Raw genomic sequence first — 110,763 nt, forward strand, 5'->3', positions numbered from 1 at the left:
CGACGGAAGAAGGAAAAGAGCCAGCAAATACCCACACCAAATGGTGTGGAGTACCAAAATTTGGCACTGACATTCATCGGCACACTGTTGAGTTCTCAAAGAACACGCACACACCATCACCACCAAGAAACTCGTTCTCGGCCGCTCCGGGGCAACTGTTCCAGCCTATCTCATCGAGCAGACCCGGTCAAAACCGGCCCCGCCACACCAAGAAGGCAGTGAAGCGCAGCCGATCGAAACCGGCTACAAACTTCGGGATTGCCAGGCGCCTGACGTCCAACCTCGTGTCCCGCGCCTCTCGGCCGGGTCGGTGTCCGTGTCGCTCTGACTCGACAAAAGTTACGCGAACAAGAACACAGCGTCAAATCGCCTGGTCAGCGCCATTGGAGAGAATTGGTTTCGCTTGCGCCCCTGCATTCGGAGCGCGCGGATAGCCTGGCGTCATGCTCCTCGCACCCCGTTATGGACAGGCGACGCTGTCCGACCTCATCCCGTCCGTGCTCGCTCATCTCGGCGTGGCCGGCGAGACGGATCGGATCGGCCTCGATCTCTCGGGCGTCTCGCGTGTCTGTGTGCTGTTGATCGACGGACTAGGCGCCGAGCTGTTGGCGTCACACCCCGAGGCGGCGCCCTTTCTCTCCGCCAGACTCGGCCCCATCCTGACCGCGGGCTTCCCCACCACGACCGCGACCAGCCTCGCCTCGCTGGGCACCGGACTGCCCTCCGGACAGCACGGAGTTGTCGGCTACCTCATCCCCGCGGCCGGGCAGGACCGGTTGATGAATCCGTTGAAGTGGCGCCTGCACGGCGAGGGCCCCCGGGTGGACCTGCTCAAGGAATTGGTGCCCGAGGAGTTTCAGCCGACACCGACCGCTTTCGAGCGTGCCGCCGCGGACGGTATCTCCGTGTCCAGGGTGGCCCCGCCCTATCAGGGCGGTTCCGGGCTGACCCGCGCCGCGTTGCGCGGTGGCGAGTTCCGACCCAGCTTCTCCCTCGGCGACCTGGTCGACGCGTCGGCGAGTGCACTCCGACTGGGTACCCGATCCCTGGTCTACGCCTATCACGGTGAATTGGACCTGACCGGGCATGCCAGGGGTCCGGCATCGGCCGCGTGGGCCCTGGAGCTGGCGCAGGTCGACCTGATGGCGCGCCAGCTCGCGGAGCGGCTGCCGAGCGACGGCGCGCTGATCGTCACCGCCGACCACGGCATGGTCGAGGTGCGATCCCCCGTCGACATCGACACGTCTCCCGAATTGACAGAGGGCGTCCGTCTGATCGGCGGCGAGCCCCGGGCCCGCCACGTCTATACGGACGACGGCGCGGCCGACCAGGTCGTCGCGTCCTGGCGGGACCGCCTCGGTGACGAGTTCGCGGTGCTGACCCGCGCGGAGGCAATCGACAACGGCTGGTTCGGTCCGACTGTCTCCCCCGCAGCCACCGAACGGATCGGTGACGTGATCGCGATAGCCCGCGGATCGAGCGCGCTGATCCGGACCGGCGCCGAGCCGCTCCAGTCCATGCTCATCGGTCACCACGGATCACTCACCTCCGCCGAGCTACACGTGCCACTGCTGGTGTTCCGGGGGTAATCGGCCGGCCCGTCGCGGGTTCCGCATCGGGGGTACCCCTAAGCCAGACATCTCCGACATCGGAGTCGGCTACTACCTCGGACCAGGCAGTAGCCGGACTTTGGCCACGCGGAACTCCGCCAGGTACCGAGCCGGTCAGGCGGGCGGCGGCGCCGCGGTGTGACCGCGCACCAGTTCGGTGTCGAGCATCTCGACGGTGGCCACACCGGAATGTGAGGGCGTCAGGAGCAGCGCCCCCGCCCGCCTGCCCTTTTCCTCCGCGGGCTGACGGACCGTCGTCAGGCCCTCGCGCAGCGCCTCGTCGACGCCGTCGAATCCGGTGATCGACAGCTGGCCCGGCACATCGATGCCGCGCCACCTCGCAAAGTCCAGGGCACCGAGCGCCAACACATCTGTGGTGCACAGCAGCGCGGTGATCCGTGGATTGGTCGCGAGCGCCTGCTCGGCCGCCGAGTGACCTGACCGGGAGCTGTGCTCCGCGCGCTCGATCACGGTCAACGATCGCGGGTCCAGCCCGGCGGAGGCAAGGGCGTCGCGCACCCCGGCGATCCGTTCGCGCTGGACGTGGAATTTCGGTGAATCGAGCCGGTCGGAGCCCGCCACACCGTCCCGCTGGTCCCGGCCGAGCCTCATGCAGATCACGCCGATGTCCTTGTGCCCCAACGACAACAGATAGTCGGCGATCTTGCGCATCGCGCCTCGATCGTCGATCCCGACCAGCGAGGCGCCCTCGATCTCGCGCGGCTGGTCGCAGATCACCATCGGCAGGCGGCGCTCGAGAACCGCGGCCAGGTACGGGTCGTCGTCGGCCACGGAGTAGACGACGAAACCGTCCACCCCGGCCTGCTGCACCACGGCTGCGGACTGGACGTCGTCACGCCCCGGCCCGGCCGGGATCAGCAACAGTCCCTCCCCCGCCGCCTCACAGGACTCGGCCAGACCGGCCAGGAAACTCATCGCGGCCGGGTCACGGAAGGAGTAGCTCAACGCCTCGGTGAGCAGCAGGCCGACCGCACCCGCCTTGCGGGTGCGCAGCGAGCGCGCGACCGGGTCCGGGCCGGGGTAACCGCGCCGCTTGGCCGCCTCGAGCACCCGTTCACGGAGTTCGGTCGACAGCTGATCGGGCCGGTTGTAGGCGTTCGAGACCGTCGTCCGGGAGACCTTGAGCTCCGCCGCGAGGGACGCCAGCGTCGCCTGACGGCGCGGATGACGGGACCTGGGCATAACGGGACGGTACGCAATGCCGGGAGTGACCGTCAGCACGCCCCCTCCAATGTACAACGGAAACGATTTCCATTAGTATCTAGGCCATGCCCAAGGGAGATCTGACGCCGCTCACCGCCCCGACCCGGCGCCGCTCGGCGTTCACCATTGCCGGCCTGGCGCTCGTTGGGGCACTGACCCTCGCCGCCTGCTCGTCCGACCCGGACGCAGGCGCAGGCACCCCACTCGCCAACGGGCAGCGCGCCAATATCGTCGCCTCCACCGACGTCTGGGGCTCGGTGGCCGCGGCCGTCGCGGGCGACCGGGCCGACGTCACGTCGATCATCGACGACGCGTTCGCCGACCCGCACTCGTTCGAGGCCAGCCCAAGGGACGCCGCCGCCATCACCGATGCCGACCTGGTCGTCTACAACGGCGGCGGCTACGACGAGTTCATCGACGACGTCCTCGCAGGCACACCGGGCAAGCGGACCGTCGATGCGTTCGCCCTGTACGGCACCGATTCGGACCTTCACGGCGACCACGATCACGTGGCCGAGGCCGCTGCCGCCCCGGCAGGCGCCACGACCGCCCCCGCGGAACCCGCTGCCGCTGAGCACGACTCGCACGACGGCCACGACCACGACCACGGCGGCGTGAACGAGCATGTCTGGTACGACACCCCGACCGTGGACGCCGTCGCCAAGCAGATCGCCGCCGAACTCGGCGCGATCGACCCCACCAACGCCGCCGCGTACACCGCCAACGCAGCGACCTTCCATGAACAACTGCACGCCGTCACGGCCATCACCGATTCGATCGCCGCCGGGCATCCGCAGGCGCCGGTCGCACAGACCGAGCCGATCGCGCACTACCTGCTGGTGGCGACCGACCTCAGGGACGAGACGCCGCAGGACTTCACGAAGGCCATCGAGGACGGCAACGATCCGCCGCCCGCGGCCGTCGCCGCGACGCGGGATCTGCTCGCCGACAAGAAGGTGAAGGTCCTGATCTACAACAGCCAGACGCAGGACAAGGCGACCCAGAACATCCGTGAAGCCGCCGAATCGGCTGGCATCCCGGTCGTCGAAGTCACCGAGACCCTGCCCGACGGGTTCGACTACATTCAGTGGCAGACCCGCACCGCCGAATCGCTCGCTGCGGCCCTGAACGCCGCCCACTGAGAACCGCGCGCCGAAGAAGAATCCACCGGTCACGCGTACCGGCAACGAGCCGCGTGACAACCAGACCCGGAATGGCCCCGTGACCCACCCTGCCCCCGACGCACCGAGCGTCAGCCGAACACCCGCCGTCGAACTGAGAGGCGCCCGGCTGGCCTACGGCGACCGCACGCTGTGGTCCGGACTGGACCTGAGCGTCGAGCAGGGCGAGTTCATCGCGGTCCTCGGCCCCAACGGGTCCGGCAAGACCTCGCTCCTGAAGGTCCTGCTCGGCCAGCTCCCCCTGTCCGAGGGCACCGCCACGATCGCGGGAACGCCTGCCCGGACCGGGAACTCACACGTCGGATACGTGCCGCAGCAGAAGACGATGGACGAGGGCCTGCCGCTGCGCGGGCGCGACCTGGTCGGGCTCGGCGTCGACGGCCACCGCTGGGGCACCGGGTTCCGCTCCCGCCGTTCCCGCCGGATCATCGTCGATGCCGCCATCGACCAGGTGGGCGCCCGGGCCTTCGCCGATGCGCCGGTCGGCTCGCTGTCCGGCGGCGAGCAGCAGCGACTGCGGGTCGCGCAGGCCCTGGTCGGCGATCCCAAGGTGCTGCTCTGCGACGAGCCGCTGCTCAGCCTGGACCTGGCCAACCAGCATCGGGTCTCCGACCTGATCAATCAGCGCCGGCTCGGTCACGACACGGCCGTGCTGTTCGTCACCCACGAGATCAACCCGATCCTGCCGCTGGTCGACCGGGTGCTGTACCTGGTCGACGGGCGGTTCCGGATCGGGACGGCCGCCGAGGTGATGACCTCGGAGGTGCTCTCCGAGCTGTACCAGACGGACGTCGAGGTGCTGCATGTGCGCGGACGGCTCGTCGTCGTCGGCACCGGCGACGCCATCGACGCGCTCGGTTCCACGGGCGCCGACGGAATCCACCACGAGGCGCACGAATGAACGAGAAGCTCGCAGACACGTTTTCGAAGATGTTCGACTGGCAGGCCACCATCGACCTGCTGCAGTACGACTTCGTCCAGCAGGCCCTGCTCGCCGCGGCCATCCTGGGCCTGCTCGCGGGTGCGATCGGACCGCTGATCATCAGCAGGCAGATGTCGTTCGCGGTGCACGGCACCAGCGAGCTGTCACTGACCGGTGCCTCCGCCGCGCTGCTGGCCGGGATCAGTGTCGGACTCGGCGCCATCGTCGGCTCGGTGTTCGCCGCCGTGTTGTTCGCGCTGCTCGGATCCAAAGTGCGCGAACGGGACTCGGTGATCGGCGTGGTCCTCTCGTTCGGCCTCGGCCTGTCGGTGCTGTTCATGTGGCTGTATCCGGGACGCACCGGCACCAGCTTCTCGCTGCTGGTCGGCCAGATCGTCGGGGTGGGCAACAGCGGCCTGCAGCTGCTGCTGGTGTGCGCGGTACTGGTGCTGGCGGTGCTGGTCGTGGTGTACCGGCCGCTCCTGTTCGCGAGCACCGATCCGGACGTCGCGCGGGCCCGCGGCGTTCCGGTCCGGGCGCTGTCCATCGTGTTCGCGGTGCTGGTCGGCGTCGCCGCGGCGCTCGGCGTGCAGATCGTCGGCGCGCTGCTGGTGCTCTCACTGCTGATCACCCCCGCGGCCGCCGCGGCCAGGATCACCTCGAGCCCGCTCAAGACGACGCTGTTCTCGATCCTGTTCGCCGAGATCGCCGCGGTCGGCGGCATCCTGCTGTCGCTGGCCCCAGGCGTGCCGGTGTCCAGTTTCGTCACCACCATCTCGTTCGTGATCTACCTGGCCTGCCGGGCGATCGGGTCGCGTAGCGGCAGCACCGGACGGGTCGCGGTCCCGGCCTGAGTCCACGCCGCGAACTAGGATCGAAGGCCGTGGCATCCATCGACCTCAACAGCGACCTCGGCGAGAGCTTCGGCGCCTGGCGGCTCGGCGACGACGAGGCCATGCTTGCCCTGGTGACCAGCGCGAATGTCGCGTGCGGGTTCCACGCGGGTGATCCGACCACACTGCTGAACACCTGCCGGTCCGCGGCGCAGCGGACCGTGCGGATCGGCGCGCAGGTCGGCTATCGGGACCTGGCCGGTTTCGGGCGGCGGTTCATCGACATCGCCCCCGCGGACCTGACCGCGGACGTGATCTATCAGATCGGCGGCCTCGACGCCCTCGCGCAGACCGTCGGCTCAGCCGTCGCCTACGTCAAACCCCATGGCGCCCTGTACAACGCGATCGTGCACCACCGCGAGCAGGCCCGCGCCGTCGTCGCGGCCGTGGTCGCGTACGACCCCACGCTCCCGGTGCTCGGCCTGCCGGGTTCGGTCTTCCTGGCGGAGGCGGAGTCCGCCGGCCTGCGCACTGTGGCAGAGGCATTCGCCGACCGCGGATACACCCCGACCGGCGAGCTGGTGCCCCGCGGACTGCCAGGCGCGATGCTCTCGGACCCGGAGTCCGTCGCCGCGCGGGTGCTGCGGATGGTCGAGCACGCGGAGATCGAGGCCGTCGACGGCACGGTTCTGGCCTCGCCTGCCGAATCCGTCTGCGTGCACGGGGATTCGCCGTCGGCGGTCGCGATGGCCGCCGCCATCCGCGCGCGACTCGACGACGCGGGCGTGCGCGTGGAGCCGTTCGTCTGATGCGCCTGCTGGACGCGGGCGACGGCGGGGTGCTCGCCGAGTTCGACGACCTGGACACCGTGCTCGCGCACTACCGGGCGCTGGACTCGAACCGCCCGGCGGGCGTCGTCGACCTGGTCCCGGCCGCCCGGACGATCCTGGTGCGGTTCGACCCCGGTCGCACCGATCGAGCCCGCATCGCGCGCTGGCTGCGCGAGACCGGTCCGGAGTCCGGAACCTACGCGGAGACCGGTGCGCTGGTACGGATTCCCGTTCACTACGACGGCCCGGACCTGGCCGCGGTCGGTGAACTGACGGGCCTCGGTCCGGACGGCGTCGTCGCGGCGCACACGGGCGGTGATTGGACCGTCGCCTTCGCCGGGTTCGCCCCCGGGTTCGGGTACCTCGTCGGGGGCGATTCCCGGCTGCGGGTACCCCGCCGGGACGACCCCCGCACCGAGGTGCCCGCGGGCGCGGTCGGGCTGGCGGGCGAGTTCTCCGGCGTCTACCCGCGGAAGTCGCCGGGCGGCTGGCAGCTGATCGGCCACACCACCGAGCGGATGTGGGACGCCGACCGCGAGCCGCCCGCGCTGCTCCGACCAGGGGACACGGTCCGGTTCGTCGCGGTCTGAGCGGTCGCCGAGTGTGCACCTGCTGACGCGCCTACTCGGCCGATGCGCCGGCAGGTGCACACTCGGCGGGGTCAGGGGCGCGGCCGCGTACTGCGCCAGGCGGTCAATACACCGGCGGCGGCGAACGCCGCGAAAAACCCGAACAACAGTCTGGCCGAATCCGCCATCGTCCCGCCGAGATTGACCAGGACGCCCGCCGACGCCGACCCCACCGCGTTGGAGACCAACTGCACGGTGTTGATCGCGGCGGCTGCCTTCCCGCCCTCGACCTCGTCGGCCTCGGCGCCCATCGCGAAGGTCGACAGGTGCGGCCACGCCATGCCGATGCCCGCGCCGCCGAGCACCAGCGCCGCAACCCAGACGCCGATCACCCAGGCCGTCGCACCCTCCCGCTGCGTCGCCGCCGCGACGAGGAACCCGATCGTCACCAGGGCGGGGCCCGCGACGACCAGTGCGCGCACCGTCGACCTGCGGGAAGCGCCCGCGCTGGAGATCTCGCCCAGGGTCCAGCCGACGGCCAGCGCGGCCCCGAGGAATCCCGCCGCCAAGGGCTCGAGGCCGCCCAGCCGCTGACCGAACAGCGGCACAAAGGTCTCGGCGGTCGACGCGACCGCCAACAGCCCAAACGTCGCGTAAGTCCACTTCAGGGTGTTGCCGGGGGTGAACGTCACCGCGGGGAGCACCCTGGTGCCCGCGCGGCGCTCGTGCGCGACGAAGGCGACCAGCAGCGCGACGCCCGCGACCACGCCCAGCGCGGTGAGCGCAACGTTCGTCGCGATGCCCGCCACGCTCACCAGCAGCGCCGCCGCGGACAGCAGCAGCATCGACACGGCGGGGACGCCGACCCGGGGCCCCTCGATCCGCTCCCCCGTGATGTACCGGGGGACGATCGCCGCGATGCCCGCCGCCAGCACCGCGAGCACGACGAACGCCAGCCGCCAGGCCCCGAACTGGGCGAACACCCCACCCAGCGCGGGACCAACGAACGTCCCGACGCCCCACATCCCGGAGACCAGCGCCGAGGCGCGGGCCCACAGATGCTGCGGCAGCGTGGACCGGATCAGCGCGTAGCCCAGCCCGCTGAGCAGCCCGCCGCCGAAGCCCTGCAGGCCACGGCCCGCCAGCAACACGAACATGTCGGGCGCGGCGGCGCACACCACCGTGCCCGCCGCGAACAACCCGATGGCGGCGAGGTACGCGCCCCGCGGCCCCGCGACCGCGAGCAGCCGGCTCACCAGCACCGCCGAGATCACCGAGGCGACAAGGAAAATCGTGGTGGCCCACGCGTAGAACCGCGCTCCCCCGATCTCGTCGACGGCGGACGGGAGCAGGCTGGTGGTCAGGTAGATGTTGATCGCGTACAGCGCGACGCCGCCTGCCAGCACCACCATCGGCCCGAGGTAGTCCGGGCCGAGCAGCTGCCGCCAGCCGCGGTCGAGCCGAGTGGTCGTGGTGTCGGTCGGCGCCATGACTACCAGGCTAAGACCTCAAGCGCAGTCGAGGTCAAGGCGCAGAGTGGCCCCGCCGAGTGTGCAGTTGCCGGGGCATCGCCCGAGTAGCGGCGCCAGCAGGTGCACACTCGGCGGACGGGGAGTGCGGGCAGTCGGGTGCTAGCCGCCGAGCGCGAACGCGACGAGGAAACCGAGCGCGGTGGACAGCCCGACCCACCAACCGCCCTCCCGATACGCCTCCGGCATCAGCGAATCCGCGAGCACCGCGATCGTCGCGCCGCCCGCGAACGCCTGGATCACCGAGATCTGCCGATCCGGGATGGCGTCGGCGGCCGCGTTCGCGGCGATCACCACCAGCACCAGCACGACCGCGGTCACCGTCCACAGCAGAATTGCGCGGCGGCGGTTGAAGTTCGGCTGCTTGCGCATCGACGCCGCGCCCGCGACCGCCTCGGGCACATTGCCGACCGCGACAGCGACCAGCAGCACGAGGCCGCCACCCGCGCTCAGCGAGACACCGAGCGCGGTGTTCTCCGGGATACCGTCGAGCAGCGTGCCGAGCATCAGCGCCCAGCCGAGCGCCGCGGGGCCGAGCTTGTTCTCGATGAGGTGATCGGACACCACGTAGACGAGTGCGCCCGCCATCAAGGCGGTTCCGGCGACCAGCACGCCCTCGGCCTCGAAGGCCGGCTGGAACAGCTCCGTCGACACCGCCGCGACCATGGTGCCCGCGCCGAACGCCATCAGGGCCGCCAGCAGTGGGCGGGGCAGGTCGTAGCGAAGCCCGACGACCGCCCCGATGAGCAGGGGGACCGCGGTTCCCAGCCCGTACAGCGCGGCAGTGACCATCGGGCGATCGTACTGTCGCGGCCCGCGGATGCGCGACAATCGTTGGGTGGCTTGGCTCGAGGTGTTGCGCACCGGGGCACTGACCACGGTCCAGGACCGTGGCAGGCCCGGATTCGGCGCGCTCGGCGTCGGCGCGTCGGGGGCCGCCGATCGCGGATCCCACGACAGCGCAAACCGGTTGGTGGGCAACGACCCCGGCGCCGCGACCCTGGAGGTGACGCTCGGCGGGCTCGCGGTCAGGGCACACGGCGACCTGACCGTCGCGGTCACCGGGGCCCGGGTCCCGTTGTCGGTCAACCACACCCCGAGCGCGGACTACAGCGTTGTGCACCTGTCCGACGGCGACGTGCTGGCCCTCGGCAACGCCACCGACGGCCTGCGCTGCTACCTCGCCGTGCGCGGTGGGGTGGATGCCCCGCCGACGCTCGGCAGCCGCGCGACCGACACGCTCGCCGGGCTCGGCCCGGAGCCCGTGCGGGCCGGTGACCGGCTTGCCGTCGGCGAGCTGAGCTCGGACTGGCCCGCCGACGAGATCATCCCGCCGCCCCCGGCGAAACCCTCCCCCGCTCGGCTGCGGGTTCGGCTCGGGCCGCGGTCGGAACTGTTCGAGACCGCCGCCGTCGACACCCTGTTCGGCCAGCCGTGGACGGTGTCGACGGACAGCAACCGGGTGGGCGCGCGGCTGAGGGGCGACGAGCCGCTGCGGCGCCGGGACACCTCCGAGCTGGCGAGCGAGGGCATGGTGCCGGGTTCGCTGCAGGTGCCGAGCGGCGGGCAGCCGGTGCTTTTCCTGGCGGACCATCCGGTGACCGGCGGCTATCCGGTGATCGCGGTGGTCGTCGACGCCGACCTGGGCGTGGCCGCGCAGCTGGTGCCGGGCGCACAGGTGCGATTCGAGCGCGCGAGCAGCTCGTCTCAGCGGGGCTGAAGGGCGCGCGACAGGTCGCGGGCCAGCCGCAGCAGGTCCAGGTCACGTCCGCGCGGCCCGAGGATGCCCAGCCCGACGGGAACGCCGTCGGCTGTCGGCAGCGGCACGCTCACCGCGCATCGGCCGCTCAGGCCCGCGATGCAGGTCAGCTCCAGGGTGGTGGCGCGGGTCCCCTCGATCACCGGGCCGCCGAGCGTCGCGTCCGCCCGGGTCGGCGCCGCCGATGACGCGGACGGCAGCACCAGAAGGTCGTCGCCGAGCCATCGGTCGATGTCGTCGCGGATCTGTCGCATCCGGTCGACGGCGCGGTCCCGCTGCGCGTCGGTGTAGCCGGCCGCCGTCTCGAACCGCGAACCGACGTCCGGGCCGAGGCTGTCGCGATGCCGGGAGATCCACGCGCCGTGCGCCCGCCACGCCTCCCAGCCCTGCACCGTGCGGAACACCTCGGCCCAGCCGGGCAGCACCCTCGCGTCGAAGGCGCTCCGCTCGATCCGCGGGAGGTCGCCCGCGCCCCGCCACAGTGCCACCGCGCCCTCGATCGCGTCGCGCACCTGCGGCGAGGCCAGCCCGATGAGCTCATCGGACACGACCGCTCGAGCGAACCGGCGCTCGGGGGCCGCGGGCAGCAGCACCTGCCCAACCGCGAGGAGCGTGTGCGGGTCGCGCGTCAGCCACCCGACGGTGTCGAAGGTCGGCGCCAACGGGAGCACGCCGTCGGCGCGGACGACGCCGTGCGTGGGCCGGATCCCGCACAGCCCCTGATAGGAGGCGGGGACGCGGATCGAGCCGCCGGTGTCGGTGCCGAGCCCGATGGCGGCCTCGCCGAGCGCGACCGCCGCGGCGGGTCCCGCGCTGGAGCCGCCGGGAATCCGGTCCGGCGCGCTCGGATTCGGCGGGGTCCCGTAGTGGGCGTTGGTGCCCGCCAGGCTGTAGGCGAACTCGTCGCTGCGCGCGATCCCGGCGATCGCCGCGCCCGCCTCGAGCAGCGCGGCGACGGCGGGCGCCGTCGACCTTGCCGGTCTGGCTTCGGCGAGCCACCGCTCGTTGCCCGCCCCGGCCGGGTACCCGGCGACGTCGAACAGCTCCTTGACCGCGACGGTCATCCCGTCGAGCGGTCCCCGCCCGGTCGGCAGGGCCAGGGGCGTGCCGAATTCCCGCCACACCGTCGGGTCGACCACGGAAACCTCCTGGTCAGGCACTGTGAGTGAATTGCGGCCCCATAGGAGTGCAATTCACTCACGGGCGGCGGAGCCGCCTATCGCCTGCGCTGCCGGGCGATGTCGGCGAGCACGACGCCCGCGGCGACCGAGGCGTTGAGCGACTCGACCGGACCCGCCATCGGGATGCTGAGGATGGAGTCGCAGGACTCGCGGACCAAACGGGACAGGCCCTTGCCCTCCGAGCCGACGACCACGACAACCGGTCCGGTGCCGTCGTACTCGTCGAGGGTGGTGTCGCCCCCGGCATCGAGGCCGACGATCTGCACGCCCTTGGCCGCCCAGTCCTTCAGCGTCCGGGTCAGGTTGGTGGCCTGCGCGATCGGCAGCCGGGCCGCCGCGCCCGCGCTGGTGCGCCACGCGACCGCGGTGACGCTGGCGCTGCGGCGCTGCGGGATGACCACGCCGTGGCCGCCGAACGCCGCCACCGAACGCACCACGGCGCCCAGGTTGCGCGGGTCGGTGATGTTGTCGAGCGCCACCAGCAGCGCGGGCTCCTGGTGCTTGCGAGCCTCGGCGATCAGGTCGTCCGGGTGCGCGTACCGGTACGGGGGCACCTGCAGGGCGACGCCCTGGTGCAACCCGTTGGCGCTCATCCGGTCCAGGTCCGTGCGCGGGACCTCGAGGATCGAGATGCCCGCCTCGGCCGCCAGCTGCACGCTCTCGGTGAGCCGCTCGTCGCTCTCGGTGCCGACCGCGACGTACAGCGCGGTCGCGGGCACGCCCGCCCGCAGGCACTCCACGACCGGGTTACGGCCCAACACGTTCTCGGGTCCGGCATCGCCCTTGCGCGGCGAGCCGCCGCGGCCGCGCGGCGCGCTGCCACCGGTGCGGCCACTGGCGTCGGCGGCGCGGGCCGCCGCCCTGGCGCGCTTGGCGGCGGGGTGCTTGGTGCGCTCGACCGCGGGCGGGGTGGCCCCGCGCCCCTCGAGGCTGCGCCTGCCCTTGCCTCCGGAGCCCGCGACCTGGCCCTTCTTGGTGCCGCTCTTGCGGATCGCGCCGCGCCTGCTCGAATTGCCAGCCATTACAGTCCCGCTTCGTTGTGGTTCGTCTTGAGGGACCACTCGGGCCCGCTCGGTGTGTCGGTGACCTCGACGCCCGCCGCGGCGAGCCGGTCCCGGATCTCATCGGCGGCGGCCCAGTCCTTGTCCGCCTTTGCCTTCTGGCGCGCATCGAGATTCGCGCGCACCAGAACATCGAGCGCCGCGTGGGCCGCCGAGCCGTCGTCGGCATCGGCCGCCCAGTGCGGGTCGAGCGGGTCCACCCCGAGGATGCCCATCATGGCCCGCACCTGACCGGCGATCTCCAACGCCGCGGTCAGGTCGCCGGCGTCGAGCGCCTTGTTCCCCTCGGTCTTGCTGCCGTGGATCTCGGCCAGCGCCTTCGGCACCGCAAGGTCGTCGTCGAGCGCGGCCGCGAACCCCTCGGTCCACTTGCCGACCGGGATCTCACCCGCCCGCTCGCGGGTCTTGAGGATGAAGGCCTCCAGGCCGCGGTAGGACTCGGCGGCCACCTCGAGCGCGTGATCGGAGTACTCGAGCATGGAGCGGTAGTGCGCTCCGCCCAGGTAGTACCGGAGCTCTTGCGGCCGAACCTTCTTCAGCACGTTCGGCACCGACAGCACGTTGCCGAGCGACTTCGACATCTTCTCGCCGCCCATGGTGACCCAGCCGTTGTGCAGCCAGTACCGGGCGAACCCGTCGCCCGCGGCCCGGCTCTGCGCCATCTCGTTCTCGTGGTGCGGGAACACCAGGTCCAGCCCGCCGCAGTGGATGTCGAACTCCGCACCCAGGTAGGCCTCCGCCATCGCCGAGCACTCCAGGTGCCAGCCCGGACGTCCCCGTCCCCACGGCGTCGGCCAGGACGGCTCCCCCGGCTTCTCTGCCTTCCACAGCGTGAAGTCCCGCGGGTCCCGCTTGCCCTCGGCCGCGCTCTCGCCCTGGTGCACGTCGTCGAGCTTGTGCCCGGACAGCGCGCCGTACGGCGCGTAGCTGCGCACGTCGAAGTACACGTCGCCGGCGGCGGCGTAGGCGTGGCCGGCGTCGATCAGGCGCTGCATCATGTCGACCATCTGGGTGACGTGGCCGGTCGCGCGGGGCTCAGCCGAGGGCGGCAGCACGCCGAGCCGGTCGTAGGCCCAGTCGAAGGCGCGCTCGTAGGTCGCCGCCCACTCCCACCACGGCCGCCCGGCGTCGGCGGCCTTGTTCAGGATCTTGTCGTCGATGTCGGTGACGTTCCGGATGAACGCGACGTCGTAGTCATGCGCGAGCAGCCAGCGCCGCAGCACGTCGAACGCGACGCCGCTGCGCACATGGCCGATGTGCGGCTCGCCCTGGACGGTCGCACCACAGAGATAGATCGACGCGTGTCCGGGGGCCAGCGGAACGAAGTCACGCAGGGCCCGCGTCTCGGTGTCGAATAGGCGCAGGGTCACGACGTGCGATCTTACCGGCCCGAACCGGTGTCAAGTACCAGCGCGGTCGCGACGGCCGCGATGCCCTCGCCCCGGCCGGTGAGCCCGAGACCGTCGGTGGTCGTCGCGGAGACGGAGACGGGAGCCCCGAGCACCTCGGAGAGCACGTCCTGCGCCTCCACCCGGCGGGGACCGATCTTGGGACGATTCCCGATGACCTGGACCGCCGCGTTACCGATCCGCAGGCCGTCGGCCTCGATCAGCCTGCGCACCTCGGTCAGCAGCACCGCACCGCTGGCCCCGTCCCATTCCGGCCTGCCGGTGCCGAACACCGAGCCGAGGTCGCCCAGTCCCGCCGCCGACAACAGCGCGTCGCACAGCGCGTGCGCGGCGACGTCGCCGTCGGAGTGGCCGGCGCAGCCGTCCTCGTCCGCGAACAACAGCCCGGCGATCCAGCACGGCCTGCCGACCTCGATCGGATGGACGTCGGTGCCGATTCCCACTCGCACGGTTGCCCGGCTCCCTACTGCTCGATCGGTTCGTCGTTCGCCAGCGCCCTGGCCAGCGCCAGGTCCAGCGGGGTGGTGATCTTGAAGGCCAGCGGATCCCCGACGATGGTCCTGACCCGCCCGCCGATCCGTTCGACCAGGCCCGCGTCGTCGGTGGCAAGCGAGTCGGCGGCCGCGTAGGCGCGGCGCAGCAGATCCGCGGTGAATCCCTGCGGCGTCTGCACGGCTCGCAGCTCCGAGCGTTCCGGGGTACCGGTCACCGCGCCGAGCAGGTCAACCGTCTTGATGGTGTCGGAGACCGGCAGTGCGGGCACCACCGCATCGCGGCCGGCACGCAGCTCCGCCACGACGCGGGCGATCAGGGGCGGCGGGGTCAGTGCCCGGGCCGCGTCGTGCACGAGCAGCAGGTCCGCGTCCTCCGCGGCGGCGAGCCCCGCGCGCACCGAGTCGGTCCGCTCGGCGCCACCTGCGACGATGTCGACGCCGTCGGGCAGTTCCGCGCGCACCGAGTCGATCCGGTCCGCGGGCACGATCACCACGACACGGTCGACGACACCGGACTCGATCAGTCCATCGACGGCGAGCCGGAGCATGGAGACACCGCGCAGCGTGACGAACGCCTTCGGGATGCCCTCCCCGAGGCGCTCCCCGCGCCCGGCAGCGGGCACCAAAGCAATGACCCGGCCTCCGCTGCTCACTTCGGCCGGGTCAGTCACGTTGTTCATGTGTCAGGACGCTGCTGCGAGAACCTCGTCGAGGATGATCTCGGCCTTGGCGTCGTCGGTGCCCTCGGCGAGCGCGAGCTCACCGACGAGGATCTGACGTGCCTTGGCGAGCATCCGCTTCTCGCCCGCGGACAGACCGCGGTCCTGCTCACGACGCCACAGGTCGCGGACGACCTCGGCAACCTTGTTCACATCGCCGGAAGCGAGCTTCTCGAGGTTGGCCTTGTACCGGCGCGACCAGTTGGTCGGCTCCTCGGTGTGCGGCGCGCGCAGCACCTGGAAGACCTTGTCCAGGCCTTCCTGCCCGACAACATCACGGACGCCGACGTACTCGGCGTTATCCGCGGGGACCCGGACGGTCAGGTCGCCCTGAGCGACCTTGAGAACGAGATATTCCTTTTGTTCACCCTTGATGGTGCGAGTTTCGATTGCCTCGATCAGCGCCGCTCCGTGGTGGGGGTATACGACGGTGTCTCCGACCTTAAAAATCATCTGTCCCGTGCCCCTTTCGATCTTCACAGTTTAACACGGGGTCCGGCGGCACAGCTTCCAACGGCCCTGGTCAGGGGCACAGACGGGTGACCGAAGGGGTTGACAGCCGGACCTGAACGTGCATCCAGCAGGGCCCAAACCGACCATCTGGCCTCAGGTTTCGGCGCCGCGAAGCCCGCCGCGAAGCCCCGAAGGACGACCCCGGGACCCGGTCCGCAGACCTGACTACTACTCTGCCTAGTGGAGTACGACCCGACGCCGTGGAGGACAACCCGTGACAGCCCTGAATGCGCCGACTCGACGAGTCGCGACCGCCGTTGCCCTGGCCGCAGCCGCGGCGATCTCGCTGTCCGCCTGCAGCGCGGGCCAGATCACCCAGACCGCAACCCAGGTCGCGGCCGTGAACGGCAACTACGCCAACCAGGGTGATATCTCCCTGCGCAACGTGCACATCCTGTACCCCGACAGCGAGGAGTACAGCCTCGAGCCCGGCGGAAAGGCCGCTCTCGCGTTCACCGCGGTGAACAACAACGAGGAGAAGGCCGACCGCCTGACCAAGATCACCACCGATGCGGCCGACTCGGTCACCATCGCGGGCGAGGTCGGCGGCCGGATCATCAAGCCGCAGACATCCCTCGGCGCCGGCACCCGCGCCGCGACCGTCCTCGACGACCCCGAGGACCCCACCCAGCTGATCCTGGTGGTGCTCAACGACATCAACGAGGGCGTCTACCCCGGCCTGACGGTCCCGATCACCTTCAGCTTCGAGCGCGCGGGCGACATCGTCGTCTCGGTGCCGGTCGATGCGGGGCCGAAGACCGAGCGCCACGAGTCGGACAAGTCCGGCAACGCAGATGCCGAGCCCCTCGGCAGCGGCGGACACTAGTCCCAACGGTTCAACGAGAACGGCCCCGACGCTCAGCGTCGGGGCCGTTCTCGTCGTTGCGGCGCAGCGTATTTCGGCCCGAACGACACACCCTGCCGCGCCACGGCCATGCCGCTCCTGCCGCACTGTCGGACCCCACCCCTAGGCTGCGGTGGTGGCCAAACCCAAATCGAGCTTTCGCTGCTCGTCCTGTCAGCACTCGATGGCCAAATGGGTCGGCCGCTGCCCCGACTGCGGGTCGTGGGGCTCGATCGAGGAGGTGGCCGTTCTCGCCGCCGTCGCGAGCAGGCCGGGCGCCACCGCCGCCCGCGGGGTGTCCATGGTGCCGACCTCCCCGGCGACCCCGATCTCTCAGATCAACGGCACCTCAACCAGGGCCAAGCCCACGGGCGTGTCCGAGCTCGACCGGGTGCTCGGCGGCGGCCTGGTCCCCGGTTCGGTGGTGCTGCTCGCGGGCGAGCCGGGCGTCGGCAAGTCCACCCTGCTCCTCGAGGTCGTGCACCGGTGGGCGCAGCGCGACCCGCAGGACCGCGCCCTCTACGTCACCGGCGAGGAGTCGGCCGGGCAGGTCCGGCTCCGGGCCGACCGGACCAACTCCGTGCACGAGCGGGTCTTCCTGGCCGCCGAGTCCGACCTGGCCACCGTGTTCGGGCACGTCGAACAGGTCCGCCCGACGCTCCTGATCGTGGACTCGGTGCAGACGATGCTCGCCGCCGACGTCGAGGGCGTGGTCGGCGGCGTCACCCAGGTCCGCGCCATCACCAGCGCGCTCACCTCCCTGGCGAAGTCCAGCGGCATCCCGGTGCTGCTGATCGGCCACGTCACCAAGGACGGTGCGGTGGCCGGGCCGCGCGCACTGGAGCACCTGGTGGACGTGGTGCTGCACTTCGAGGGCGACAAGCACTCCACCCTGCGCATGGTGCGGGGCGTCAAGAACCGCTTCGGCGCGGCCGACGAGGTGGGCTGTTTCGAGCTACGCGAGGACGGTATCGAATGCGTCAGCGACCCGTCCGGGCTCTTCCTGCACCACCGCGACGACACCGTCCCCGGCACCGCCGTCACCGTCACCATGGACGGCAAGCGCCCGCTGCTCGGCGAGGTGCAGGCACTCGTCGCGACGTCACACAACCCCTCGCCCCGGCGCGCGGTCAGCGGCATGGACTCGGCGCGGGTGTCGATGGTGCTGGCCGTGCTCGAACGGCGCTGCGGGGTCAAGGTCTCCGACAAGGAGGTGTACGCGGCGACGGTCGGCGGAATGCGGCTGACCGAACCGTCCGCGGACCTGGCCCTTGCCGTCGCGGTGGCGTCCGCGTTCAAGGACGCGGCGCTGCCGCCGGGGGTGGTGGTGCTCGGCGAGGTCGGGCTGGCGGGCGAGGTGCGCCGGGTCACGGGCGTGGACCGGCGGCTCGCCGAGGCGAAGCGGCTCGGCTTCACCCACGCGGTTGTGCCCCGCGACTCCGGGACACCGCCGCCGGGGATGCGGGCCACCGAGGTCACCAATCTCGGTGAGGCCCTGCGGGTGCTGCCCCGGGGCTGAGCGGTCCTACAGCGAGGAGGACGTGCCGAACGGGGAGGTGGCGTCGCCGTCCACGAAGTCCTGCATCGGCGCGAAGTGCTCGGGCTTGATGGTCAGGAACAGCCCGCGGGAGGTGGCGACGATGTCGTCACCCGCGGTCGGTCCCTCGACGATCCGGGCCTCGGCGGTGGTGTAGACCTTGCGCCGGACCATGCCGTCGATCCGGGCGCGGAACTCGAGCACCGATCCGAGCGGGATCGGCTTCGCGAAATCGATCTCCAGGTGACCGGTGACCACGGGGCCGCCGAGCACCATGCAGGCCATGCCCTGGACCTCGTCGAAGGCGACGGACAGGATGCCGCCGTGGATCACCCCTGGTCCGCCCTGGTATCGGTTCGCCACGGTCAGCCGGCCGGACACCTCGAGGCCCTCACCCGCGGTGAAGGTCATCGCCATCCCGGCGGGCTGGTCGTCGCCGCAGCCGAAGCACTTGGACCAGTGCTGCGGGAGGGCCCCGCCCGGTGCAGGGAAGAAGTCGGGGCGGATCGGCAACACGAGATCATCGGGCAAGGTCCAGGTACTACTCACAGCTAACAAAGTATCGGTCCGCCGATCGCGGTCCCGATGCGCCCCTGGCCGGTCCCGCACCGGCGCGTCCGGCCCCGGGGAGGCCGCAGCCTCTCCCCCGCTGGGTAACCTGGACGCGAAGCGACGGCGGATCGACCGACTCCGCCCGGCGATGAGGCGCCGCGCACCGCGAGCGAGGGGGGACGGCAATGGACGACGCCACGCCGTCTGCCACCGTCCGCGAGACGATCGCTCGGCTGGCGCCCGGGACCGAGCTCCGCGACGGCCTGGAACGGATCATGCGCGGCCGTACCGGCGCCCTGATCGTGCTCGGTTACGACGCCGAGATCGAGGAACTCTGCGACGGCGGCTTCGAGCTGGACGTGGAGTTCGCGCCGACCCGGCTGCGGGAACTCTCCAAGATGGACGGGGCCGTGGTGTTGTCCACCGACGGCACCCGCATTGTGCGGGCCAACGTGCAGTTGGTACCCGACTACAAGATCCCGACCGTGGAATCCGGCACCCGGCACCGCGCGGCGGAGCGGACCGCGATCCAGACCGGCTACCCGGTGGTCTCGGTGAGCCAGTCGATGAGCATCGTCAGCGTGTACGTCGGCGGCATCCGGCACGTGCTCGAGGGCTCGCCGACCATCCTGTCGAGGGCGAACCAGGCCGTCGCGACGCTCGAGCGGTACAAATCCAGGCTCAACCAGGTCACCAACCAGCTCTCCGTCGTGGAGATCGAGGATTTCGTGACCCTGCGCGACGCCCTCACCGTCGTGCAGCGCCTCGAGATGGTGCGCCGGGTGTCGGTGGAGATCGAGCGCGACGTGCTGGAGCTCGGCACCGACGGCAGGCAGCTCGCCCTGCAGCTGGAGGAGCTGGTTGGCGACAACGACATCGCCCGCCAGCTGGTCGCCCGCGACTATCTGGCCGGCCAGGGCCAGGCCCCGACCGAGGCCGTCGAGCGAACCCTCCAGGCGCTCGACAAGCTCACCGACGCGGACCTGCTCGACCTGACCACGCTGGCCCGCGCCTACGGGTACCCGGCGACGATCGAGGCGCTCGAGGCGCCTATGAGCCCGCGCGGCTACCGGGTGCTGACCCGGGTGCCGCGCCTGCAGTTCCACCAGATCCACCGGCTGGTCGGATCGTTCGGGACCCTGCAGGGCCTGCTCGCCGCGACCGCGGCCGACCTGCAGTCGGTTGAGGGCATCGGCGGGCTGTGGGCCCGGCACATCAGGGAGGGTCTGTCCCGCCTCGCCGAGACGTCGATCTCCGGCCCGTTCGACTGACCGCGAACCGTGCGGGATCCGTACCCCGACCGGGGACAGATCACGCACGGGCCGCGGAGCGGCGTCAGCTGATGTTGAACGGCTCCGGGGTGCTGCGCAGCGCGCCGAGCTGACCGACGACCGTGTAGGCGCCTGCACCGACCGGGTTGCGCTGGGCGGTGCAGCCGGGCTCGGACGTGGCGCCCGACCACTTGACCGTGAACGCGGCCTGCTCGCCGGGCTTGAGGGAGCGGATGTCCGGCGCCGTGTTGGGGAAGCAGTCCGTGTTCGACCAGATCCTCTGCTGCCCGTCCAGGCTGTAGACCAGCACCTGCTGCATGCCCGCACCGAGATCGCGCTCGCAGGTCGCGGAGCCGATGTTGGTGACCACGATGCCGAACTGCGGCTCCTGGCCCGCCGGATAGTTCGGCTGGTTCGAGCTGGCCTTGATGGCGAGCGACTGGTCGGGGCACTGGCCCGCGGGGACCGTGGCCGACGAGGACGCCGCCGCCTCACCCGAGACGGACCCGGACACCGCGGTGTCCCCGCCCGAACCGCCGGACCCCGAACCGGAGGCGGACGCCTCACCGGATCCGGAACCGGACCCGCCCGCGTCGCCCGCGGAACTGGGCGCCGCCTGGCCGGAGGAGGTGCTGCTCTGCGAGCTGCTGGCGGCCGCGGCCTCGGCCTCTGGGTCGTCGCCGCCGCCACCGAGCGACGTCACGATCCAGACAAAGAGGATGAGCGCGACCACACCCGCCCCGATTGCGAGTGCGCGTCGTCGCCAGTAGATCTCGGGGGGCAGCGGCCCGTTTGGTTCCAACACAGAACCCACGTTAGGTCCCCGGGCCCGGGCGGACCTCCACCAGCCCCGGCGTGTCGCTCAGTCGACAACCTCTCCGACGTCGCCGACGGAGGCCTGCAGCTGCACGCGGCCGTCGGAGAGCTTGTATGTGACGCCGACGATGGCGCAGGATCCCCGCTCCACCCGGTCCGCGATGATCCGGGACCGCTGCATCAACAGGCTGCCGGTCTCGACGACGTGCCGGGCCTCGAGCTCGTCGATCTCCTTCAGGCCCTCGTTGCGGCCCATCAGGATCGACGGCGCGACCCGCTCGACGACATCGCGGATGAATCCGTTCGGGATCGCCCCCTTGTCGAGCGCGTCGAGGGTCGCCTTGACCGCGCCGCAGCTGTCGTGGCCGAGGACCACGATCAGCGGCACGTTGAGGATCTCCACCGCGTACTCGATGGACCCGAGCACGGAGCTGTCGATGACGTGGCCGGCCGTGCGCACCACGAACATGTCGCCGAGGCCTTGGTCGAAGATGATCTCCGCGGCGACGCGCGAGTCACCACAGCCGAACAGCACCGCGGTGGGGTGCTGTCCGTCGACGAGTTTCGCCCGGTCGGCGATGCCCTGGCTGGGGTGCAGCGAGGCGTCGTTCACGAAGCGGTCGTTACCCTGCTTCAGTGCCTTCCAGGCCGAGATGGGGTTCGAGTTGGGCATGTCAGTCATTGTGCACCCGGCGCTTTCTGCGTTTCGTTCGCCACCTGGCAAAACCGTGAAATGGGAGGTGTGAAGTTCAAGTGAACACCTCCGCACTGATCGCATGGTACGAGCGTCAGGCCCGTGACCTGCCCTGGAGACGCGAGGGCGTCACCGCGTGGCAGATCCTGATGAGCGAGATCATGCTGCAGCAGACGCCGGTGGTCCGCGTCGCGCCGATCTGGGAGCAATGGGTGCAGCGCTGGCCGGTGCCCTCGTTGATGGCCGCGTCGAGCCAGGGCGAGGTGCTGCGCGCCTGGGGCAAGCTCGGCTACCCGCGCCGGGCCCTGCGGCTGCACGAATGCGCGCGGGTGCTGGCCGCCGAACACGGCGACGCCGTCCCCGCCGACGTGGACGTCCTGCTCGGTCTGCCGGGAATCGGCGCGTACACCGCCCGCGCGGTGGCCTGCTTCGCCTACGGGCAGCGGGTCCCGGTGGTGGACACCAACGTCCGGCGCGTGGTGGCCCGCGCCGTGCACGGCGCCGCCGAGCCCGGCAATCCGTCCACCACCCGCGACCTCGCCGACGTCGACGCGCTGCTCCCGCGGACCAGGGCGAGGGCCGCGGTGTTCTCGGCCGCGCTGATGGAGTTGGGCGCGACCGTGTGCACCGCGCGCAACGCCGACTGCGACCGCTGCCCGCTGACCGACTGCGCGTGGGTCAGCGCGGGTCGCCCGGCCCACACCGGGCCCGCGCGCAAGGTGCAGAAGTTCGCGGGCACCGATCGTCAGGTCCGCGGCCGCTTGCTGGACGTGCTGCGGCAGACCCATGCGCCGGTCGAACGGGCGCGGCTCGACCAGGCGTGGCTGACGGACCCCGCGCAGCGGGACCGGGCGCTGGACTCGCTTCTCATGGACGGACTGGTCGAACAGACCGAGGACGGGTTGTTCGCGCTCGCAGGGGAAGCCTGACGGCAGTCGCGGGGCCCGGTCTAGTCGTCGTCGACGCCGAGTTCGACAGCGCGGGTCAGCGCGGCGTCGAGCGCGTCCGCGTCCAGCACCAGGGTGTGCAGGGTCCTCGCCGCGACGAGCAGTGCATCGAGATCGTTCCCGTAGACGCTCACCATGCCTGCCTCCGGATCGAAACCGACCGCGCCCAGGGTGGCGGGGGCCCGGTCGGTGAGCACCGCGCGAAGGGCACCGGCGAACTCGTACCCGGAGCCTTCGATGCCGTGCCCCTCCAACGCGGACCGGTGCTGGTGATACTCCGGGCCGCCGGGCGAGTAGATGATGCTGGAACTGTTGTCGCCGGACACGAGGAGAATCGGACCGAGGGCGTCGAAATCGCTTGGCGTTGCCATGCCGAGACCGTACCCAAGCGGTGCGACAGTGCGCGGTGGCCTCTGGTCGCGGACGCCAGGGGCCTCGATCACCGACCGGACGTGCGAGCGGGCAACTCCTCGAGGAACGCCTCCACCGCCGCGCGGTACTCGACCGGCCGGTCGTCGTGCACCAGGTGACCGGCACCCGCGACCAACTCGTAGCGCGTCGCCGATTCCCTTGCGGTGTCGGCCATTGCGCGCATCTGACCGGCCGGGGTGATGGTGAACTCGCCCTCCAGCAGCAGGGCGGGTGCCCGGACCGCGGACCACTGCGCCCAGAAGTCGCGGGTCCCCCACTCCTCGGAGATGTCCCGCCACACCGGCACCTCGCCGTGCAGATGGAAACCGTCGGACCGTTCCTCGAATGAATCCATGAAGTACTGCGCCGCTACGGGTCCGAAGAAGTCGATCATGTGCTCCCGGTCGCGGAACGGCTGCGGCCAGGACCCGATCATCTCGGCCCAGTCGCGCGCGGTGCGCCCCTGGAAGTCGGGCGCCATGTCCTCGACGACGAGCGCGCTGACACGGTCGGGGTGCGCGGCGGCGAAGCACCAGGCGTGCAACCCGCCCATCGAATGTCCGATGACCACCATCGGCTCGGTGATCGGCGTCAGTGCGGCCGTGAGGTCCTCGACGAACGCCTCGGTGGTCAGTTCGGCGGGGGCGGGCCTGCCGTGCCCTGCCGCGTCGAAGGTGTAGACGTGCCCGTACTCACGCAGCCACGGCACGTGCCTGCGCCAGGTCCTGGCGCTGCCCATCAGTCCGTGGAGCAACAGAATCGGCCGACCGGTCCCACCCTCGTCATGCAGCACGGCACCGAGGTTAACCCGGTGCCGTGCTGCCTCGCGGTGGGTGTGCCCGGTCAGGCCTGGCTCGCCTCCGGCACGGCCGAGTAGCGGCGTCCGCGGATCAGCGGCCAGACGGTGATCGCCAGCCCGAGCAGCGCCACACCGGTGACCAGGATCAGGCCGGGGCGGAACTGCTCGAAGCTCGCGGTGCCCGCCCCGGTGTGCGAACCGGCGGTGACGAGCGCGGTGGTCAGCGCCAGCACCAGCGCCGCGCCGACCTGCATCGAGGTCTGGACCAGACCCGAGGCCAGGCCCTGCTCGGAGTCGTCGACGCCCGAGGTGGCCTGGGCCATGATCGAGGTGAAGCCGAACGTGAATCCGAAGCCGAGCAGGATCACGCTGGGCAGGATGGCGACCGCGTAGTTCGGCTGGTCGCTGCCGACGAACAGGAACCACAGGTAGCCCGCGCTCAGCGAGCCGAGCGCGGCGATGATCATCCGCGGCGTGCCGAACCGGTCGACGAGACGTCCCACGAACGGCGAGCCGAACGCGACGATCAGTCCGGCAGGGAGCAGCGCCATCGCCATCTTCAGCGGCGACCAGCCGAGCCCGGACTGCAGGAAGATCGTCACCATGAACTGGAAGCTCAGGTAGGAACCGAACAACGCGATGATGCTCAGGTTGGCCCGCACGATCGCGCCCACCTTGAGGATGCTCAACCGGACGAGCGGATGCGCAATTCGCCTCTCCACCAAGACGAACGAGGCCAGCAGGACCGCCGCGAGCGCGAAGAGTCCGAGCGTGAGCGGATCAGCCCAGCCCCGTGCGGGTGCGGAGACAACGGTGTAGACGGCGAGCATCATGCCTGCGACCAGGGTGACCGCGCCCACCAGATCGTGCCCGCCGGTGTCGGCAGGCCGGTCCCGCGGGATGAGGACGACAGCGGCGACGAGGGTTGCGACGGCGAACGGCACCGGCATCAGGAACGTCCACCGCCAGCCGGCGCTGGTGAGCAGCCCGCCGAGGATCAGCCCCGACGAGTAGCCGCTGGCACCGAACACGGAGAAGATCGACAGCGCCCGGTTGCGGGCAGGCCCCTCCTTGAATGTGGTGGTCAGGATCGACATCGCGGTCGGCGCGGTGAAGGCCGCGGCGAGACCCTTCACGAAGCGGGTCACGATGAGCAGGGTGCCGTTGTCGACGAGCCCGCCGACCAGCGAGGCGACGGCGAAGACCGCCAGCGCCACCAGGAAGACGTTGCGCCTGCCGAGCAGGTCGGCGGTGCGCCCACCGAGCAGCAGCAGGCCGCCGAAGCCGAGCACATAGCCGTTGATGATCCATTGCAGCGAGGTGGTGTCGAGGCCGAGTTCGGTGCCGATCGAGGGCAGCGCGACGCCCACCATCGAGACGTCGAGCCCATCGAGGAACATCACGACGCACAGCACCGCGAGGATCCCCCAGAGGCGGGCCGTCCATGCCTGCCCTGCGGCAGGAGCGGTCGAACCCGGCGAGGCGGTGAGGTTCGGAGTGGTTTCGGTGATAGTCACGTCGAGGACTGTATGTGCATGTGCAATCAATGCGCAAGCACTAATTTCGTTAACATTTAATTCGCTTGCATCAATCGGCGGAGGGGAACTAGGATGCGGCCATGACGTCAGAAGCGGAGCTCCGCGACACCTGGCGAGCGCTGCTCGACCGGTACAACGGGATCGCGTGCGACCTCGATCGCCAGATGCAGAACGCGCACGGCCTGAGCATGAGCGACTTCGAGACCCTCGACCGCCTGATGAGCGTCACCTGCAAGCACCCGCGGATGCAGGAGCTCGCCGCGGACATGTACCTGAGCCCGAGCGCCCTCTCCCGGAGCGTCGCGCGGCTGGAGAAGGCAGGACTGGTCGCACGGTCGCTGTGCGAATCGGATCGTCGCGGGGTTTTCGTCGACGTCACCGACGCCGGCCGCGCGGTCCACGCCGACGCGGGCAAGATCCAATTGGCCGTCCTGACCGAGCATCTCGCCGAACCCGACACCACCGGCACCTGACCGCGAGCGGAGTACGCTCGCCCGCATGGCAGTCGTGAAGATCAATGCAATCGAGGTTCCCGAGGGCGCAGGCCCCGAGCTGGAGAAGCGCTTCGCGAACCGCGCGCACGCGGTCGAGAACTCCCCCGGCTTCCTCGGCTTCCAGTTGCTGCGCCCCGTCAAGGGCGACGAGCGCTATTTCGTCGTGACGCAGTGGGAATCCGAGGAGGCCTTCAAGGCGTGGGCCGACGGCCCGGCCCGGGCCGCCCACTCCGGTGAGCGCGCCAAGCCGGTGGCAACCGGGGCGTCGCTCCTCGAGTTCGAGGTCGTGCTCGACGTGGCCGCCGCGACGAAGGACGCCTGAGCCCCGAACCGGGGCAAAACGCCCCTGGTCGAGCGGGTACGTTCGCACGTATGACCCGGGCGCTCGAAGCCGCGAGGCGGCACACGCTGCAGATCCTCCTGCGGATGCCCGCGGGCGTCCTCCGCCGCGTGGCGGGGCGGCCGGTGGAGATCGAAGGCAACGTCCTCGACCCCGAGATGCAGCTCATCCTCGCGTTGCAGAAGGTCGAGGGCAGGCCGTTCGAGGAGCGTCCGATCCCTGAAGGTCGGCGCGTGCTGCTGTCCAGTTCCAGGGTCGTCGGCGGCAACCTGCCGATCGGCGCGGTCACCGACCGCGACATCGACGGCCCGGCAGGCCCGCTCCGACTGCGGATCTACACCCCTCGCGGCCTGACCACCACCTCGCCCGCGCTGTTCTTCATCCATGGTGGCGGCTGGGTCTACTGCGACCTCGACAGCCACGACGCGGTGTGCCGTTTCCTCGCCGAGCGGGCCGGGGTGCGGGTCGTCGCCGTCGACTATCGACTGGCTCCCGAGTCGCCCTTCCCCGCCGCGGTGCACGACGTCGAGGCGGCGTACTCGTTCGTGACCGCCAACGCGGCCGGCCTCGGCATCGACCCGGACCGGATCGCGGTCGGTGGTGACAGCGCGGGCGGAAACCTCGCCGCCGTACTGGCCCAGCGCGCCGCGCACGGGGAACTCGGGGTGCCGCCTGCGTTCCAGTTGCTGATCTATCCCGCAGTGGATTTCGCCGTCAAACGGCCCAGCCGGGCGACCTTCTCGACGAATTTCTTCCTGACCAAACGGTTCATGGACGTGGCCGACGAGAGCTACGTCCCGGTTGGGGCGGACCGGACCGATCCGCTGCTGTCACCGATCTACGGCGACCTCACCGGCCTGCCGCCCGCCTACCTCGTGACCGCGGGGTTCGATCCGCTGCGCGACGAGGGCGAGGCCTACGCCGAGAAGCTCCGCGACGCGGGGGTCGAGGTGCAATACGTCCTCGAGCCCGGGCTGATCCACTCCTTCGCGAACATGGTGGACGTCGGCCGCTCGGGCCCTGAGGCGATGGGCCGGGCCGCGGCCGCATTGCGGCGGGCGCTGTCCACCCCGCCGTCAGTTCCCCGCGAGCACCGAGAGCATCCCGTCGACTGACGCCGACCAGCTGAACTGCTCAGCCCGCAGCCGGGCGGATTCCCGGCGCGCGACCGCCGGGATGGCCAGCACCCCGGTGACCGCGTCCGCCAGCGCGACGCCCCGCCCGTGCGCAAGCGCCCCGCACTCCGGGGTGATGATCTCGGACAGGGCGGACGATCGCGCCGCGACCACCGGCGTCCCCGCGGCCAGCGACTCCAGGGCCGACAGGCAGAACGTCTCGTGCGGGCCGGGCGCCAGGGTGATGTCGGCGGAGGCGAACAGCGTCGCCAGCCGCGCTGCGTCGCCGATGAACCCGGTGAAGTGCACAGGCAGCTTCCGCGCCCTGTGCCGCAAGGCTTCTCGCTTCGGCCCGTCGCCCGCGATCACCAGCCGGATGTCCTGCCCCTGCCCGACGAGGGACCGGACCGCGTCGATGCTGCGATCGACCTGCTTCTCCACCGACAGCCGTCCGCAGTGCAGCAGCAGCCGTTGCGATGGCCGGGCGTAGTGCTCGCGCACGCCCTCGTCCCGCCGATCAGGATGGAACAGCGCCAGGTCGACGCCAAGCGGAACGCGGAACAGGTTTCCCGCGCCGATCCGGACGAACTCCTCGGACGCGAACGCGGTGGTGCAGACCACCGCATCGAAGTTGCGCACCATCCGCGCGTTGGCGACGTCCGCCCACGAACGCGCCGTGCGCGGCGGCAGCACCTGCCCGAGCAGCCGGTCGAGTCGCTCATGGGACACCACCACGCTCCGCACGTCCCGCCGCCGCGCCCACTGCCCGAAGCCGCGCAGCGTCAGCCGGTCCGACACCTCGAGGGCGGCGGGGCGCAGACCCCGCACCACGTCCGCCACCCGGCGCGGGTTGACGGCGCGATAGCCACCGGTGGCCGGGATCGGCACCGCCGCAAGGGTGATCCGGAGGACCCCGCTCGGCATCACCTCCTCGGCATCGCGCCTGCCAGGAACCACCAGGATCACCTCGTGCCCGCGTCCGCAGTAGCCGGCGCCCCAGTTGTGCAGCGCGGTGCGCAGCCCGCCCGATCGGGGACCGTAGAAGTTGGCCAGCTGGACTATTCGCACCGACCCATCGATCCCTGTCGGCATGGCGATCCCGCCAACAGTCGCGGACCGCCCGATGAAGTACGCGCGAACGTCTCGCCGGTCGACTGGACGCGGTGCGATTGACACCACCGGCGGGTGAATGCGAGAGTGCGCTGGTAATAGCGATGGTTGACGGGAATCCGGTGAGAGTCCGGAGCGGTCGCGCCACTGTGATCGAGGCACACCCTCGACAGCCAGATACCGGGGCCATCGCATGGGCTTTTTAAGGGACGCGGAATCCCAGGAGGAACCATGGCACTCGTACACAATCCCAGCACGGCGACCGATTCTGTCGGCATCGCGATGATCATCGCGGGCGTGGTCCTGCTCGCGATGCTGACCCTCTACCTGGTCGGCTTCGACCAGGGTGCGGTCTCGCGCACCGGCATGTACATGCACGAACTGATGCATGACGGTCGGCACCTGCTGGGCCTGCCGTGCCACTGACCGGAACCTTCAAGAACCTCCTCATCCGCGGCCTGCTGGCCGGCCTCGTCGCCGGACTGCTCGCCGGTGCCGTCGCGTTCGTGATCGGCGAACCGCACATCGACGCGGCCATCGCGATCGAGGAGGCCGCGGCGGCGCCCGTCGAGCCGCACGGGCACGGCGCGGCAGCGACCGAGGCTGTGACCGACGAGCCCGCGGGGCACTCGCACGGCGACTCCGAGGAACCACTGGTCAGCAGGGACGGGCAGCGGTTCGGCCTGTTCCTCGCGACCAGCCTCGCCGGTCTCGCGCTCGGCGCCCTGTTCGCCGCGGTCGCGTACTACGCGCGGCGGGTCAGCGGCCTGTCCGGACCGATCCTCGCCCTGACCCTTGCCGGTCTCGGCTGGCTTGCGGTCGAGGCGGTGCCGTTCTTCAAGTATCCGGCGAACCCGCCCGCGGTCGGGGACCCGGAGACCATCAACAACCGGACGTGGCTGTGGCTCGCCGCGGTGGCGCTCGGCCTCGCCGCGGTGTCGATCGCCGCCTACGTGGCAAAGGTGGTGGCGGCCAACCAGTTCCTGACCGTCCGGATCGCCGCCCCGCTGCTCGCCTTCCTGGCGGTCGCCGGAATCGGCTACCTGGTGCTCCCGGACATCAACGAGGTCGGCCCCGACTTCCCCGCCAGCCTGCTGTGGGACTTCCGGGTGTCCTCGCTGACGATCCAGGCCACGTTGTGGCTGGCGCTCGGCCTCGGGTTCGCGTTCCTCACAGAGCGCGCCGCGAAGGCGAGCTCCCGGTCGGAGGCGCTGACCGCCCGCTGACGGTCACCACGCGAGCGAAGCGGTGGAGCCCGGTGCATTGCACCGGGCTCCACCGCTTCTTCCGTTGTCCCACACGGTCAACCGATACCGTGGGGTGAGCCCGGATTCACGCCACAGGGTGATGCCCGCTGCCGCTGCAGGGCGGCACGCTCGGAAACCATGACCACCACCGAGATCCGCACCCGCCCGCCACACCAGGTCGAGCTCTCCTTCACCCTGCTCTCCGTCGCACTGCTCGCGGGCATCGTCGAGGCGATCCTCCAGGCCGCTCGCGCGCTGGAAGAGGGCGGCGCGAGTCCGTCCGCGATTGCCGTCCAGGGCGCGATCCGGCTGGCGATCTACGGCGCGGTGTACGCGCTCGCCGTCGCGATGCGGCGCGGCTCGAACCCCGCCCGGCTGACCCTGCTGGTCGGCCTCGGGACGGTGGGAATCGGGTCGCTGGTCATCGAGCCTGCGGCCTGGCTGTTGTCAGCGAACGGATTCGACGTCGCGGACCTCACGGTCGCATCGACCCTCATCGGCCTGGCACGCACCGTCCACCTGATAGCCGTGGTCGTCGGGCTCGGCCTGCTGCTGGGCGCGGGCGCCCGAAGGTACTTCGCGCGCCGCTAGACGGCGCAGGAGTCATCGGCGCAGCTGCCTACGTCATCGCCGAGCACGGCGATCGCCCCGGACTGCGCGTAGGCCTGCTCGAGCAGTTGGATGAACACCTCGACGGGCTGCGCGCCGGAGATGCCGATCGCCCGGTTGGCGGCGAAGAACGGCACCCCGGTGACACCGAGCAGGCGCGCCTCCTCGATGTCCCCGCGCACCTGCTCCGCCGCGGCGTCGGTCTCGAGCGCTGCGCGGATCGCGGTCGCGTCGAGCCCGCTCTCGGCGGCGATCGCGACGAGTTCATCGCGGTCGTCCACCACCCGGCCGTCGGTGAAGTGGGCGCGGAACAGCGCCTCCATCACGTCCTCGCCCCGGTCCCCCGCGAGGTGGACCAGCCGGTGGGCGTCGAAGGTGTTCGCGGCGATCACGGTGTCGAAGTCCATCGTGAGGCCGTCGGCCGCGGCAGTGGACGCGACGTGGGCGAACATCTGCCTGATCTGATCGGCGGGCAGGCCCTTGTGCCTGGCCAGCGCCTCGAGCTCGCTGGCCCCGGCACCGACCGGCGTCTCGGGGGCGAGCTGGTAGGAACGCCACACCACTCGGACTCGGTCACGGTGTTCGAACTTTTCCAGCGCGGCCGCGAAGCGGCGCTTACCGATGTAGCACCAGGGGCAGGCGATGTCCGACCAGACCTCCATCACCACGGCGGGCTCGGTGGCGGATTCGGGCCGGCTGTTCGTTTCGAGGCTCACAGATGGTTGAAACATCCACCATCGCGATTCTGTTCCGGTCCCCTAGGTGACCAGCGCCGCATCGAGGGTGATCGGGACCCCGGTCAGGGCCTTACTCACCGGGCAGGTCTGCTTGGCGGCCTGCGCCGCCGCGGCGAATCCGTCGGCGTCGAGTCCGTCGACCTCGCCTCGGACGGTGAGCGCGATCCCGGTCAGCTTGAATCCGGGGTCGTCGGGACCAAGCGTCACGTCCGCGGTGACCTCAAGGCTCTGCGGGGTGCCGCCCGCCTCGGCGATCAACGCGGAGAGCTGCATGGCGTAGCAGGACGTGTGCGCCGCGGCGATCAACTCCTCCGGGCTCGTGGTCCCGTCGGCGTCGTCGGCGGCACGCTTGGGGAACGAGACCTCGAAGGTGCCCGCACCGGAACTGCTGAGTTCGACCTGACCGGACCCGTCCTGCAGGGTGCCGTTCCAGGCCGTGCGGGCGGTGCGTGTCGGCATGAGTGTTCCTTCCGTCGGGCGAGCGTGCGGTCAGGACCAGTGTTACCCCCGTTCGCGCCCCGAACCACCCGAATCCGGCACCCGATCCCCGGCGCTACACGCCGCTCGACTGCTCCGCGGCGGTGTCCACCTCGTGGTAGTGCGCCAACAGGGTTCGTTCCTCCTCGCGCTTCGGGAACGCGAAGAAGACCAGGACGGCGCCGACCAGCACGATGAGGATCGCGGCGGCGTACGCCTTGGTGTCGCCGTCGAGGAAGGCCGAACGGGCCGCGGTCATGATCGGCTCCGCGTACTGCGGATACCGCTCCGCGATGTTCGCGGCGCCCGCGAAGGACTTCTCCAGCGTGGACTCCACCTCCGAGCTCACCTGGCTCGCCTCCGGGGTCGCGTTGATCGCCGCGGTGAACGAAGCCGTGTAGCCCGCCGTCAGCAGCGCGCCGAGCACGGACTGGACGATGGCGCCGCCGAGGTCGCGCTGCAGATCCGCCGTGCCCGAGGCCATCCCGGCCCGGGACACCGGCACCGAGCCGGTCAGCGACCGGGAGGCAGGCGTACCCGCGAGCCCCACCCCGATGCCGAGGAAGATGTAGCCGAGCGCGATCTTCCAGTACTGCGCGTCCTCCTTCCACAGCAGCAACGCCACCACCAGGCCCGCCAGGATTGCCGTGTACCCGAGCAGCAGGGTGAACCGGGCACCGTGGGATTCGACCAGCTTCGCCGACTGCGGCGCGACCAGCACCATCACTGCGGCTGCGGGCAGCCCCGCCGATCCCGCGGCGAGCGTGGAGTACCCCAACACGTTCTGCATGAACTGCTGGCCGATGTACATCGTGCCCATCAGGGTTCCGAACACGACGATGCCCGCCACCGCGGCCACCCAGAAGATCCGTCGACTCGCGATCTGCAGGTCGAACAGGGGCGCGGGCGCGCGCAGCTGCCGGAACACGAAGACCACGCCTGCCGCCAACGCGATGATCAGCAGCCCCACCGCGGTCGCGCCCATCCCGTCGACCGGCGCGAAGTTGATGCCGAGGACAAGCGCGGCAACGAGGACGACGGACACCATGCCGCCGAGGTGATCGACGGGATCGGTCGACTCGTTGACGTGGCTTGGCACGAAGGTGATCGCCAGGGCGAGCGCGATCAACGCCAGGGGCAGCGTGATGAAGAAGACCGATCCCCACTCGAACCACTGCAGCAACGCCCCCGATGCGAGCGGCCCCAACGCCGAGATGCCGCCACCGATCGCCGACCACAGCGCGATCGCCTTGGTCCTCGCTGCGCCGGACCACAGCGCCGTGATCAGTGCCAGCGTGGTCGGAAAGGCCAGGCCCGCGCTGATGCCGCCGAACAGCCGGGCCAGGAACAGCACCTCGACGTTCGGCGCGAAGGCGGCGACCAGGCTGGCCGGTATCGACAACACCATGCCCAGCACCAGCATCGTCTTGCGGCCGTACCGGTCGCCGAGGGCGCCGAGGTACAGCACCGACGCCGCCAGACCGACCGAGTAGCCGACCGCGATCAGGTTCAGCTGGGTCTGGCTGGCGTCGAACGCCTTTCCGATGTCCGGGAGCGCGACGTTCGCGACCGCGAGGTTCAGGTTCGCCACGGCGGCGACGATGATGAGCGAGAGCAGGACGAGGCGGGCCCGCGAGGGCCGGTCTCCGGAGGTAGTGATCGCCACCCGCCAAGTTCACACCAAACCCGGGCCCGCCGCCGCATCGGCGCGCCCACGTGGCCCTTCGGGACTCCGCGGAAAAGCCGGGATCGGCGCGGAGCCGCGGTGTAGCCTCAGAATGCGGTGAACGTGATGGGGATCACTCCCCCGCGCCGCGGGCACACGCCGAGCTTCAGCTGGATCACGGGACGTCCCGTCACCAGGAGGAACCATGGCCCTAGTCCATTCACCAAGCGGGACAGCGGAGTCGCTGCGCGCGATCACCCTCGTCGTCGGCGTGATCCTGCTCGCGCTGCTCACCCTCTACCTGGTCGGATTCGACCAGGGGGCGATCTCACGCACCGGCATGTACATGCACGAACTGATGCACGACGGCCGTCACCTGCTCGGCTTGCCCTGCCACTAGCCGAAGCAGCGAGCACGATCGGCCAGAGGCTCACGAACGACGGAGACCTCGATGAGTTCACCGGACAGTTTCGACGCACTGCAGACTCGGGTCGCGGATATCGCACCGGTCTATCGCGATCCGCTCGACTCGCCCTACGAGATCTCCAATGAGATGTTCGCGGCGTTGCGGCACGTCCTCCACGATGTCGGCGGCCAACCCGACCTCCCGATCGACTACAAGGAGAAGGTCGAAGAACCCTGGGAGATGAGCACGTACGTCACCTGCGAATGCCTGGGCTGGCGCGGCGTGTGGAACTCCGAGGAGCGGCGCCGGGCGGAGAACGACCTCGGCGCGACGCTCTACTTCGGACTCCCCTACTACGCCCGTTGGGCCACCGTCGCCGCGAAGACCCTCATCAACAAGGGCCTGATCACCCCCGACGAACTGTCGGCCAAGCTGGACGAGGTGCGGGCACGTACGAAGGCGGCGTCATGACGAAGTTCCAGATCGGAGACCGCGTCACCGTAAGGGACGCGACATCGATGTTCCACACCAGGACCCAGGCGTACACCCGCGGCCGGACCGGGGTGGTGGTCGAGCACCGCCCGGAGTGGGTGATCCCCGAGGACGAGGCATGGGGACGCGAGGACGGCCGCAAGGAACCCTTCTACGTCGTGCGGTTCCGGCAGCGCGACCTGTGGCCGAAGTACACCGGATTTGACGCCGACACCCTCGAGACCGAGTGCTCGGAGCGGTGGCTGGAACCCGCCGAGGAGGAGCCGAAGTGAGCCAGACGCACGATCACCACGCACCGATCCAGGAGTCAGGAGAGATCAGCGAGTTCGAGATCCTGGAGACGGCCGTCCGGGAACTGGCGATCGAGAAGGGCCTGTTCTCTGCCGAGGACCACCGGCGCTTCTCGGAGTGGGCCGAGTCCGTCGGTCCCGCAGGCGGATCGCGGCTGGTGGCCAAGGCCTGGACGGACCCCGAGTTCAAGGCACGACTGCTCGCCGACGGCACCGAGACCTGCAAGGAGGTCGGCATCGACTGGCGGGACCCGACCGGGTCAGGGACCCCGAGCGACTACACGTACTTCTACGTCCTGGAAAACACCCCGACGGTGCACAACGTGATCGTCTGCACCCTGTGTTCCTGCTACCCGCGGCCGGTGCTCGGCATGTCGCCGGACTGGTACCGCACGCCGAATTACCGGAGGCGCCTGGTCCGCTGGCCGCGAGAGGTGCTCGCGGAGTTCGGGTTACACATGCCGCCCGAGGTCGAGGTGCGGGTGCACGACTCGAACCAGAAGTCGCGGTTCATGGTGATGCCGATGCGTCCAGAGGGCACCGAGGGGTGGACCGAGGAACAGCTCGCCGCCATCGTCACCCGCGACACCATGATCGGGGTCGCGCTGCCCCAGGTCGACTGGACCGCCTCCGAGCCCCCGTCCAAGGTCGGTGCGTGATGAGCGACGGATACCGAGTGCTGTTCGACACGCTCGAGCCCGGGTCCCGGCGCGAGTCGAGCCTGCCCGATCTGGACGGGAAGCCGGCGCCGTGGGAGTCGAGCATGCAGGCCACCTGCGAATGCCTGTCCTGGCGGGGGGCGCTGGACAACCTGGAGCGACGCGAGGCCGAGGACGAGCTCGGCGAGACCATCTACCTCGATTTCCCGGTCCGGGCGCGCTCGGCGGTGGTGACCGCGCACGCCCTGCTGGACCTGGGCATCATCGACCAGGAGGAACTGCGGTCGAAGATGGAGGCGGTGCGGGAGCGGTTCGAGCGCGAGTGATGCCACCGGCGAGCATCGCCGCCGGTCAGCCGACCTGATAGGTCCCCATGCCCTTGGCCACCAGCGTGCCCCCGGCGGTGGTCACGATGTCCACGGAGCAACTGCTCAGCCGGCGGCCCTGCCGCACGCGCGTTCCGATGATGTCGACGTCCTCGGCGAACGCCGGCTCGAGGAACTGGATCGACATGGCGACGGTGACGCCCCGCAGCTTCTCGGGGACCCGCGGCCCGGCCCACGCCGCGGCCATGATCCCGATGTCGATACACCCGGCGAGCGCGCCGCCGTGGACCATCTCGCCGACGGTGACCAGGTTTTCGCGGAACGGCATGCGCAGGCGTGCGTGATCGTCGCCGATGTCGATGAGCTCGATACCGAGGTGTTGCACGAAGGGCGAATGCGGCAGGAACAGCCTCATCGCCTCGGAGCCCGTGGTGGGTGCCTGAATTGTTGCTTCGGACATGACCCTCACCCCTCAATCAGAGTTTGACTACGTTTTCGGAACTGTACTACGGTTTCTGCCATGAGCCTAGACCCGCCAGCCGACCGCAGGCGCCGCCGCACGCACACGGCTGTCCTCGATGCCGCGGATCTGCTGTTCACCCGGGACGGCTACCGCGCGACGAGCGTCGATGCCCTGGCGAACGAGGCAGACGTCGCGCTCAGCTCCATCTACGCGAACTTCCCCGGCGGCAAGTCCGACGTGTACGCCGCCCTCGCCTGCCGCACGGCGAGCGAGCACGCGGAGGGCATGCGCGAGGCGATGACCGGCGACACCGCCGAGGACCGACTCCTGGCAACCTTCGACGCGTACGTCGCGTTCCATCGCGCCCGACCGCTGGCCTTCCGGATCCTCGGCCTGACGGACGTCGACGACCGGGATTCCGAGGTCGTGGCGCAGGCCCGAACGCGCATCGACGCGACGCTGATCGGGATCACCCGCGACCTGGTGGCGGCGATCGGTTCGACCCTCCCCGGCACCGAGGAGATCGTGCTGCTGGCGTGGGCGACCGTCAACGGCGTGCTCAGCCTCGAGCTTCGCCGCACGATCTCCCGCGGCAGCGCGGATTCGCTCATCGAGATGGCCCGGGCGGACGGCGCCCGCAGATTGAAGGAGTCGGCACATGCTCAGAGGTGAACTGGGCCGGGCCGACCGGCTCCGGATCATGCTGCAGGCGGCCACCATCCAGACCCGCTCGCTGCCAAGCCAATTGGCGAGAGCGCCGAAGTCCGGCCCGGCGACCCCGGCGCTGATCGACCCGCCCGATTCCGCCCTGGCCGGGCAGGCCCTCGAGCACGCCCGCGAGGTGCTCAGCCCCGGCGTCCTCGCGCACAGCCTGCGATGCTGGCAGTGGGCCATGCGATTTCGCGCTGTGGACGGCCTCGAACCCGACCCCGAGGCACTGTTCGTCGCGTGCGTCCTGCACGACACGGCACTGGGCGCGCCCGCCGACGCGCACGTCGGCTGCTTCGCGCTGCTGGGGGCCGACGAGGCCAGGCGGTTCGTGGTCGCCCGCGGCGCCCCCGCCGCCTCGGCGGAGACGGTGGCCACCGCGATCGCGCGCCACATGGATCCGCGCACGCCGACCGGGCACGGCCCCGAGGCCGCCCTGCTGCACGACGCCGCCCACCTCGACGTCGCCGGGTATCGGGTTCGGGACCTGCCTCCGGACGTGCTGCGCTCCGTCATCGCGGCGCTCCCCCGCGACGGGCTGGGCGCGGAGTTCGGCGAGCTGGCCCGGCGCGAGAGCCGGGTCAGGCCACGATCGACTGTCGCCGTGCTGTGGCGGAGCGGGATGCGGATCCCCCTGCGCCTCAACCCCCTCGACCGGCTCGGAGATCACTGACCGCGACGACGGCATAGCGTGCTGTTCATGACCCCCGATGACGATCCGACAACCCCGGCGCCTGTCGGCGGTGCCACCCGGATCGTGGCGCTGGCGCGCGCCGCCCACCGGAGGAGGCCGCGGAGGCGGGGGCCGGTCCTGGTCGGCATCGATGGCCCCTCGGGCAGCGGGAAATCCGCCCTCGCCGAGCGGGTCTCCGCGGCACTGGACAACGCGCCGGTCGTCCGGATGGACGACCTGTACCCCGGCTGGGACGGCCTCGCCGCGGCCGTTCCCCGGCTGGTGCGGTGGGTCCTCTCCCCCGCAGGGCGCGGCCGGGTCCCGCGCTATCGGCGCTACGACTGGCATCGCGGCGGCTACGCGGAGTGGCGCGCGGTCCACCGCCACCGATACCTGATCGTCGAGGGCGCGGGCGCGACGACCGGGCGGGCTCGGGGCCACTACGCGGTACGGGTGTGGGTCGACGCCGACCAGGACGAGCGGATGCGGCGCGCCCTGCTGCGCGACGGCGACATGTTCCGGCCGCACTGGGACCGCTGGGCCCGGCAGGAGGCGGCGCTGTTCGGGCCGGACCGGACGCGGCGGGCCGCCCACGTCGTCGTCATCACGAGTGCCGGTGCGGCGCCGGGCCTGATGCCCCCGTCACTGGGCCCACGGTAGGAGACCGGGGGGACCAAGATCAGTTCCGGGGTGGATGCCCCCGGAGGGGTGCCCGCGCGAGGCTGGGCCGGTCGGTCTCCCGAAAGAAGGTCCCGCGTGTTCCCACGCCTTTCCGATCGCGCCGCGTCGATCGTCTACATCGCCCTCGTCCTGGCGGTCGCGCTCGGCACCGCGAACATCGCCGAGGGCCTGCTGCTCGCCTTCTCGCCGCTGCTGGTGGTGCTGGTCATGATGCTGGTCGTCACGCGGGAGGGTCACCGCCGCGCCGGGTGGCGCCCGCTCGGCATGACCCGACTGGGCCTGCGGTACTGGCCCTTCGCGCTGCTGGCCACCGCGGGGGTGTCGGCACTCGCGATCGTCGGCGTCGCGCTGGCAGGCGCCGGGAGCCTCACCGCTCGTTCGGGTGACTGGCTGCAGTCACTGCTCGTCCTCTGCATCACGGGGCCGATCCTCGCGTTCGCCGAGGAGATCGGCTGGCGGGGATACCTGCAGCCGCGCCTGGAGTTCCTCGGCGAGCGGCGAGCGATGCTCGTGGTGGGCGCGGTGTGGATCTGCTGGCACCTCCCCTACATCCTGCTGACGCCGTACTACCACGCCGAGGGGCAGCGCGCCCTCGTGCTGATCCTGTTCGGCGGCACGGTGGTCGCGTTTTCGTTCCTGTTCGGCTACCTGCGCATTCGCTCCGGCAGCGTGTGGCCCGCCGTCCTCGCGCATTTCGCGCACAACGCCTCGTTCGCGGTTCTCGCCACCTACGTGATCACCACCGACCATCCCGTCCTGGTGAACGAGTACTTGGCCGGCGACACCGGCCTGTTCGTGTTGGTCGGCACCGCGGCTTGCGCGATCGCGCTCGCGCGACGCGGTGCCACCGAGATGACCGCATTTCGGGGGCGCCCGACACCGCACCCCGATGTTCGCCCGGCCGACGGCTGATGGTCACCCGGCCGCCCTAGGTTCAGCCCTCATGCGCACTCACACAACCATGTTGACCGCGGCGGCAGCCGCGGTCCTCGCCGCCGTCGCGGCCGCACCCGCCTCCGCGGCGCCGCCCGCGGCCCCGATCGTGAAGTCGTCCGCGATGCTGCCCGCCACCCCGCTCTCCGACGTCCAGAAGCAGATCGCCGACGACCGGGGCGTCGCCCTCGGTGGCATCGGCAGCGGCATCTTCCCCGTCGGCGGCAACGAATACTGGACCGTCACCGATCGTGGACCGAACGGCGAGGTGAAGGTGGACGGCTCGGACCGACGCACCTTCGTCGTCCCGGAGTTCACCCCCGCGCTGGTCCGGATCCGGGTCCAGGGCGACCGGATCGCCGTGCTCGAGACGGTGCCGTTGACCACTCCGGCAGGCGCGCCCGTCACCGGCCTCTCGAACCTCCCCCGCGACGAGAAGCCGTACGCCGCCGATGCCGCCACGCCGCTCCCGCTGAACCCCAACGGACTCGACACCGAGGGCGTGGTCCGCACCCCGGACGGCCATTTCTGGCTGGTCGACGAGTACGGTCCCTCCATCGTCGAGGCCGACGCCAAGGGCCGCGTCGTCGCCCGGCACGTGCCCGCCGGCCTCGAGGACGACTACACCGCGGCCGGGGTCGCGTACCCGGTGACCGGCAGCCTCCCCGCGGGCCTGGCCGACCGGAAGGTCAACCGCGGCTTCGAGGACATCGCCCTGCTGCCCGACGGCCACACCGTCGCCGTCGCGCTGCAGAGTTCGCTCGTGGTCAGCGGCGACAAGGACCGCACCGTCACCGAGCTGCTCACCTTCGACACCGCGACCCGTGCCACCGTGCACGAGTTCGGGTACCAGTTCGACGACCCGTCCACCTTCGCCGCGGGCACCAGGGGCCGCGACCTGAAGATCTCGGCGCTGATCCCGCTGTCGCAGACCCGGGTCCTCGTCGAGGAGCGCACCGACACCGAGGCCCGCTTCCACGCCGTGGACCTGGACCCCAGCCGCGCGCTGATCACCAGCGCCGACAAGACGCTGTTCGCGAACCTCGCAGGCGTCGCGGGTGTGCCCGGCAAGATCGAGGGCGCCGCGCTGCACGGCAACCGGCTGATCCTGATCTCCGACAACGACTTCGGATTCGACGGAACCCGCGCCTACGCGGCAGGCCAGGACGTCGCGGACAGCGGCATCGAGACGGTTCTGGTCGAGGTGAAGGTCGACGAGGGCGGCGGATCCTCGGATCTTCCCTTCCCGGTGACGCCGCTCTCCTGAGGTCGCGATTGCGTCTGAGACACGAAAACGCCCCGCGAGCTCTCGCTCGCGGGGCGTTTGTCGTACGTGAAACCTAGTCGGCCGAACCGCCCTCGACGGGAGCCTCGCCCGCACCCGCCAGCGCCTCCGCAGGCGAATCGGGCACCTTGACCGGCTTCGGGCTACCGGTGAACGTGAACTTGGCGTCCTCGCCGGAGCCCTCGCCGTCCCAGCCCTCGACGTCGACCAGGACGATCTGGCCGGCACCGAGCTCGTTGAAGAGGATCTTCTCCGAGAGCTGGTCCTCGATCTCGCGCTGGATGGTGCGACGCAGCGGACGCGCACCCAGGACCGGATCGAACCCGCGCTTGGCGAGCAGCGACTTCGCCTGCTCGGTCAGCTCGATGTCCATGTCCTTGTTCTTCAGCTGCTTCTCGACGCGGCCGATCATCAGGTCCACCATCTGGATGATCTGATCCTTGGTCAGCTGGTGGAAGACGATGATGTCGTCGATGCGGTTGAGGAACTCGGGCCGGAAGTGCTTCTTGAGCTCGTCGTTGACCTTGTTCTTCATCCGCTCGTAGTTGGACTCGCTGCCCGTTCCGGACGAGAAGCCCAGGCCGACGGCCTTGGAGATGTCCGAAGTGCCCAGGTTCGAGGTGAAGATCAGCACGGTGTTCTTGAAGTCGACCGTGCGGCCCTGACCGTCGGTGAGACGGCCGTCCTCGAGCACCTGCAGGAGGGTGTTGTAGATCTCCTGGTGCGCTTTCTCGATCTCGTCGAACAGCACAACCGAGAACGGCTTGCGCCGGACCTTCTCCGTGAGCTGGCCGCCCTCCTCGTAGCCGACGTACCCGGGAGGGGCACCGAACAGCCGCGAGGCGGTGAAGCGGTCGTGGAACTCGCCCATGTCGATCTGGATGAGCGCGTCGTCGTCGCCGAACAGGAAGTTCGCCAGCGCCTTGGACAGCTCGGTCTTACCGACACCGGACGGGCCGGCGAAAATGAACGATCCGGACGGCCGCTTCGGGTCCTTCAGGCCGGCACGGGTGCGGCGGATCGCCTTGGAGACCGCCTTGACGGCGTCCTCCTGGCCGATGATCCGCTTGTGCAGCTCGTCCTCCATGCGGAGCAGACGGGTGGTCTCCTCCTCGGTGAGCTTGAACACCGGGATGCCGGTCCAGTTGCCAAGGACCTCGGCGATCTGCTCGTCGTCGACCTCGGCGATGACGTCCAGGTCACCGGAACGCCACTGCTTTTCCCGCTCGGAGCGCTGGGCGACCAGCTGCTTCTCCTTGTCGCGGAGGTTCGCGGCCTTCTCGAAGTCCTGCGCGTCGATCGCGGACTCCTTCTCCCGGCGCGCGTCGGCGATCTTGTCGTCGAACTCGCGCAGGTCCGGCGGCGCGGTCATCCGACGGATGCGCATCCGGGCGCCAGCCTCGTCGATCAGGTCGATCGCCTTGTCCGGCAGGAAGCGGTCGTTGATGTACCGGTCGGCCAGAGTGGCCGCGGCCACCAGCGCGCCATCGGTGATCGAGACGCGGTGATGCGCCTCGTAGCGGTCCCGCAGACCCTTGAGGATCTCGATGGTGTGCTCGACCGTCGGCTCGCCGACCTGGACCGGCTGGAACCGGCGCTCGAGGGCGGCGTCCTTCTCGATGTACTTGCGGTACTCGTCGAGCGTGGTCGCACCGATGGTCTGCAGCTCGCCGCGGGCCAGCTTGGGCTTGAGGATCGAGGCCGCGTCGATGGCGCCCTCGGCCGCGCCCGCACCGACCAGCGTGTGCAGCTCGTCGATGAACAGGATGATGTCGCCGCGGGTGTTGATCTCCTTGAGCACCTTCTTCAGGCGCTCCTCGAAGTCACCGCGGTAGCGGCTGCCCGCGACCAGGGAACCCAGGTCGAGGGTGTACAGCTGCTTGTCCTTGAGCGTCTCCGGGACCTCGCCGTTGACGATGGCCTGTGCCAGGCCCTCGACGACCGCGGTCTTACCGACGCCGGGCTCACCGATGAGGACCGGGTTGTTCTTGGTCCGGCGGCTGAGCACCTGCATGACCCGCTCGATTTCCTTCGAGCGGCCGATGACCGGGTCGAGCTTGCCCTCGAGGGCGGCCTGGGTCAGGTTCCGGCCGAACTGGTCGAGGACCAGCGACGTCGACGGGGTGCCCGCCTCGCCGCGGGTGCCGCCCGCCTCGGAGGGTTCCTTGCCCTGGTAGCCGGACAGCAGCTGGATGACCTGCTGACGGACCCTGTTCAGGTCGGCGCCCAGCTTGACCAGCACCTGGGCTGCCACACCCTCGCCCTCACGGATGAGGCCGAGCAGGATGTGCTCGGTGCCGATGTAGTTGTGGCCGAGCTGCAGCGCCTCGCGCAGGCTCAGCTCCAGCACCTTCTTGGCGCGCGGGGTGAAGGGGATGTGACCGGACGGGGCCTGCTGACCCTGGCCGATGATCTCTTCCACCTGGCTGCGCACGCCTTCAAGGGAGATACCCAACGACTCCAGCGACTTCGCCGCCACGCCCTCACCCTCATGGATGAGGCCGAGCAGGATGTGCTCTGTGCCGATGTAGTTGTGGTTGAGCATCCGGGCCTCTTCTTGGGCCAGGACAACAACGCGCCGCGCGCGGTCGGTGAACCTCTCGAACATCGCTCTCCCTCACGTTCTTCTTGGGGTAGATCCCTACACGGAATCCACGAGCCGCACCTCTACTCTAGTGGCCAGTGGTACGACCTGCGCCGCCTCCATCCCATTCACTGCGGGACAGTGTGCCTGCTTACTGGTCCTAACGCAGCAGCCAGGGGTTTCGTTTCCCGTCGGCTCTACGCCAGCAGCGAACAGGGGCAGATGCGACGTCGGTCGCGCACCTTTTCCCAAGATCGCACACCGATTGCACACCCAACGCATGTGCGACCTTGTCAAAAGGTGTGCGCAGTGGATCGGGAGAATGACTCAGCCTGCGATGGGCGGCACGAAAACGCAGGGCACCTCGCGCTGATGCGCGGGATCGAGTGCGTTGAGCACCATCGTCCGCGCGCGCCGCTCGCCCGCGATCGAGAGATGGTCCGAGTAGTCCTGTTCGCAGCCGTCCTGCACGACGATATTGGTCGCCTGCGGCCCCGGCTCGATGCCGGAGGTGTACGGAACCACGATCTCGTCGTAGCGGGTGACGATATTGGTGTACTCGATCCCCGGCACGTACAGCCCGCCGGACCGCATGCGGTCCACGAACGCCGAGCCGTGCATCATCTCGGGGCAGGCCTTGCACGCCGGGAACCCGAGCTGGAACTCGTCGTCGACGCCCAGCCCGCGCAGCGCGGCGCCGAGGCTGAACCCATCGACCCCGTAAGTCCCGTCCCACGGCGGCGCCAACGAGACGATCCGGCCCACCTTGGTCGCCCCGCCACCGAACTTCACATAGTTGTTGGCCACCACGGTGCCCTGGGAGTGGCCGACCAGATCCACCTTGTCGGCGCCGGTCGCGGCGAGCACCAGGTCCACGAACGCCGCGAGCTGCTCGGTGCTCTCGTCCATGGGGAGCATGCCGCCGATCGCGCTCAGCGGCCACGGCAGGTCGGCGTAATTGCCGTAGGTGAGGGCGAAGACACAGAATCCCTCGTTCGCCAGCATCGGCGCGTAGGCGGCCCAATTGTCCTGTCGATTGCCCGCGGTGCCGTGCACCAGGACGACGGGGGTGGGATGTTCCGCGGTCGGCCGGCACGACCAGTCATTGCTGCCGGGCGCCGATCCGCCCGGATTGGTCAATTCCGGCATGACGCCGGAAAGAAAGGTATCGGGCTCGGGGAGGGGCGCTGCGCCCGCGGCGCCTGTGCTCCAGAACAACGCGGCCGCCGAAATCAATGAACCGATCACAATTCGCCAGCGCATGACACTCCCCCTCGAGTTGCTCCCTCGTCCGCCCGCCCGATCGCGAGGCTAACAGCCTGCGTGCGATGGGGCGGGCGAAACGAGAGCACAAAACTTCAGGAAGATCAGTTGGCTTTGTTGTACGCCTCGGTGATTTCCGCCGAGATACGACCGCGGGCCGAAACCTTGTGGCCATTACGCCGCGCCCACTCACGAATCGCCGCACTCTGTTCGCGGTCGATCGCCACCCGACTCTTGCCGCCCGCTACCGCGGCCTTGGCCCGCCGACGCCCGGTGGACCGTCGTGCGTGGGAAACCCAAACCTCAAGCTGCTCGCGCAGTTTTGCGGCATTCGCTGACGACAGGTCGATCTCGTAGGTGACGCCATCGAGACCGAACTCGACCGTTTCGTCGGCGGCCGCTTCCTGGTCCACATCATCGATCAGGGTGACGGTGACCTTTTTCGCCATGGATCGAGTTTCCTTTCAATGAACTGCAATTTTGCGCTTCCCCGCGCCGGCTGCGACGAGTCTACGCCCATTCCGACGGACGCAATACCGGAGAAAAGCAAATTAGCAATTGAAAGAGGTCAGCGAGTCGAGGGTCGCACAATTGGGAAGAGGATAGTTTCGCGGATACCCAATCCCGTCAACGCCATCAACAGGCGGTCGATCCCCATACCGGTGCCCGTCGTGGGCGGCATTCCCTGCTCCATCGCGGCGAGGAACTCCTCGTCCAGGGCCATCGCCTCGTCGTCGCCGGCCGAGGCCAGCCGCGCCTGGTCGACGAACCGCTCGCGCTGGATCACCGGGTCGACGAGTTCCGAGTAGCCGGTGGCCAGCTCGAACCCGCGCACGTAGAGGTCCCACTTCTCCGTCACGCCCGGCTCGCTGCGGTGCTGACGGGTCAGCGGCGAGGTCTCCACCGGGAAGTTCCGCACGAAGGTCGGCGCGAAGAGCTGGTCGCCGCACTGGTGCTCCCACAGCTCCTCGACGAGCTTGCCGTGGCCGTACCCCTTGTCCTTGGGCACCTCGAGTCCGACCTTCTCCGCGAGGGCCAGCAGTTCGTCGACGGTCGTCTCGGGGGTGACGGACACCCCGATCGCCTCGGACAGCGACGGGTACATCTCGAGCGTCTTCCACTCGCCTCCGAGGTCGTACTCGGTGCCGTCCGCGAGCGTCACCAGCTGGGTCCCGAAGGCGGCCTGCGCCACCTCCTGGATCAATTCGCGGGTCATCGTCGCGGAATCGTCGTAGGTGCCGTACGCCTCGTACGTCTCGAGCATCGCGAACTCCGGCGAGTGCGTCGAATCGATGCCCTCATTGCGGAAGTTCCGGTTGATCTCGAAAACCTTCTCGATACCGCCGACGACGCATCGCTTGAGGAACAGTTCCGGGGCGATACGCAGATACAGATCGATGTCGAGGGCATTCGAATGGGTGATGAACGGGCGCGCCGCGGCGCCGCCCGCCAGCGTCTGCAGCATCGGGGTCTCCACCTCGAGGAACCCGCGCCGCTCGAGCGCGTTGCGCAGCTCACGGACCACCGCGACGCGCTTGCGGGCCATCTCCCGCGCCTCGGGCCGCACGATCAGGTCGGCGTACCGCTGGCGGACCCGCGACTCCTCGTTCATCTCCTTGTGCGCGACCGGCAGCGGGCGCAGCGACTTCGAGGCGATCTGCCAGGCGTCGGCCATCACCGAGAGCTCACCGCGGCGGGAGCTGATCACCTCGCCGTGCACGAACACGAAGTCGCCAAGGTCGACGTCCGACTTCCACGCGGCCAGCGCGTCCTCGCCGACGGAGGCCAGGCTGATCATGGCCTGCAGCTGGGTGCCATCGCCTTCCTGCAACGTCGCGAAGCAGAGCTTGCCGGTGTTGCGGACGAAGATCACCCGGCCGACGACGCCGACCTCGGTGCCCGTGGCCGTGTCCGGCTCCAGGTCAGGGTGCTGCGCTCGCACCTGCGCGAGCGAGTGGGTGCGCGGCACCGAGACCGGATAGGCCTCCTGCCCCTGCGCCAGGATCCGGTCCCGCTTCTCTCGGCGGATCCGGAGCTGCTCGGGGGTGTCATCGGCCGGCTGGATTGCTGCATCACTCACGGGTGACCAGCATAATGCGCCCTCAGTGAGCGGCGACGGCCGCGGCCTCCTGAACGTAGTGCCGGGCCCTGGTGGCGACGCCGAGCAGGCCGGCGGAACGGAGCGCCTGGTACCCGCCGACGAGGTCGGTCGCCCGGTGCAGACCCAGTTCCTGCAGCGCCGCGGCCGCCAGGCTGGACGTGTAGCCCTCCGAGCAGACCACGATCCACTCGACGTCGTGATCGGCGGCCAGCGCGATGCGCGCGCTGCTCGCCGGGTCCAGACGCCACTCGAGCACGTTCCGTTCGATCGCCAGCGCGCCCGGCAGCGCGCCCTCGGCGGCACGCTGGGCCTGCGGCCGGATGTCGACGATGATCGCGCCGCGGGCGACGGCCTCGGCGACCTCGAACACGTACATGCGGCGGTAGCTGCCGCGGGCCTTCTCGAGCATCTCGTCGATGGTCATGCCGACTGTCCTTCCGGGAGATCGGTCAGCTCGGTGCGGGTGCGTCGCAGGGTGCCCTGATCGGTCACCTCGTAGTAGGACATCGCCGCGAGCGGCGGCGAGTAGGCGTGCACGCTCAGCGTCGGAGCGGTCTGAGCACCAGCGTCACCGGGGGCCTGCATGACGTCGTGCACCCAGCCGAGCGGGAACGAGGCCTGATCGCCCGCATCGAGCGTGCGGTACTTCAGTTCACCACCGCTCCAACGGTATTCGGCCAGCACACCGCTCAGTACGGTGAGCGCGCCGAGCGATCCGGCATGGTCGTGCAGTTCGGTCGCGAGGCCGGGCGCCCAGCTGATCAGCCAGACATCGACGTCATCGTCGGCGTGCAGGCGGGTGGACCAACGCTCGTCCGTCGGCCACGACCCGGTACCGGGCAGCAGATCGGCGAAGCGGCCGTCGAGCACGTCCTGCGCGCCCTGGTCGGTGATGCGCAGCAGGTCGGCAGGCCGCAAACGGCTCGGCGAGGACAGCGCGTTGACTGGTGATGGCACCAAAGAAGAGACCACTGATGTGGAAAGCATGGGAGAGACTCCAGGAGGGTGAATTGGTCAAGGCCGTTGTGACGTGCCTCAACGAATCGAGGCGGCGTTCAGCCTCGACAACACTCCGGAGCGACCATGCGGCGATTCACGGCAACCAGTGTGGCACAGAACTCCGGATTGGCAAACCCTCCGGCCATCGGCTGTCAGCCGACCGGCGGGTGCTTCGCGGCCCGTCGGGCCTGGTTGCGCTCGTAGACGATCCGCAGCCCCTCGAGCGCGAGGTCCCGTTCGATGTGTGCGATGGTCTCCGACTCCGGCATCACCAGGGGGGCGCTCTCCCCCGTGGCGATCACGTTCACGTCGTTGCCCGCGAACGCAGGCACCTCGGCGCGCACCCGTCGCACCAGACCGTCCACCAACCCGGCGAACCCGAAGATCGCCCCGGCCTGCATGCACTCGACGCTGTTCTTGCCGACCACCGCCCGCGGACGCACCAACTCGAACTTCCGCAGCGCCGCCGAGTGCGAGGCGAGCGCGTCCGTCGAGGTCTCCAGACCGGGCGCGATCGCACCACCCAGGAACTCGCCCTTCGCCGAGACAACATCGACACAGGTCGCGACCCCGAAGTCCACGACGATGCACGGTCCCCCGTAAAGGTGGTGCGCGGCAAGACTGTTGACGATCCGGTCGGCCCCGACCTCCTTGGGGTTGTCGACCAGCAGCGGCACCCCGGTTCGCACACCGGGCTCGACCACCACGTGCGGGACGTGCTCCCAGTACCGGGACAGCATCACCCGCAGTTCCCGCAGCACCGACGGAACGGTCGACAGCGCCGACACCCCGACTATCTGGTCCACGCTCTCTCCGAGCAGGCCCCGCAGCATCCAGGCCAACTCGTCCGCCGTCATCCGCGGATCCGTGCGCATCCGCCAGTCCCGCACCAACTTCGAGTGGTCACCCGCGCCGGTGAACAACCCGAGCGAGATGTTGGTGTTGCGGACGTCGACGGTGAGCAGCACGGCTACACCAGCGCCGAGGCGTCTTCGAGGGTGGAGAGCATCCGCGGCGTGATCAGGCCCGACCCCTCGGGGGCGTGCGCCGGGTCGGCACCGAGCTCGATGGCCTTGTTGTCGGCGTCGACGAAGACCACACGAGGCTGGTAGTCGCGGACCTCCTGCTCGTTCATCACGCCGTAGGCAATGAGGATGACCAGGTCGCCGGGGTGAACCAGATGCGCTGCCGCACCGTTGATCCCGATCACTCCGGAGCCGCGCTCACCCGCGATGACGTAGGTCTCGAGGCGGGCGCCGTTGTTGATGTCCACGATGCACACCTGCTCGCCCTCGAGCAGGTCGGCGGCGTCCATCAGGTCCTGGTCCACGGTGACCGAACCGACGTAGTGCAGGTCGGCGTGGGTCACGGTGGCGCGGTGGATCTTCGACTTCATCATGGTGCGAAACATGTTGTGTCCTTCGGGTCTGGCTGGAAATCAGGGTCGGTTAGAGGGGGCGCTCTTACCCCGCCGCTGTCGTCTGCGTGGTGCGGGAATCCTCTTCCCGTTCGAGGAATCCGGTGCCGACGGCGACGCCGACGTTGTCGATCAATCGGGTGCTACCGACCTTGGCCGCGACGAGCAGCCGCCCGTCCCCGCGCTCGGGCGCGGGTCCCAGGTCGACCCCGCGGACCTCGAGGTAATCGACCTCCACCTCCGGGGTCGTCGCCAGCACCTCGCGGGCGGTGGCGAGGATCGCCTCGGCTCCACCGGCCGCCGCGTGCGCCCCCGCCACCAGCGCGGCGGAGATGGTCGCGGCCGCGGTGCGCTGGGCCTCGTCGAGGTACCGGTTCCGCGAGGACAGCGCGAGGCCGTCCTGCTCGCGCACCGTCGGGACGCCGTAGACCTCGACGTCCAGGTTCAGGTCCCGGACCATCTGCCGGATCAGCGCGAGCTGCTGGTAGTCCTTCTCACCGAAGTACGCGAGGTTGGGGCCGACGATCTGGAACAGCTTGTTCACGACGGTCAGCATCCCGGCGAAGTGAGTCGGGCGGCTGGCGCCTTCGAGCTCACTGCCCAGCGGTCCCGGGTGGATCATGGTGCGCCTGCCCGCCGGGTACATCGCGGCCGCCGACGGCGCGAACACCAGCTCCACCCCGGCCTCGCGCAGCAGTTCGAGGTCCCGGTCCAGGGTGCGCGGGTATGCGTCGAGATCCTCGCCCGCACCGAACTGCAACGGGTTGACGAAGATGGACACCACCACCACGCTGCCGCGCAGCTTGGCCTGGCGGACGATCTCCAGGTGACCCGCGTGCAGCGCGCCCATGGTCGGCACCAACGCCACCTGGCGCCCGACGCCGCGCAGCGCCTTGGTGACCTTGGTCAGCTCGGCGGGTTCGTGGTGCACGGTCAGTTCACCGCGTGTGTAGCCGTTCACGAGCGGCCCTCCAGGATCTCGATCAGTTCGGGCTTGGACCCGGTCCGCTGAGCGGACCGGAGCGAGAGGGCGCGGTAGCCGGCCGCGATCCGGGGGTCGACGTCCTCGAGGACCCGGAGGTGGGTCGCGACGGCCGCGGCGTCGCCGCGGGCCACCGGCCCGGTCAGCGCCGCAGGACCGCGCCGGAGCGCGTTGTCCAGGGCGGCCGACAGCAGCGGGCCCAGCACCCGCTCGGCCACCCCGTTGGGCTGGTCGTCGACGAGCTGCTGGCCGAGGAGTTCGTCTCCCGCCAACGCGACGCGGAGCGCGGCGACGGCGTCCACGACCAGGGTGACCAGGTGATTGCTGCCGTGCGCGAGCGCCGCGTGGTACAGCGCACGGGCCTCCTCGCGGACCCGGACGGGCTCCCCGCCGATCTCGAGGACCAGCGACTGCGCGATCGCGTAACCGATCTCGTCCGCCGCGGTGATACCGAAACACGCGGAGGACAGCCGCGCGGTGTCCTCGTCGTGCCCGGTGAAGGTCATGGCGGGATGGATCGCCATCGGTAGCGCGCCGAGGGCGGTCAGCGGCGCGAGCACACCGACGCCGTTGGCGCCCGAGGTGTGTACGACGAGGGTGCCGGGCTTGACGGAGCGGGTGGCGGCCAGGCCGCTGACCAGCCCCGCGAGCTCTGCGTCCGGGACGGCGAGCAGCAACAGCTCGCAGCGTGACGCCACCTCGGCGGCGGGCAGGATCTCGGTCTCGGGAAGCCTGGTCTCGGCCCGGCGAATCGACGCGTCGGACACCGCGGAACAGGCGACGACGATGTGGCCGACGCGCTCGAGCGCGGCACCGATCGCCGTTCCCACGCGTCCCGCCGAGACGATTCCGATGGTCAATCGTGCGGGCGCGGGGTCTTGAGTGATCTCGGAGGAGGTCACCGTTGTCCTCTCGTTCGTTCCAGTCCCGCAGGGCGGGTACCAGACGTTCACAGCGAGGATAGCCGCCGCGCCGGGACAGCCGCCATGGCGGAACAGAGTGATCTAGGGCACGCCCCGGATGGGATCGGCTCAGTCGCGGCGACGGCGACCGGACCTCGGCCCGTCCGTCTCGGGCTCCGCGGTCTTCATGTTCGCCATGATCTCGGCGACCGAGAGCCCCGTCGAGTGCGCGCCTGCCGGAACCGCCTGCTCACCCTCGGCCTCGGCCGCGGGCTCCGACTCGGCTGCGCGCCGCCGCGCCCTGCGGGACGAGACCTCGTCCGTGGGCGTCGGCGTGGGCTCGGGCACCGGGACGGGCTCCGGTTCGGGCAGCGGTGCGGGTTCCGGAGCGGGCGGCACCGGTTCGGGAACCGGGATCGGAGGCATCGGCGCGGGCGGCGGCTGCGTCGCGGCGGGCTGCGGGGCGGCGGGCTGCGGGGCCGGGCGCGGTGGGGGCACCTGCCTCGGGATCGGGAACGCCTCTGCCGAAGCGGCGGGCTCCGGCTCGGGCTCGCCGACGACCATGACCTCTGCGGTGACCGGGTCGTCATCCGGTGTGGCGAAGGTCGGCCTCGCGCCTGGGGTGGCCGAGTACGCGGGGTCGGGGGTGAACGTCTTCGGCCGCGCCGGGCTCGCCAGCTCCGGGATCCGGGTGGCATCGGCCTGCAGAGCGACCCGGTCGACGGGCAGCCTGCCCTCGAACAACACCTCGAGGCTGCCGCGCAGCGCCGCCAATTCCGCCCGCAGGGCCGCGATCTCGGAGACATCGAGATTCGCCTCGTCGCGGACCTTGGCCTCGACGCCCATCTCGTACTCACGCCTGGCGGTGATCTCACGCTCGAGCTGCAACTCGTACACGGTCTGCAGATCGCGCACCTTCGCCTTGTCGGCGGCCGATTCGCGGCGGTACTTGGTCATCGCGATGGCCGCGATGACCGCCGCCCAGAGGGCGACGACCAGGCCGACACGCAACAACTGGACGCTGTTGCTGAAGATCATGAACAGGCTCGCGATCACCGCCAGCGCCACCAACGCGGCGACGAACATCTGGCTCGTGCTGCGCTTGTACCGCCGAAGCGAGCCCGCGCGACCAGAAACCGTCATGCAGCCGAGGATAGCCGTCCGCACCGACCACCCGCCGTCACAACGGGCCGAGACCGTGTCCGGCCGGAGCGGAATCGACGGAATTCGGTAGGCATGTCCTGAGCTGAGACCACCCGGGGATGTGCGGCCGAACGGTACCGTAGCCAGAGGGGACCACGAGACGAGAGGGACGGTGCGATGCCGCCCGCTACCAGGGCCAAGGTCATCGGGAACCTACCCATCGAACCGACGAGCTTCGTCGGGCGTCGGCCCGAACTCGCCGAGGCCAAGCGGCTGCTCTCTGTTGCCCGATTGGTGACGCTGACCGGGATCGGTGGCGTCGGGAAGACCCGTCTCGCACTACGGGTGGCGGAGGACTCGCGTCGCGCGTTCGAGGACGGGGTGTGGCTCGTCGAGTTCGGAGAGCTCCAGGACGAGGCGCTGGTACCCGACACCGTCGCCACCGCGTTGGGCCTCCGGGAACATCCGGCGCACCCGCCGCTGGTGCTGCTGACCGAGTACCTGGCGACCCGCACCCTGTTGTTGGTGCTGGACAACTGCGAGCACCTGATCGACGCGGTCGCGAAGCTCACGGATTCCCTGCTCCGGTCCTGCCCGGACCTGCGGATCCTCGCGACGAGCCGGGAACCGCTCGTCATCGGCGGCGAGGCGGTTCTGCGGGTGCCCGCGCTGACGGTCCCGGATGCCACTCCGACGCCGCAGGCCCTGGCGGGCTCCGAGGCGGTGACACTGTTCGTCGAACGCGCCACCGCGGCGCTGCCGGGCTTCACTCTCACCGAGGAGAACCTGGAGCCCGTCGCACAGATCTGTCGTCAGCTGGACGGGTTGCCGCTGCCGATCGAGTTGGCTGCGGTGCGGCTGCGGGCCATGACCGCAGAGCAGATCCTGGACCGGCTGACCGACCGGTACCGGTTGCTGACAACCGGCAATCGGGGCGCGCCGACTCGACTGCAGTCACTGCAGATGAGCATCGACTGGAGCCACGAGCTGTGCACGGAGACCGAGCAGGTGCTGTGGCGCCGGCTCTCGGTGTTCGCGGGCAGCTTCGGGCTGGATGCGGCCGAAGGCGTCTGTGCGGGCGGCACAGTCGATCCGCGCGACCTGCTCGACGTGTTGGCCTCGCTGGTGGACAAGTCGATCCTGATCCGCGAGGAGGCAGGCGCCGCGGTGCGGTACCGGATGCTCGAAACCCTCCGCGAATACGGGCGCGAGAAGCTGCACGAAGCGCACGAGTTCGATGACCTGCTCCGGCGGAACCGGGACTGGTACGAGGGGCTGGTGCTGGGAGCCCGCTCCGAGTGGATCGGCCCCCGGCAGCCGGACCTGATGGTCCGTATCGCCAGGGAACAACCGAACCTGCGCGAGGCCATGCAGTTCAGTGCGACCGAGCCCGGCGAGGCGGACCACGCCCTGCGGATCGCCATCGCGCTGTTCCCCTTCTGGCTCTCCCGCGGCCTGCTCAGCGAGGGGCGATACTGGCTCGACCGCGCGCTCGGCCTGCCGGGAGAGGTCCCGACCGCGCATCGGATCAAGGCGCTGTGTGCCGACTGCCTGCTCACCAGCAACCAGGGCGACATCGCCGCCGGGACGGCACAGGCGGAAGAGGCGCTCCAGCTCGCCGACGATCTCGGTGATCCGGGCACCCGCGCGCTCGTGATGCACGCTGCCGGGTACCTGGCAGCCTTCAGCGGTGATCTCCCCCGCGCGGTGGCCTGCCTGGAAGAGGCCCTCGAGGTCTTCCGCACGCAGGGGAATCCCATCCGACAGATCTCGACCCTGCTCGGGCTCGCCGTGGCGTACGGGTTGATCGACGATGCCGCTCGAGCCATCGAGTACCAGGAACAGGCCCTCGCGATCAGCGAGGCCACCGGCGAGTTCGTCTACCGCGCCTACGCGGTCTGCGCCCTCGGGCTGGCGCTGTGGAAGACCGATCCGCAGCGGGCGGACGGGCTGCTCGAGAAGGGCCTGCGGCTCTCCCGTGAGGCCGACGACATGCTCGCGACCGCGATGTGCGTGGAGGCCAAGGCCTGGACGGCCATCGTCACGGACCGGGCCCGCCGTGCCGCGCTGCTGTTCGGCGCGGCACGGACCATGTGGCAGCGGGTGGGTAGCCCGGGAGCGGTGGTCCCGAAGCTGGAGTCGTACCACGAGGAGTGCGAGCTACGGACCCGGCGGGCGCTGGGCGAGCAGGCGTTCGAGACGGCCTTTCGCAGCGGCGAGCGCTGGACGGCGCAGGAGACGATCGCGTTCGCACTCGGGGAGGACCTCGGCGAGGAGAATCCGGAGCCTGCTGGTACTGCGACGGCCCTGACGCCGCGCGAACTCCAGGTCGCCGAGCTGGTCGCGCAGGGCCTGACCAACAAGGCCATCGCCGCCAAGCTGGTGATCGCGCAGCGGACCGCGCAGGGACACGTCGAGCACGTGCTGGCGAAGCTGGGATTCAACTCCCGCACGCAGATCGCCGCATGGGTGGTCGAGCGCCAATCCGGCTGAGCCGCCGCTAGACGGCGGGCTCGTCCGGCGGTTCGTCCGGGGCCTTGCAGCAGTGCTCGAGCCAGAGCGCCGCGGCGACCAGCGCCACGCCCGCGACAAGACCGACGACGGTGCCCACGGTGTCGTCGGAAGCCGCCTGAACGGTCGAGCGCTGCGGCAGCAGATACAGGAGCAATCCGAGCCAGACACCTGAGGTGGCGGCCCCCACCAGCGCCGAAGCCTTGGCCAGCGCCACCGCCCGCGCCGCGGTGATGGGGTGGAGCTGGCGCGGGCCCTGCCCGAGCTGATGCCCCCTGACCCGCGAACGGATCATGAAGGCGACACCCACCTCGATGGCGGCGACGGGATAGAGCGAGGCGCCTGCGAACAGCGGGATCGGCGGGAGCGACCCGTAGAAGGCGCGAACCAGCAGCCAGGTCGCGATGGCCGCGAAGGCCGCCAGCCCGAGCAGGTCCCGGATCCGGGTGGTCGACATCACCGGCGCACCACCGTCACGGCCGCACCAACAGGAGCTCGGTCCGCCGCACCCCGCCGCGCTCGGTGGCGTCGAGGTCACCGAGCAGCTCTCGGGCCGGCACCCTCGCTCCCCGCACGGTCAGCGTGGCATCGGGGTCGATCTCCAGCCACGGGACGAGCACGAACGCCCGCTCGTGGGCCCGCGGATGCGGCAACGTCAATTCCGGGTCGGCACTGACGAGGCCGTCGCAGTCGACCACGTCCACGTCCAGGCTGCGCGGACCCCAGCGCTGTTCGCGCACCCGGTCCGCGGCGGCCTCCAGCTCCTGCCCCAACCGCAGCCAGCCGCGGCAGTCCAGCTCGGGATCGTCGGCGATCAGCGTCGCGTTGAGGAAATCCTGCTGCTCGACGCCGCCCCACGGCGCCGTCGCGTACACCCCCGACACCGCGACCAGCCGATCGCCGAGCGCGTCGACGACGGACCGCAGGTTCTCGAGCGGGTCGCCGAGATTCGACCCGATGGAGAGCACAGCGCGACTCATCCGCGCAGGCCCTTGCGGGACCGGCGCGCCACGACGGCGACATCGACAAAGGTCAGCGGGATCGGTGCCGACGGCTTGTGGACCGTCACCTCCACCGCGTTCACCCGATCATCGGTCAGCACCGCGTCGGCGATCTCCCCTGCCACCGTCTCGATGAGGTCGCGCGAGGGGCCTGCCACGATCGCGGCCGCCGTCTCGGCGAGCTCGCCGTAGTGCATGGTGTCGGCGAGATCGTCCGAGGCCGCGGCTGGCGCCAGGTCCATCCACACCGTGACGTCGACGACGAAGTCCTGGCCGTCCCGCTTCTCGTGTTCGAAGACGCCGTGATTGCCGCGGACCCGCAACCCGCGCAACTCGATTCGATCAGCCATCGTGCTTCTCCTCAGCCGCGCTCCACGCGTTCACCACCGCGATCGCGTCGAGGGATCCCCGCGCGTCGTGCACCCGCACACCCCAGGCGCCGCCGCGCGCGGCGAGGGCCGAGACGACAGCCGTTGCGACCTCACGTCCGTCGGGAGCTCGGTCGCCGTGTTCATCCGCGAGCAGGCTGCCGAGGAAGCGCTTGCGGGAGGCCCCGATCAGCACCGGGAAACCCAGCGCATTGAGCCGTGGCAGCGCGCCGAGAAGCGCCCAGTTGTGTTCGGCGGTCTTTGCGAATCCAAGCCCGGGATCGAGGATCAGCCGGCCCGGATCGACGCCGGCCCGAACCGCGAGGTCGACCTGGGTCAGCAGTTCTTCACCGACCTCCGCCACCACGTCGTCGTAGTGTTCCACCCCGCCCGCGTGCACGTATTCGCCCGCGGAGCGCCAGTGCATCAGGATCCAGGGCAGGCCCGCGTCCGCCATCACCGCTGCCATCGCCGGATCCGCGCGGCCACCGGAGACATCGTTGACGATCGTGGCCCCGGACTCGATGGCGGCCGCGGCCACCGAGGCACGCATGGTGTCGACGCTGACCGTGACCTTCTCGGCTGCCAGGGCCGCGATCACCGGACGGATCCGCTCGGCCTCGACCGCCGGATCCACTCGCGCCGCGCCGGGCCGGGTCGATTCGCCGCCCACGTCGACGATGTCCACGCCCAGCCGGCTCAGCTCGAGACCGTGCTCGATCGCGGCGTCCTGGTCCAGGTAGCGGCCACCGTCCGAGAACGAGTCGCTGGTGACGTTGAGGACTCCCATCACCACGCAGCGGCTCGGCATCGGCACCGTCACTTGCGCAGGATCAGGTCCAGAGCCTCGGAACGCGAGGCGGCACTCGACTGCAGCAGACCGCGCACGGCGGAGGTGGTGGTGCTGGCACCCGGCTTCCTGATGCCGCGCATCGCCATGCACAGGTGCTCGGCCTCCACCACGACGATGACCCCGCGGGGATCGAGCTTGCGCACCATCGCGTCGGCGATCTGACTGGTCAACCGCTCCTGCACCTGCGGACGCTTCGCGTACAGGTCGACCAGTCGCGCGAGCTTCGAGAGCCCGGTGACCCGGCCGGTGGAGCCCGGGATGTAGCCGACGTGCGCGACGCCGTGGAACGACACCAGGTGATGCTCGCAGGTCGAGTACATCGGGATGTCGCGGACCAGCACCAGTTCCTGGTGTCCCTCGTCGAAGGTGGTGTTGAGCACCGAATCCGGATCCGTGTAGAGGCCTGCGAAGACCTCCCGGTACGCCCGGGCCACCCGGGCCGGGGTGTCGAGCAGACCCGGCCGATCCGGGTTCTCGCCGACCGCGATCAGCAGTTCACGAATCGCGGCCTCGGCGCGCGGCTGGTCGAAGACCCGCCCGGTCTCGACGCACTGGAGCGGCGCCGCCGCGACACGCTCCGGGGACTCCGCTGCGTCGCGTTCCTGTGACGTCGATGCGTCACGGGCATTCGCACCACCGAGTTGATTGACCGACACGCGACCGAACCTCCACTCTTGCCGACCGTTACCCACCGACCACGCCGGTGCGACGCGATCAGTGGGTAAGCCTAGTTACCGCCGGACTACTGCTGGCCGTTCGGCCCTTCCCAGCGCTCGGTTGCCGGCCCGCCCTCGTCTTCGGGCTTCTGCGGCGGACTCCACTGCGGATACCCGCCGTACGGGTTCTGCGGGTTCTGGGCGTGCTGCTGCGGCTGCTGCTGGTGCTCGCCCGCATCCCGTGGCGGCCAACCGGGCGCCGACCAACCGGCAGGCGCGCCGTAGTCCGGCATGGTGCCGTGCTGAGGCTGCTGCTGTCGCGGGTCCGGGTACGGCTGGTAGCCGCCGCCATTCGGAGCCGGCATCGGGTAGCCGTTCTGCGGACCCGGGACCGGAGCGGTTGGCGGAACCGTCTCGCGGGGCTTGCTGAAGGTCGGCTGCCGCACCGAGTCGTCGGGCAACGGCTCGCCGCGCTCGATCGCCAGCTCACGCGGCGTCTTCACCGGCGGCTTGTCGGACGGCGTCCGACCACCGAAGTCGTTGAACGCGGTGATCCGGGGTCGCTTCTCCACACTCGAGAAGATCTGCTCCAGATCCTTGCGGGTGAGGGTCTCGCGCTCGAGCAGCTCGGTGGCCACCACGTCCAGCAGGTCGCGGTGCTCGTTGAGGATCGCCCACGCCTCGGTGTGCGCGGCCTCGATGAGGTTGCGCACCTCCTCGTCGATCTCCCTTGCGACCTCGTGTGAGTACTCGGAGCTCACCCCCATCGACCGACCGAGGAACGGATCGCCCTGCTCCTGCCCGTAGCGGACCGCACCCAGCTTGGCGCTCATGCCGTATTCGGTGACCATCGCGCGGGCAATCTTGGTGGCCTGGTCGATATCGGACGAGGCACCGGTGGTCGGCTCGTGGAAAACGAGCTCCTCGGCGGCGCGGCCGCCCATCGCCATCACCAGCCGGGCGATCATCTCCGAGCGGGTCATCAGGCCCTTGTCGTCCTCGGGCACCGTCATGGCGTGTCCGCCGGTGCGACCGCGGGCCAGGATGGTGACCTTGTAGATCGGCTCGATGTCCGGCATCGCCCAGGCGGCCAGGGTGTGCCCGCCCTCGTGGTACGCGGTGATCTTCTTCTCGTGCTCGCTGATGATCCGGCTCTTGCGGCGCGGGCCGCCGATGACGCGGTCGACCGACTCCTCGAGCGCCGCCTCCGTGATCAGGGCGCCGTTCTCGCGGGCGGTCAGGAGCGCGGCCTCGTTGATGACATTCGCCAGATCCGCGCCCGACATGCCGACGGTCCGCTTGGCCAGGCCCTCGAGGTCCGCGTGCTGATCGAGCGGCTTCCCCTGCGAATGCACCTTGAGGATCGCCCGGCGGCCCGCCAGGTCCGGGTTGCTCACCGGGATCTGCCGGTCGAACCGGCCCGGACGCAGCAGCGCCGGGTCGAGGATGTCGGGACGGTTGGTCGCGGCGATCAGGATGATGCCGGTGCGGTCGCCGAAGCCGTCCATCTCGACCAGCAGCTGGTTGAGGGTCTGCTCGCGCTCATCGTGTCCGCCGCCGAGGCCGGCACCACGCTGACGGCCGACCGCGTCGATCTCGTCGACGAAGATGATGCAGGGGCTGTTCTGCTTGGCCTGTTCGAACAGGTCGCGCACCCGGGAGGCGCCGACACCGACGAACATCTCGACGAAGTCCGAGCCGGAGATGGTGAAGAACGGCACCCCGGCCTCGCCTGCGACGGCCCTCGCGAGCAGCGTCTTACCGGTTCCTGGCGGGCCGTAGAGCAGGACGCCCTTCGGGATCTTCGCGCCGAGCGCCTGGTAGCGGGCCGGATTCTGCAGGAAGTCCTTGATCTCGTACAGCTCTTCGACGGCCTCATCGGCGCCTGCCACATCCGCGAATGTGGTCTTGGGCATGTCCTTGGTGAGCTGCTTGGCCTTCGACTTCCCGAAGCCCATAACGCCGCCACGGCCACCGCCCTGCATCCGCCCCATCACGAAGACGAACAGGCCGAGCAGGATCACCATCGGCAGCACGAACAGCAGGATCGAGGTCAGCCAGCTCTCCTGGCTCACCTTGGTGTTGTACTTCTCCACGCCCGCGTTCTGGACGGCGGTGAAGATCTGCTCGGAGGCCGCGCTCGGGTACTTCGCGAGGATCTGGTTCGAGTTGTCGGTCGCGTCGTTGCCCTGCTTGAGCGTGAGGCGGAGCTGTTGCTCGCGGTCGTCGATCTGCGCATCGGTGACGTTCTTCGCGTCGAGTTGGGCGATGGCCACCGAGGTGTCGACGTTCTTGTACCCGCGGGTGTCGTTACCGAAATAGCTGAACGCGTAAATGATCAGCAGGATGCCGGCGACAATCGCCAGGTTGCGAAACACAGTCTTGCGATTCATACAGGTTCAGCCTCTGCAGGCCAGTCCTTTCCAGTTCCGGTCGAGCACAGTGCGCCGGGTTCCGGCTGCTCACCGGAGGTTCAAGGTTACCGCGACCGCCGCGAGCAGTGTCCGTTAGCGCGGGCATCGGCGCGGAGCAGCTGTCGCAGCGGCTTCTGCCAAGTAGAACGCGCGGGCACAGCGGATGGTTCCGTGAGCCCCGCCACCGCGGGCGGCCTGATCCGGATGTCGATAGGCTGCGGCCATGACGCTGCCGTATCCCGAGGTCCTGGCGGAGATCGAGCGCTCGCAGGCGCGACTGGAATCCTCGGTGGCCGACCTGTCGGACGAGCAGGCCAGGGGCGACTCGCTGCTTCCCGGCTGGAGCCGCGGTCACGTCGTCACGCACCTCGCCCGCAACGGCGACGCGCTGAACCGGCTGGCCGTCGGCGTGTTGTCCGGGACCCGGCCCGAGATGTACCCGGGCGGGCGGGAGGCGCGCGGCGCCGCGATCGAGGAGGGCGCGGACCGCCCCGTCGAGCTGCTGGACGCCGACCTGCGCTTCGCCGGGCGACGGGTGATCGAATCACTGCGGAAGATCGGGCCCGACCAGCTCGACACCCCGGTGTCCTGGCGCAAGCCCACCGCGGCGCGCGGCATCCCGCTGCTCCGCTGGTGCGAGCTCGAGATCCATCACGTCGACCTCGGCACCGGATACACCGCCCCGGACTGGCCCGGCGCGTTCGTCGAGGAGATCCTGACGCGGGATCTACCCGAACTCGCCGAGGCGGCGCCCGAGGTCGTGCCGCCGGACCTGCCGCGGGCCGAGCTGCTGGCCTGGCTGGTCGGTAGGCCGACGCGCGCCGGGCTCCCCGAGCTGCCCGCCTGGCCGTTCTGACCCTCGGCTCTCACACACCACGACCCGCGGCCGTCACATCACCGCGATCCGCGGCCATGGCTGCAGCGCCTGCAACTGCGCGGCCAGCGCCAGGATCCGCGCCTCCCCGCCCGGCGGCGCCGCGATCTGCACACCCAGCGGGGTTCCGGACTCGGGGTGCATTCCCACCGGCACGGTCACGGCCGGCCAGCCGACCAGGTTCCACACCGGGGTGAACGGCGCGAAACGCACTGCCGCCATGACGTTCGACGGCCAGGACCGATCGCTCCAGCCGTGCGCCTCCATCGGCGGCCTGGCCAGCGTCGGGGTCAGCACCACGTCGAAATCCGCGAAGAACGCACGCATCGCGGCCTCCATCCTGTCCACCTGCCGGGGCCGGACGAGCCTGCGCATGGCGTGCCCGACCGCGATGTGCGTCCTGGTGCGCGCCTGCAGCAACGTGTGGTCGAGGCCCTCCGCATAGGCGGCAGTGCCCGCGGTCCAGCGCGACACCAACGGAATCGGGTTCCTCGGGTACGGCAGTCTCGCTGCCGTGACCGTGTGCCCGGCACCGCCGAGCACCTGTGCGGTGCGCTCTGCCCCGCCCCGCCAGTGCCGGTCCACCGGCGTCAACGGACTCGGCGAGCCTGCCGCCACCGCGACGCGCAGCCGCCCCGGATCGGCGAGCTCCGCCAGCTCGGGACGGTCCGCCATCACCGACAACAGCAACGCGGAGTCCTCGACCGTCGTCGTCAGCGGACCGTTCTCCGCCATCCCGAACCAGTTCTCGCCCAACTCACGGGGCACCAGGCCGCTGCCGGGTTTGATGCCGACCAACCCGCAGGCGGCGGCCGGGATCCGGATCGAGCCGAGACAGTCCGATCCGTGTGCCACCGGCACCATCCCCGCGGCCACCGAGGCGCCCGCGCCGCCGGATGACCCACCCGCCGTCAGCTCGTGATTCCACGGGTTCTTGACGATCGAGTCGTGCGAATCGGTCGACGGCCACACACACAGTTCGGACAGCCTGGTCATTGCCACCGGAACCGCGCCCGCCCGACGCAACCGATCGAGCACGGGATGGTTCTCTGTCGAGGCCTCCGCAACGGTGGTCGCGGATCCGTTCCCCAGCGGGTGCCCCAGGATCGGGATGTTGTCCTTGATCGCGATGGGCACGCCCGCCAAGGGCAGCGCCGACAGGTCCGGCCGCTCGGCCAGGGCCTCGGCCTCGGCGCGGGCCTGCTCGCCCCGCACGATCACGAACGAGTCCAGCTCGGGATCACGTTCGGAGATCCGCCTCAACGCGTCCTCGACCGCGTCGATCGGCGACAGCGCACCCGAGCGCACCCGAGCCGCGATCGCGGCAGCGGTGAATTCGAGTTGGGTGCCGGTGGACAGGGCCTCCACCGAAGGGTTGGACATATGCAATAACCGCCTCACCTGGTTGGTCACTCGATCCTCCGGCCTCACGGCACCCGTCGCCAGGCACCCAGGGGTTGGGATCGACCACCCCGCAGCGGGCCGCGAACACCCTGGTGTCAAGCGAAAACGGTTGCTGCGGCGGGACCGGAGTGCGATCGTTGCAGGGCAAGCCCCAACCATCCACGTCACGCGGAGGTAGGCATGGCTGATGCAATCGTGGCCGAGGGACTGGTCAAGCGGTACGGCAAGGTGGTCGCCCTCGACGGGCTCGACCTCGCGGTACCCGAGGCCACCGTCCTCGCGCTCCTCGGCCCGAACGGTGCCGGGAAGACGACGGCGGTGCGCGTCTTCACGACGCTGCTCGAACCCGACGAGGGACACGCCACCGTCGACGGACTGGACGTGGTCGCGGACGCGAAGGACCTGCGCTCCCGGATCGGTGCGTCCGGCCAGTACGCGGCGGTGGACGAGTACCTGACCGGCTTCGAGAACCTGGAGATGGTCGGGCGCCTGTACCACCTCGGCACCAAGTTCAGCAGGGACCGGGCGCGCGAGCTACTCGAGCAGTTCGACCTCGTGGACGCCGCCGACCGCCCGGTCAAGGGGTATTCCGGCGGCATGCGCCGCCGTCTCGACCTGGCCGGTGCGCTGGTCGCGAACCCACCGGTGCTGTTCCTCGACGAGCCGACGACCGGGCTCGACCCAAGGGCGCGACTCGGCCTCTGGGACGTCATCGACGAACTCGTCTCGGGCGGCACCACGCTCCTGCTCACCAGCCAGTACATGGACGAGGCGGACCGGCTCGCCGACTCCATCGCCGTGGTCGACCACGGCAAGGTGATCGCGCGAGGCACCTCGGACGAGCTCAAGGACCAGGTCGGCGGGGAGCGCATCGAGCTCGCCCTCGACCCGGGCGCCAGCCTCGACGACGCGCGGGCGGCACTGATCCCGCTTGCCGACGGTGAAATCCAGGTGGACCAGCACGCACGCCGGATCACCGTTCCGGTGGCCGACGGTTCCAGCGCCCTCGTCGCCGCCCTCGGCAGTCTGGCGGGGCGGAACGTCACGGTGACCGACGTCGCCCTGCGCAGACCAACCCTCGACGACGTGTTCCTCGCGCTGACCGGCCACCAGGCCGAATCGGCCGGGAACGGAGCCGACGAGGCCGATGTCGGCAACCAGAGCAGCGAGGGTCGGCATCGGGAGCGTGCGTCGTGAACGGGCTGGAGATGGCGGTCCGCGACGGGGCGACGATCGCCAAGCGCAACGTCATCAAGATCAGGCGGGTGCCGGACCTGCTGATCTTCACCACGCTGTCACCGATCATGTTCGTGTTGCTGTTCGCGTACGTCTTCGGCAGTTCCATCGAGGTGCCGGGGATGTCGTACAAGGAGTTCCTGATCGCGGGCATCTTCACCCAGTCGGTCATCTTCGGCGCCACCTGGACCGGACTCGGGCTCGCCGAGGACATCCAGAAGGGGTTCATCGACCGGTTCCGGTCGCTGCCGATGGCCCAGTCGGCGGTGCTCGTCGGGCGCACCACCAGTGACGTGCTGATCAACGTCGTGAGCCTGGTCGTGATGTCGCTGGCCGGGCTGGCGGTGGGCTGGCGGATCCACACCTCTCTGCTCGAGGCCGCGGCCGCCTATGTGTTGCTGCTGCTGTTCGCCTACGCCCTGTCCTGGGTGATGGCGGTGGTAGGGCTGTGGATCCGCACTCCGGAGGTCTACAGCAACGCCAGCTTCATGGTGATCTTCCCGCTGTCGTTCATCGCGAACACCTTCGTCCCCACCACGAATCTGCCCCCGGTGCTCAAGGTCATCGCCGAGTGGAACCCCGTCTCGGCGGTGACACAGGCGGTCCGCGAACTTTTCGGCAACACCAATCCCGCGCTCGTGGTACCGGACGTGTGGCCCCTGCAGAACCCGGTGGTGGCCTCCCTCGCCTGGATCGTCGGGATTCTCGTGGTGTTCGTGCCGTTCGCGATCCATCGCTACAAGAAGGCGGTCAGTCGCTGATGGACCCGACCGTTCGGTCGACGCCCGAGGCGACGGTCGCGGCGGACTCGACGGGTGATTCCTACCCGCGCATCCTGTCCCCCGAGCGGATCGACGACGAACGCTCATCGTCGCTCGGTCCGAGCGAGGCGGTCGGCGACATCGACGTCGACGTGGGACAACGCATCGACGACTTCGACCTGCTCATGAGGCTCGGCCGCGGAGCGTTCGCCCGGGTGTTCCTCGCCCGGCAACGCTCGATGCACCGTCTGGTCGCGGTGAAGATCTCGCGAGACCACGGCACCGAACCGCAGACGATGGCCCAGCTCGACCACGATTACATCGTCCGGGTCTTCGACCAGCGCCAACTCGAGGGGCTCGGGGTGAAACTGCTCTACATGCAGTACGTCCCCGGCGGCACCCTGCTCGCCGTGTTGCGCCGGATCCGGAAAGCCCCGCAGGAGCCACGGGGTGGCCAGGTACTGCTGGACGCGATCGACAGCGAGCTCGAGGCCAAGGGCGAGATCAGGCCAACCGACTCCAGCGTGCGGGCCGAGATCGCCGCCCTGTCCTGGCCGGAGACGATCGCCTGGCTGGGCAGGCGCCTCGCCGAGGCGCTCGACCACGCGAGCAGGCACGGCGTGATCCACCGCGACATCAAGCCAGCGAACGTGCTGCTCACCGCGGAGGGGGTCCCCAAACTCACGGATTTCAACATCAGCTTCAGCAATCGCCTCGACGGCATGAGCCCGGTCGCGTATTTCGGCGGCTCGCTGGCCTACATGTCGCCGGAGCAACTGGCTGCGCGGCACCCAAGCAGGCCAGGGACCGCCGCCGATCTCGACACCCGCAGCGACATCTTTGCCCTCGGCGTGATGCTGTGGGAGCTGCTGACCGGCAAACGTCCGTTCCGCGACGCGATCGACGCCGACGAGTCGGACGCCTCGCTCGGCACCATGCTGGATCTGCGCAGACACCGGATCGGCCAGGAGATCGAGGCCGAGCTGCCGCCCGACTGCCCGGCGACCCTGCGCCGCGTACTGCTGACCTGCCTCGAACCCGACCCGCGAGACCGCTGGCCGACGGGCGCGGATCTGGCCCAGCAGTTCGAGCTGTGCCTGGATCCGCAAGCCCGCGACCTCGTCGATCCGCCGCCCGGCAGCTGGCGGCTGCGGCTGCGCCCGTGGGCGGTACCGATCATCGTGGCCGGGATCCTGCTGCCCAACGCGTTGGCCGGCTTCTACAACTACACCCACAACCGCGCGCTGATCGTCAGCAAGCTGTCCCTCGCGGCGCAGGAGCATTTCGGGCAGATCCAGCTGGTCATCACCGTGATCACCTTCCCGCTGATGGCGGTGCTGCTCGCCTCCCTGTGCCGGCGCCCCGTCCTGGTGTCGCGGGCGCTGGCGCGCGGCCGCGCCTTCGACGCCAGGACCCTCGGCCGGGCGCGGACCGACACCCTGCTGCTCGGAGACCGGGTGGTGGTCCTCTTCTTCGCGGCGTGGTGGGTCGCGACCGCCGTCAACCTGATCCTGCTGCACGTCGCGGGCGGGACGATCCAGCTGGGGGCGTACCTGCACTTCCTCGCCTCGACCGTGGTGTGCGGCGCCATCGCCGTGGCATACCCGTTCTTCCTGGTGACCTTCTACGTCGTGCGCTGTGTGTACCCGGTGCTGCTGCCGCCGGGCATCATCAGCGGCATCGACGCCGGGCTGCTGCGGGGACTGGAGCGGCGCAGTACCCGCTACCTGGCCGTCGCCGCGTCCATCCCATTGGTGGCGATCGCCGGGGCGACATTCCTGCCCGCCGACGAGCTGGGGTCGGTCGTCGTGCCGATCCGGGTGCTCTGCCTGGGCGCGATCGTCGCGTTCGTCGGGGCCTACTGGATGTTCCGGCAGCTCGAGCAGGACCTGCACGCCCTCGAGCGAGTCGTGTCGGGCGAACCCGGTCCCGCATTGAGCCTCCGCACTCCCACCCGAGCGGCGTTATCCTGACGAGGGGCTTCCCTCACGACATCGAGCGCCCAGGCGCACGAGACAGTCCGAGGTTTTCGTGACGAAACGGACCATTCGACCAGCACCGGACCCTACGGTCGCGGCGCAGTCATCGCCGGACTCGACGGTCACGGCGCAATCGCCGCCGGACTCGACGGTCCTGGCGCAGTCACCGGTCGCCCGTTTCACGGCCCAGTGGGAGACGACCGGCACTCCCCCGAATCTCGCGGACTACCTCCCCGAGAGGGCGGACCAGCGGCGCGACTCGTTGATCGAACTGATCAGGGTCGACCTGCGGTACCGATGGCTCGACTACGAGAAGCCCAAGCGGCTGGCCGCCTACCGCGAGGAGTTCCCCGAACTGAAGTCCGAGCCGTTGCCGCCCGAGCTGATCGATGAGGAGTTCCGCCTGCGGCGCCAGAGCGGGCTCACCGTGGAGGCCAGCGACTACTCGCGGGACTTTCCGGAGGAGTCCCAAGTGATCGAGCAATCGCCGATTCCCGGCGACGAGAAGTCCACGCTGATCGCGAAGCCCGCCGCGGAGACGGCACTCGACGACATCGACGTCGGCCAGCGGGTGGACGACTTCGACCTGCTGATGGGTCTGGGACGGGGCGCGTTCGCCCGGGTCTTCCTCGCCCGCCAACTCTCCATGCAACGCCTGGTCGCGGTGAAGATGTCCCACGATCACGGCACCGAACCGCAGACACTGGCCCAGCTCGACCACGACTACATCGTCCGGGTCTTCGACCAGCGCGTCCTCGACGAACACAAGTTGAAACTGCTCTACATGCAGTACGTCCCCGGGGGCACCCTGCTCGGGGTGCTGCGGCGGGTCCAGGCGACACCGCCCGAGGACCGCAGCGGACAGCTGCTGCTGGACGTGATCGACGATGCGCTCGAGGCCAAGGGCGAGATCCGGCCGGCGGACTCCAGCGTCCGGCCCGAGATCGCGTCCCTGAGCTGGCCGGAGACCGTCGCCTGGCTCGGCCGCCGACTGGCGGAGGCACTGGACTACGCGGGCAAACACGGTGTGCTGCACCGCGACATCAAACCGGCGAACGTGCTGCTCACCGCCGACGGGGTGCCGAAGCTCGCCGACTTCAACATCAGCTTCAGCGACACCGTGGCGGGCACGAGCCCGGTCGCCTATTTCGGCGGGTCCCTGGCCTACATGTCGCCCGAACAGCTCGAGGCCTGCCACCCGGGCCTGCCGGGCACGGCGAGCGACCTCGACACCCGCAGCGACATCTTCGGGCTCGGGGTGATGCTGTGGGAGTTGCTCACGGGCACACGTCCCTTCGACGACTCCGCGGTGGGCGGTCAGTCGGAGAAGTCGCTGGAACGGATGCTGGCGGTCCGCGAGCGCGGCGTCGACGCGGACGCACAGGCCCAGCTACCGTCCGACTGCCCCGCCGCCCTGAAGCGGGTGCTGCTGACCTGCCTCGCACCGGACCCGAGCAGCCGGTGGTCGACGGGCGCTGAGCTGGCCCAGCAGTTCGAACTGTGCCTGGACCCGCGGGCCAGGGACCTCGTCGACCCCGATCCGCGGAGCTGGCGGATGCGACTGCGACGCTGGGTGGTCCCGATCACCGTGGTGGCGATGCTGGTGCCGAACGTGCTGGCGGGCGTCTACAACTACCACCACAACAAATCGCTGATCATCAGCAACCTGGCGTTGGAAGCACAGCAGAAGTTCGAGCAGATCCAATCCGCGATCAACATGATCGCGTACCCGATCGGCATCGTGGTGGTGGTCTACCTGAGCCGCTATCCGATGCGGATGCCGCGCGGGCTGCGCAAGGGCCGCATCTACGACAAACAGACCCTGGCTAAGGCGCGGACCGACACCCTGCTGCTGGCCGACCGGGCGGTGCTCGTCATCTTCAGCATGTGGGCTGTGGCCGGAATCGCGTACCCGATCACCCTGCGGGTCGTCGCGGGCGAGATCCCCACGAGCACCTACGTACATTTCATCGGCTCGCTGATCGTGTGCGGGGCGATCGCGGTCGCGTACCCGTTCTTCCTGGTGACCTTCTACCTGATGCGGTGCATCTATCCGATGATGCTGCCGCAGGGGATCACCAGCAGCGACGACGCCCGCAAGCTGCGCGGGCTCAGCAGGCGCAGCGTCCGATACCTGGCGCTGGCCGCCTCGGTGCCGCTGGTCGGGGTGGCCGGGGTGACGTTCCTGTCCTCCGACGAGATCACCTCCGTGATCGTGGCCGTCCGCGTGCTGTGTGTCGGGGCGATCGCCGCCTTCATCGTCGTGTACTGGCTGTTCCGGCTGCTGGAGAAGGACCTGCGCGCACTGGAGCGGGTCGTCTCGCACGAGCCGGCGACCCGGTCCACATGACCGGCGCGGCCGTGAGGTCGTAGCCGAGACTCCCTCGCGTCTTGACCGACTGGTGTGCGAGGCACAGGCTGATAGATGAACCCGCGGTCCAGTGGGTCGGTGAATGCATGTCTGAACAAGCAGAACACGGAAAACGCCCGGTGAGCGCGGTACTCGCGGGCCCGTACGGGCACCCGTTCCACCCGATCCTGGTGACGGTGCCGATCGGCGCGTGGGTCAGCAGCCTCGTGTTCGACGTCGCCTCTCGAATCGTCGGGGATCCGGGCTTCCTGACCAAGGGGTCACTGTGGCTCATCGCGATCGGCGTGCTCGGTGCGCTGGCCGCGGCGACGATCGGCTTCCTCGACCTGATGGCCATCCCCACGGGGACCCCGGCGTTCCGAACCGGTGTGACGCACATGTCGCTGAACCTCGCGGTCACCGCCTCGTATGCGGTGAACTTCGTGTGGCGCGGCGCCGACTACGGAACCCCGGACGCCGTGGAGATCGGCCAGCTCCTGCTCTCTGCGGTGTCGCTGGCCGGGTTGGCCGCCGCGGGCTATCTCGGCGGCCGGCTTGTCTTTCGCGATGGGGTGCGGGTCGTGGACGAAGCGACCCAGGCCGACGCATTCGAGCACCGTTCCCGACACGACCGACACCCATAGACCCGATCCGTCCACCACTGCCTAGGAGATGACATGGGTATCGCAGCTCTCGTGACCTGGCTGCTGACGGCCGCAGGCGGCTTCTACCTACTCGCGACCTGGATCGCCAAAGGCGGTGTGCGGCAACCGCGGACCAGCCATTTCCCTCCCGCCGTGATCTTCGGGCATTTCCTTCTTGCCGTGATCGGGTTGGTCGTGTGGATCGTGTATCTCGTCGTCGACGAGGACGCGCTCGCGTGGACCGCCTTCGCGCTCCTGGTCCCGGTTGCGCTCCTCGGTTTCGCGATGCTGATCCGTTGGATTCCCGTCTACCGCGGCGCCGGGGTTGGCGCGGGGAACGGCGGGCCTTCGGTGCCGGGCACGGCCCCGAACGGGGTGCCGGAGAAACACTTCCCGGTCGCCGCCGTCGCCGGCCACGGGACCTTCGCAGTCGTCACCGTCGTCCTGGTGCTGCTGACGGCCCTCGGTGTGGGCTGACGCTGCACGGTCAGCTCGGCGCCGTACGCTCCCACGGCCGCAGGCGCTCCAGCTGCGCCGCCACCGACAGGATCAGTGCCTCCCCGCCGGGCGGCGCCGCGATCTGCACGCCCAGCGGCGTGCCCGACTCCGGATGGATCCCCACCGGCACGCCCGCCGCGGGCCAGCCGACCAGGTTCCACAGCGACGGGAACGGGGCATAGCGGATGTTGGCCGCGAGGTTGGACAGCCAGGACTTCTCGCTCCAGCGCAGCGCCTCGATCGGGGACCGGGCCAGAGTCGGGGTGATCACCACGTCGGAGTCGGCGAAGACCCGGCGCAACGCGGCGTCCACCTTCCGCACCTGCGCGGGGTCGACGAATCGGGTCAGCACGCGTCCGACGGCGACGTGCCTGCGGGTCCGCGGCTGCAGCAGCGCCGGATCGAGCCCGGCCGCGTCGGTCGCGGCACCCCCCATCCAGCGCGCCAAGATCACCAGCGGGTTCGCCGGATAGGGCAGCCGAGCCGTCGCGAGGTGGTGGCCTGCCCCGCCCAGCACCGCGGCCGCGCTCTCCGCGCCGGCCCGCCAGTACGGATCGACCCGCACCAGCGGGAGCGGCGAACCGGTTGCCACCGCGATCCGCAGCGGACCGGGATCGGCGACGGTCGCCAGCTCCGGGCGATCCGCCATCACCGACAGCATCAGCGCCGCGTCCTCGACCGTCGTCGCCAGCGGGCCGTTCTCGGCCATCCCGAACCAGGAGTCGACCCCCAGTTCGGCGGGCACCACACCGAGGCCGGGCTTGATGCCGACCAACCCGCAGCAGGCGGCGGGAATCCGGATCGAACCCATCCCGTCCGCCCCGTGCGCCACGGGCACCATCCCGGCCGCGACCGCGGCCGCCGAACCACCGGAGGAACCGCCGGTCGTCCGGCCGGGGTTCCACGGGTTCCTGGTGACGGTGTCCGGGGTGTCGGTGGTCCCCCACAGGCACAGCTCCGGCACCGCGGTGAGACCGACCACGACCGCCCCGGCCGCGCGCAGGCGCGCGACCACCGGATGATCCCCGGGCGAAGGCTCGTGGGAACTCGCCCTCGAGCCGTTGCCAAGGGGATGTCCCGCCACCGGGACGTTGTCCTTGACCGCGATCGGGACACCTGCCAGCGGCAACGCGGCGAGGTCGGAGCGCTCTGCGACCGCGTCGGCCTCGGCCAGCGCTTGCTCGGCGCGGACCGTGACGAACGCGCCCAGCCCCGGATCCCGCTCGGCGATCCGGGCCAGGGCCGCCTGAACGGCGTCGCGGGGAGTCAGCGCGCCGGAGCGCACCTGCGCGGCAATGGCAGCGGCGGTCAGATCCGTGGACATGCCACGAGTATGGCCCGTCAGCCGCCGTAGACCGTGGGTTCGAGCGTTCCGATGTACGGCAGGTCGCGGTACCGCTCGGCGTAGTCGAGGCCGTAGCCGACGACGAACTCGTCGGGGATGTCGAAGCCGACGTTGGCGACCTCCACGTCCACCTTGATGGCGTCCGGCTTGCGGAGCAGCGTGACCACCTCGAGCGAGGCGGGGTTGCGGGTACGCAGGTTGCGCATCAGCCAGGAGAGCGTGAGACCGGAGTCGATGATGTCCTCGACGATCAGCACGTGCCGTCCGGCGATGTCCTTGTCCAGGTCCTTGAGGATCCGGACGACACCGGACGAGGAGGTCGACGAGCCGTAGGAGCTCACGGCCATGAACTCCATCTGGGTCGGGATCGGCAGGGCCCTCGCCAGGTCGGTCATGAAGAAGACCGCGCCCTTGAGGACACCGACCAGCAGCAGGTCGCCCTCCGGCGCGCCGACCGGATAGCGCTCGGCGATGATCCCCGCCAACTCGGCGATCTTGTCCTGGATCTGATCCTCGGAAATCAACACCGATGCGATGTCGCCTTCGTACACGGCGCGAATCCCTTCATTTCGACTGACCTGGTCATGGACGGAACTGTTCATTCACCGGTCCGGGCCGATCGCTGTCAGCCCGAGCGTTAGCCTGCCATGCCGCCGCGACAGCACCAACCTGGCTCCCGGACGACCCCCGCCGATCGCGACGCCGCCCTGCCCGCGCCACCGCCCGATCAGGTCGTCCGCGGCCCGCAGCTGCCGGTCGGTCAGGTCCCTCGCGCCGTTCCCGAGCAGCCACAGACGCAGTGCCCTGCGCCGCACCGCCGGGTGGATGTCGACCAGCTCGGCCACGTCCAGCCCGCCAACCGCGTCCGCGGTGTCGACCCCGCCCGACCCGGCGTCGGCGAGCACCCGGACCGCGATCGCATCGAGCACCTCGCCGTCCTCGCGCAGCTGGTCGGCGGTGCGGGCCAGCGCCTGCGCCACGCCGCCGCCGAGGATCTGTTCGAGCAGCGGCAGCGCCTCCGAGCGCAACCGCACCCGAGTGAACTCGGGACTGAGGTTGTGCGGATCCCGGTACGGGTCGAGCTCGAGCTCCTCGCAGGCCTTGGCCGTGACGCCGCGGCGCACCGTGAGCAACGGCCGGCCCCAGGGCGCGTCGAAGTCGCGCATGCCGGCGAGCGAGCGCGGTCCCGAGCCACGGGCCAGCCCGAGCAGGACCGTCTCCGCCTGATCGTCGAGGGTGTGCCCGAGCAGCACCGGCCGGTCGGCCCGTGCTGCGCCGAGCGCCTCGTACCGGGTGCGACGGGCGGCGGCCTCCAGCCCGCCGTCGCGGTCGACGCTCACCGTCAGCACCCGTGCCGAGGCGCAGCCGAGTGCCAGGGCGCGGGCGGCGGCCTGCTCGGCCACCGCGGCCGAGCCCTCCTGCAGCCGGTGGTCGACCACGAGGGCGTGCGCAGGCCCGGCCTCGGCGACCGCGGCGGCGGTCAGCGCCAGCGAGTCGGCCCCACCGGACAGGGCCACCGCGACACCAGTGCCGGTGCCGTGCGCGGCGACCCAGCGCCGGACGGCGTGCCGCACCTCCAGCAACGCCGGTCCCTCGGGCAACGGCGGCCGGCTCATGCCAGGACCCGGGCGATCCAGCTCTCGGGGTCGTCGATCTCGGCGAGCAGCGGCAGGGTGTCGGGTCCGGTCCAGATCGCATTGAACTCGGCCATCCCGACCCGGCCGACGACGGCGTCGACGAAGGCCTTGCCCCGCACGTACTGGGCCATCTTGGCGTCCATCCCGAGCAGCGCGCGGACCAGCCGTTGCAGCGGGTTCACCTGCCGGGCGCGGCGGCGGTCGAACGCCCGCCGGATCGCCACCACCGACGGGACGACCGCGGGCCCGACGGCGTCCATCACGTGGTCCGCGTGCCCCTCCAGCAGCGTGCCGAGCATCAGCAACCGGTCAAGGGCCGCCCGCTGCGACTCCGTCTGGGTGGCGCGCAGCAGCCCGAGCACCCCGCGGTCCTCGGGCGCGGCATCGTCGCCCCTGCGCTGGCGGAGCACCGTGGTGAGCCGGCCGAGCAGCTCGGCGACGGACTCGTCGCCGCCCTCGCCGATCGCCCCGACGTTGTCCCGCATGTAACCGGCCAGCCAGGGCGAGGAGGAGAACTGGACCCGATGGGTGACCTCGTGCAGGCACACCCACATCCGGAAGTCGCTCGGCACCACCTTCAACGCCCGCTCGACGCCGACCACGTTGGGCGCCACCAGCAGCAGCGTGCCGTGCTCGCCGGTGAAGGGGTCGTACTGGCCGAGGATCGCCGAGGACAGGAACGCGAGCATCGCGCCCGCCTGCAACCCGGCGGGCACACCGCCGAGCAGGCCGCGGTCGGTGACGGCGTCGTCCCCGGTGAGGTTGGCCATCGATCGGGCCGCGGCGCGGATCCAGCCGGCCCGGTCCACCACCTGCGCCTCAGGGACGGGCAGCCCGTCGGCCAGGCCGGTGACGTCCCGGACCGGGCCCTCCGCGCGGATGGAGGCAGCGGACAGCTCCGCGACCGCCGCCTCCGCGGAGTACCTCGTGGTGCTCGGGCCGGGCTTGGTCAGCCGCACCCCGGTTCGGGAAGCCAGGTCCCAGTCGACGGCGCCGGCGAATCCGCCGGATCGTGGAGAGTTCGCCGCCTCGCGGCTCACAGGCACCCGCAGGATCGCAGGGTCGACGCGATCGCGTCGAGGGCGGGGCGACTGACCTCCGGCGGCCGGTCATTGGACATCAGCGCGAAGGTCAGCACCCGGTTGTCGACGTCGGTGACGTAGCCGACGAGCGCGCTCGCATTGGACAGCGTCCCGGTCTTGGCCCTGACCCATCCGGCGCCGCGACGATCGCCCGAGGCGTAGCGGTCGGACAGCGTCCCGGTGGCCCCGGCCACCGGCAGGTAGTCCAGCATCGGCCGCAGCCGCTGGTCGGCGTCGCCCGCGGCGTCGGTGAGCGCCTGGTCCAGCAGCCGCGCCGGGATGCGGTTGTCCACGGAGAGCCCGCTGGCGTCGTGCAGCGTCATCCCGTTGGTGTCGATGCCCGCGGAGTCGAGGGTCTGGCCGATAGCGGTGACCGCGCCCGCGAACGAGGGTTCGGTCCCGACCGCGATGGCGATCTCCCGGCCGATGGCCTCGGCGAGCACGTTGTCCGAGTGGCCCATCATCTGGCCGAGTCGGTCACGCAGGGCGGCGGATTCGACGGAAGCCAGCGGCGCCGCGCCCGGCGGCGCGATCCCGGGGGTGACCTTGGCGGGGTCGACGCCGAGTGCGGCGGCCAGCGCGCGGCCCGTGTCCAGGGACGCGGTCGCGGTGCGGGGCGACTCGTCCTCGATCGGGTTGAGCCGCCCACCGTCGAGCATCAGCGACTCGATGGGCGCGATGTAGCCGGCTCCGATGTCCGCGGGGAACCAGCCCTGCGCCATGGTCGGCCCGGCAAACGCGCTGGTGTCCACCACGATGCTGTCCACCGGTGCCCCAGCGCCCCGGATCTGGGCGGCCAGATCCTCCACGCGCGGCGCGCCAGGGTAGAAGCCGGGCTGGCCGGCCGGCTGTGCGGTGAGGGTGGGATCGCCGCCGCCGATCAACACGATCTGGCCGGGCACGGCGCCCTGCACCACCCTGGTGGCCACCCGATGCTCCGGGGGCAGTGCGAGCAACGCCGCCGTTGCGGTGGCGATCTTGGTCGTCGACGCCGGGGTCATCGGGACCTCGGGACGTTGGCTCCAGAGCACGGTGCCGGTCGCCGCGTCGGACACGGCGCCGGTGAAGTTGCCGAGACCTGGGTCGGCCAACGCGGCACCGAGAGCGGCGGCGAGGGCGGCGGGATTCGGCACCGGGGCGTCCGCCGGCACCGGCGCGACCTTGGGGTCGGGCAGGATCGGCGGCGGCTCCGGCATGGTGGTGGTCGCCGCGTCGGCTGATGAGTCGCCGTCGAATCGCTGGCCGGCGAACACCGCCGCGCCCGCGCCGACGACGAGGACCAGCCCCGTGGACAGGAGGAGCCGGACCCGCTTGCGCCGTCGCGCCGCCAAGGACCCCAGCTTCCGGTCCTTGGATCCGAGCTTTGCCAACACCCCTCCGTTTGTTTTTCGGCCCGTCGCTGCGCCGCAGGTCCGTCTATTACCTCCACATTATCCCGGACCGGCTACCCTGACCCCGCACCATCCACCGAGACAAAGCGAGGAAGAGGCGTGGAGTTCGACGTCACCATCGAGATCCCCAAGGGTCAGCGCAACAAGTACGAGGTCGATCACGAGACCGGCCGCGTCAAGCTGGACCGCTACCTCTACACCTCCTTCGGCTACCCCGCCGACTACGGCTACATCGAGAACACCCTCGGTGAGGACGGCGACCCGCTCGACGCGATGGTGCTGCTGCCCGAGTCGGTCTTCCCCGGCGTGATCGTCGAGGCCCGCCCCGTCGGCATGTTCAAGATGGTCGACGAGGCCGGCGGCGACGACAAGGTGCTGTGCGTGCCCGCGGGCGACCCTCGCTGGGACCACATCCAGGACCTCGCCGACGTCTCGCAGTTCGAGCTGGACGCGATCAAGCACTTCTTCGTGCACTACAAGGATCTCGAGCCGAACAAGCACGTCACCGGCGCCGACTGGGTCGGCCGCGCGGAGGCCGAGAAGGTCATCACCGAGGCGGTCGAGCGCCTGAAGGCCAACGGCGGCCACTGAGCTGAGGCTCCTCTGGACCACTGAATCACCGAAAGTGTGGGATCCCGCCCGGTTTCCGGGCGGGATCCCACACTTTTCTCGTCGTAGGCCTTCACTAGGATTCCCGAGGTGAACGGATACGACGATCTCGACCACCTCGACACCTCGACGCTGCCGCCCCGCCAGCAGCGGATTCTTGCTGTCATCCGAGACTTCGTGGTCGAGAAGGGGTATTCGCCGAGCACCCGGCAGATCGGGGACGCGGTGGGCCTGCGGTCCCCGTCAACGGTGTCGAAGCATCTGAAGAGCCTGGAGGAGAACGGCTTTCTGCGGCGCGGCGACTCGGTGTCGCGGCCGATCGACGTGCGCCTGTTCCTCCGGGGATCGGCGACGCGGGAATCGGCGAAGGACTCGGTGCAGGTGCCCGTGGTCGGCGACATCGCGGCAGGCACCCCGATCCTCGCCGAGCAGCACGCCGACGACATGCTGACCGTGCCGCGCGAACTGGTCGGATCCGGCACGGTGTTCGGCCTGCGCGTGCGCGGCGATTCGATGGTCGATGCCGCGATCCTCGACGGTGACATCGTGATGGTTCGGCAACAGCACGAGGCACATTCGGGCCAGATCGTCGCCGCGATGATCGACGGCGAGGCCACCGTCAAGGTGTACCGGCGCCGGAACGGGCACACCTACCTCGAACCGCGTAACCCTGCCTACCAGGTCCTCGACGGCGACGAGGCCGTGGTGCTGGGCAAGGTCGTCTCGGTCATGCGCCGAGTCTGAACGACGCCGTGAGTGGTCTCGCCCGGTAGCCGGGCGAGACCACTCATGCACGCGCGGCCTATTCCTCGCCGTCGCCGTTTTCCTTGCGTGCGGCCGCCGAGGCCGCCAGTCCCCCTGCCGTGCGCAGCGGGACCTCCTTCCAGAAGAAGACCAGCACCAGTCCGACCAGCGCGACACCGGTCACCGACAGGAACACCGTCGACATCGACTCGGAGAACCCGACCTTGAACGGCTGGGCCAGCGCCGGGCTGAGCTGCTGGATGATCGAACTGTCCTCGAGGACCCGACCGGCCGAGGTGACGTCCTGGCTCGCCAGCCCGGTCGACAGCGCGACATCGGCCGGGTTCGCGCTGTGCAGGCCGTCCACGACAGCCTGCTGGAAGGCGGGATCCTTTGCGGCCGAGCGCAGCTCGTCGCTGATATTCGGGGTCAGCTGGGTGAACAGGATGGACAGGAACACCGCGACGCCGAGGGTGCCACCGATCTGGCGGAAGAAGGTCGCGGCCGCCGTGGACACCCCCATGTCCTGCGGGGGCAGCGCGTTCTGGATCGCCAACGTCAACGGCTGCATCAGGTTGCCCAGACCGAAGCCGGTGATCGCCATGAAGACCATGACCAGCGGCAGCGGCGAATCCGCGTGCACGAAGTGCAGCAGGAACATGCCGAGCGTGAGCAGCGAGGCGCCGATCAGCGGGTAGGCCCGGTAGTGCCCCGTCTTGGAGATCCGCTGACCCGAGATGATCGAGCCCGCCATGAGTCCGAGCACCATCGGCAGCATCTGCATGCCCGCCAATGTGGGGCTCGACCCGCGAACCACCTGCAGGTACTGCGGCAGCAACGTGATGCCACCGAACATCGCGGCCCCGACGACGATCGAGATGACCACGCCCATCGCGAAGGTGGAGTTGTGGAACATCCGCAGCGGGATCAGTGCGGCGTCGCGCATCCCCCGTTCCACGAAGATGAACCCGAGCACGCCGAGCACACCGATGACATAGCAGGCGATCGAAAGGGTACTGCTCCAGCCCCATTCGCGTCCCTGCTCGGCGACCACCAGCAGCGGGACGATGCCGATCGCGAGGACGAGCGCACCCCACCAGTCGATCCGAACCCCGGGACGGCGGACCTTCGGCAGGTGCAGCACCTTCGAGACCACTGCCAGCGCGAACACGCCGATCGGGACGTTGACCAGGAAAACCCAACGCCAGCCGTCGATTCCGAGGATGGTCTCCTGGCCGGCCAGCAGGCCACCGAGCACCGGCCCCAGCACGCTGGACGTGCCGAAGACGGCGAGGAAGTAGCCCTGGTACTTGGCGCGTTCGCGCGGACCGACGATGTCGCCGAGGATGGCGAGAGCCAGCGACATCAGCCCGCCCGCGCCGAGGCCCTGGAAGGCGCGGAACGCGGCCAGCGCGTACATCGACTGGGCGAGGGTGCACAGCAGCGAGCCGAGCACGAAGATGACGATCGCGGCCATGAAAAACGGCTTGCGGCCGTACATGTCGGACAACTTGCCGTACAGCGGGGTGGAGAGCGTGGCGGTGATCAGGTACGCCGTGGTCACCCAGGCCTGCAGCGCGTAACCCTGCAGGTCGTCTGCGATCGTCCGGATCGCCGTCGAGACGATGGTCTGGTCGAGCGAGGCCAGGAACATGCCCAGCATCAGGCCGCTCAGGATGACCAGGATCTCGCGGTGGCTGAACTCTCCGGCCGCGGGTGCGGGGGCGGGGGCGGTGCGTTCGGGTGATTTGGTCATCGGACACCCCGCTCCGAGCCGCTGTCGCTCGGCAGGCTCCGCTCTGGTGAAAACAGCGGGCGCATCCGCTCGTAGTCCGTCACGAACCGGTCCATCAGGCGCGCGAACTCCTGCAGGTCCTCGATGGACCACTCGCCGAGCATCATCCCGAGCCGCTCGTTGCGCAGGGCGCGGATCCGGCCGGCTGCGGCCCGTCCGGACTCGGTGACGGCGAGCACGCTGGCCCGGCCGTCGGTCGGGTCGGCCTGACGCTGCACGTGCCCGCGTTCGACGAGCTGCGCCACCTGGCGACTGACGGTCGACGGGTCGGTGTACATCGATTCCGCGAGCGCACCCGACCGCATCGGGCCGTCCTGGAGCAGGCGGAACAGGCAGCCATAGGCCGCCGGGTCGATCCCGTCGGTGGACTTCGCGTGGGCGATGGTCCGCTCCCGTACCCGCTGCAGCCGAACCAGGAAATTGCCGATCTCGTCGGCGTATGGCTCGATCTCGTCTCGCATCCCGCGCCCCAATGCTTGCGTCACTCAACTAGTTTCCGGCCGCAAGTATGTGACGGGGGCACGCCGTTGAGCAAGCGGCAAAATGACGAGAACCCCCGTCCGGTTCGGCCGGACGAGGGTCCCCGCCATAGGAGGGAAGGGAGGTCAGCGACCCTGGAAGTCCGGGGTGCGCTTCTGGAACACCGCGGCCATGGCCTCGCCGATGTCCTCGGAGGCGAGGAATGCCGCATTCCAGGCCGCCACGTACCGCAGGCTGTCGTCCACGCCGGCCGAGCGGCGGTGATCGAGCACGTCCTTGATGCCGTGCACCACCAGCGGCGGGTTCGCGGCGATCTCGGCGGCGGTGGCGTGTGCGGCCGCCAGGACGGCGTCGGCATCGGCGAACACGTCGTTGACCAGGCCGATCTTCTCAGCCCGCGCCGCGTCGATGTCCTTGCCGGTGAGCGCGAGTTCGCGCAGGTGGCCGTCGCCGATGATCGCGGGCAGCCGGGCGAGGGTGCCCATGTCCGCGACGATCGCGACCTTCACCTCGCGAATGCTGAACTTCGCGTCCGCACTCGCGTATCGGATGTCGGCCGCGGTGACGAGATCGACGGCACCACCGATGCACCAGCCCTGGATGGCCGCGACGACCGGCTTGCGGCAGTCGGCCACGGCGTTGATCGAGCGCTGCATCTGCTTGATGTCCTCGTGGAAGGCGGTCCGCGGTGCGGCCTGCGCCTTGTCGCCGAGGACCGGCGCCATCATCGGGGCCATCGCCGCGAGGTCGAGGCCGAAGGAGAAGTGCTTGCCCGCTCCGGCGAGGACCACCGCCCGCACCTCGGGGTCGGCGTCCAGCTCGGCGAAGATCAGCGGCAGCTCGCGCCAGAAGTCGGGACCCTGCGCGTTGCCCTTGCCGGGCCCGATGAGGGTCACCTGTGCGACGCGGTCCTTGCGCTCGACGGTGAAGGCATTCCAGGTCTGCTCGGTCATTACTCAAGAGTAACAATCCCCGGCGGCGCACGTTAAGGCTGCGCAAACTCCACCCGCGGGGTCTTTTCCCGGGTCAGACTGAAGCGCAGAATCGGCTTTCAGGAGCCGGGCGAGATCGGAGATGCCATGTTGATGCATCAGGGGATCGGGCTCGACAGGTTCAATGCGCTGTCCGAGCGGGGCGCGGTCCACGCGCTGTTCGAGTGCTGCTGCTCGGCTACCTGGGCCCGGCATGTCGCGGCGGGCAGACCGTACAAATCGCACCTCGAGCTGCTCACCGCGGCGGACTCCGAGCTGTTCGAGCTGTCCGAGGCGGACATCGACCGGGCGCTGGAGTGTCACCCCGGGATCGGTCGCCGGGCCCAGACCACGGCCTCGAGCCAGGAGCAGTGCGCGGTCTGGGCGCCCGACGAGGCCACCATGTCCGCGGTGCTGGAGGCCACCACCCACTACGAGGAGAAGTTCGGGCACGTCTACCTCTGGTGCGCGGCCGGTCGCGATGCCACCGACCTGCTCGACGACCTCACCCATCGGCTGGGCAACTCCCCCGACACCGAACTCAAGACCATGCTGGGCGAGCTCGCGAAGATCAACCGGAGCCGGATCGAGCGGATGCTCGGCCCGGAGGGCGGCTACCTCGACTACTGACGCGCGGGCACCGCGCTCAGCCCGACCCTCGTCGCGAACACGGCCGCCGCCGTCCGATTCGGCGAGCCGGTCTTTCGCAGGATGTTCTCGACGTGGGTCGCCACGGTGGCGGCGCCGACGCCGAGGGCGGCGGCGATCTGGGTATTCGATCGCCCGCCCGAGACGAGTACCAACACCTCCAGCTCGCGCAGGGTCAACTCGGCGGGGGCCTCGACGCCGCGGTACCGGACCAGGGTGCCCGCCCGGACCGACTCAAGGCGCACCCGGTACACCTCCCCGTCGACGATCAGGATCCGGAACTCCGCGCCGGCCGCGCACTGATCCCGCCACGGTTCCCCCGCGCCGAGCAGACGCGGCGAGGCGCCCGTGGTGACCGGCCACGGCCGACCTGCCGCGTCCACCACGAAGGCCTCCTCGCCGGGCTCGACGCGTACCCGCCCGCCCTCTGCGCTTGCCAGCGGATCGATCGACTCCGCCAGCGTCTCCGCGAGCAGGGAGACCAGCGCGAGCGACTGGTCGTCCACGCCCCCCTCCGCGTAGGTGCTCAGGTTCAGCATCCCCACGTACCGACCGTCCGGGGAGAACAGGCAATGACTGAGCCCGTCCCGGTAGCCGTGCACCCCGATGACATCGTCGAAGATCGCCCCATGCCTGCGGCCGGGCTCGATGTCGTGCAGCCGCAGCGGGATCCGGTGCTGCTGCAGATCGGCGAACAGGGGCAGATCCTGCATCCGCTCGTTCAGTGTCCGGGCCGCCTCCGGCGAATAGCCGAAGCTGGCCGAGGTCAGGTGCTGCCCCCGCATCGGGTCCCAACGGGAGAGTGCCGCGTGATCGTGCGGGACCGCGGCGCGCAATGCGAACAGCAGCCGGCCCGCCTCCGAAGCCCGCGCGCCCGCGCCGACCTCCGCGCGTAGACGCACGGCGGCCCCCAGACGCTCACGCGCGGACGACGCACTCATGGCAGGAGTATGCCCCGCCCCTGGCCGTGCCCGCCGCGATTCACGCCTCCGCAAAACGACGGAGGCCGAGAGCACCGGCCCGCCCTACCGTCCGCGGAACCCGCACCACAACGAGGAGGACCGGATGGACATCGGCGAATACGCGGCACAGGACGCGACGGGCCTGGCGGCCCTGATCCGCGACCGGCAGGTCAGCGCGGCAGAGGTCGCGGCGGCCGCAGGACAGGCGCTCGACAAGATCGATCCGCAGTTGTCCGCGATCGCGGGAGAGCGGTACGAGGCCCCGCTCGGCTGCGACGAGACGGGGGTCTTCGCGGGAGTTCCGTTCGCGATCAAGGACCTCATCGTGCACGCGGCGGGCGTCCCGACCCGCAGCGGCAGCAGATTGTTCGGCCCGGGTGCCGTCTATCCGTACGACACCCACCTGATGGCACGCTTCCGCCGGGCAGGCCTGGCCACGATGGCGACGACCACCTCGCCCGAGTTCGGTTTCAACGCCACCACGGAGGCGCTGGCCTACGGTGGCCCGACCCGCAATCCGTGGGATCTCACCCGCAGCGCGGGCGGCTCCAGCGGAGGTTCGGCCGCGCTGGTCGCCGCGGGGGCGCTGCCGATGGCGCACGCCAACGACGGCGGCGGGTCGATCCGGATCCCGGCAGCGGCCTGCGGGGCCGTCGGCCTCAAACCGAGCCGGGGCCGGATCACCGCGGGGCCGGACTTCGCCGATCCACTCATGGGCCTCGGCGTCGAGTTCGCGATCACCCGGAGTGTGCGCGACTGCGCAGCGCTGTTCGACGCCGTGCACGGCTCCGAGCCGGGCGACCGCTACCTCTTCCCCGCACCGGAGCGGCCCTTCGCCGAGCTGGCGCGAACCGGATCTCGGCGGCTCCGGATCGCTTTCACCACGACACCCGCCGACCCGGACCGCGAGGTGGACGCGGAGAGCGCGGCCGCGGTCCAGGTCGTCGCGCAGCAGTTGTCGGAGCTGGGCCACGAGGTGCACGAGGCGGCGCCGTCGATCGACTCCGCGGCGTTCGACCGCGCAAACCTCGACGCCTGGTGCAGTTTCCTCGGCGATGCCGTGACGGGAGCCGCGGCCCAGTTGGGCCTGACCCCCGGACGGGAACACCTCGAGGCGACCACCCTCGCATGCGTGGAGTACGGAAAGACGCTGTCCGCCTTCGACATCTACGCCGCCGAGCGGGTGTTCAACACCGTGACGCGAGAGGTCGCACAGTTCCTCACCGGGTTCGATGTTCTGCTGACACCCACGACGAGCCGACCGACCATCCCGCTCGGCCGCCTCGACGCCGACGACCCCGAACTCGACGCACGCGGCTGGTACGACCGGATTTTCGAGTACGCCTCATTCACGGCGCTGTTCAACGCGACCGGGCACCCCGCCATCTCGCTCCCGCTCGCCCAGTCGACGCAGGGCTGGCCGATCGGCATGCAGTTCGTCGGCCGGTACGGCGACGAGGGGACGTTGCTGGCGCTTGCGGGCGACCTCGAGCGAGCGATGCCCTGGGCCGACCGGCGCCCGCCGGTATCGGTGTACTGACCGCCGCGCCGCGGTTGAGTGACCCCGTGAGGGGCCCGCTCAACCGCGGGTGGCGCTCGCGATCGCCCCGGCGAACAGCGCGGACACGGCCGTCTGAACGGCGCGCCGGTCGACCTGCTCGGGGTCCACCGCGTGCTCGAGCATCAGCCCGGAGATCAGCGCCATCAGCGTGATCGCGGTGTTGCGGGCGTCGAGGCGCCGCCCGACCCCCCAATCCGATGCCCGCTCGGCGATGAGTTCCTCGAGCTGGCCGCGCAGGTGCCGCCGCTCGCGCAGGTAGGCCTGCGCGATCTTCGGGTCCCTTGCGGCCTGCAGGCCGAACTCGAGCACGAGCAGCGCCCAGCCCGGGTCGGAGACCAGCCAGGAGCTGATCGTCTCGCCGCCGCGCCCCGCGGCGGCGGTGGGACTGAGCCCCGCGATCTCGGCGAGCACCCGGCCGGCCAGCTCGAGGGACCGCTGCGCGAACAGCTCCGCGAACAGGTCCTGCTTGGACTCGAAGTTCGAGTACACAGCGCCCTTGGTGAACCCAGCCCTGCGGGCGATGTCCGCCAGCGTGGCCGCGGCGAAGCCGTTCTCGACGAACTCCTCGGCGGCCGCGTCGATCAGCCGTTGGCGCACCACGTCGCGTCCTGGCCGGGCGAGCGGGCCCGGCGGTGACGCAGCTCTCCCTTGACCTAGCTCATTCACGATACCTACGGTATTCAATACCGAGAGTATCGGCAAGGATGCGCCGCGAGAGCAAGGAAGCCATGACGACCACCACCACCGAACCGCACCGGTCCACCAGCCCGACCGACCGCTACAGCCCGCGGCAGATCATGGTCGCGGTGGTCCTGGGCGTGCTGCTGCTGCAGCTCGGCTTCATCACCAGCTACGTGGCGGCGTTCCACCAGCCGACCCCGCGCGACATCCCGATCGCGGTGGTCACCGAGTCCGGACTGCCCGACGGCATCGGCCAGCAGGTCACCGACGAGCTCAACGGCATCGACGGCCACCCGGTCGAGGCGCGCACGGCGGCGAACACCTACGAGGCGCGCTCGATGATCCGGGACCGCGAGATCATGGGCGCCTACGTCATCAGCCCCACCGGTACCGACACCCTCATCACCGCCAACGCCGCGGGCAGCTCGGCCGCGACCGCGCTCGAGGGCATCTTCACCAAGGTCGACACCGTCAAGCACCGCACGTTCGTCGTCCGCGACGAGGTGCCGGTGGCGGTGCACGACAACCGTGGCCTGTCCGGCTTCTACCTCTCGCTCGGCTGGGTGGTCGGCGGCTACCTGCTCGCCGCCGCCATCGGACTACTCATCGGCGCACCGCGCACCCTGCGGGAGGCGGGCAAACACATCGCGATCATGGCCGGATACGCCGCGGTCTCGGGGTTCCTCGGCGCGCTCATCACCACGCACCTGCTCGGCACCTTCACCGGCCACCTGCTGCCGCTCTCGCTGCTGGGCGCGGGCGTGGTCTTCGCGACGGGGATCTTCACCATGGGGCTGCGGGCGGCCGTCGGAATCCTGGCGGTGCCGCTGGCGATCCTGATCTTCGTCGTGCTCGGGAACCCGAGCGCAGGAGGCGCTTTCGGTTCCAACGTGCTGCCGGGCTTCTACGCCGCCATCGGGCGCTGGATCACCCCAGGGGCAGGCACCGAGGGCGTGCGTTCGATCGTCTACTTCCAGGGCACCGGAGTCGGCCAGCCGATCGTCACGCTCGCCATCTACACCGTGGTGGGGGTCGCGCTCATGCTCGGCTTCGCCGCCAGGAACACCAGGCGCGCACCCGTGACGGCGTGAGCGCTGCGACACGTCGGCCCGGATGCCGTGCGCGGCCGCCGTGCCGGTCCTACTGTGGGGCATGGCCAGGCTCCTGCACCCGAACGCCGCCCACGTCGCGCGCGTCCTGATCTCCCGTGGCCATCACGGCGTGGTGGTCACCCAGGACGAGTCGACCCACACCGCGGAGGCAGCCGCCGCCGCGCTGGGGGTCGACGTCGGCGCGATCACGAAATCACTGGTGTTCCTGCTCGACGACGACCCGATCTTGCTGCTGGTCTCCGGCGCCCACAGGGTCGACATCGAGCACACCGGCAAACGACTCGAGGGCACCCTGACCCGGGCACCCGCCGACACCGTCCGAGAGGTGACGGGCCAGCCGATCGGCGGCGTCGCCCCGGTGGGGCACCCGACGAATCTGCCCACGTACGTGGACGCGGCGCTCGCGCAGTACCCCGAACTGTGGGCGGCGGCCGGCCATCCCGCGACCGTGTTCCGCACCACCTTCTCCGAACTGCTCCGCATCACGGCAGGGCTGGCCATCGACGTCGACTGACCCGGGTCTTATAGTGGGCGAAACAGATCCCTGGAGGCGAAGTGACTGACGGAGTGTGGAGCCGACGACACGTCGACCTGTGCCGCACCTCCGCGAGCCGGTGTCCGCGCTGATCCGACTCGTCGGCACGCACTCGTAGTGCGTGCTTCTCACGCAGCCGAAGATCCGGAGAATCCGTTGTCACAGCCACTCGAGAACCTGCCCAACGCGGCCACCCCCGAGGACCCGATCGGCATCACCGCCGACCAGTACCGGGCGGCGATGCGCCGCTACCCGGCGGGCGTCACCATCGTCACGCTCGACGCCGGGGCGGGCCCGGTCGGCTTCACCGCCACCTCCTTCGCGTCGATCTCGCTGGACCCGCCGCTGGTCTCGTTCAACATCGCGCACAACTCCTCGAGCATCAAGGCGCTGCACGCAGCGGACTCGCTGGTGATCCACCTGCTCGGCGAACACCAGCAGCACCTCGCCCAGCGCTTCTCGCGCAGCGCCGACCAGCGCTTCGCGGACGAATCGCTGTGGAAGCGCCTCGAGACCGGCGAGCCGGTGCTGCACGGCACACCGATCTGGTTGCGCACCACCGTCCACCAGCTCATCCCGATCGGCGACCACACGCTGGTGATCGGGCTGGTCACGCGCGTGCACGACGAGGATGACGCGGAGGCAGCAGCCGCTCCCCTGCTGTACCACGACGGCCGGTACTTCCGCCCGACCCCGCTCGGCGAATGATCCCGGCGGCGAACATCACCATGCCCACCTCCGCCATCCACTCCCCCGTTCGAAGTGAGTGTCGCAGCTGTCGTTGACCACGACCGTCGCACACCAACACAATCGAAACTGGGAGTTACCCATGGTTGATTCCGCACTGGGACAGCGGGATTCGAATCCCGACCTGATCCTCACCCTGCAGTTCAGCAACACCGGATCCACCGACCGGCAGCAGCTGGTCGCCCTCGCGAACGCCCTCCGCGCGACCGCGCAGGAGCTCCTCCCCGGCGTCAGCACCCGGGCCCGGATGGACACCGCGCCTGCGCCTGCCGCCGCACCCCCGAAGCCGACGGCCACCGACGCTCCGCTGGTCATCGACCTCCCCGCCCGGCAGGTGTTCACCCGCGGGGAGCCGATCTCGTTGAGCCACACCGAGTTCGAGATCCTCTCCCACCTGGCCCGGCGGCCGCGGGTGGTGGTCTCCAGGCGTCGACTGCTCGAGCTGAGCGGCACCCTCGGCGAGCGGGAACGGGCGGGGCGCAGCGTGGACGTCCACGTCTCCCGGGTCCGGATGAAGCTCGGGCGTTACGGCTGGCTGGTGTCCACCGTCCGCGGCACGGGCTACCGCTTCGATCCCGATCCCCGGGTCCGCATCATCACCGAGACCGTGGCGGCCTGACCGACCACAACGGCGGGAGCCATCGACCGGTGCGACCGGTCGATGGCTCCCGCCGTCGGATACCAGCTATGACGCGAGAATGCTTCTGCCGGAGGTCAACCCGAACTGCCCGAGCACCTCGCCGAGCGCCGCCGATGGGCGGGTGAGGCCGCGCTCGTGCAGCAGTGGCAGCACGTCGTCCACCACGCGGTCGAGCACGCGGGGCAGGACCAGCGGCAGCAGGGTCACCCCGTCGGCGACCCCCGCCGCGCGGATGTCGGCGATGAGCCCGGCCAGACCCGATGCCGTCCCGACGTAGGAGATCGAATCGGGTACCCGGACACCCCGTAGCCCACCGTCGATCAGGGCCAGTTCCCTTCGCGCGGAACGTGAATCATCGCCGAGGAGTACCTCGACATCGAGCAGCACGGTGACCGAGTCCGGGTCCCGGCCATCAGCCGCGGCCTCCGCCCGGATCCGGTCACGCTGCTGCTGCGCCCCGCGGAGGTCGTGTGCTCGGATGCGGACGACGGTGCCGGGAACCGCGGCCAGGTCGAGCTGCGAGTCGGGGTCCGCGGGTGCGGTCAGATCCACCCAGTAGTCGGTGAGCCCGAGCGGGATCCGGAAGTCGGTGTGCGCCGCGGACGCCGGGTGGTGACCGGCGCCGGACAATTCGACCGCGACGTGCAGCGGCCGGGTACGGAAAGACGAATCGGTGGACATGGGTCTCCTCGGGAGATGCGTGCGAGCTGATGAGCCGGGGACGAGCTCAGCCCAGACACATGCCCGACGCGGTACGGCAGAGATCCACATGCCGACGGCACCACCGGGCGTCAGTCGCCACGGTCGTCAGGGGTGCCATGGCGCGAGTTTACCCGGCAACGCCGGCCGCGGGGCGGCCACCGTCCACCAGTTCCCGCAGCGCCGCGACCAGCCGGTCCACGTCGGCGGCGTGGCTGCCCAGCCCGAGGCTCGCCCGGACCGCACCGTCCGGCCTGCCCAGCCGGGCCAGCAGCGGGTGCGCGCAGAACCGGCCGTCGCGCACGCCGATGCCGTGCTGGTCCGAGAGGTAGCTCGCCACCTCGCGGGGCGCGAATCCGTCGACGGCAAAGGTGACGATGCCGACCGAATCCGGCGAGTCGGACCAGATCCGGAGCAGCTCGACGCCGTCGATGCCGCGCAGCCCGTCGACCAACCGAGCGCACAGGGCACGTTCGTGCCGCTCGGACGCCTCCGCGTCGAGCCCGGCCAACGCCGTGCAGGCCGCGGCCAGCGCCGCGACGCCGAGCACGTTGGGGGTACCCGCCTCGTGCCGCTGCGGGGCCTGCGCCCAGTCGACACCCTCCGTCGAGACGTCGCGGGTGGCGCCGCCGCCGACCAGGTACGGCTCGGCGGCGTCCAGCCAGTCCCGCCTGCCGATGAGCGCGCCCGCCCCGAACGGCGCGTACAGCTTGTGACCGGAGAAGACCAGGTAGTCGACGCCGAGCGCGGCGATGTCCACCCGCCGGTGCGGCAGCAACTGCGCGCCGTCGACGAGAATCCGCGCCCCGCAGGCGTGCGCGACCTCGGCGAGCCGGGCGATCGGCAGCACCTCGCCGGTGACGTTGGAGGCACCGGTGACGGCCAGCAGCGCGGCCGGCCTGCTGCACAGTTCGGCGACGATCCGCTCCACCGTCTCGGCGACGGTGTCCGCAGACCGGACGACCCGCACTCCATTCTTCTTCCAGGGCAACAGATTTGCGTGGTGCTCGATGTCGAGGACGACGGTCTCGCCTGGCACGCAGCCGGCCAGCAGGTTCAGCGAGTCGGTGGTGTTCCTGGTGAACACCACCACGTCGTCCGCCCGGGCCCCGACGAACCCGGCGACCACGTCGCGGGCCCCCTCGTAGCTGGCGGTGGACACCTGCGAGGCGTACCCGGCGCCCCGGTGCACGCTGGCGTAGTAGGGCAGCAGCTCCTGCACCCGCGCGGTGACCTGAGCCAACGCCGGCGCGCTTGCCGCGTAGTCGAAGTTCGCGTAGGTGCAGGTCCCACCTGCGGACAGCGGGACGGTCAGGTCGGCCCCGGAGACCTCGGCGAACGGCCGGTCGGCGGCGCAGCGCTCGTCGGCGCGAACGGCGGTGGCGGTGGCGGCGGTGAGAACAGCAGTCATCAGACATCCCTCGGTTTCAGGGACCCGTGTGCTTGTGGAAGACAACGAGCCCGCGCTTGCCGGGTCCGGTGTTGGACCGCAGCCAGGTCGTCACCCGGGGCACCCCACCGCGGTGGAGGGTTGCCGGCCAGCAAGCCGGGGCTATCTGCTGGCACTCATGACCTACGGCGAGGATGGCAGCCCGGGCCGCGGGTTGTCAACAGCAAGGACCGGCTCGCGTGATCCGCGAGCCGGCCCCTGACGCCCGATAGCTTCTTCTTGTTTGTATGAAATATCTTGGTGCGAAGTATCTTTCGATGCCTCAGAACAGGTACTCGGCGAGGGGTAGCACCGGCGCCGCGGGCGCCACCCCGACGCACGGCACCCCAAGAGCGCGGACGTGCTGCACCGCCGCCGCGTCGGTGGCCGAGCAGATCCCGTCGAGCACGTCCTCGGTTGCGATCGCGACGAGCAGGTCGTCGCCGAGCGTCCGCGTGGACTCCAGACCCTGCGCCGCGAGCCACCGCTCGGTCTCGACGAAGGCCGCCGGGGTTCCGATGAACAGAACCCGCCGGAGCTGCGGCGGCGCCTGTGTTGTCGTCATGCGATTCCCTTTCCTGGGGTTCGGGTACGCAATCAACTCTCGCCGGGGGCGCCGCTCGTGTCTGTCCGCCGATCGGCGGGTACGCCGGTGGAACCTCGGGTCCGCCGATCGGCGGACAACTGAGCGCTACGTCACACCAGTGACCCGGGTCACCCCCGACTACTGATCACTGCGATCAGCCAGGAATCTCACTATTGACTGTTCTGCCAGCCATATCGACTGTAGTGGCCACACACAGCGCACCTCGACACTGCGCTGAGCGACACCAAGCCCAGCTATCGGAAGGACGTCAACGATGACCACCCTGGAAGCCCGACCCGTCACCCGCACCCCGCACAGCGGTTTCGACCACGAACACGTCGCCATCGAATGCGGAGCGCGCTCGGGCCTCCCGATCACCGTCGCCGTGCACTCAACCCGGCTGGGACCCGCGCTCGGCGGCTGCCGGGTGTGGCAGTACCCGGACTGGCAGGACGGCATGCAGGACGCGCTCCGGTTGTCCGCCGCGATGACCCTCAAGTGTGCGGTCGCGGGCCTGGACGCCGGCGGCGGCAAGTCCGTGATCGCGCTGACACCGGGCGAGGCCCTCGACGGGGACCGGCGCCGCGCGGCCATGCTCGACCTGGCCGACATCGTCGACGGACTCGGCGGCAGCTACCGGACCGCCGAGGACGTCGGCACCAGCGCGACCGACATGCAGATCGTCCGGGAACGGACCGCGCACGTCTTCGGCCTGCCCACCGCGACGGGCGGGATCGGCGAACCGGCCGAGCCCACCGCGGTCGGCGTCTACTCGGCCCTGCGCGCGACCGTCGATCGCGCATTCCCGGGCTCCGGCCTCGCGGGCCTGAGGGTCACGATCAGCGGACTCGGGCAGGTCGGCTCCCGGCTGGCACGCACCCTCGCCGCGGAGGGCGCCGTCCTCACGGTCAGCGACATCGACCTCGGCAAGCGGGCGCTGGCCGAGGAGATCGGCGCCCGCTGGGTCCGGCCCGAGGACGCCCCCGCCGTGCCCGCGGACCTCTTCGTCCCGGCCGGTGTCGGCGGCGTGCTCACCGACGAGGTGATCGACGGCCTCGACTGCCGCGCGGTCGTGGGTCCGGCGAACAACCAGCTCGCGCGCCCGGACGGCGCGGATCGCCTGGCCGCCAGGGGAATCCTGTGGGCACCCGACTTCGTCGCCAATGCGGGCGGCGCCCTGTTCGCGATCCTGGCCGACGGCGAGAACCGGGGCTACGACGAGGTCCTGGCCCGGGTGAACCTCATCGGCAGCACCCTCGGCGAGCTGTTCGACAGGGCCGAGCGCGCGGGCATCACCCCGCTGGCCGCCGCACACGCGGCCGCGGACGAGCGACTCGGTCGCGGCTGAGCGCATCTCCGGGCGTGGTGACGCGGTCGGCCGTAGGGTCGGGCACGAGGACCGCGCCACCACGTCTGGAGAAGCCATGCCCGCATCCGAGCCGCCCGCATCCCACCGACCGGACCCCGGCCCGGTCATCGAGGCCGGGCGCGCGGCGCGACGGCCGCTCGCGAAGCCGCGGTTCGGGGTCGCGGACCTGCCCGATCAGCGCGGCCGGACGATCATGGTCACCGGCGCCAACAACGGCCTCGGGCTGCAGTCCGTGACCGCGCTCGCGGGCGCGGGCGCCCGGGTGGTGCTGGCCTGCCGCGACCTCCAGCGCGCCGCGAGCGCGCTGGAATCGGTCCGGGCGGCGGGTCGCGCCGCCGGATCGACGGCCGAACACGTGCTGGTCCGGCTCGACCTGGCGGACCTGGCCTCGGTCCGGGCGGCGGCCGCCGAGACCGCGGCGGCGGTGGGGTCCGTCGACGTGCTCGTCAACAACGCCGGGGTGATGGCGATCCCGCAGGGCACGACGGCCGACGGGTTCGAGACCCAGTTCGGCACCAACCATCTCGGCCATTTCGCGCTGACCGACGCGATGCTGCCGCTGCTCCTGCGGGCGGAGGCACCGCGGGTGGTCACCCTGGCGAGCCTCGCGCACTACGGCGGGACCATCGACCTCGAGGACCCGAACTTCGAGCGACGCCCGTACGAGCGCATGGCCGCGTACCGGCAGTCCAAGCTCGCGAACCTGATCTTCAGCGCCGAGCTCGCCCGGCGCGCCGCGGCCGCGGGCAGCCCGCTGATCTCGATCGGCGCGCACCCCGGCGTGGCCGCGACCAACCTCTTCGACTCGATGCTGCCGCCGATCCCCGGACTCGCGTCGCTCACCCGGCTGGGCATGCGGATCGTCGTCAACAGCGAGGCCGACGGCGCGCTGAGCCAGCTCTACGGCGCGACGATGCCCGATGTCGAGAACGGCGACTACCTGGGCCCGGAGGGCCTGCGCGGCATGCGCGGACCCGTGACCCGGTGCGGTCGCAACCAGAGCGCGCGGGACCAGGAACTCGCGCGGGAACTGTGGGAGCTGTCCGTCGAGATGACCGGTGCCGACTTCGCGGCGCTGCAACCCTGACACCGATTTGATTCGCGTCCTGATCCGCGGTTTCCTGTCGCCATGACCGCCGCCACCCTGCTCAGTTTCGCGGGCGTCTGCCTGCTGCTCGCGCTCATGCCGGGACCCGACTCGTTCCTGGTGCTCCGCTACAGCATCGGCGGCACCCGCCCGGGCGTAGCCGCGGCCATCGGGGTGTCCATCGGCAGCCTGTTCTGGGCGGTGGTGGTGGCCCTCGGGGTCGCGGCACTGCTCGAGCAATCCGCGTCCGCCTACCGGGTCGTCAAGATCGCGGGCGGGCTGTACCTGCTCTACCTCGGGGTCCGCGCCCTGCTCCGGCGGCGGGCGGCAGGCCCCGCGGCGACGGGACCGGTCGCGGCCTCGACCGGATCCGCGTTCGGCGCCGGGGTGCTCTCGTGCGCGCTGAACCCGAAGATGGGCCTGTTCTACCTCGCCGTCGTCCCGCAGTTCCTCGACCAGGTGACCTTCGGCTCGGCGATGACGCTCGGGGCGGTCGAGGCCGTCGTGGCGCTGATCGTGATGGGCGCCTTCGCGGTCGCCGCGTCGCGCCTGGTCGCGCTGCTGCGCAGGCCCAAGGTGACCGAGCGGCTGGAGACCGTCAGCGCCGGGATCCTCGCCGCCCTCGGCGTCGGCACCCTCGCCTCGGCGGGCTCCTGACCGAGCCGGACCAGCCTCGTCAGGACCGCCGGGGCGTGGTCATCGGGGCGAGACCGAGATCGGCGAGCGCGGCCGCCCCGAGGGCGGCGTGGTCACCGCCTGCGAGCACCCTGGTCCGCGCCGACTGGTAGCGGCAACCGGCTGCGTCGAACGCATCCGCCGTGGCGAGTAGGCGCTCCCGGTCCTCGGTGAGCAGCGCTTCGGCCCGCTCCACGATGGCACCGGCGACGGGGTTACCCGCCACGATGGTCCGGGCCTCGGCCAGGCGATCGGCGGCGTCGGGGCTGCCGGTCAGCACGGTGGCCTCGGCGCGCAGCGCCACGTACCAGTGCAGCCAGACCCACGTGACCCATCTCCACACCTCGCCGGGCTCCGGCGCCATCCGCCCCAGCGCCTCGCCCGCATCTCCGTTGTGCAGCAACAGCATCGAGTCGTAGACCGCCCGGTAGCCGTAGGTATGTTCCGCCGGGGTGGCGAGCTGGTCCATGACCGCGGCCCACTCGCGCCGCGCATCGTCGTCGTCGCGTAGGCCGTGGATCATCCCCACACCGGCCACCGCCGCGCCGAGAACCGATCCGGTCGGTCTGCCGGACCGCTGCCACGCCTCGAGGAACCGAGCGCTGCGGGTCAGCACCTCGTCGACATTGCCCGCCAACGCGTCGGCCACCAGCAGCTGGCTCGTCGCACGATGGCCGACCTCGGCCAGCATCGGATGATCCGCGAGTTGCCGTGCCCACCGGCGGGCACCCGGCAGGTCCCCCACGCCGAGTCCGGCCTCGGTGGCCTCACCGAGCGCGTCGATCAGCTCGTGGGTGCCGGTCGGAGTTGGCGGCGCGGACGCGAGCAGCGTGATCCGGCGCCGGGCCGTGGCCGCGGCCGCGAACGCGTCACCGGACCAGCTCTGGGCGCCGGTGAGCGTGTCGAGCGCGGCGGACTCGGCGAGGGGGTCGCCCGTGCGGTGAGCGAGTTCGACCGCCCGTTCGGCGCGGGCGATCGTCTCCGCCACGGCATCGTCGGATGCGCCCTCGGCGGCACCGAACGCCTCGGTGAGCCCCCTCCCGGCCTCGGCCAGCGCCACCGCGGCCTGGGCGGCCTGGTCATCGCCTGCCAGCTCCCGCGCCTCGGCGATGAGCGCGATCGCCTCCTCCGGCGGCAGGGTCCGGACGAACTTGCTCGCGAACCGGTAGGCGTTCGTGGCGGCGGTCGCGAGGTCGGCGGCGGCGCCTGCGGTGTCCCCCGCTCGCTGCGCCGCGTCCGCGGCCGCCCGGTTCAGGCGGTACATGTCGTCACCACGCATCCGGCACCCGGCCACCGCCGCGGCCTGCCGGAACATCGAGGCGGCGGCCGCCTCGTCCGCGAGCGCGGCCGCCTGCTCGTAGCGCTGCTGGGACTCGCCGATCAGGTGACGGGTGAAGGTCAGCTCCGCCAGCTGCCTGGCGAGGCCGTACGCCTCCGCGCGCTGCGCAGGCCGGTCGGCAACCCACGCCAGAGCGGCGCGGAGGTCGTCGGCCACCGCGTCGAATCGTGCCCGCCAGTCCGCCCGGACCACCGCCAGGTCGGCCGCCTCGGCCAGGCACCAGCGAAGGTGCAGGGACCGGACATCGTCGCGCTCACCGACCTCGACGAGCCGCTCCATCCCGTACTGGCGGATGGTTTCCAGCGCCCGGTATTGGGTCCCGGTCGGGGACGCGATCACCACCAGCAGGCTCTGCTCCGCGAGGCGGGCCAGCCCATCCGCGACAACGCCCTTCTCGGACGCGGTCACCTCCGCCGCCGCCGCGACGGTGAACGACTTCATGAACACCGACAACCGGCGCAGCAAAACTCGATCGTCCGGCTCCAGCAGGGTGTGGCTCCAGTCCAGCGCCGCTCGCACCGAGCGATGCCGGTCGTCCGTTCGGGCGCCGCCCGCGAGCATCCGGAGCTGGTCTGACAGCCCGTCGGTGAGGCCGTCCAGCCCGAGGGTGGTCCAGCGGGCGGCTGCCAGCTCGATCGCCAGGGCCATGCCGTCCAAACCCCCGCAGAACGCGGCGACCTGTTCCCGCAGAGCATGATTCGGCGGCCAGCCGCCCGCCGCCGCACGATCCATGAACAACGCGACCGCGTCCGATTCGCCGTCACCGGCCAGCGACATCGGCGGGACCGTGTACGCCCGTTCGAAGGGCACCATCAACCGAGCCCGGCTGGTCGCCAGCACCGTCACTCGTGGACACGCCGCGAGCAGCCGTTCGATGAAGAGTGCCACCCCGTCCCGCACGTGTTCGCAGTTGTCCAGCACCAGCAAGGCATGACGGTCGGCCAGCGCGGCCAGCACCGACTCGTCCATGCCCCGGCCGGGCTGCTCGCCGAGACCGAGTGCGAGGCCGACCGTACCGGCGACCACCGAGATGTCCGGGCTGGTGATCGGTACCAGGTCGACGAACCACACCCCGTCGGAGTACTCCTCTGCCAGCTCGGCCGCGACTGTCAACGCAAGCCGGGTCTTGCCGACTCCGCCGGGGCCGACCGCGGTCACCTGCCGATCGTTCTTGACCATCTCGGTCAGCTCGGCCCGTTCCAGTTTCCGGCCGATGAACGAGGTCAACGGCGCGGGCAGGACCGGCGCCGGGTGCGACCGATCGGTGTGCGCCGGCTCGGACGCGCGCTGGGCGAGCGCCCGCCGATCCGGAACCTCCAGCTTGCGCAGGAGCGAGGACACATGGCTCTCCACGGTTCGCACCGAGATGAACAATCGCGCGCCGATCTCGGCGTTGCTGAGGTGCTCCCCCACCAACGCGAGTACCTCGGCTTCTCGAGCGGAGATCTCCACCGTCGCCATCATGGGCCTCATCTTGCAGTATCTGCTTCGCCCTCAGCACCTTCGGACGTTCTCCGTGTCGGGCACGGACGATCCGTGCCCCCCTCTCCGTGGACGGTTCCGTGGTCACCACGGATGTGGAGTGGCCCCGCCGAGAGCGATGGTTGTGGCAGTTCCGATCCACCCCAACAGAGGAGTGACCATGACCAGCTCTGCCACCCAGGGAATCAAGACCGTGCTGCATCCCGTGTCCGATCTGGCGACGGCCAAGACGATCTACGCCGCGCTGCTCGGCGTGGAGCCGCAGACCGACTCGCCCTATTACGTCGGCTTCGAGGCCGAGGGCCAGCACATCGGGCTGGTGCCGGGCGGTGGACCGCAGGGCATGACCGGACCGGTGGCCTACTGGCACGTGCCGGACATCGAGGCGAAGCTGGCCGAGCTGACCACCGCGGGCGCCACCGTGAAGGAACCCGCGAACGAGGTCGGCGGCGGCCGCCTGGTGGCCACCGTGACCGACGCCGACGGCAATGTCCTCGGGCTGATCCAGGACCGCTGAGTCCCGCCCCGCCCCGCTGTCGCGCTCGGCGCCCCCTCGCTCATCTTGAACAAGGAGTCCCCATGAACTCGAACAACAGTTTTCGGCAGATCCACCGCTGGACGGCCATCGTCTTCACGGTCACCGTCATCGTCGCCACGATCGCGGTGTCCCTGAAGGCCGCCATCTGGTTTTCCTACCTGCCGCTGCTCCCGCTCGCCGTGCTGCTCTTCAGCGGCCTCTACCTGTTCGTGCTGCCGTACACCCGGCGCAGCGCGCGGCGCACCGTCGTCGTGCAGTGACTCGGGTGCATCTGCTCCCTAGCATCAATTTCATCCTCACCATCACTCACACGGAGGAATCAAGGCGATGACTGCTCAGAAATCGACCACACGCACCACTGCGAAGACCAAGTCCGCGGTCGGATTCACGGACGAAGAACGTGCCGCGATGAAGGAGCACGCCCAGGAGCTGAAGACGGCCGCCCGTCGCGGATCCCGCAATGCCAAGGCGGACGGGGAGAAGGACGTGCTCGAGAAGATCGCCGGGATGGCGGAATCCGATCGTGTCATGGCCGAACGGATCCATGCCATCGTCAAGGAGAACGCGCCGGGCCTCGCGCCCAAGACCTGGTACGGCATGCCCGCGTACGCCAAGGACGGCAAGGTCGTGTGCTTCTTCCAGAGCGCGGAGAAGTTCAAGGCGCGGTACGCGACGTTCGGCTTCAACGACACCGCGAACCTCGACGACGGCACCATGTGGCCGACCGCCTTCGCCCTGACCACGTTGACCGACGCCGACGCGAAGAGGATCGGCGAGCTCGTGAAGAAGGCTGCGGGCTGAGGACCGACCGAGGCGGCCCCGCGCTCCGTTGCGCGGGGCCGGACCGACGCGTTGTACTGGCAGCGGCACCGACGGAAGGAATCGGCATGGCACGCGTCGTCATCATCGGCGGTCACGGCAAGATCGCCCTGCACCTCGCCCGGATACTCACCGGCCGCGGCGACGAGGTCACCGCCCTGATCCGCAATCCCGCGCATGGCCACGACGTCGAGGCGACCGGCGCCACCGCCGTCGTCGCCGATGTCGAGAGCCTCGACACGGACCGGATCGCCGAGCTGATCCGCGGGCACGACGCCGTGGTGTGGTCGGCCGGCGCGGGCGGCGGTGACCCCGCCCGCACCTACGCCGTCGACCGGGACGCGGCGATCCGCTCGATGGACGCCGCCGCCCGCGCAGGCGTCGACCGGTACGTGATGGTGTCCTACTTCGGGGCCCGGGCCGATCACGGCGTCCCGCGCGACAGTTCGTTCTTCCCCTACGCGGAGGCCAAGGCCGCGGCCGACGACCATCTCCTCGGCACCGCCCTCGCATGGACGATCCTCGGTCCCAGCACGCTCACCCTCGACACGGGCACCGGCGGGATCGAGGTGGGGCCGGGCCTCGAGTCGGGCACGGTGCCCCGCGAGGACGTCGCGCGGGTGGCGGCGGCGGTGCTGGTCAGGCCGGCGACCATCGGTCGGTTCCTCGGCTTCAACACCGGCGACACCCCGATCGACGACGCGCTCGACTCGCTCGCCGGGGAATGATCGCGCGACCTCAGGAACCGGAGCCCGCCCGATCGATCCGCTCGATGAGCCGGACAGTCACGGTGTCCCCCTCGCCCTTGCCGATCGCCCGCCGGATGTCGGCGCGGACCGGCAGTTTGTGCGTTCCGTCGCCCATCGCCATGAACGAACTCCGGAACGGGCAGCCGTCGATCGTGCCCCGGACCTTCACCAGTCCCCTGGTCCCGAAGAACGTCACCGACTCCGGCCACACCACATACGTCCAGCCACCCTTGCTCGCACTCTTGCGCATGGTCGCAGTGAATTCCGCCTCCAATATCATCGTCCTCCTTCGTCTGCGCCTACCGATGTAGACGGCCGAGCCGGCCGAAACTCATCGACCGACAGTCCGCCCCGGCAGGTCAGCTCCGATCCGCGGGGGTGGCCCTGACCTCCTCGAGCCGTCGCCGCAGGAACCGCTCGGTCGTCTCGTTGCCCGCCAGCTCCAAGGCTGCGAGGTAGGCGTCCTCGGCCTCGCCGGTCCGACCCATCCGGCGCAGCAGGTCGGCCCGGGCCGGGACCAGTAACCGGGCCAGCCGCGGATCGGCGGGAACCGCGTCCAGCGCCTCCAGTCCCCGCTCGGGACCGTCCCGAAAACCCACCGCCACGGCCCGGTTCACCGCCACCACCGGCGAACCGGTCAGCTCGAGCAACCGCTCGTAGGCAGCGACGATCACCGTCCATTCGGTCGCACCCCAGCTCGGCGCGCCCGCGTGCGCGGCCGCGATCACCGCCTGCGGGAAGTACTGGCCCGTGGAATGCCGGGCCACGGCCAGGGACTGCACCCCCTCCTCGATCCGGCCCCGATCCCACCGCGAGCGATCCTGCTCCTCGAGCGGCCGGGCCGAGCCGTCGGCGGCGATCCGCTCTCCCCGGCGGCTGTCCTGCAACAGCATCAGGGCGAGCAGCGCCCACGCCTCCGGCTCGTCGGGCATCAGCTCGCACAGCAAGCGACCCAGCCGGATCGCCTCCTCACACAGCTCGTCACGGATCGCCGAGCTCCCCGAGGTCGCCGAGTATCCCTCCGTGAAGACGAGGTAGATGCACGCGAGCACCTGCGGAACGCGCTCCGGGAGAAGGTGTTCCGGCGGCAGGCGAAACGGGATCGCGGCCGTCCGGATCTTGCTCTTCGCGCGGGTCAGCCGCTGTGACACCGTCGACTCGGGCTGCAGGAACGCCCGCGCGATCTCGGTCACCGTCAGGCCGCAGACCAGGCGGAGCGTCAATGCGACCTGTGCCTGCGGGGCCAGCGCGGGGTGCGCGCACGTGAAGATGAGGCGAAGCTGATCGTCCCGCACCGGCCACACCTCCTCCTCCGTCGGCGGGAACAGCCGCGTGGCGTCGAGCTCCTTGTTGCCCCGCAACGACTCCCGCCGCAGCCGGTCCAGCGCGCGGTTGCGTGCGACCGTGGTGATCCACGCGCCCGGGTTCTCAGGCATCCCGGTCCGCGGCCAGCTCCGGATCGCCTCGGCGAAGGCCTCCTGCACCGCGTCCTCGGCCAGCGTGAGATCGCCGACCAGCCGCGCCACCGTCGCGATGGCGCGGCCCGATTCGGCCCTGAAAACCGGGTCGACGTGCATTTACTCGTCCACGATCTGCCGCAGCTCGATGCAGCCCTTTGGGCCGAGCGGGATGCGGGCCGCCAGGGCCGTCGCCGCCTCCCGATCCGCGGCCGCGAGCAGGTAGACGCCGTTGGCGATCTCGGCCACCTCGGTGAACGGTCCGTCGGTCAGCAGCAGCTCGTCGTCACGGACGCGGACCGTGGTGGCCGACGACGGCGGGTGCAGCGCGCCACCGCCCCGCAGGGCCGGCCCCGCGAACTCCCCGAACCGGCCGTGCGCCCGGATACCCTCGTCCCACTCCGCCGACCCCGGCGTGTTCGCCGCACCCGCCGGCTCGCGCAGCACCGCCAGATAGCACCCGGCGTGCTCGTTCTCCAGCCGCCAGAAGACCATCGGCCACAGCTCGACGAATCCCTCCGAGGCGTCCGGAATCTGCCGGGTCAGCTCCAGCGCCGCGTCCAGATCGTCGGCCTCGAGCACATAGAACCCGCCCACGACCTCGGAGAACTCGGCGAACGGGCCGTCCGTGACGAGCGCGCCGCCGTTCTCGTGCCGGATCGTGACCGCCTCCGCGGTCGGGTACAGCGCGCCGCCGCCGACGAGCGCGGTGCCCGCGGCCTCCCAGAACCTCTCGTGCCGGGCCACCGCGTCCCCGAACTCCGGGGTCCCCGGGGTCGACGCCGCACCGTTCTCCTCGCCCGCCAGCAATGCCAGGTAGTACATGGTTGTCATCCTTCCGTGTGGGTGAGGGGCCGGGAGGCCTCTCTACCCAGGCGACGAAGGCGCCACCCCGAATACGACACCACGGTCGAAGAAATTTTCGGGCGTAGTCTGCTCGCATGTCTCAGCGGCAATTTTCCGTCGTTGCGCAGGCCCCGATCCCCCTTTTCTGCGCTCCGCACTCGTCCGCGAGTTCACCAGCTAGCAAACTTGTCATGAGATAACGACTCGACAACCAGCCGACTCAGACAGGAAATCCGGGTGCCACTGCAGTCCCAGCCGGAAACGGACCGATCCCAGCTGATCCCGACCGAGTACCTTCGGTCGTCGCTTGCTCCCGCGCCACGCACCCTGATCGACATCGTCATCGCGACCGCCGAGGCCAACCCCGAGGCCCTCGCCATCGACGACGGCACCACCACCCTGACCTACCTCGAACTTCTCGAGGAGATGTACCGCGGCGCGCAGCAGCTCGGCGAGGCCGGGGTCGGCGCGGGCGACCGGGTCGGCATCCGGATGCCGTCCGGCTCGTATTCGCTGTACGTGGCGATCCTGTCGGTGCTCGCCGCGGGCGGTGCCTACGTGCCGGTGGACGCGGATGACCCCGACGAGCGGGCTGAGCTGGTGTTCGGCGAGGCCCAGGTCGCCGCGATCATCACCGGCGAGTCCATCGAGCCCGGCACCGCCCCCGAGCGCGAGGATCCGCCCGCGCCGCGGGTCCCCACCGTCGCCGACGACGCGTGGATCATCTTCACCTCGGGATCCACCGGGACCCCCAAGGGCGTCGCGGTCAGCCACCGGAACGCGGCGGCGTTCGTCGACGCCGAGGCCCGGATGTTCCTGCAGCAGGCGCCGATCGGGCCGGGCGACCGGGTGCTCGCCGGGCTGTCGGTGGCCTTCGACGCCTCCTGCGAGGAGATGTGGCTGGCCTGGCGGCACGGCGCCACCCTGGTGCCCGCGCCCCGCGCGCTGGTCCGCAGCGGCATGGACCTGGGCCCGTGGCTGGTCTCGCGCGATGTCAGCGTCGTCTCCACCGTTCCGACGCTGGCCGCGCTGTGGCCCGCCGAGGCGCTCGAGGCCGTGCGGCTGCTCATCTTCGGCGGCGAGGCCTGCCCGCCGGAGCTGGCCGAACGACTCGCGGTCGACGGTCGCGAGGTGTGGAACACCTACGGCCCGACCGAGGCAACGGTCGTCGCGTGCGGCGCGCTGATGGACGGCACCGGCCCGGTGCGCATCGGGCTGCCGTTGGACGGCTGGGACCTGGCCGTGATCGACGGCGAGGGCAACCCGGTCGCGGTCGGCGAGGTCGGCGAGCTGGTGATCGGCGGGGTCGGCCTGGCCCGCTACCTCGACGCGGCGAAGGACGCGGAGAAGTACGCGCCGATGCCCTCGCTCGGCTGGGACCGCGCCTACCGCAGCGGCGACCTGGTCCGCCTCGAGCTGGAGGGCCTGCTGTTCCAGGGTCGCGCCGACGACCAGGTCAAGCTCGGAGGTCGGCGCATCGAGCTCGGCGAGGTGGACAACGCGCTGCAGAACCTGCCCGGGGTGAGCGGGGCGGCGGCCGCCGTCCGCAAGACCGCCGCCGGGAACTCGATCCTGGTCGGGTACCTGGCCAGCACCGACCCCGACTTCGATGTCGCCGCGGCCCGCGAGCTGCTCGCCGAACGCCTGCCCGCGGCGCTGGTGCCGAGGCTCGCCCTGCTCGACGAGCTGCCGACCCGCACCTCCGGCAAGGTGGACCGCGCGGCGCTGCCGTGGCCGTTGCCTGGCGCGGGCACGGGGGACGCCGCCGCGGGCGCCGGGCTCGAGGGCACCGCGGCCTGGGTGGCCGGGTTGTGGGCGTCGATCCTCGGCGCGCAGGTCACCGGCCCCGACGACGACTTCTTCGCCAGCGGCGGCGGCTCGCTGGCCGCCGCCCAGGTGGTGACCGCGCTGCGGGAACGCTTCCCCGAGGTCACCGTCGCCCAGGTGTACGACCATCCGCGGCTGGGCTCGCTGGCCGGGTTCCTCGACGAGTTCGCCCCCAGCGTCACCGCGGAGCCGAGGAACGTCGAGCCGACCCCGCGGTCCACCCAGCTCGCGCAGATCCTGCTCACCATCCCCCTGACCACCCTGACCGGGCTGCAATGGGTGACCTGGCTGGCGATCGTCAACAACGTGCTCGCCCTGTTCGTCGACGTGCCGTGGGCGCCGACCGTGTCCTGGTGGGTGCTGCTGGCCGCGTTCGTCGCCTTCATCACCCCGATCGGCCGGATGGCGATCTCCGTCGCCGGGTGCCGGCTGCTGCTGCGCGGGCTCACCCCCGGCACCTACCGGCGCGGCGGCAGCGAACACGTGCGGCTGTGGGTCGCGCACCGGCTCACCGAGGCCAGCGGCTCGGCCAACCTGTCCGGCGCGCCGTGGATGATCTACTACGCGCGGGCCCTCGGCGCGACCGTCGGCCGCGACGTCGACCTGCACACGCTGCCGCCGGTGACCGGGATGCTCGTGCTCGGCGACGGCTGCTCGGTGGAGCCGGAGGTCGACCTGACCGGGCACTGGATCGACGGCGACGTGGTGCACATCGGGGAGATCCGGATCGGCGCTGGCGCGGCCATCGGGGCCCGCTCCACCCTGCTGCCCGGCGCCCGCGTCGGCAAGAACGCCGAGGTCGCGCCCGGCTCGGCGGTGACCGGACGGGTCAAGGCCGGGCAGAGCTGGGCCGGCTCCCCCGCCGTCAAGGTCGGCAAGGCCACCCACCCGTGGCCGACCGAGCGCCCGCCGCTGGCGACCAAGTGGGTGCCGGTGTTCGGGCTCACCTCCATCGTCATCGCAGGCATGCCGATCTTCGCGCTCGCGGCCGGGATCGCGCTGATCGGCTGGGGCGTCCGCGACACCCCCGACCTCGGCTCCGCGGTGGTCCTGGCGCTCGCCTGGCTGCCTGCCGCGACGATCCTGACGCTCGCCGTGTTCGCGGCGCTGACCCTGATCGCGGTCCGCACGCTCGGCATCGGCCTGCGCGAGGGCTACCACCCGGTGCGCAGCCGCGTCGGCTGGCAGGTCTGGGCGACCGAGCGACTGATGGACTCGGCACGGACCCTGCTGTTCCCGCTGTACGCCAGCCTGCTGACCCCGGTGTGGATGCGGCTGCTCGGCGCGAACATCGGCAAGAACACCGAGATCTCCACGGCGCTGGTGCTGCCGAAGTTCACCACGGTCGCGGACGGCGCGTTCCTCGCCGACGACACCATGGTCGCCTCCTACGAGCTCGGCGGCGGCTGGCTGCACATCAAGGAGGCCAAGGTCGGCAAGCGCGCCTTCCTCGGCAACTCGGGGATGGCCGGGCCCGGTCGGCGGGTTCCGAAGAACGGTCTGGTCGCGGTGCTGTCCGCGGCGCCGAGCAAGGCCAAGTCCGGCTCGTCGTGGCTGGGCAGCCCGCCGGTGCGGCTGCGCCGGTCCGCCAACGACACCGACTCCTCCCGGACCTTCGAACCGCCGCTGCGCCTCAAGATCGCCAGGGCCGTGGTGGAGACGTGCCGGCTGATCCCGGTCATGATCACCTTCGGCATCGGCCTCGGCGTGCTGTTCGCGCTGCAGGCGATGGCGGGCGCGATCGGCTTCTGGTTCGCCGCCCTGTTCAGCGGGATCGTGCTGCTGGTCGCGGGCGCGGTGGCCGGCACCGCCTCGATCGCGGCGAAGTGGCTCGTCGTCGGCCGGATCCGGAAGGTGGAGCACCCGCTGTGGAGCTCCTTCGTGTGGCGCAACGAGGTGTCGGACGCGTTCGTCGAGACCGTCGCCGCGCCCTGGTTCGCGCGCGCCGCCACCGGCACCGCCGTCCTCGCCGTCTACCTTCGAGGCATGGGTGCGACGATCGGCCGCGGCGTCTGGTGCGAATCCTATTGGCTCCCAGAGGCCGACCTGGTGACCCTGGGCGACGGCGCGACCGTCGAGCGGGGTTGTGTCGTGCAAACCCACCTGTTCCATGATCGGATCATGTCCATGGACACCGTCACCCTCGGCAACGGAGCAACCCTGGGACCGCACTGCGTCGCGCTGCCCGCGGCAGGCATCGGCGACGGCGCCACGGTCGGACCCGCGTCGCTGGTGATGCGCGGCGACACGGTGCCGCCGAACACCCGCTGGCAGGGCAACCCGATCACCCCGTGGGCGTGACGATGGTCAAGCCAGGCAAGTTCTACGAGGAACCGCTCGATTCGTACCTGCCGCACGTCGGCAACCGCGGCTATCGGGTGTCGCGCTATGAGCTCGACCTGACCTACAAGGTGGCAGGCAACCGGCTGTCCGGCAAGGCGTCGATCACGGCCGCCACCACGGAGATCCGGGCGAAGTTCGCCTTCGATCTGTCGCAGAGCCTGTCGGTGTCGAAGGTGTCGGTCAACGGCGCCAGGCCGGCAAAGTACACCCACCAGCACGGGAAGCTGACGATCACCCCGGCGCATGCGATCCCGGCGGGTGGCGCGCTGTCGGTCACCGTGCAGTACGCGGGCACCCCGAAGCCGATCCGCAGCCTCTGGGGCGAGGTGGGCTGGGAGGAGCTGACGGAGGGCGCGCTGGTGGCCAGCCAGCCGAACGGCGCCGCGTCCTGGTTTCCCTGCGACGACCACCCTCGCTCCAAGGCCAGCTACCAGATCTCGATCACCACGGACTCGCCGTACTACGCGCTGGCGAACGGCGCGCTGGTGCGCAAGCAGGTCCGGGCCAGCCACACCACCTGGGTGTACGAGCAGACCGAGCCGATGGCCAGCTACCTGGCCACCATCCAGATCGGGCATTACGAGCGCAGGCACGCCGATCACGACGGCGTGCCGATGCACGCGGTGCTCCCGCCGCGGCTGCGGACGGCGTTCGAGCACGACTTCGGCAGGCAGCCGCAGATGATGGAGACCTTCGTCCGGCTGTTCGGGCCCTACCCGTTCGCGGACTACACCGTCGTCGTCACCGACGACGAACTGGAGATCCCCATTGAGGCGCAGGGCATCTCGGTATTCGGCGCGAACCACTGCGACGGCAGGCGCAGCGCGGAACGGCTGGTCGCGCACGAGCTGGCGCACCAGTGGTTCGGCAACAGCCTGACGCTGGGGTCGTGGCGCGACATCTGGCTGCACGAGGGCTTCGCCTGCTACGCGGAATGGCTGTGGTCGGAGAACTCCGGCGGGCCGTCGGCGCAGGAGATCGCCACCCAGGCGCACCGCAACCTCACCGGGCTGCCGTACGACGTGCTGCTCGGCGACCCCGGGCCCGAGCTGATGTTCGACGACCGGGTCTACAAGCGCGGCGCCCTCACGCTGCACGCGCTGCGGACCGCGCTCGGCGACGAGGCCTTCTTCGACCTGCTCCGGCAGTGGACCGCCAAGCACCGCCACGGCACCGTCAGCACCGAGGAATTCACCGACCTGGCAGCGCATTACACCGATCGCTCGCTGCGCCCGCTGTGGGACGCATGGCTGTTCCAGAAGGCGATGCCCTAGCCGCGGTCAGCGGGTGGGCAGGTGCGATCGGCTCTTGGCCAGTACCAGCACCAGGGACGCGCCGGCGACCACCGCGCCGATCACGAACAGCATCGGGTAGCTGAACACCGTCGGCCAGGCCTGCACGCACAGCGCCATTGCCGCGGGCACCGCGAACCCGATGTAGGTCAGCGAGTAGAACACTGCGGTGAGCCCGGCGAGGTCGTCTGGGCGCGCGATCCGCTGGATCTCCTGCAGCCCGGACACCAGCGCCATGCCGTAGCCGCCGCCCAGTACGACGGCCGCGGCCAGCGCCAGCGGAACCGTCAGCCGGTCGGCGGCGACCGCGGCGACGGTCATGCCCACCACCAGGATCGCCAGCGCGACGGCGACGGCCCTCGCGCTGCGCGGGGTGTCGATGCGCCTGCCAACGGCCTGGATCGAGAACCCCGAGGCCAGCGCGACCACGCAGAGCAGCGCCGAGAACGCGACCGGGCGACCGCCGCTGTGTGGTGCCATCAGCGCGGGCATCACCGCGTAGGCGCAGCTGGCCGAGCCGAACACCCACGGCGCCAGCGGGGCGATGACGTACCGGAACCGCAGGTGGCCGGCGGCCGGGATCCGCAGGTCCTCGCGCAGCGATACCCGCTGACCGGCCGGTACCGCGGGCCGGGTCTCCGGCGCCCCGAACAGCGCGACCCCCGCCGCCGCCGCGATCGAGATGTGCACCAGGTACGCCAGTGCGCTCGGCCACGGTGCCCACTGCGCGAGCACACCCGCGACCCCGGCGCCGAGGGCGAACCCCGCGGTCAGGCTCATGGCCGCGCGCCTGGCCCCGGAACCCGTGCCCGCGCGCCGATCCCACGGCGAGGTCGACAGTTCCTTGAGCCAGCTACCGCCGACCGCCATGCCGATGCCGAGGCCGACGCCGCTGAGGATGCGGCCCGCGACCAGCAGCGCGGAGCTGTCGGCGCCGGTGGCGAGCACCAGCGAGCCTGCCGCCGCGATGAAGGGAGCGGGCAGCATCACCGGCCGTCGGCCGAGGCGGTCGGACAGCGGGCCGCCGATGAGCAGGGCGGGCACGATGCCGAACACGTAAGCGAACAGGAAGCTGTCCACCACCACCGGGGAGTAGCCGTGGTCGAGGCGGTACATCACCAGCAGCGGGGTGAACTCGTTGCCGCCCCACGCGACGGCGAACATGGCCGCGGACACGAGCGCCCACGGCGCCACGGCCCGTTTCCGGGAACGGCCGTCGTGTGCGGCCGGTGCCGCGTCGGCCGCGAGGTCGGTGTGCACGCTCATCGGGCACCGGCAGGCAGCAGCGGCAGGCCGTGCACGCGGCGCATGTGCACCCTCACGGCGGCGTCGTAGCCGTCGGCGTCCGCCGCCTCGACCAGGTTTGCCAGCGCCGTGTGGTCGTCGATGATCGACGCGAGCTGCAGCGGGTCCCTGGCCAGCGAGCGAGCGGTCATCCGGCGCTGCCGCTCGCGCAGGCCGGCGTAGAAGGTCACGAGCAGCGGGTTGCCGCCCGCGCGCACGATCAGTCCGTGGAAGTCGGCGTCCAGGCCGCTGAAGCCGCCCACGTCCCCGCTCGCCGCCGTCTCTCGCTGCCTGACGAGGTTCGCGCGCAGGGCCGCGACCAGCTCGGTCCTGGCGGTCTGGTTGCCGGTGACGGTCCGGACGGCATCCGTCTCGACGAGCCTGCGCGCGGCGACGACGTGCTCGACCTCGCCGTCGGCGACGGGCACGATCAGCGCCCCGCGCTTGGGGTAGAGCCGCATCCAGCCCTCGGCCTCGAGCCGGAGGAACGCCTCGCGGACGGGGGTGCGGCTGGTGCCCATCTCGGCGGCGATCTCGCCCTCGCTGATCAGCTCGCCACCGGGCAGCGCGGCGGACAGGATCCGCTCCTTCACCTCGCGGTAGACGACCTCCGCCGCCGAATGCAACTTAGACACAAGATGTATTTATACCGACCGCACGCGGCACCACCGCAGGTGGGTGGCATTTCGGGTGCGGGTTTAGGGGACCCAGTACTTGGCCGCGAGGTGCTCGATCACGGGATCGTCGTCGAGCGCCTCATCCAGTGCGGCAAGGTCGTCGTCGAGCGCGACCAGTCGCGGATCGTTGCCCTCGCCGCGCTCGGAGGGATAGCCGCCGTCCTCGGCGATCTGACGCAACAGCTTCTCGCGCACGCGGTCCTTCAGCGATTCGGCCATAGCTGAGCATTGACCAGACCGGCCGCCCTGTCGACCGGGCGCGCCGAATCAGTCGTCGTGCTTGCGGAACACCCGGCGCGCGATCGGGATCAGCACGACCAGCGCGCCGACGAGCACGATCAGCGAGAAGATCTGCATTGCCATCGGAACCTCCGGGTCGAGTTCGTCGAACGTCAGGTCGGCGCGAGCACCGCTCCCCACGGGGTGTTGCGCACCACGGTGAACACCGCCAACACCACCAGTATCCCTGCCGTGCCGGACCTGCCGAGCACGATCATCCGGTCGTCGACTCCGCCCCATCGCCGCCGCAGCCAGCGCATCCACGCCACCACCAGCACCACGACAAGCGGCAGGATCAGCACGTTGCTCGACAGCGACCCGACCAGGTCCCCGTGGGTGAGGTCGTTCACCGCGCGCAGCCCACCGCAGCCCGGGCACCACCAGCCGGTGATCACGTGGAACGGGCAGAACCCGTAGGCGCCCGCGCGGTGCGGGTCGCGCAGGTACAGCAAAGTCGCCGCGCCGAGGCCTGCCGCCGCGACCGCGAGCGGCGCGCGCAGCGAGCGGGCCCGGGTTCCCGACTGCGTCATCGTCATCGGGCCACCGTCATCGCGTCACATTCACTCTCATTGCGGTGCGGCCACCGCACCCTTGATCACAACGGAGGTGACCAGCATGTCGTGCCAGCACCGGTGTCGCGGATCCCACAGCGGCCACAGGAAGTTCAGGAAGCAGAGGTCGCCGAGGATCCACAGCAGCAACCACCGCACAAAGGCCATGCCGGGCCCGAGGGGCCGTCCGTCCGCCTCGCGGACCACCGAGATACTCAGCCATTTCTTGCCGAGCGTCTGCCCGGTGTTGCCCTGCCGGAACACCATGTTCCAGACCAGCAGCGCGAGCGCCAGCAGGATGCCGGCCACCATGATGGCGATGCCGACGCCGTTGACGTTCGTCAGCTCGCTGTCGGAGTCGTAGTAGTAGTCGCCCGAATACGTGGTCGTGACCGATCTCGCGTCTTTGAACGCGATGAACGCCCCGAGGCCCGCGAGCAGGTAGCCCGGCAGCGGGACCACGATCCGGTCGAGCAGATATGCGCCGACCCGAGACCACCAGGAGGCATACGGATAGGCGGGCGGCGGCGGACTGCCGTAGGGCTGGCCCGGCGGCGGATAGCCCGGCTGCTGCGGGTACTGCGGGGCACCGTAGGGCGGCTGGCCTGGCGGCGGGTACTGCGGAGCACCGTACTGCGGCTGACCGTACTGCGGCGGCTGCTGGCCGTACTGGGGCTGGGGCGGCGGCGGACCCGCCGGCGGAGTGCCGGGCTGCGCGGGATCGGGCTGCTGGGGCTGATTCGGATCCGACATTGCGCCACTTCCTGTCCGCAGGGTGGTGGTTCACTTCCCAAACCATAGCCCCGAACGACATTCGGCCACGTTCCTTGTCCGTCCGGTTCGTGGGGGCTACATTTCGCCTGATCCGAAAGCACGGGCAACGACGCCGGGATCGCTACCGTCGAGGGTCTTCGACGTCGGCTCCTGAGACTGCGAGACGTGCGGCAGCGACAAGGAGACAGACATGACCGAACCGATATTCGACAAGTCCGAACAACTCAAGCAGGTACAACAGGCGATTCTCGCGGGCGAGACGATCATTGCCGTCTACGACTGCATCGGTGCGGGCACCGGATTCATGGGACTGACCAATCTTCGCCTCGTCATTCAGGACAAGAGCTTCGTCGGCAGCCGAACCGCGATCACGTCCATTCCGTACAAGAATGTCCGGTCGGTGTCCTTTCTCAGCAACAAATCGTGGGCCGGACATTTCTTCTCGTCGAGCAGCATTGCCGTGGACATCGGCCAGCAGACCTACGAGGCCGACTTCCGCGGCATCGAAAAGGCGCAGCACGTGCACAGGGTGATACTGGAGCAGATCACTCGGTAGGCCGAACTCCGGTCAGGTCGTACACATATCGACTCGTGGGGATCACGTCCACGTCGGTGCTCGCGCCGAACGTGGACGTGCTCTCGATCATGCGCGAGAGCCGGCGCCCGAGCTCGGCGTCGTCCCCGCCGCTCCCGTAGAACGCGTGCGGATCGGTCATCGCGGCCATCGGGAACAGTTCTTCGACAAGGGCGTCGGCGCGAGCGTCGGCGGTGAGCCTCTCGATCACGGTGTTCTGCACGTAGCCGAACGTGGCCTGGGTTTCGATCGCCACGGTGGTGTGGTGGTCCTGCCAGCGGCGGAGCCATTCCGACCGATCCATGCCCGCGGGTATCCGCAACAGCGCGAGACCGGCGAGGGCGTCGGCGCGAACTCCGTTGTCCGACTCCGGGGGCGGGATCGGCGTCCGTTCCTCGACCACCCATCCCGTGACCCGGTCGGCCGCCGCCGAGAGGAGGCCGGTGACGGCCGCGAATTCGTCTGGAATCCAGACGCTGACGATCGCAGCCACCGGCTGCTCATAGGTCGTGAGACGGAGCTGGGCGGGAGCGACGTCGGCGTCGTCGATGTTGACCTGGAGCCTGGTGGCGCCGAGCGCGGCCAGTTGGTCGCGGAGACGCTCCGCGAACAACGCCTCCGGCAATCGCGACCCCCACAGGGCGTACATCAACTTCATCGTCGAATCCTTTCCGTGGCCTGGCATTCCGGCGTTGGCCTAGCCCGCCGTGGACGAGTGGGCCGCAGTGAGCAGTCCGAGGAGCAGGTCGATCACGTCGTCGGGTTCCGGCCGGCCGCGGTGGTCTGCGTCGGACATCCGTTCGTAGTCGGCGATCAAGGCGAGCAGGACAGTCGCCAGTGACTCGAGCCGGTACCGGCGCGCGGCGGCGGGCAGATCGCCGATCAGGTGATCGAGCCGCGACATGACTATGCGGACGGTCGGCCGACTGTCGCCGTCCAGGTTCATCTCGTCCGCGACGGAGCGGTGATGGCGCACGCGCTCGAAGAACCGGGCGAAATGCGTCGATCCCGGCTGATCGACCACCTCGATCAGGGGAAGCGCCAGCACCGTCAGCAGTACCCGGATGTCCTCGCCCCCTGGCGCACCCTCGCACTCGGCGAGCAGCTCCATCCGCCGGAATTCCAACCCGCGGAGGTGATACTCGACGATCGCGGCGATCAGGCCGTCGCGGGAACCGAAGTGGTACTGCACCGCCGACTTGTTGCGCTGACCCGCCGCGCGGGCGATGTCCTGCAGCGGGACGTCGATCCCGGCCTCGGCGATCAGCACCTCCGCGGCACGCATGATGGCATGCGGAGCCGATCCCTCCCGCAGCCCTTCCCCGACCTTCACCGCTCCAAAGTAGGGTCGGACACCCCCGTGGTCAATACCTGATACTTATTCTTTAAGTCTTACTACTTAAATCCTTGGGCCCGCGGTTGCGCCGAGCACACCCAGGCCGGAGAGTGGTCCCCCGTGAGCCATCGCATCCACCACCTCAGCTGCGCGACGATGTGCCCCAGCGCCGGCCTCGTCCCCGGGCTCGCCCCGTCTCGTCTGGTCGCGCACTGCCTGCTGGTCGAGGGACCCGACGGCCTGACGCTGGTGGACACCGGCTTCGGCACGGCCGACGTCGCCGATCCGATCGGCCGGCTCGGCCGGCCGTTCGTGATGTCGGTCGGCGCCAGGATGGACCTCGCGCTCACCGCCGTCGCCCAGGTCCGCGCGCTCGGCTACGACCCGTCGGATGTCCGCGACATCGTGGTCACCCACCTGGACGGCGACCACGCGGGCGGCCTCGGCGACTTTCCGTGGGCGCGCGTGCACGTGCACGCCGACGAGCTCGCGACCGCGCGCGCACGGCCAACTCTGCTCGACAAGACGCGGTACAGCGCGAAGCAGTGGGCGCACGATCCGACCTGGGTCGAGCACCGCCCCGGCGGCGACCGGTGGTTCGGGTTCGAATCGGTGCAGGCGGTCAGCGAGGACGTGCTGCTGATTCCGCTGCGTGGACACACCTTCGGGCACAGCGCGGTGGCGGTGCGTCGTCCCGGCGGCGGCTGGTACCTGCACGCGGGAGACGGGTACTACTTCGCCGACGAAAAGCTGACGCCGCCCTCCTGCCCGCCTGGCCTGCGGGCGACGCAGATCCTGATGGAGATGGATCGCCGGTCGCGAATCGCCAACCAGGGCAGGCTCCGCGAGCTGCACGCCGCCCACGGCGACGAGGTCACCATCATCTGCGCGCACGACGCGAGCGAGTTCGACGCGCT

At 70.3% G+C, this 110,763-nt stretch carries 118 protein-coding genes and 2 riboswitches (1 of these 120 only partly in view); of the genes, 55 read left to right on the forward strand and 63 right to left on the reverse strand.

Going from position 1 to position 110,763, the window contains the following annotated elements; all coding sequences use genetic code 11:
- The first annotated feature begins 443 nt into the window (after positions 1-443).
- Positions 444-1,589, forward strand: coding sequence for an alkaline phosphatase family protein (locus FCG67_RS16650; protein WP_211243239.1), 1,146 nt, complete (start codon positions 444-446; stop codon positions 1,587-1,589).
- Between the two features lie 135 nt (positions 1,590-1,724).
- Here the strand turns inward: FCG67_RS16650 and FCG67_RS16655 are convergent, their stop codons facing one another.
- The gene (locus tag FCG67_RS16655; protein WP_136910836.1) at positions 1,725-2,813 is read right to left on the reverse strand and encodes a LacI family DNA-binding transcriptional regulator; all 1,089 of its coding nucleotides are present in this window, start codon (positions 2,811-2,813) and stop codon (positions 1,725-1,727) included.
- 86 nt (positions 2,814-2,899) lie between these two features.
- On the opposite strand from FCG67_RS16655, the gene FCG67_RS16660 reads away from it, so the two are divergent.
- The 5 genes from FCG67_RS16660 (at position 2,900) to FCG67_RS16680 (ending at position 7,190) form a co-directional block, all read left to right on the forward strand.
- A complete protein-coding gene (locus FCG67_RS16660) occupies positions 2,900-3,976 on the forward strand; it encodes a metal ABC transporter solute-binding protein, Zn/Mn family (RefSeq protein ID WP_136910837.1) in 1,077 nt (358 codons plus the stop codon).
- Between the two features lie 79 nt (positions 3,977-4,055).
- Positions 4,056-4,916 (forward strand): metal ABC transporter ATP-binding protein, encoded by an 861-nt coding sequence (locus tag FCG67_RS16665; protein ID WP_136910838.1) that lies wholly within the window; start codon positions 4,056-4,058, stop codon positions 4,914-4,916.
- The gene (locus FCG67_RS16670; protein WP_136910839.1) at positions 4,913-5,791 is read left to right on the forward strand and encodes a metal ABC transporter permease; all 879 of its coding nucleotides are present in this window, start codon (positions 4,913-4,915) and stop codon (positions 5,789-5,791) included. The genes FCG67_RS16665 and FCG67_RS16670 overlap by 4 nt, the downstream gene beginning before the upstream one ends.
- 29 nt (positions 5,792-5,820) lie before the next feature.
- Positions 5,821-6,579, forward strand: coding sequence for a LamB/YcsF family protein (locus tag FCG67_RS16675; RefSeq protein ID WP_136910840.1), 759 nt, complete (start codon positions 5,821-5,823; stop codon positions 6,577-6,579).
- Complete coding sequence (locus tag FCG67_RS16680; RefSeq protein WP_136910841.1) at positions 6,579-7,190, forward strand: 5-oxoprolinase subunit B family protein; 612 nt, start codon at positions 6,579-6,581, stop codon at positions 7,188-7,190. Before FCG67_RS16675 ends, FCG67_RS16680 begins: the two co-directional genes overlap by 1 nt.
- A 71-nt stretch (positions 7,191-7,261) precedes the next feature.
- On the opposite strand, the gene FCG67_RS16685 is transcribed toward FCG67_RS16680, so the two are convergent.
- On the reverse strand, positions 7,262-8,659 hold the full coding sequence (locus FCG67_RS16685) for an MFS transporter (RefSeq protein WP_136910842.1): 1,398 nt from the start codon (positions 8,657-8,659) through the stop codon (positions 7,262-7,264).
- 141 nt (positions 8,660-8,800) lie between these two features.
- Complete coding sequence (locus FCG67_RS16690; protein WP_136910843.1) at positions 8,801-9,490, reverse strand: ZIP family metal transporter; 690 nt, start codon at positions 9,488-9,490, stop codon at positions 8,801-8,803.
- 46 nt (positions 9,491-9,536) lie between these two features.
- Between FCG67_RS16690 and FCG67_RS16695 the strand changes: the two genes are divergently transcribed.
- Positions 9,537-10,418 (forward strand): 5-oxoprolinase subunit C family protein, encoded by an 882-nt coding sequence (locus FCG67_RS16695; protein ID WP_211243240.1) that lies wholly within the window; start codon positions 9,537-9,539, stop codon positions 10,416-10,418.
- On the opposite strand, the gene FCG67_RS16700 is transcribed toward FCG67_RS16695, so the two are convergent.
- The 6 genes from FCG67_RS16700 to carD all read right to left on the reverse strand — a co-directional run bounded on the left by FCG67_RS16700 (position 10,406) and on the right by carD (position 15,774).
- On the reverse strand, positions 10,406-11,596 hold the full coding sequence (locus tag FCG67_RS16700; RefSeq protein WP_246045116.1) for an amidase: 1,191 nt from the start codon (positions 11,594-11,596) through the stop codon (positions 10,406-10,408). The two genes, FCG67_RS16695 and FCG67_RS16700, sit on opposite strands and share 13 nt — an antisense overlap.
- 77 nt (positions 11,597-11,673) lie before the next feature.
- Positions 11,674-12,660 (reverse strand): 23S rRNA (guanosine(2251)-2'-O)-methyltransferase RlmB, encoded by a 987-nt coding sequence (rlmB, locus tag FCG67_RS16705; RefSeq protein WP_136910845.1) that lies wholly within the window; start codon positions 12,658-12,660, stop codon positions 11,674-11,676.
- Positions 12,660-14,069, reverse strand: coding sequence for a cysteine--tRNA ligase (gene cysS / locus FCG67_RS16710; protein WP_136910846.1), 1,410 nt, complete (start codon positions 14,067-14,069; stop codon positions 12,660-12,662). Before cysS ends, rlmB begins: the two co-directional genes overlap by 1 nt.
- An 11-nt stretch (positions 14,070-14,080) precedes the next feature.
- Positions 14,081-14,557 carry a 2-C-methyl-D-erythritol 2,4-cyclodiphosphate synthase gene (ispF, locus tag FCG67_RS16715; RefSeq protein ID WP_136910847.1) on the reverse strand — a complete coding sequence of 159 codons (477 nt, stop codon included), beginning with the start codon at positions 14,555-14,557 and terminating at the stop codon, positions 14,081-14,083.
- Between the two features lie 14 nt (positions 14,558-14,571).
- Positions 14,572-15,282 carry a 2-C-methyl-D-erythritol 4-phosphate cytidylyltransferase gene (ispD, locus tag FCG67_RS16720; protein ID WP_136910848.1) on the reverse strand — a complete coding sequence of 237 codons (711 nt, stop codon included), beginning with the start codon at positions 15,280-15,282 and terminating at the stop codon, positions 14,572-14,574.
- 3 nt (positions 15,283-15,285) lie between these two features.
- Complete coding sequence (gene carD, locus FCG67_RS16725; RefSeq protein ID WP_007528440.1) at positions 15,286-15,774, reverse strand: RNA polymerase-binding transcription factor CarD; 489 nt, start codon at positions 15,772-15,774, stop codon at positions 15,286-15,288.
- 274 nt (positions 15,775-16,048) lie between these two features.
- Here carD and FCG67_RS16730 point away from each other — a divergent pair, with 274 nt between their 5' ends.
- Together FCG67_RS16730 and radA are read left to right on the forward strand one after the other, a co-directional pair.
- The gene (locus FCG67_RS16730) at positions 16,049-16,660 is read left to right on the forward strand and encodes a copper chaperone PCu(A)C domain-containing protein (protein ID WP_136910849.1); all 612 of its coding nucleotides are present in this window, start codon (positions 16,049-16,051) and stop codon (positions 16,658-16,660) included.
- Positions 16,661-16,814: 154 nt separating this feature from the next.
- Positions 16,815-18,197 (forward strand): DNA repair protein RadA, encoded by a 1,383-nt coding sequence (gene radA, locus FCG67_RS16735; protein ID WP_097212993.1) that lies wholly within the window; start codon positions 16,815-16,817, stop codon positions 18,195-18,197.
- Between the two features lie 6 nt (positions 18,198-18,203).
- Here radA and FCG67_RS16740 read toward each other — a convergent pair whose 3' ends face one another.
- Positions 18,204-18,764, reverse strand: coding sequence for a PaaI family thioesterase (locus FCG67_RS16740; protein WP_077042956.1), 561 nt, complete (start codon positions 18,762-18,764; stop codon positions 18,204-18,206).
- Positions 18,765-18,952: 188 nt separating this feature from the next.
- On the opposite strand from FCG67_RS16740, the gene disA reads away from it, so the two are divergent.
- Positions 18,953-20,038, forward strand: a complete 1,086-nt coding sequence (disA, locus tag FCG67_RS16745; protein ID WP_077042957.1) for a DNA integrity scanning diadenylate cyclase DisA — start codon at positions 18,953-18,955, stop codon at positions 20,036-20,038.
- 64 nt (positions 20,039-20,102) lie between these two features.
- On the opposite strand, the gene FCG67_RS16750 is transcribed toward disA, so the two are convergent.
- Together FCG67_RS16750 and FCG67_RS16755 are read right to left on the reverse strand one after the other, a co-directional pair.
- Positions 20,103-20,843 carry a hypothetical protein gene (locus FCG67_RS16750; RefSeq protein WP_136910850.1) on the reverse strand — a complete coding sequence of 247 codons (741 nt, stop codon included), beginning with the start codon at positions 20,841-20,843 and terminating at the stop codon, positions 20,103-20,105.
- Positions 20,844-20,900: 57 nt separating this feature from the next.
- Positions 20,901-21,527: a carbonic anhydrase gene (locus FCG67_RS16755; protein ID WP_136910851.1), complete on the reverse strand. Its 627-nt coding sequence runs from the start codon at positions 21,525-21,527 to the stop codon at positions 20,901-20,903.
- 80 nt (positions 21,528-21,607) lie between these two features.
- On the opposite strand from FCG67_RS16755, the gene FCG67_RS16760 reads away from it, so the two are divergent.
- On the forward strand, positions 21,608-22,477 hold the full coding sequence (locus tag FCG67_RS16760; protein WP_136910852.1) for an HhH-GPD family protein: 870 nt from the start codon (positions 21,608-21,610) through the stop codon (positions 22,475-22,477).
- Between the two features lie 20 nt (positions 22,478-22,497).
- Here FCG67_RS16760 and FCG67_RS16765 read toward each other — a convergent pair whose 3' ends face one another.
- From FCG67_RS16765 to FCG67_RS16775, 3 genes are all read right to left on the reverse strand, one after another.
- Positions 22,498-22,866, reverse strand: coding sequence for an Imm51 family immunity protein (locus tag FCG67_RS16765; RefSeq protein WP_136910853.1), 369 nt, complete (start codon positions 22,864-22,866; stop codon positions 22,498-22,500).
- A gap of 68 nt (positions 22,867-22,934) precedes the next feature.
- The gene (locus FCG67_RS16770) at positions 22,935-23,699 is read right to left on the reverse strand and encodes an alpha/beta fold hydrolase (protein WP_136910854.1); all 765 of its coding nucleotides are present in this window, start codon (positions 23,697-23,699) and stop codon (positions 22,935-22,937) included.
- A 50-nt stretch (positions 23,700-23,749) separates the two neighbouring features.
- Positions 23,750-25,222, reverse strand: a complete 1,473-nt coding sequence (locus FCG67_RS16775; RefSeq protein WP_136910855.1) for an MFS transporter — start codon at positions 25,220-25,222, stop codon at positions 23,750-23,752.
- 101 nt (positions 25,223-25,323) lie between these two features.
- On the opposite strand from FCG67_RS16775, the gene FCG67_RS16780 reads away from it, so the two are divergent.
- From FCG67_RS16780 to FCG67_RS16790, 3 genes are read left to right on the forward strand one after another with little or no spacing between them, the layout of a single operon-like run.
- On the forward strand, positions 25,324-25,716 hold the full coding sequence (locus tag FCG67_RS16780) for a MarR family winged helix-turn-helix transcriptional regulator (protein ID WP_136910856.1): 393 nt from the start codon (positions 25,324-25,326) through the stop codon (positions 25,714-25,716).
- Between the two features lie 25 nt (positions 25,717-25,741).
- The gene (mhuD, locus tag FCG67_RS16785; RefSeq protein WP_136910857.1) at positions 25,742-26,059 is read left to right on the forward strand and encodes a mycobilin-forming heme oxygenase MhuD; all 318 of its coding nucleotides are present in this window, start codon (positions 25,742-25,744) and stop codon (positions 26,057-26,059) included.
- 50 nt (positions 26,060-26,109) lie between these two features.
- Positions 26,110-27,192: an alpha/beta hydrolase gene (locus FCG67_RS16790; RefSeq protein ID WP_136910858.1), complete on the forward strand. Its 1,083-nt coding sequence runs from the start codon at positions 26,110-26,112 to the stop codon at positions 27,190-27,192.
- Here the strand turns inward: FCG67_RS16790 and FCG67_RS16795 are convergent.
- A complete protein-coding gene (locus FCG67_RS16795) occupies positions 27,154-28,260 on the reverse strand; it encodes a glycosyltransferase (protein WP_136910859.1) in 1,107 nt (368 codons plus the stop codon). The two genes, FCG67_RS16790 and FCG67_RS16795, sit on opposite strands and share 39 nt — an antisense overlap.
- Before the next feature lie 130 nt (positions 28,261-28,390).
- A riboswitch (cobalamin riboswitch) is annotated at positions 28,391-28,507 on the forward strand.
- Between the two features lie 26 nt (positions 28,508-28,533).
- Between FCG67_RS16795 and FCG67_RS16800 the strand changes: the two genes are divergently transcribed.
- The 3 genes from FCG67_RS16800 (at position 28,534) to FCG67_RS16810 (ending at position 30,140) form a co-directional block, all read left to right on the forward strand.
- Complete coding sequence (locus FCG67_RS16800) at positions 28,534-28,728, forward strand: CbtB domain-containing protein (protein WP_027500515.1); 195 nt, start codon at positions 28,534-28,536, stop codon at positions 28,726-28,728.
- Positions 28,719-29,528, forward strand: coding sequence for a CbtA family protein (locus FCG67_RS16805; protein WP_136910860.1), 810 nt, complete (start codon positions 28,719-28,721; stop codon positions 29,526-29,528). The genes FCG67_RS16800 and FCG67_RS16805 overlap by 10 nt, the downstream gene beginning before the upstream one ends.
- A gap of 159 nt (positions 29,529-29,687) precedes the next feature.
- Positions 29,688-30,140, forward strand: a complete 453-nt coding sequence (locus tag FCG67_RS16810; protein ID WP_136910861.1) for a hypothetical protein — start codon at positions 29,688-29,690, stop codon at positions 30,138-30,140.
- On the opposite strand, the gene FCG67_RS16815 is transcribed toward FCG67_RS16810, so the two are convergent.
- From FCG67_RS16815 to FCG67_RS16825, 3 genes are all read right to left on the reverse strand, one after another.
- Positions 30,137-30,820: a DsbA family oxidoreductase gene (locus tag FCG67_RS16815; protein ID WP_425467853.1), complete on the reverse strand. Its 684-nt coding sequence runs from the start codon at positions 30,818-30,820 to the stop codon at positions 30,137-30,139. The two genes, FCG67_RS16810 and FCG67_RS16815, sit on opposite strands and share 4 nt — an antisense overlap.
- A 96-nt stretch (positions 30,821-30,916) precedes the next feature.
- Positions 30,917-31,354, reverse strand: a complete 438-nt coding sequence (locus FCG67_RS16820; RefSeq protein WP_077042970.1) for an OsmC family peroxiredoxin — start codon at positions 31,352-31,354, stop codon at positions 30,917-30,919.
- Between the two features lie 94 nt (positions 31,355-31,448).
- Positions 31,449-33,038: an MFS transporter gene (locus tag FCG67_RS16825; protein WP_136910863.1), complete on the reverse strand. Its 1,590-nt coding sequence runs from the start codon at positions 33,036-33,038 to the stop codon at positions 31,449-31,451.
- Between the two features lie 205 nt (positions 33,039-33,243).
- On the opposite strand from FCG67_RS16825, the gene FCG67_RS16830 reads away from it, so the two are divergent.
- From FCG67_RS16830 to FCG67_RS16850, 5 genes are read left to right on the forward strand one after another with little or no spacing between them, the layout of a single operon-like run.
- Positions 33,244-33,438 (forward strand): CbtB domain-containing protein, encoded by a 195-nt coding sequence (locus tag FCG67_RS16830; protein WP_097212933.1) that lies wholly within the window; start codon positions 33,244-33,246, stop codon positions 33,436-33,438.
- Positions 33,439-33,489: 51 nt separating this feature from the next.
- Positions 33,490-33,915 carry an SH3-like domain-containing protein gene (locus tag FCG67_RS25625; RefSeq protein WP_136910864.1) on the forward strand — a complete coding sequence of 142 codons (426 nt, stop codon included), beginning with the start codon at positions 33,490-33,492 and terminating at the stop codon, positions 33,913-33,915.
- On the forward strand, positions 33,912-34,208 hold the full coding sequence (locus FCG67_RS25630) for an SH3-like domain-containing protein (RefSeq protein ID WP_136910865.1): 297 nt from the start codon (positions 33,912-33,914) through the stop codon (positions 34,206-34,208). The genes FCG67_RS25625 and FCG67_RS25630 overlap by 4 nt, the downstream gene beginning before the upstream one ends.
- Entirely contained in the window at positions 34,205-34,885 is a 681-nt protein-coding gene (gene scnC, locus FCG67_RS16845) for a thiocyanate hydrolase subunit gamma (RefSeq protein ID WP_077042974.1), read from the forward strand. Before FCG67_RS25630 ends, scnC begins: the two co-directional genes overlap by 4 nt.
- Positions 34,882-35,211, forward strand: coding sequence for a nitrile hydratase subunit beta (locus FCG67_RS16850; RefSeq protein WP_136910866.1), 330 nt, complete (start codon positions 34,882-34,884; stop codon positions 35,209-35,211). Before scnC ends, FCG67_RS16850 begins: the two co-directional genes overlap by 4 nt.
- A gap of 25 nt (positions 35,212-35,236) precedes the next feature.
- Here FCG67_RS16850 and FCG67_RS16855 read toward each other — a convergent pair whose 3' ends face one another.
- Complete coding sequence (locus tag FCG67_RS16855) at positions 35,237-35,671, reverse strand: PaaI family thioesterase (RefSeq protein WP_136910867.1); 435 nt, start codon at positions 35,669-35,671, stop codon at positions 35,237-35,239.
- A gap of 60 nt (positions 35,672-35,731) precedes the next feature.
- Between FCG67_RS16855 and FCG67_RS16860 the strand changes: the two genes are divergently transcribed.
- The 5 genes from FCG67_RS16860 to FCG67_RS16880 all read left to right on the forward strand — a co-directional run bounded on the left by FCG67_RS16860 (position 35,732) and on the right by FCG67_RS16880 (position 39,936).
- Positions 35,732-36,346: a TetR/AcrR family transcriptional regulator gene (locus FCG67_RS16860; protein ID WP_136910868.1), complete on the forward strand. Its 615-nt coding sequence runs from the start codon at positions 35,732-35,734 to the stop codon at positions 36,344-36,346.
- Positions 36,333-37,055: an HD domain-containing protein gene (locus tag FCG67_RS16865; RefSeq protein ID WP_246045117.1), complete on the forward strand. Its 723-nt coding sequence runs from the start codon at positions 36,333-36,335 to the stop codon at positions 37,053-37,055. The genes FCG67_RS16860 and FCG67_RS16865 overlap by 14 nt, the downstream gene beginning before the upstream one ends.
- A 27-nt stretch (positions 37,056-37,082) precedes the next feature.
- Positions 37,083-37,715 (forward strand): nucleoside/nucleotide kinase family protein, encoded by a 633-nt coding sequence (locus FCG67_RS16870; protein ID WP_136910869.1) that lies wholly within the window; start codon positions 37,083-37,085, stop codon positions 37,713-37,715.
- A 96-nt stretch (positions 37,716-37,811) separates the two neighbouring features.
- Positions 37,812-38,648, forward strand: a complete 837-nt coding sequence (locus tag FCG67_RS16875; RefSeq protein ID WP_136910870.1) for a CPBP family intramembrane glutamic endopeptidase — start codon at positions 37,812-37,814, stop codon at positions 38,646-38,648.
- 31 nt (positions 38,649-38,679) lie between these two features.
- On the forward strand, positions 38,680-39,936 hold the full coding sequence (locus FCG67_RS16880; protein ID WP_211243241.1) for an esterase-like activity of phytase family protein: 1,257 nt from the start codon (positions 38,680-38,682) through the stop codon (positions 39,934-39,936).
- Between the two features lie 73 nt (positions 39,937-40,009).
- Here the strand turns inward: FCG67_RS16880 and FCG67_RS16885 are convergent, their stop codons facing one another.
- The 11 genes from FCG67_RS16885 to FCG67_RS16935 all read right to left on the reverse strand — a co-directional run bounded on the left by FCG67_RS16885 (position 40,010) and on the right by FCG67_RS16935 (position 51,345).
- Entirely contained in the window at positions 40,010-42,562 is a 2,553-nt protein-coding gene (locus tag FCG67_RS16885) for an ATP-dependent Clp protease ATP-binding subunit (protein ID WP_136910871.1), read from the reverse strand.
- Positions 42,563-42,865: 303 nt separating this feature from the next.
- Positions 42,866-43,801, reverse strand: coding sequence for an esterase/lipase family protein (locus FCG67_RS16890; protein ID WP_136910872.1), 936 nt, complete (start codon positions 43,799-43,801; stop codon positions 42,866-42,868).
- A gap of 104 nt (positions 43,802-43,905) precedes the next feature.
- The gene (locus FCG67_RS16895) at positions 43,906-44,250 is read right to left on the reverse strand and encodes a histone-like nucleoid-structuring protein Lsr2 (protein WP_027500495.1); all 345 of its coding nucleotides are present in this window, start codon (positions 44,248-44,250) and stop codon (positions 43,906-43,908) included.
- Between the two features lie 119 nt (positions 44,251-44,369).
- Positions 44,370-45,881, reverse strand: a complete 1,512-nt coding sequence (gene lysS, locus FCG67_RS16900; protein ID WP_136910873.1) for a lysine--tRNA ligase — start codon at positions 45,879-45,881, stop codon at positions 44,370-44,372.
- A 22-nt stretch (positions 45,882-45,903) separates the two neighbouring features.
- Positions 45,904-46,326 carry a rhodanese-like domain-containing protein gene (locus FCG67_RS16905; protein ID WP_136910874.1) on the reverse strand — a complete coding sequence of 141 codons (423 nt, stop codon included), beginning with the start codon at positions 46,324-46,326 and terminating at the stop codon, positions 45,904-45,906.
- Positions 46,323-46,889 (reverse strand): cysteine dioxygenase, encoded by a 567-nt coding sequence (locus FCG67_RS16910; RefSeq protein ID WP_136910875.1) that lies wholly within the window; start codon positions 46,887-46,889, stop codon positions 46,323-46,325. Before FCG67_RS16910 ends, FCG67_RS16905 begins: the two co-directional genes overlap by 4 nt.
- Positions 46,890-47,053: 164 nt before the next feature.
- Positions 47,054-47,869 (reverse strand): type III pantothenate kinase, encoded by an 816-nt coding sequence (locus tag FCG67_RS16915; protein ID WP_077042987.1) that lies wholly within the window; start codon positions 47,867-47,869, stop codon positions 47,054-47,056.
- 2 nt (positions 47,870-47,871) lie between these two features.
- A complete protein-coding gene (gene panD, locus FCG67_RS16920) occupies positions 47,872-48,312 on the reverse strand; it encodes an aspartate 1-decarboxylase (protein WP_027500490.1) in 441 nt (146 codons plus the stop codon).
- Between the two features lie 52 nt (positions 48,313-48,364).
- Positions 48,365-49,279 (reverse strand): pantoate--beta-alanine ligase, encoded by a 915-nt coding sequence (gene panC, locus FCG67_RS16925; RefSeq protein ID WP_136910876.1) that lies wholly within the window; start codon positions 49,277-49,279, stop codon positions 48,365-48,367.
- The gene (locus FCG67_RS16930; protein WP_136910877.1) at positions 49,276-50,202 is read right to left on the reverse strand and encodes a Rossmann-like and DUF2520 domain-containing protein; all 927 of its coding nucleotides are present in this window, start codon (positions 50,200-50,202) and stop codon (positions 49,276-49,278) included. The genes panC and FCG67_RS16930 overlap by 4 nt, the downstream gene beginning before the upstream one ends.
- Positions 50,203-50,331: 129 nt before the next feature.
- Complete coding sequence (locus FCG67_RS16935) at positions 50,332-51,345, reverse strand: DUF6779 domain-containing protein (RefSeq protein WP_136910878.1); 1,014 nt, start codon at positions 51,343-51,345, stop codon at positions 50,332-50,334.
- 177 nt (positions 51,346-51,522) lie between these two features.
- Here FCG67_RS16935 and FCG67_RS16940 point away from each other — a divergent pair, with 177 nt between their 5' ends.
- Positions 51,523-53,838: an ATP-binding protein gene (locus FCG67_RS16940; RefSeq protein WP_136910879.1), complete on the forward strand. Its 2,316-nt coding sequence runs from the start codon at positions 51,523-51,525 to the stop codon at positions 53,836-53,838.
- 7 nt (positions 53,839-53,845) lie between these two features.
- On the opposite strand, the gene FCG67_RS16945 is transcribed toward FCG67_RS16940, so the two are convergent.
- From FCG67_RS16945 to ftsH, 6 genes are all read right to left on the reverse strand, one after another.
- Positions 53,846-54,313, reverse strand: coding sequence for a DUF3180 domain-containing protein (locus FCG67_RS16945; RefSeq protein WP_136910880.1), 468 nt, complete (start codon positions 54,311-54,313; stop codon positions 53,846-53,848).
- Between the two features lie 16 nt (positions 54,314-54,329).
- Positions 54,330-54,836: a 2-amino-4-hydroxy-6-hydroxymethyldihydropteridine diphosphokinase gene (gene folK, locus FCG67_RS16950; RefSeq protein ID WP_136910881.1), complete on the reverse strand. Its 507-nt coding sequence runs from the start codon at positions 54,834-54,836 to the stop codon at positions 54,330-54,332.
- Positions 54,833-55,207 (reverse strand): dihydroneopterin aldolase, encoded by a 375-nt coding sequence (folB, locus tag FCG67_RS16955; protein WP_077042992.1) that lies wholly within the window; start codon positions 55,205-55,207, stop codon positions 54,833-54,835. The genes folK and folB overlap by 4 nt, the downstream gene beginning before the upstream one ends.
- On the reverse strand, positions 55,200-56,036 hold the full coding sequence (gene folP, locus FCG67_RS16960) for a dihydropteroate synthase (protein WP_136911034.1): 837 nt from the start codon (positions 56,034-56,036) through the stop codon (positions 55,200-55,202). The genes folB and folP overlap by 8 nt, the downstream gene beginning before the upstream one ends.
- Before the next feature lie 8 nt (positions 56,037-56,044).
- Positions 56,045-56,734 (reverse strand): GTP cyclohydrolase I FolE, encoded by a 690-nt coding sequence (folE, locus tag FCG67_RS16965; RefSeq protein WP_246045118.1) that lies wholly within the window; start codon positions 56,732-56,734, stop codon positions 56,045-56,047.
- Between the two features lie 86 nt (positions 56,735-56,820).
- A complete protein-coding gene (gene ftsH, locus FCG67_RS16970; RefSeq protein ID WP_136910883.1) occupies positions 56,821-59,127 on the reverse strand; it encodes an ATP-dependent zinc metalloprotease FtsH in 2,307 nt (768 codons plus the stop codon).
- A gap of 244 nt (positions 59,128-59,371) precedes the next feature.
- On the opposite strand from ftsH, the gene FCG67_RS16975 reads away from it, so the two are divergent.
- Positions 59,372-60,004 carry a maleylpyruvate isomerase family mycothiol-dependent enzyme gene (locus FCG67_RS16975; protein WP_136910884.1) on the forward strand — a complete coding sequence of 211 codons (633 nt, stop codon included), beginning with the start codon at positions 59,372-59,374 and terminating at the stop codon, positions 60,002-60,004.
- A 33-nt stretch (positions 60,005-60,037) separates the two neighbouring features.
- On the opposite strand, the gene FCG67_RS16980 is transcribed toward FCG67_RS16975, so the two are convergent.
- Positions 60,038-61,405, reverse strand: a complete 1,368-nt coding sequence (locus FCG67_RS16980; RefSeq protein WP_136910885.1) for an amidase — start codon at positions 61,403-61,405, stop codon at positions 60,038-60,040.
- Positions 61,406-61,606: 201 nt separating this feature from the next.
- Here FCG67_RS16980 and FCG67_RS16985 point away from each other — a divergent pair, with 201 nt between their 5' ends.
- The 6 genes from FCG67_RS16985 (at position 61,607) to FCG67_RS17010 (ending at position 68,873) form a co-directional block, all read left to right on the forward strand.
- The gene (locus FCG67_RS16985; RefSeq protein WP_136910886.1) at positions 61,607-62,623 is read left to right on the forward strand and encodes an ATP-binding cassette domain-containing protein; all 1,017 of its coding nucleotides are present in this window, start codon (positions 61,607-61,609) and stop codon (positions 62,621-62,623) included.
- Between the two features lie 11 nt (positions 62,624-62,634).
- Entirely contained in the window at positions 62,635-63,423 is a 789-nt protein-coding gene (locus tag FCG67_RS16990) for an ABC transporter permease (protein WP_083742991.1), read from the forward strand.
- Complete coding sequence (locus FCG67_RS16995; protein WP_136910887.1) at positions 63,423-65,396, forward strand: serine/threonine-protein kinase; 1,974 nt, start codon at positions 63,423-63,425, stop codon at positions 65,394-65,396. Before FCG67_RS16990 ends, FCG67_RS16995 begins: the two co-directional genes overlap by 1 nt.
- Positions 65,397-65,454: 58 nt before the next feature.
- A complete protein-coding gene (locus tag FCG67_RS17000) occupies positions 65,455-67,752 on the forward strand; it encodes a serine/threonine-protein kinase (protein WP_211243242.1) in 2,298 nt (765 codons plus the stop codon).
- Positions 67,753-67,859: 107 nt separating this feature from the next.
- Entirely contained in the window at positions 67,860-68,396 is a 537-nt protein-coding gene (locus FCG67_RS17005; protein ID WP_136910888.1) for a DUF2231 domain-containing protein, read from the forward strand.
- Positions 68,397-68,429: 33 nt separating this feature from the next.
- A complete protein-coding gene (locus FCG67_RS17010; RefSeq protein ID WP_136910889.1) occupies positions 68,430-68,873 on the forward strand; it encodes a hypothetical protein in 444 nt (147 codons plus the stop codon).
- Between the two features lie 10 nt (positions 68,874-68,883).
- Here the strand turns inward: FCG67_RS17010 and FCG67_RS17015 are convergent, their stop codons facing one another.
- Genes FCG67_RS17015 through dacB form a run of 5 tightly spaced genes read right to left on the reverse strand, consistent with a single transcriptional unit; the run spans position 68,884 to position 74,331 of the window.
- Positions 68,884-70,218, reverse strand: coding sequence for an amidase (locus FCG67_RS17015; protein ID WP_136910890.1), 1,335 nt, complete (start codon positions 70,216-70,218; stop codon positions 68,884-68,886).
- A 17-nt stretch (positions 70,219-70,235) separates the two neighbouring features.
- Entirely contained in the window at positions 70,236-70,790 is a 555-nt protein-coding gene (hpt, locus tag FCG67_RS17020) for a hypoxanthine phosphoribosyltransferase (protein WP_136910891.1), read from the reverse strand.
- Between the two features lie 51 nt (positions 70,791-70,841).
- Positions 70,842-71,855 carry a tRNA lysidine(34) synthetase TilS gene (tilS, locus tag FCG67_RS17025; RefSeq protein WP_136910892.1) on the reverse strand — a complete coding sequence of 338 codons (1,014 nt, stop codon included), beginning with the start codon at positions 71,853-71,855 and terminating at the stop codon, positions 70,842-70,844.
- Positions 71,852-72,928 (reverse strand): zinc-dependent metalloprotease, encoded by a 1,077-nt coding sequence (locus FCG67_RS17030; RefSeq protein WP_425467854.1) that lies wholly within the window; start codon positions 72,926-72,928, stop codon positions 71,852-71,854. Before FCG67_RS17030 ends, tilS begins: the two co-directional genes overlap by 4 nt.
- On the reverse strand, positions 72,913-74,331 hold the full coding sequence (gene dacB, locus FCG67_RS17035; RefSeq protein WP_136910893.1) for a D-alanyl-D-alanine carboxypeptidase/D-alanyl-D-alanine endopeptidase: 1,419 nt from the start codon (positions 74,329-74,331) through the stop codon (positions 72,913-72,915). Before dacB ends, FCG67_RS17030 begins: the two co-directional genes overlap by 16 nt.
- 117 nt (positions 74,332-74,448) lie before the next feature.
- Here dacB and FCG67_RS17040 point away from each other — a divergent pair, with 117 nt between their 5' ends.
- Positions 74,449-74,940, forward strand: a complete 492-nt coding sequence (locus tag FCG67_RS17040) for an inorganic diphosphatase (RefSeq protein WP_031939457.1) — start codon at positions 74,449-74,451, stop codon at positions 74,938-74,940.
- Positions 74,941-75,048: 108 nt separating this feature from the next.
- Complete coding sequence (lexA, locus tag FCG67_RS17045) at positions 75,049-75,702, forward strand: transcriptional repressor LexA (protein WP_136910894.1); 654 nt, start codon at positions 75,049-75,051, stop codon at positions 75,700-75,702.
- A gap of 58 nt (positions 75,703-75,760) precedes the next feature.
- On the opposite strand, the gene FCG67_RS17050 is transcribed toward lexA, so the two are convergent.
- The 3 genes from FCG67_RS17050 to FCG67_RS17060 form a co-directional block, all read right to left on the reverse strand.
- Positions 75,761-77,458: an MDR family MFS transporter gene (locus FCG67_RS17050; RefSeq protein ID WP_136910895.1), complete on the reverse strand. Its 1,698-nt coding sequence runs from the start codon at positions 77,456-77,458 to the stop codon at positions 75,761-75,763.
- Positions 77,455-77,982 (reverse strand): MarR family winged helix-turn-helix transcriptional regulator, encoded by a 528-nt coding sequence (locus tag FCG67_RS17055; protein ID WP_246045119.1) that lies wholly within the window; start codon positions 77,980-77,982, stop codon positions 77,455-77,457. The genes FCG67_RS17050 and FCG67_RS17055 overlap by 4 nt, the downstream gene beginning before the upstream one ends.
- A 120-nt stretch (positions 77,983-78,102) precedes the next feature.
- Positions 78,103-78,930 (reverse strand): crotonase/enoyl-CoA hydratase family protein, encoded by an 828-nt coding sequence (locus FCG67_RS17060; RefSeq protein ID WP_077043006.1) that lies wholly within the window; start codon positions 78,928-78,930, stop codon positions 78,103-78,105.
- Positions 78,931-79,056: 126 nt separating this feature from the next.
- Here FCG67_RS17060 and uraD point away from each other — a divergent pair, with 126 nt between their 5' ends.
- Positions 79,057-79,578 (forward strand): 2-oxo-4-hydroxy-4-carboxy-5-ureidoimidazoline decarboxylase, encoded by a 522-nt coding sequence (uraD, locus tag FCG67_RS17065; protein ID WP_136910896.1) that lies wholly within the window; start codon positions 79,057-79,059, stop codon positions 79,576-79,578.
- On the opposite strand, the gene FCG67_RS17070 is transcribed toward uraD, so the two are convergent.
- The gene (locus FCG67_RS17070) at positions 79,572-80,537 is read right to left on the reverse strand and encodes a helix-turn-helix transcriptional regulator (protein WP_136910897.1); all 966 of its coding nucleotides are present in this window, start codon (positions 80,535-80,537) and stop codon (positions 79,572-79,574) included. The genes uraD and FCG67_RS17070 overlap by 7 nt on opposite strands.
- 124 nt (positions 80,538-80,661) lie before the next feature.
- Here FCG67_RS17070 and FCG67_RS17075 point away from each other — a divergent pair, with 124 nt between their 5' ends.
- A complete protein-coding gene (locus FCG67_RS17075; RefSeq protein ID WP_136910898.1) occupies positions 80,662-82,098 on the forward strand; it encodes an amidase in 1,437 nt (478 codons plus the stop codon).
- Between the two features lie 39 nt (positions 82,099-82,137).
- Here FCG67_RS17075 and FCG67_RS17080 read toward each other — a convergent pair whose 3' ends face one another.
- Positions 82,138-82,716, reverse strand: coding sequence for a TetR/AcrR family transcriptional regulator (locus FCG67_RS17080; protein ID WP_077043932.1), 579 nt, complete (start codon positions 82,714-82,716; stop codon positions 82,138-82,140).
- Positions 82,717-82,847: 131 nt separating this feature from the next.
- Here FCG67_RS17080 and FCG67_RS17085 point away from each other — a divergent pair, with 131 nt between their 5' ends.
- The 5 genes from FCG67_RS17085 to FCG67_RS17100 all read left to right on the forward strand — a co-directional run bounded on the left by FCG67_RS17085 (position 82,848) and on the right by FCG67_RS17100 (position 85,813).
- Entirely contained in the window at positions 82,848-83,891 is a 1,044-nt protein-coding gene (locus FCG67_RS17085; protein WP_425467849.1) for an ABC transporter permease, read from the forward strand.
- A 61-nt stretch (positions 83,892-83,952) separates the two neighbouring features.
- Entirely contained in the window at positions 83,953-84,426 is a 474-nt protein-coding gene (locus tag FCG67_RS17090) for a YbaK/EbsC family protein (protein ID WP_077043934.1), read from the forward strand.
- A gap of 53 nt (positions 84,427-84,479) precedes the next feature.
- Entirely contained in the window at positions 84,480-84,539 is a 60-nt protein-coding gene (locus FCG67_RS25695) for a putative leader peptide (RefSeq protein ID WP_374102921.1), read from the forward strand.
- A 64-nt stretch (positions 84,540-84,603) separates the two neighbouring features.
- Positions 84,604-85,155, forward strand: a complete 552-nt coding sequence (gene dszD, locus FCG67_RS17095) for an NADH:FMN oxidoreductase DszD (RefSeq protein ID WP_077043010.1) — start codon at positions 84,604-84,606, stop codon at positions 85,153-85,155.
- A 121-nt stretch (positions 85,156-85,276) separates the two neighbouring features.
- Complete coding sequence (locus FCG67_RS17100; RefSeq protein WP_136910899.1) at positions 85,277-85,813, forward strand: winged helix-turn-helix domain-containing protein; 537 nt, start codon at positions 85,277-85,279, stop codon at positions 85,811-85,813.
- Positions 85,814-85,879: 66 nt separating this feature from the next.
- Here the strand turns inward: FCG67_RS17100 and FCG67_RS17105 are convergent, their stop codons facing one another.
- The 4 genes from FCG67_RS17105 to FCG67_RS17115 form a co-directional block, all read right to left on the reverse strand.
- Positions 85,880-86,515, reverse strand: a complete 636-nt coding sequence (locus FCG67_RS17105) for an LLM class oxidoreductase (RefSeq protein ID WP_136910900.1) — start codon at positions 86,513-86,515, stop codon at positions 85,880-85,882.
- A 46-nt stretch (positions 86,516-86,561) separates the two neighbouring features.
- On the reverse strand, positions 86,562-86,654 hold the full coding sequence (locus FCG67_RS25700) for a putative leader peptide (protein ID WP_411269095.1): 93 nt from the start codon (positions 86,652-86,654) through the stop codon (positions 86,562-86,564).
- A 9-nt stretch (positions 86,655-86,663) separates the two neighbouring features.
- Entirely contained in the window at positions 86,664-87,944 is a 1,281-nt protein-coding gene (locus FCG67_RS17110) for an aminotransferase class V-fold PLP-dependent enzyme (RefSeq protein WP_136910901.1), read from the reverse strand.
- Positions 87,945-87,991: 47 nt separating this feature from the next.
- Positions 87,992-88,107: riboswitch (SAM riboswitch) on the reverse strand.
- A gap of 138 nt (positions 88,108-88,245) precedes the next feature.
- Complete coding sequence (locus FCG67_RS17115; RefSeq protein WP_136910902.1) at positions 88,246-88,527, reverse strand: hypothetical protein; 282 nt, start codon at positions 88,525-88,527, stop codon at positions 88,246-88,248.
- Between the two features lie 295 nt (positions 88,528-88,822).
- Between FCG67_RS17115 and FCG67_RS17120 the strand changes: the two genes are divergently transcribed.
- The 3 genes from FCG67_RS17120 (at position 88,823) to FCG67_RS17130 (ending at position 91,661) form a co-directional block, all read left to right on the forward strand.
- Positions 88,823-89,896 carry a Glu/Leu/Phe/Val dehydrogenase family protein gene (locus FCG67_RS17120; protein WP_136910903.1) on the forward strand — a complete coding sequence of 358 codons (1,074 nt, stop codon included), beginning with the start codon at positions 88,823-88,825 and terminating at the stop codon, positions 89,894-89,896.
- Between the two features lie 76 nt (positions 89,897-89,972).
- Entirely contained in the window at positions 89,973-91,004 is a 1,032-nt protein-coding gene (locus tag FCG67_RS17125; protein ID WP_136910904.1) for an oxidoreductase, read from the forward strand.
- A 42-nt stretch (positions 91,005-91,046) separates the two neighbouring features.
- The gene (locus FCG67_RS17130) at positions 91,047-91,661 is read left to right on the forward strand and encodes a LysE family translocator (protein ID WP_136910905.1); all 615 of its coding nucleotides are present in this window, start codon (positions 91,047-91,049) and stop codon (positions 91,659-91,661) included.
- A gap of 19 nt (positions 91,662-91,680) precedes the next feature.
- Here FCG67_RS17130 and FCG67_RS17135 read toward each other — a convergent pair whose 3' ends face one another.
- Entirely contained in the window at positions 91,681-94,482 is a 2,802-nt protein-coding gene (locus tag FCG67_RS17135) for an ATP-binding protein (protein WP_136910906.1), read from the reverse strand.
- A gap of 178 nt (positions 94,483-94,660) precedes the next feature.
- Here FCG67_RS17135 and FCG67_RS17140 point away from each other — a divergent pair, with 178 nt between their 5' ends.
- The 4 genes from FCG67_RS17140 (at position 94,661) to FCG67_RS17155 (ending at position 96,585) form a co-directional block, all read left to right on the forward strand.
- The gene (locus FCG67_RS17140; protein ID WP_136910907.1) at positions 94,661-95,017 is read left to right on the forward strand and encodes a VOC family protein; all 357 of its coding nucleotides are present in this window, start codon (positions 94,661-94,663) and stop codon (positions 95,015-95,017) included.
- A 62-nt stretch (positions 95,018-95,079) separates the two neighbouring features.
- Positions 95,080-95,298 (forward strand): hypothetical protein, encoded by a 219-nt coding sequence (locus FCG67_RS17145; protein WP_136910908.1) that lies wholly within the window; start codon positions 95,080-95,082, stop codon positions 95,296-95,298.
- A gap of 67 nt (positions 95,299-95,365) precedes the next feature.
- Positions 95,366-95,839: an iron chaperone gene (locus FCG67_RS17150; protein ID WP_136910909.1), complete on the forward strand. Its 474-nt coding sequence runs from the start codon at positions 95,366-95,368 to the stop codon at positions 95,837-95,839.
- 86 nt (positions 95,840-95,925) lie between these two features.
- Complete coding sequence (locus tag FCG67_RS17155) at positions 95,926-96,585, forward strand: SDR family oxidoreductase (RefSeq protein ID WP_136910910.1); 660 nt, start codon at positions 95,926-95,928, stop codon at positions 96,583-96,585.
- 10 nt (positions 96,586-96,595) lie between these two features.
- Here FCG67_RS17155 and FCG67_RS17160 read toward each other — a convergent pair whose 3' ends face one another.
- The 3 genes from FCG67_RS17160 to FCG67_RS17170 form a co-directional block, all read right to left on the reverse strand.
- Complete coding sequence (locus FCG67_RS17160) at positions 96,596-96,886, reverse strand: DUF1905 domain-containing protein (protein ID WP_136910911.1); 291 nt, start codon at positions 96,884-96,886, stop codon at positions 96,596-96,598.
- A gap of 79 nt (positions 96,887-96,965) precedes the next feature.
- Positions 96,966-98,183, reverse strand: coding sequence for an RNA polymerase sigma factor (locus tag FCG67_RS17165; protein ID WP_136910912.1), 1,218 nt, complete (start codon positions 98,181-98,183; stop codon positions 96,966-96,968).
- Positions 98,184-98,888, reverse strand: a complete 705-nt coding sequence (locus tag FCG67_RS17170; RefSeq protein ID WP_136911039.1) for a YciI family protein — start codon at positions 98,886-98,888, stop codon at positions 98,184-98,186. It abuts the gene before it with no gap.
- Positions 98,889-99,146: 258 nt separating this feature from the next.
- On the opposite strand from FCG67_RS17170, the gene FCG67_RS17175 reads away from it, so the two are divergent.
- Together FCG67_RS17175 and FCG67_RS17180 are read left to right on the forward strand one after the other, a co-directional pair.
- Positions 99,147-103,037, forward strand: a complete 3,891-nt coding sequence (locus FCG67_RS17175; protein WP_136910913.1) for a Pls/PosA family non-ribosomal peptide synthetase — start codon at positions 99,147-99,149, stop codon at positions 103,035-103,037.
- A 2-nt stretch (positions 103,038-103,039) separates the two neighbouring features.
- The gene (locus FCG67_RS17180) at positions 103,040-104,353 is read left to right on the forward strand and encodes a M1 family metallopeptidase (RefSeq protein ID WP_136911040.1); all 1,314 of its coding nucleotides are present in this window, start codon (positions 103,040-103,042) and stop codon (positions 104,351-104,353) included.
- 6 nt (positions 104,354-104,359) lie between these two features.
- Here the strand turns inward: FCG67_RS17180 and FCG67_RS17185 are convergent, their stop codons facing one another.
- The 5 genes from FCG67_RS17185 to FCG67_RS17205 form a co-directional block, all read right to left on the reverse strand.
- On the reverse strand, positions 104,360-105,535 hold the full coding sequence (locus FCG67_RS17185) for an MFS transporter (RefSeq protein ID WP_246045132.1): 1,176 nt from the start codon (positions 105,533-105,535) through the stop codon (positions 104,360-104,362).
- Positions 105,536-105,633: 98 nt separating this feature from the next.
- Complete coding sequence (locus tag FCG67_RS17190) at positions 105,634-106,290, reverse strand: GntR family transcriptional regulator (protein WP_136910915.1); 657 nt, start codon at positions 106,288-106,290, stop codon at positions 105,634-105,636.
- A 63-nt stretch (positions 106,291-106,353) separates the two neighbouring features.
- On the reverse strand, positions 106,354-106,551 hold the full coding sequence (locus FCG67_RS17195) for a hypothetical protein (RefSeq protein ID WP_136910916.1): 198 nt from the start codon (positions 106,549-106,551) through the stop codon (positions 106,354-106,356).
- Between the two features lie 173 nt (positions 106,552-106,724).
- Positions 106,725-107,147 (reverse strand): DUF2752 domain-containing protein, encoded by a 423-nt coding sequence (locus tag FCG67_RS17200; RefSeq protein WP_246045120.1) that lies wholly within the window; start codon positions 107,145-107,147, stop codon positions 106,725-106,727.
- A gap of 30 nt (positions 107,148-107,177) precedes the next feature.
- Positions 107,178-107,915 carry an RDD family protein gene (locus FCG67_RS17205; protein ID WP_136910917.1) on the reverse strand — a complete coding sequence of 246 codons (738 nt, stop codon included), beginning with the start codon at positions 107,913-107,915 and terminating at the stop codon, positions 107,178-107,180.
- A gap of 211 nt (positions 107,916-108,126) precedes the next feature.
- Between FCG67_RS17205 and FCG67_RS17210 the strand changes: the two genes are divergently transcribed.
- Positions 108,127-108,492 carry a PH domain-containing protein gene (locus FCG67_RS17210; protein WP_077043026.1) on the forward strand — a complete coding sequence of 122 codons (366 nt, stop codon included), beginning with the start codon at positions 108,127-108,129 and terminating at the stop codon, positions 108,490-108,492.
- On the opposite strand, the gene FCG67_RS17215 is transcribed toward FCG67_RS17210, so the two are convergent.
- A complete protein-coding gene (locus FCG67_RS17215; RefSeq protein WP_136910918.1) occupies positions 108,482-109,168 on the reverse strand; it encodes an EthD domain-containing protein in 687 nt (228 codons plus the stop codon). The genes FCG67_RS17210 and FCG67_RS17215 overlap by 11 nt on opposite strands.
- A gap of 39 nt (positions 109,169-109,207) precedes the next feature.
- A complete protein-coding gene (locus FCG67_RS17220; protein WP_136910919.1) occupies positions 109,208-109,843 on the reverse strand; it encodes a TetR family transcriptional regulator in 636 nt (211 codons plus the stop codon).
- 123 nt (positions 109,844-109,966) lie between these two features.
- On the opposite strand from FCG67_RS17220, the gene FCG67_RS17225 reads away from it, so the two are divergent.
- Positions 109,967-110,763 carry the 5' portion of an MBL fold metallo-hydrolase gene (locus FCG67_RS17225; RefSeq protein ID WP_246045121.1) on the forward strand. Its footprint extends 19 nt past the window's final position, so 797 of the gene's 816 nt are visible here — the first part of the coding sequence; it begins with the start codon at positions 109,967-109,969; the stop codon falls past the right edge of the window.

Source organism: Rhodococcus oryzae, assembly GCF_005049235.1.
In the GTDB taxonomy this organism is placed as follows: domain Bacteria; phylum Actinomycetota; class Actinomycetes; order Mycobacteriales; family Mycobacteriaceae; genus Rhodococcus_G; species Rhodococcus_G oryzae.

Coding starts and splice junctions, on each gene's coding strand:
- FCG67_RS16650 (WP_211243239.1), top strand. CDS start 444: ATGCTCCTCGCACCCCGTTATGGACAGGCGACGCTGTCCGACCTCATC.
- FCG67_RS16655 (WP_136910836.1), bottom strand. CDS start 2,813: ATGCCCAGGTCCCGTCATCCGCGCCGTCAGGCGACGCTGGCGTCCCTC.
- FCG67_RS16660 (WP_136910837.1), top strand. CDS start 2,900: ATGCCCAAGGGAGATCTGACGCCGCTCACCGCCCCGACCCGGCGCCGC.
- FCG67_RS16670 (WP_136910839.1), top strand. CDS start 4,913: ATGAACGAGAAGCTCGCAGACACGTTTTCGAAGATGTTCGACTGGCAG.
- FCG67_RS16680 (WP_136910841.1), top strand. CDS start 6,579: ATGCGCCTGCTGGACGCGGGCGACGGCGGGGTGCTCGCCGAGTTCGAC.
- FCG67_RS16685 (WP_136910842.1), bottom strand. CDS start 8,659: ATGGCGCCGACCGACACCACGACCACTCGGCTCGACCGCGGCTGGCGG.
- FCG67_RS16690 (WP_136910843.1), bottom strand. CDS start 9,490: ATGGTCACTGCCGCGCTGTACGGGCTGGGAACCGCGGTCCCCCTGCTC.
- rlmB (WP_136910845.1), bottom strand. CDS start 12,660: ATGGCTGGCAATTCGAGCAGGCGCGGCGCGATCCGCAAGAGCGGCACC.
- ispD (WP_136910848.1), bottom strand. CDS start 15,282: ATGAACAACGTGACTGACCCGGCCGAAGTGAGCAGCGGAGGCCGGGTC.
- carD (WP_007528440.1), bottom strand. CDS start 15,774: ATGATTTTTAAGGTCGGAGACACCGTCGTATACCCCCACCACGGAGCG.
- disA (WP_077042957.1), top strand. CDS start 18,953: ATGGACGACGCCACGCCGTCTGCCACCGTCCGCGAGACGATCGCTCGG.
- FCG67_RS16755 (WP_136910851.1), bottom strand. CDS start 21,527: ATGCCCAACTCGAACCCCATCTCGGCCTGGAAGGCACTGAAGCAGGGT.
- FCG67_RS16765 (WP_136910853.1), bottom strand. CDS start 22,866: ATGGCAACGCCAAGCGATTTCGACGCCCTCGGTCCGATTCTCCTCGTG.
- FCG67_RS16780 (WP_136910856.1), top strand. CDS start 25,324: ATGACGTCAGAAGCGGAGCTCCGCGACACCTGGCGAGCGCTGCTCGAC.
- mhuD (WP_136910857.1), top strand. CDS start 25,742: ATGGCAGTCGTGAAGATCAATGCAATCGAGGTTCCCGAGGGCGCAGGC.
- FCG67_RS16790 (WP_136910858.1), top strand. CDS start 26,110: ATGACCCGGGCGCTCGAAGCCGCGAGGCGGCACACGCTGCAGATCCTC.
- FCG67_RS16800 (WP_027500515.1), top strand. CDS start 28,534: ATGGCACTCGTACACAATCCCAGCACGGCGACCGATTCTGTCGGCATC.
- FCG67_RS16810 (WP_136910861.1), top strand. CDS start 29,688: ATGACCACCACCGAGATCCGCACCCGCCCGCCACACCAGGTCGAGCTC.
- FCG67_RS16815 (WP_425467853.1), bottom strand. CDS start 30,820: ATGGAGGTCTGGTCGGACATCGCCTGCCCCTGGTGCTACATCGGTAAG.
- FCG67_RS16820 (WP_077042970.1), bottom strand. CDS start 31,354: ATGCCGACACGCACCGCCCGCACGGCCTGGAACGGCACCCTGCAGGAC.
- FCG67_RS16830 (WP_097212933.1), top strand. CDS start 33,244: ATGGCCCTAGTCCATTCACCAAGCGGGACAGCGGAGTCGCTGCGCGCG.
- FCG67_RS25625 (WP_136910864.1), top strand. CDS start 33,490: ATGAGTTCACCGGACAGTTTCGACGCACTGCAGACTCGGGTCGCGGAT.
- FCG67_RS25630 (WP_136910865.1), top strand. CDS start 33,912: ATGACGAAGTTCCAGATCGGAGACCGCGTCACCGTAAGGGACGCGACA.
- FCG67_RS16855 (WP_136910867.1), bottom strand. CDS start 35,671: ATGTCCGAAGCAACAATTCAGGCACCCACCACGGGCTCCGAGGCGATG.
- FCG67_RS16860 (WP_136910868.1), top strand. CDS start 35,732: ATGAGCCTAGACCCGCCAGCCGACCGCAGGCGCCGCCGCACGCACACG.
- FCG67_RS16865 (WP_246045117.1), top strand. CDS start 36,333: ATGCTCAGAGGTGAACTGGGCCGGGCCGACCGGCTCCGGATCATGCTG.
- FCG67_RS16870 (WP_136910869.1), top strand. CDS start 37,083: ATGACCCCCGATGACGATCCGACAACCCCGGCGCCTGTCGGCGGTGCC.
- FCG67_RS16880 (WP_211243241.1), top strand. CDS start 38,680: ATGCGCACTCACACAACCATGTTGACCGCGGCGGCAGCCGCGGTCCTC.
- FCG67_RS16885 (WP_136910871.1), bottom strand. CDS start 42,562: ATGTTCGAGAGGTTCACCGACCGCGCGCGGCGCGTTGTTGTCCTGGCC.
- FCG67_RS16890 (WP_136910872.1), bottom strand. CDS start 43,801: ATGCGCTGGCGAATTGTGATCGGTTCATTGATTTCGGCGGCCGCGTTG.
- FCG67_RS16895 (WP_027500495.1), bottom strand. CDS start 44,250: ATGGCGAAAAAGGTCACCGTCACCCTGATCGATGATGTGGACCAGGAA.
- FCG67_RS16905 (WP_136910874.1), bottom strand. CDS start 46,326: ATGACCATCGACGAGATGCTCGAGAAGGCCCGCGGCAGCTACCGCCGC.
- FCG67_RS16910 (WP_136910875.1), bottom strand. CDS start 46,889: ATGCTTTCCACATCAGTGGTCTCTTCTTTGGTGCCATCACCAGTCAAC.
- panD (WP_027500490.1), bottom strand. CDS start 48,312: ATGTTTCGCACCATGATGAAGTCGAAGATCCACCGCGCCACCGTGACC.
- FCG67_RS16935 (WP_136910878.1), bottom strand. CDS start 51,345: ATGACGGTTTCTGGTCGCGCGGGCTCGCTTCGGCGGTACAAGCGCAGC.
- FCG67_RS16940 (WP_136910879.1), top strand. CDS start 51,523: ATGCCGCCCGCTACCAGGGCCAAGGTCATCGGGAACCTACCCATCGAA.
- FCG67_RS16945 (WP_136910880.1), bottom strand. CDS start 54,313: ATGTCGACCACCCGGATCCGGGACCTGCTCGGGCTGGCGGCCTTCGCG.
- folK (WP_136910881.1), bottom strand. CDS start 54,836: ATGAGTCGCGCTGTGCTCTCCATCGGGTCGAATCTCGGCGACCCGCTC.
- folB (WP_077042992.1), bottom strand. CDS start 55,207: ATGGCTGATCGAATCGAGTTGCGCGGGTTGCGGGTCCGCGGCAATCAC.
- folP (WP_136911034.1), bottom strand. CDS start 56,036: ATGCCGAGCCGCTGCGTGGTGATGGGAGTCCTCAACGTCACCAGCGAC.
- ftsH (WP_136910883.1), bottom strand. CDS start 59,127: ATGAATCGCAAGACTGTGTTTCGCAACCTGGCGATTGTCGCCGGCATC.
- FCG67_RS16975 (WP_136910884.1), top strand. CDS start 59,372: ATGACGCTGCCGTATCCCGAGGTCCTGGCGGAGATCGAGCGCTCGCAG.
- FCG67_RS16980 (WP_136910885.1), bottom strand. CDS start 61,405: ATGTCCAACCCTTCGGTGGAGGCCCTGTCCACCGGCACCCAACTCGAA.
- FCG67_RS16985 (WP_136910886.1), top strand. CDS start 61,607: ATGGCTGATGCAATCGTGGCCGAGGGACTGGTCAAGCGGTACGGCAAG.
- FCG67_RS16990 (WP_083742991.1), top strand. CDS start 62,635: ATGGCGGTCCGCGACGGGGCGACGATCGCCAAGCGCAACGTCATCAAG.
- FCG67_RS16995 (WP_136910887.1), top strand. CDS start 63,423: ATGGACCCGACCGTTCGGTCGACGCCCGAGGCGACGGTCGCGGCGGAC.
- FCG67_RS17005 (WP_136910888.1), top strand. CDS start 67,860: ATGTCTGAACAAGCAGAACACGGAAAACGCCCGGTGAGCGCGGTACTC.
- FCG67_RS17010 (WP_136910889.1), top strand. CDS start 68,430: ATGGGTATCGCAGCTCTCGTGACCTGGCTGCTGACGGCCGCAGGCGGC.
- FCG67_RS17015 (WP_136910890.1), bottom strand. CDS start 70,218: ATGTCCACGGATCTGACCGCCGCTGCCATTGCCGCGCAGGTGCGCTCC.
- tilS (WP_136910892.1), bottom strand. CDS start 71,855: ATGAGCCGGCCGCCGTTGCCCGAGGGACCGGCGTTGCTGGAGGTGCGG.
- FCG67_RS17050 (WP_136910895.1), bottom strand. CDS start 77,458: ATGACCAAATCACCCGAACGCACCGCCCCCGCCCCCGCACCCGCGGCC.
- FCG67_RS17060 (WP_077043006.1), bottom strand. CDS start 78,930: ATGACCGAGCAGACCTGGAATGCCTTCACCGTCGAGCGCAAGGACCGC.
- uraD (WP_136910896.1), top strand. CDS start 79,057: ATGTTGATGCATCAGGGGATCGGGCTCGACAGGTTCAATGCGCTGTCC.
- FCG67_RS17070 (WP_136910897.1), bottom strand. CDS start 80,537: ATGAGTGCGTCGTCCGCGCGTGAGCGTCTGGGGGCCGCCGTGCGTCTA.
- FCG67_RS17075 (WP_136910898.1), top strand. CDS start 80,662: ATGGACATCGGCGAATACGCGGCACAGGACGCGACGGGCCTGGCGGCC.
- FCG67_RS17085 (WP_425467849.1), top strand. CDS start 82,848: ATGACGACCACCACCACCGAACCGCACCGGTCCACCAGCCCGACCGAC.
- FCG67_RS17090 (WP_077043934.1), top strand. CDS start 83,953: ATGGCCAGGCTCCTGCACCCGAACGCCGCCCACGTCGCGCGCGTCCTG.
- FCG67_RS17100 (WP_136910899.1), top strand. CDS start 85,277: ATGGTTGATTCCGCACTGGGACAGCGGGATTCGAATCCCGACCTGATC.
- FCG67_RS17105 (WP_136910900.1), bottom strand. CDS start 86,515: ATGTCCACCGATTCGTCTTTCCGTACCCGGCCGCTGCACGTCGCGGTC.
- FCG67_RS25700 (WP_411269095.1), bottom strand. CDS start 86,654: ATGGCACCCCTGACGACCGTGGCGACTGACGCCCGGTGGTGCCGTCGG.
- FCG67_RS17110 (WP_136910901.1), bottom strand. CDS start 87,944: ATGACTGCTGTTCTCACCGCCGCCACCGCCACCGCCGTTCGCGCCGAC.
- FCG67_RS17115 (WP_136910902.1), bottom strand. CDS start 88,527: ATGACGACAACACAGGCGCCGCCGCAGCTCCGGCGGGTTCTGTTCATC.
- FCG67_RS17120 (WP_136910903.1), top strand. CDS start 88,823: ATGACCACCCTGGAAGCCCGACCCGTCACCCGCACCCCGCACAGCGGT.
- FCG67_RS17125 (WP_136910904.1), top strand. CDS start 89,973: ATGCCCGCATCCGAGCCGCCCGCATCCCACCGACCGGACCCCGGCCCG.
- FCG67_RS17130 (WP_136910905.1), top strand. CDS start 91,047: ATGACCGCCGCCACCCTGCTCAGTTTCGCGGGCGTCTGCCTGCTGCTC.
- FCG67_RS17135 (WP_136910906.1), bottom strand. CDS start 94,482: ATGATGGCGACGGTGGAGATCTCCGCTCGAGAAGCCGAGGTACTCGCG.
- FCG67_RS17140 (WP_136910907.1), top strand. CDS start 94,661: ATGACCAGCTCTGCCACCCAGGGAATCAAGACCGTGCTGCATCCCGTG.
- FCG67_RS17145 (WP_136910908.1), top strand. CDS start 95,080: ATGAACTCGAACAACAGTTTTCGGCAGATCCACCGCTGGACGGCCATC.
- FCG67_RS17150 (WP_136910909.1), top strand. CDS start 95,366: ATGACTGCTCAGAAATCGACCACACGCACCACTGCGAAGACCAAGTCC.
- FCG67_RS17155 (WP_136910910.1), top strand. CDS start 95,926: ATGGCACGCGTCGTCATCATCGGCGGTCACGGCAAGATCGCCCTGCAC.
- FCG67_RS17160 (WP_136910911.1), bottom strand. CDS start 96,886: ATGATATTGGAGGCGGAATTCACTGCGACCATGCGCAAGAGTGCGAGC.
- FCG67_RS17165 (WP_136910912.1), bottom strand. CDS start 98,183: ATGCACGTCGACCCGGTTTTCAGGGCCGAATCGGGCCGCGCCATCGCG.
- FCG67_RS17170 (WP_136911039.1), bottom strand. CDS start 98,888: ATGTACTACCTGGCATTGCTGGCGGGCGAGGAGAACGGTGCGGCGTCG.
- FCG67_RS17180 (WP_136911040.1), top strand. CDS start 103,040: ATGGTCAAGCCAGGCAAGTTCTACGAGGAACCGCTCGATTCGTACCTG.
- FCG67_RS17185 (WP_246045132.1), bottom strand. CDS start 105,535: ATGTTCGCCGTCGCGTGGGGCGGCAACGAGTTCACCCCGCTGCTGGTG.
- FCG67_RS17195 (WP_136910916.1), bottom strand. CDS start 106,551: ATGGCCGAATCGCTGAAGGACCGCGTGCGCGAGAAGCTGTTGCGTCAG.
- FCG67_RS17200 (WP_246045120.1), bottom strand. CDS start 107,147: ATGACGATGACGCAGTCGGGAACCCGGGCCCGCTCGCTGCGCGCGCCG.
- FCG67_RS17205 (WP_136910917.1), bottom strand. CDS start 107,915: ATGTCGGATCCGAATCAGCCCCAGCAGCCCGATCCCGCGCAGCCCGGC.
- FCG67_RS17210 (WP_077043026.1), top strand. CDS start 108,127: ATGACCGAACCGATATTCGACAAGTCCGAACAACTCAAGCAGGTACAA.
- FCG67_RS17215 (WP_136910918.1), bottom strand. CDS start 109,168: ATGAAGTTGATGTACGCCCTGTGGGGGTCGCGATTGCCGGAGGCGTTG.